The sequence below is a fragment of the Rhizobium sp. LARHSG275 genome, assembly GCF_052871115.1.
Window position 1 is genome coordinate 1 of the sequence record NZ_JBIXJN010000026.1, and the last position, 89,888, is coordinate 89,888.

General features: G+C 61.4%; 81 protein-coding genes and 1 pseudogene. 34 read left to right on the plus strand and 48 right to left on the minus strand.

Features of this window, described 5'->3' with window-relative positions; genetic code table 11:
• Nucleotides 1-187 precede the first annotated feature (187 nt).
• On the minus strand, nt 188-826 hold the full coding sequence (locus ACIPSK_RS28130) for a 2-dehydro-3-deoxy-phosphogluconate aldolase (RefSeq protein WP_018483505.1): 639 nt from the start codon (nt 824-826) through the stop codon (nt 188-190).
• 152 nt (nt 827-978) lie between these two features.
• Here ACIPSK_RS28130 and ACIPSK_RS28135 point away from each other — a divergent pair, with 152 nt between their 5' ends.
• From ACIPSK_RS28135 to trhO, 4 genes are all read left to right on the plus strand, one after another.
• On the plus strand, nt 979-1,467 hold the full coding sequence (locus ACIPSK_RS28135; protein ID WP_162119360.1) for a CYTH domain-containing protein: 489 nt from the start codon (nt 979-981) through the stop codon (nt 1,465-1,467).
• Complete coding sequence (locus ACIPSK_RS28140) at nt 1,445-2,353, plus strand: CHAD domain-containing protein (RefSeq protein ID WP_162119361.1); 909 nt, start codon at nt 1,445-1,447, stop codon at nt 2,351-2,353. The genes ACIPSK_RS28135 and ACIPSK_RS28140 overlap by 23 nt, the downstream gene beginning before the upstream one ends.
• A 155-nt stretch (nt 2,354-2,508) precedes the next feature.
• On the plus strand, nt 2,509-2,985 hold the full coding sequence (locus ACIPSK_RS28145) for a VOC family protein (RefSeq protein ID WP_162119362.1): 477 nt from the start codon (nt 2,509-2,511) through the stop codon (nt 2,983-2,985).
• Nucleotides 2,986-3,056: 71 nt separating this feature from the next.
• Nucleotides 3,057-3,986 carry an oxygen-dependent tRNA uridine(34) hydroxylase TrhO gene (gene trhO, locus ACIPSK_RS28150; RefSeq protein ID WP_162119363.1) on the plus strand — a complete coding sequence of 310 codons (930 nt, stop codon included), beginning with the start codon at nt 3,057-3,059 and terminating at the stop codon, nt 3,984-3,986.
• Nucleotides 3,987-4,039: 53 nt separating this feature from the next.
• Here trhO and ACIPSK_RS28155 read toward each other — a convergent pair whose 3' ends face one another.
• The gene (locus tag ACIPSK_RS28155) at nt 4,040-6,253 is read right to left on the minus strand and encodes a putative bifunctional diguanylate cyclase/phosphodiesterase (RefSeq protein ID WP_162119364.1); all 2,214 of its coding nucleotides are present in this window, start codon (nt 6,251-6,253) and stop codon (nt 4,040-4,042) included.
• 116 nt (nt 6,254-6,369) lie between these two features.
• Complete coding sequence (locus ACIPSK_RS28160) at nt 6,370-7,743, minus strand: GH1 family beta-glucosidase (protein WP_162119365.1); 1,374 nt, start codon at nt 7,741-7,743, stop codon at nt 6,370-6,372.
• Nucleotides 7,744-7,980: 237 nt separating this feature from the next.
• On the opposite strand from ACIPSK_RS28160, the gene ACIPSK_RS28165 reads away from it, so the two are divergent.
• Nucleotides 7,981-8,385: a DoxX family protein gene (locus tag ACIPSK_RS28165; RefSeq protein WP_162119366.1), complete on the plus strand. Its 405-nt coding sequence runs from the start codon at nt 7,981-7,983 to the stop codon at nt 8,383-8,385.
• Nucleotides 8,386-8,455: 70 nt separating this feature from the next.
• On the opposite strand, the gene ACIPSK_RS28170 is transcribed toward ACIPSK_RS28165, so the two are convergent.
• The 5 genes from ACIPSK_RS28170 to ACIPSK_RS28190 form a co-directional block, all read right to left on the minus strand.
• Nucleotides 8,456-9,643: a Gfo/Idh/MocA family protein gene (locus ACIPSK_RS28170; RefSeq protein ID WP_162119367.1), complete on the minus strand. Its 1,188-nt coding sequence runs from the start codon at nt 9,641-9,643 to the stop codon at nt 8,456-8,458.
• 196 nt (nt 9,644-9,839) lie between these two features.
• Complete coding sequence (locus tag ACIPSK_RS28175) at nt 9,840-10,892, minus strand: sugar phosphate isomerase/epimerase family protein (protein ID WP_162119368.1); 1,053 nt, start codon at nt 10,890-10,892, stop codon at nt 9,840-9,842.
• A 250-nt stretch (nt 10,893-11,142) separates the two neighbouring features.
• A complete protein-coding gene (locus ACIPSK_RS28180) occupies nt 11,143-12,090 on the minus strand; it encodes a substrate-binding domain-containing protein (RefSeq protein ID WP_017967943.1) in 948 nt (315 codons plus the stop codon).
• Nucleotides 12,091-12,174: 84 nt separating this feature from the next.
• Entirely contained in the window at nt 12,175-13,179 is a 1,005-nt protein-coding gene (locus ACIPSK_RS28185; RefSeq protein ID WP_162119369.1) for an ABC transporter permease, read from the minus strand.
• A gap of 76 nt (nt 13,180-13,255) precedes the next feature.
• Nucleotides 13,256-14,782, minus strand: coding sequence for a sugar ABC transporter ATP-binding protein (locus tag ACIPSK_RS28190; RefSeq protein WP_162119370.1), 1,527 nt, complete (start codon nt 14,780-14,782; stop codon nt 13,256-13,258).
• A 170-nt stretch (nt 14,783-14,952) separates the two neighbouring features.
• Between ACIPSK_RS28190 and ACIPSK_RS28195 the strand changes: the two genes are divergently transcribed.
• Nucleotides 14,953-15,984, plus strand: a complete 1,032-nt coding sequence (locus tag ACIPSK_RS28195; protein WP_072640525.1) for a LacI family DNA-binding transcriptional regulator — start codon at nt 14,953-14,955, stop codon at nt 15,982-15,984.
• Nucleotides 15,985-16,065: 81 nt separating this feature from the next.
• Here ACIPSK_RS28195 and xylA read toward each other — a convergent pair whose 3' ends face one another.
• The 5 genes from xylA to ACIPSK_RS28220 form a co-directional block, all read right to left on the minus strand.
• A complete protein-coding gene (gene xylA / locus ACIPSK_RS28200) occupies nt 16,066-17,376 on the minus strand; it encodes a xylose isomerase (protein ID WP_162119371.1) in 1,311 nt (436 codons plus the stop codon).
• A 102-nt stretch (nt 17,377-17,478) separates the two neighbouring features.
• A complete protein-coding gene (xylB, locus tag ACIPSK_RS28205; RefSeq protein WP_162119372.1) occupies nt 17,479-18,933 on the minus strand; it encodes a xylulokinase in 1,455 nt (484 codons plus the stop codon).
• 21 nt (nt 18,934-18,954) lie between these two features.
• Nucleotides 18,955-19,977, minus strand: a complete 1,023-nt coding sequence (locus tag ACIPSK_RS28210; RefSeq protein ID WP_032985740.1) for a LacI family DNA-binding transcriptional regulator — start codon at nt 19,975-19,977, stop codon at nt 18,955-18,957.
• Between the two features lie 209 nt (nt 19,978-20,186).
• A complete protein-coding gene (locus ACIPSK_RS28215) occupies nt 20,187-21,785 on the minus strand; it encodes a DHA2 family efflux MFS transporter permease subunit (RefSeq protein WP_162119373.1) in 1,599 nt (532 codons plus the stop codon).
• A gap of 129 nt (nt 21,786-21,914) precedes the next feature.
• Nucleotides 21,915-23,129, minus strand: a complete 1,215-nt coding sequence (locus tag ACIPSK_RS28220) for an HlyD family secretion protein (protein ID WP_162119374.1) — start codon at nt 23,127-23,129, stop codon at nt 21,915-21,917.
• A 151-nt stretch (nt 23,130-23,280) separates the two neighbouring features.
• Here ACIPSK_RS28220 and ACIPSK_RS28225 point away from each other — a divergent pair, with 151 nt between their 5' ends.
• The 5 genes from ACIPSK_RS28225 (at nt 23,281) to lysS (ending at nt 29,104) form a co-directional block, all read left to right on the plus strand.
• Nucleotides 23,281-23,973: a TetR/AcrR family transcriptional regulator gene (locus tag ACIPSK_RS28225; protein ID WP_162119375.1), complete on the plus strand. Its 693-nt coding sequence runs from the start codon at nt 23,281-23,283 to the stop codon at nt 23,971-23,973.
• A 93-nt stretch (nt 23,974-24,066) separates the two neighbouring features.
• Nucleotides 24,067-24,906, plus strand: a complete 840-nt coding sequence (locus ACIPSK_RS28230) for an AraC family transcriptional regulator (RefSeq protein ID WP_017967953.1) — start codon at nt 24,067-24,069, stop codon at nt 24,904-24,906.
• Between the two features lie 216 nt (nt 24,907-25,122).
• Entirely contained in the window at nt 25,123-25,872 is a 750-nt protein-coding gene (locus ACIPSK_RS28235) for a TerC family protein (protein WP_162119376.1), read from the plus strand.
• A 246-nt stretch (nt 25,873-26,118) separates the two neighbouring features.
• Nucleotides 26,119-27,585, plus strand: coding sequence for a glutamate--tRNA ligase (gltX, locus tag ACIPSK_RS28240; RefSeq protein ID WP_162119377.1), 1,467 nt, complete (start codon nt 26,119-26,121; stop codon nt 27,583-27,585).
• A 22-nt stretch (nt 27,586-27,607) separates the two neighbouring features.
• Entirely contained in the window at nt 27,608-29,104 is a 1,497-nt protein-coding gene (lysS, locus tag ACIPSK_RS28245; RefSeq protein WP_162119378.1) for a lysine--tRNA ligase, read from the plus strand.
• Nucleotides 29,105-29,371: 267 nt separating this feature from the next.
• Here the strand turns inward: lysS and ACIPSK_RS28250 are convergent, their stop codons facing one another.
• Nucleotides 29,372-30,124 carry an SDR family NAD(P)-dependent oxidoreductase gene (locus ACIPSK_RS28250; RefSeq protein ID WP_162119379.1) on the minus strand — a complete coding sequence of 251 codons (753 nt, stop codon included), beginning with the start codon at nt 30,122-30,124 and terminating at the stop codon, nt 29,372-29,374.
• 133 nt (nt 30,125-30,257) lie between these two features.
• On the opposite strand from ACIPSK_RS28250, the gene ACIPSK_RS28255 reads away from it, so the two are divergent.
• Nucleotides 30,258-31,148 carry an AraC family transcriptional regulator gene (locus tag ACIPSK_RS28255; protein ID WP_162119380.1) on the plus strand — a complete coding sequence of 297 codons (891 nt, stop codon included), beginning with the start codon at nt 30,258-30,260 and terminating at the stop codon, nt 31,146-31,148.
• Nucleotides 31,149-31,160: 12 nt separating this feature from the next.
• On the opposite strand, the gene ACIPSK_RS28260 is transcribed toward ACIPSK_RS28255, so the two are convergent.
• Nucleotides 31,161-31,850, minus strand: a complete 690-nt coding sequence (locus ACIPSK_RS28260) for a hypothetical protein (protein ID WP_162119381.1) — start codon at nt 31,848-31,850, stop codon at nt 31,161-31,163.
• A gap of 178 nt (nt 31,851-32,028) precedes the next feature.
• Between ACIPSK_RS28260 and ACIPSK_RS28265 the strand changes: the two genes are divergently transcribed.
• The 6 genes from ACIPSK_RS28265 (at nt 32,029) to ACIPSK_RS28290 (ending at nt 38,636) form a co-directional block, all read left to right on the plus strand.
• Nucleotides 32,029-32,937 (plus strand): LysR family transcriptional regulator, encoded by a 909-nt coding sequence (locus ACIPSK_RS28265; protein WP_017967962.1) that lies wholly within the window; start codon nt 32,029-32,031, stop codon nt 32,935-32,937.
• Between the two features lie 119 nt (nt 32,938-33,056).
• Entirely contained in the window at nt 33,057-34,217 is a 1,161-nt protein-coding gene (locus ACIPSK_RS28270) for an ABC transporter substrate-binding protein (RefSeq protein ID WP_162119382.1), read from the plus strand.
• Nucleotides 34,218-34,444: 227 nt separating this feature from the next.
• Nucleotides 34,445-35,431, plus strand: coding sequence for an ABC transporter ATP-binding protein (locus ACIPSK_RS28275; protein ID WP_017967964.1), 987 nt, complete (start codon nt 34,445-34,447; stop codon nt 35,429-35,431).
• Complete coding sequence (locus ACIPSK_RS28280; RefSeq protein WP_162119101.1) at nt 35,428-36,393, plus strand: ABC transporter permease; 966 nt, start codon at nt 35,428-35,430, stop codon at nt 36,391-36,393. Before ACIPSK_RS28275 ends, ACIPSK_RS28280 begins: the two co-directional genes overlap by 4 nt.
• The gene (locus ACIPSK_RS28285; RefSeq protein WP_162119102.1) at nt 36,383-37,195 is read left to right on the plus strand and encodes an ABC transporter permease; all 813 of its coding nucleotides are present in this window, start codon (nt 36,383-36,385) and stop codon (nt 37,193-37,195) included. Before ACIPSK_RS28280 ends, ACIPSK_RS28285 begins: the two co-directional genes overlap by 11 nt.
• A gap of 13 nt (nt 37,196-37,208) precedes the next feature.
• Nucleotides 37,209-38,636 (plus strand): gamma-aminobutyraldehyde dehydrogenase, encoded by a 1,428-nt coding sequence (locus tag ACIPSK_RS28290; RefSeq protein ID WP_162119103.1) that lies wholly within the window; start codon nt 37,209-37,211, stop codon nt 38,634-38,636.
• A 79-nt stretch (nt 38,637-38,715) separates the two neighbouring features.
• Here the strand turns inward: ACIPSK_RS28290 and ACIPSK_RS28295 are convergent, their stop codons facing one another.
• Entirely contained in the window at nt 38,716-39,339 is a 624-nt protein-coding gene (locus ACIPSK_RS28295; protein ID WP_162119104.1) for a YjbE family putative metal transport protein, read from the minus strand.
• Between the two features lie 167 nt (nt 39,340-39,506).
• Between ACIPSK_RS28295 and ACIPSK_RS28300 the strand changes: the two genes are divergently transcribed.
• The gene (locus ACIPSK_RS28300; RefSeq protein ID WP_004678026.1) at nt 39,507-39,680 is read left to right on the plus strand and encodes a DUF1328 domain-containing protein; all 174 of its coding nucleotides are present in this window, start codon (nt 39,507-39,509) and stop codon (nt 39,678-39,680) included.
• A gap of 277 nt (nt 39,681-39,957) precedes the next feature.
• On the opposite strand, the gene ACIPSK_RS28305 is transcribed toward ACIPSK_RS28300, so the two are convergent.
• The 3 genes from ACIPSK_RS28305 to ACIPSK_RS28315 are packed head-to-tail and all read right to left on the minus strand — an operon-like array spanning nt 39,958 to nt 41,921.
• Nucleotides 39,958-40,404, minus strand: a complete 447-nt coding sequence (locus ACIPSK_RS28305) for a DoxX family protein (protein ID WP_162119105.1) — start codon at nt 40,402-40,404, stop codon at nt 39,958-39,960.
• A 57-nt stretch (nt 40,405-40,461) separates the two neighbouring features.
• Nucleotides 40,462-40,926 (minus strand): tetratricopeptide repeat protein, encoded by a 465-nt coding sequence (locus ACIPSK_RS28310; protein ID WP_017967971.1) that lies wholly within the window; start codon nt 40,924-40,926, stop codon nt 40,462-40,464.
• 20 nt (nt 40,927-40,946) lie between these two features.
• Nucleotides 40,947-41,921, minus strand: a complete 975-nt coding sequence (locus ACIPSK_RS28315; protein WP_162119106.1) for an MBL fold metallo-hydrolase — start codon at nt 41,919-41,921, stop codon at nt 40,947-40,949.
• 298 nt (nt 41,922-42,219) lie between these two features.
• Between ACIPSK_RS28315 and ACIPSK_RS28320 the strand changes: the two genes are divergently transcribed.
• The gene (locus tag ACIPSK_RS28320) at nt 42,220-42,975 is read left to right on the plus strand and encodes a sigma-70 family RNA polymerase sigma factor (protein WP_162119107.1); all 756 of its coding nucleotides are present in this window, start codon (nt 42,220-42,222) and stop codon (nt 42,973-42,975) included.
• Nucleotides 42,972-43,772: an anti-sigma factor family protein gene (locus ACIPSK_RS28325; RefSeq protein WP_017967974.1), complete on the plus strand. Its 801-nt coding sequence runs from the start codon at nt 42,972-42,974 to the stop codon at nt 43,770-43,772. The genes ACIPSK_RS28320 and ACIPSK_RS28325 overlap by 4 nt, the downstream gene beginning before the upstream one ends.
• A gap of 54 nt (nt 43,773-43,826) precedes the next feature.
• Here the strand turns inward: ACIPSK_RS28325 and ACIPSK_RS28330 are convergent, their stop codons facing one another.
• Both ACIPSK_RS28330 and tal read right to left on the minus strand, forming a co-directional pair.
• A complete protein-coding gene (locus ACIPSK_RS28330; RefSeq protein ID WP_162119108.1) occupies nt 43,827-44,495 on the minus strand; it encodes a DUF1345 domain-containing protein in 669 nt (222 codons plus the stop codon).
• 93 nt (nt 44,496-44,588) lie between these two features.
• Nucleotides 44,589-45,554 (minus strand): transaldolase, encoded by a 966-nt coding sequence (gene tal / locus ACIPSK_RS28335; RefSeq protein ID WP_026154552.1) that lies wholly within the window; start codon nt 45,552-45,554, stop codon nt 44,589-44,591.
• Between the two features lie 425 nt (nt 45,555-45,979).
• Between tal and ACIPSK_RS28340 the strand changes: the two genes are divergently transcribed.
• On the plus strand, nt 45,980-46,960 hold the full coding sequence (locus ACIPSK_RS28340) for a sugar-binding transcriptional regulator (RefSeq protein ID WP_017967977.1): 981 nt from the start codon (nt 45,980-45,982) through the stop codon (nt 46,958-46,960).
• A 146-nt stretch (nt 46,961-47,106) separates the two neighbouring features.
• Here ACIPSK_RS28340 and ACIPSK_RS28345 read toward each other — a convergent pair whose 3' ends face one another.
• Both ACIPSK_RS28345 and ACIPSK_RS28350 read right to left on the minus strand, forming a co-directional pair.
• A complete protein-coding gene (locus ACIPSK_RS28345) occupies nt 47,107-47,979 on the minus strand; it encodes a methylated-DNA--[protein]-cysteine S-methyltransferase (RefSeq protein ID WP_162119109.1) in 873 nt (290 codons plus the stop codon).
• Between the two features lie 179 nt (nt 47,980-48,158).
• Nucleotides 48,159-48,656 carry a DUF2244 domain-containing protein gene (locus ACIPSK_RS28350; protein WP_162119134.1) on the minus strand — a complete coding sequence of 166 codons (498 nt, stop codon included), beginning with the start codon at nt 48,654-48,656 and terminating at the stop codon, nt 48,159-48,161.
• Here ACIPSK_RS28350 and nth point away from each other — a divergent pair.
• Nucleotides 48,655-49,461 (plus strand): endonuclease III, encoded by an 807-nt coding sequence (gene nth / locus ACIPSK_RS28355; protein WP_210254227.1) that lies wholly within the window; start codon nt 48,655-48,657, stop codon nt 49,459-49,461. The genes ACIPSK_RS28350 and nth overlap by 2 nt on opposite strands.
• On the opposite strand, the gene ACIPSK_RS28360 is transcribed toward nth, so the two are convergent.
• Complete coding sequence (locus ACIPSK_RS28360; protein WP_162119111.1) at nt 49,426-50,004, minus strand: TetR/AcrR family transcriptional regulator; 579 nt, start codon at nt 50,002-50,004, stop codon at nt 49,426-49,428. The genes nth and ACIPSK_RS28360 overlap by 36 nt on opposite strands.
• 80 nt (nt 50,005-50,084) lie before the next feature.
• On the opposite strand from ACIPSK_RS28360, the gene ACIPSK_RS28365 reads away from it, so the two are divergent.
• Nucleotides 50,085-50,510 carry a VOC family protein gene (locus ACIPSK_RS28365; protein WP_162119112.1) on the plus strand — a complete coding sequence of 142 codons (426 nt, stop codon included), beginning with the start codon at nt 50,085-50,087 and terminating at the stop codon, nt 50,508-50,510.
• Nucleotides 50,511-50,513: 3 nt separating this feature from the next.
• On the opposite strand, the gene ACIPSK_RS28370 is transcribed toward ACIPSK_RS28365, so the two are convergent.
• The gene (locus ACIPSK_RS28370; RefSeq protein ID WP_162119113.1) at nt 50,514-51,227 is read right to left on the minus strand and encodes a sulfate transporter family protein; all 714 of its coding nucleotides are present in this window, start codon (nt 51,225-51,227) and stop codon (nt 50,514-50,516) included.
• 238 nt (nt 51,228-51,465) lie between these two features.
• Here ACIPSK_RS28370 and ACIPSK_RS28375 point away from each other — a divergent pair, with 238 nt between their 5' ends.
• Complete coding sequence (locus tag ACIPSK_RS28375) at nt 51,466-52,320, plus strand: MurR/RpiR family transcriptional regulator (protein WP_162119114.1); 855 nt, start codon at nt 51,466-51,468, stop codon at nt 52,318-52,320.
• Nucleotides 52,321-52,373: 53 nt separating this feature from the next.
• Here the strand turns inward: ACIPSK_RS28375 and ACIPSK_RS28380 are convergent, their stop codons facing one another.
• From ACIPSK_RS28380 to ACIPSK_RS28420, 9 genes are all read right to left on the minus strand, one after another.
• Nucleotides 52,374-53,957 carry an FGGY-family carbohydrate kinase gene (locus tag ACIPSK_RS28380; RefSeq protein WP_162119115.1) on the minus strand — a complete coding sequence of 528 codons (1,584 nt, stop codon included), beginning with the start codon at nt 53,955-53,957 and terminating at the stop codon, nt 52,374-52,376.
• Nucleotides 53,957-54,646, minus strand: a complete 690-nt coding sequence (locus ACIPSK_RS28385) for an HAD family hydrolase (protein WP_017967984.1) — start codon at nt 54,644-54,646, stop codon at nt 53,957-53,959. The genes ACIPSK_RS28380 and ACIPSK_RS28385 overlap by 1 nt, the downstream gene beginning before the upstream one ends.
• Nucleotides 54,647-54,743: 97 nt before the next feature.
• Nucleotides 54,744-56,225, minus strand: coding sequence for a mannitol dehydrogenase family protein (locus ACIPSK_RS28390; RefSeq protein WP_162119116.1), 1,482 nt, complete (start codon nt 56,223-56,225; stop codon nt 54,744-54,746).
• Nucleotides 56,226-56,307: 82 nt separating this feature from the next.
• Entirely contained in the window at nt 56,308-57,306 is a 999-nt protein-coding gene (locus ACIPSK_RS28395) for an ABC transporter ATP-binding protein (RefSeq protein ID WP_017967986.1), read from the minus strand.
• 18 nt (nt 57,307-57,324) lie between these two features.
• The gene (locus ACIPSK_RS28400; protein WP_017967987.1) at nt 57,325-58,155 is read right to left on the minus strand and encodes a carbohydrate ABC transporter permease; all 831 of its coding nucleotides are present in this window, start codon (nt 58,153-58,155) and stop codon (nt 57,325-57,327) included.
• Nucleotide 58,156: 1 nt separating this feature from the next.
• Nucleotides 58,157-59,029, minus strand: coding sequence for a carbohydrate ABC transporter permease (locus ACIPSK_RS28405; RefSeq protein WP_017967988.1), 873 nt, complete (start codon nt 59,027-59,029; stop codon nt 58,157-58,159).
• A gap of 138 nt (nt 59,030-59,167) precedes the next feature.
• On the minus strand, nt 59,168-60,478 hold the full coding sequence (locus ACIPSK_RS28410) for an ABC transporter substrate-binding protein (RefSeq protein ID WP_017967989.1): 1,311 nt from the start codon (nt 60,476-60,478) through the stop codon (nt 59,168-59,170).
• 146 nt (nt 60,479-60,624) lie between these two features.
• Nucleotides 60,625-61,578, minus strand: coding sequence for a sugar-binding transcriptional regulator (locus ACIPSK_RS28415; RefSeq protein WP_162119117.1), 954 nt, complete (start codon nt 61,576-61,578; stop codon nt 60,625-60,627).
• Between the two features lie 150 nt (nt 61,579-61,728).
• Nucleotides 61,729-62,307 (minus strand): exopolysaccharide biosynthesis protein, encoded by a 579-nt coding sequence (locus ACIPSK_RS28420; protein WP_026154554.1) that lies wholly within the window; start codon nt 62,305-62,307, stop codon nt 61,729-61,731.
• A gap of 317 nt (nt 62,308-62,624) precedes the next feature.
• Here ACIPSK_RS28420 and ACIPSK_RS28425 point away from each other — a divergent pair, with 317 nt between their 5' ends.
• Nucleotides 62,625-63,536, plus strand: a complete 912-nt coding sequence (locus ACIPSK_RS28425; RefSeq protein WP_017967992.1) for an ROK family protein — start codon at nt 62,625-62,627, stop codon at nt 63,534-63,536.
• Between the two features lie 48 nt (nt 63,537-63,584).
• Here the strand turns inward: ACIPSK_RS28425 and ACIPSK_RS28430 are convergent, their stop codons facing one another.
• The 10 genes from ACIPSK_RS28430 to ACIPSK_RS28475 all read right to left on the minus strand — a co-directional run bounded on the left by ACIPSK_RS28430 (nt 63,585) and on the right by ACIPSK_RS28475 (nt 76,806).
• Complete coding sequence (locus ACIPSK_RS28430) at nt 63,585-65,495, minus strand: beta-N-acetylhexosaminidase (protein WP_170257600.1); 1,911 nt, start codon at nt 65,493-65,495, stop codon at nt 63,585-63,587.
• Nucleotides 65,496-65,724: 229 nt separating this feature from the next.
• Nucleotides 65,725-68,871, minus strand: coding sequence for an efflux RND transporter permease subunit (locus ACIPSK_RS28435; RefSeq protein ID WP_162119119.1), 3,147 nt, complete (start codon nt 68,869-68,871; stop codon nt 65,725-65,727).
• Nucleotides 68,872-68,898: 27 nt separating this feature from the next.
• Entirely contained in the window at nt 68,899-70,038 is a 1,140-nt protein-coding gene (locus ACIPSK_RS28440; protein WP_162119120.1) for an efflux RND transporter periplasmic adaptor subunit, read from the minus strand.
• A gap of 50 nt (nt 70,039-70,088) precedes the next feature.
• Nucleotides 70,089-70,697 (minus strand): TetR family transcriptional regulator, encoded by a 609-nt coding sequence (locus ACIPSK_RS28445; protein ID WP_162119121.1) that lies wholly within the window; start codon nt 70,695-70,697, stop codon nt 70,089-70,091.
• 273 nt (nt 70,698-70,970) lie between these two features.
• Nucleotides 70,971-71,402: an OsmC family protein gene (locus ACIPSK_RS28450; protein WP_162119122.1), complete on the minus strand. Its 432-nt coding sequence runs from the start codon at nt 71,400-71,402 to the stop codon at nt 70,971-70,973.
• A gap of 207 nt (nt 71,403-71,609) precedes the next feature.
• On the minus strand, nt 71,610-72,389 hold the full coding sequence (locus tag ACIPSK_RS28455; protein WP_162119123.1) for an SDR family oxidoreductase: 780 nt from the start codon (nt 72,387-72,389) through the stop codon (nt 71,610-71,612).
• Nucleotides 72,390-73,280, minus strand: coding sequence for an aldose 1-epimerase (locus ACIPSK_RS28460; protein ID WP_162119124.1), 891 nt, complete (start codon nt 73,278-73,280; stop codon nt 72,390-72,392).
• On the minus strand, nt 73,277-74,227 hold the full coding sequence (gene araH, locus ACIPSK_RS28465; RefSeq protein ID WP_011653625.1) for an L-arabinose ABC transporter permease AraH: 951 nt from the start codon (nt 74,225-74,227) through the stop codon (nt 73,277-73,279). Before araH ends, ACIPSK_RS28460 begins: the two co-directional genes overlap by 4 nt.
• A 19-nt stretch (nt 74,228-74,246) precedes the next feature.
• Complete coding sequence (araG, locus tag ACIPSK_RS28470) at nt 74,247-75,752, minus strand: L-arabinose ABC transporter ATP-binding protein AraG (RefSeq protein WP_162119125.1); 1,506 nt, start codon at nt 75,750-75,752, stop codon at nt 74,247-74,249.
• A 70-nt stretch (nt 75,753-75,822) separates the two neighbouring features.
• Complete coding sequence (locus ACIPSK_RS28475) at nt 75,823-76,806, minus strand: arabinose ABC transporter substrate-binding protein (RefSeq protein ID WP_162119126.1); 984 nt, start codon at nt 76,804-76,806, stop codon at nt 75,823-75,825.
• 214 nt (nt 76,807-77,020) lie between these two features.
• Here ACIPSK_RS28475 and ACIPSK_RS28480 point away from each other — a divergent pair, with 214 nt between their 5' ends.
• The 4 genes from ACIPSK_RS28480 (at nt 77,021) to ACIPSK_RS28495 (ending at nt 80,401) form a co-directional block, all read left to right on the plus strand.
• Nucleotides 77,021-77,776, plus strand: coding sequence for a FadR/GntR family transcriptional regulator (locus ACIPSK_RS28480; RefSeq protein WP_017995255.1), 756 nt, complete (start codon nt 77,021-77,023; stop codon nt 77,774-77,776).
• A 66-nt stretch (nt 77,777-77,842) separates the two neighbouring features.
• Nucleotides 77,843-78,991, plus strand: a complete 1,149-nt coding sequence (gene dgoD, locus ACIPSK_RS28485) for a galactonate dehydratase (protein ID WP_162119127.1) — start codon at nt 77,843-77,845, stop codon at nt 78,989-78,991.
• 153 nt (nt 78,992-79,144) lie between these two features.
• Complete coding sequence (locus ACIPSK_RS28490) at nt 79,145-79,540, plus strand: DoxX family protein (protein WP_130745196.1); 396 nt, start codon at nt 79,145-79,147, stop codon at nt 79,538-79,540.
• Between the two features lie 81 nt (nt 79,541-79,621).
• A complete protein-coding gene (locus ACIPSK_RS28495; RefSeq protein ID WP_162119128.1) occupies nt 79,622-80,401 on the plus strand; it encodes an SDR family oxidoreductase in 780 nt (259 codons plus the stop codon).
• A gap of 17 nt (nt 80,402-80,418) precedes the next feature.
• Here ACIPSK_RS28495 and ACIPSK_RS28500 read toward each other — a convergent pair whose 3' ends face one another.
• A complete protein-coding gene (locus ACIPSK_RS28500) occupies nt 80,419-81,636 on the minus strand; it encodes an adenylate/guanylate cyclase domain-containing protein (protein WP_162119129.1) in 1,218 nt (405 codons plus the stop codon).
• Nucleotides 81,637-81,700: 64 nt separating this feature from the next.
• A complete protein-coding gene (locus ACIPSK_RS28505) occupies nt 81,701-82,726 on the minus strand; it encodes a LacI family DNA-binding transcriptional regulator (protein WP_162119130.1) in 1,026 nt (341 codons plus the stop codon).
• A 95-nt stretch (nt 82,727-82,821) separates the two neighbouring features.
• Here ACIPSK_RS28505 and ACIPSK_RS28510 point away from each other — a divergent pair, with 95 nt between their 5' ends.
• The 4 genes from ACIPSK_RS28510 to ACIPSK_RS28525 all read left to right on the plus strand — a co-directional run bounded on the left by ACIPSK_RS28510 (nt 82,822) and on the right by ACIPSK_RS28525 (nt 88,572).
• A complete protein-coding gene (locus ACIPSK_RS28510) occupies nt 82,822-84,009 on the plus strand; it encodes a phytanoyl-CoA dioxygenase family protein (protein WP_162119131.1) in 1,188 nt (395 codons plus the stop codon).
• A 237-nt stretch (nt 84,010-84,246) separates the two neighbouring features.
• Entirely contained in the window at nt 84,247-85,068 is an 822-nt protein-coding gene (locus ACIPSK_RS28515; protein ID WP_130675103.1) for an SDR family oxidoreductase, read from the plus strand.
• A gap of 95 nt (nt 85,069-85,163) precedes the next feature.
• Nucleotides 85,164-86,075 carry an SMP-30/gluconolactonase/LRE family protein gene (locus ACIPSK_RS28520; RefSeq protein ID WP_162119132.1) on the plus strand — a complete coding sequence of 304 codons (912 nt, stop codon included), beginning with the start codon at nt 85,164-85,166 and terminating at the stop codon, nt 86,073-86,075.
• 253 nt (nt 86,076-86,328) lie between these two features.
• Complete coding sequence (locus ACIPSK_RS28525; protein ID WP_162119133.1) at nt 86,329-88,572, plus strand: glycoside hydrolase family 2 protein; 2,244 nt, start codon at nt 86,329-86,331, stop codon at nt 88,570-88,572.
• 3 nt (nt 88,573-88,575) lie between these two features.
• Here the strand turns inward: ACIPSK_RS28525 and ACIPSK_RS28530 are convergent, their stop codons facing one another.
• Nucleotides 88,576-89,691 (minus strand): ABC transporter ATP-binding protein, encoded by a 1,116-nt coding sequence (locus tag ACIPSK_RS28530; protein WP_446533085.1) that lies wholly within the window; start codon nt 89,689-89,691, stop codon nt 88,576-88,578.
• Between the two features lie 3 nt (nt 89,692-89,694).
• A pseudogene (locus ACIPSK_RS28535) lies at nt 89,695-89,888 on the minus strand (carbohydrate ABC transporter permease); the annotation flags it as partial.

Consider the following 89,888-nt stretch of genomic DNA (forward strand, 5'->3'; position numbering starts at 1 on the left):
GCTTCAATCGCCTGAAACACTTCCGACGCTTTGCCACACGCTACGAACGTCGAACTATTCACTTCACAGGATTCATCCATCTCGCTGCGATCATGATCTGGATACCATGAATGTCGATCGGCCCTAGCCCTCTTGTGGGGGAGATGTCCGGCAGGACAGAGGGGGTGTCGCCCCACCGAACAAAGGTTTAGGCCTTCAGCGCCGCCGCTTCTGCCGCGAGCTTGGTAATGCCAGCCCAGTCGCCGGCCGCGACCAGTTCTTTCGGCGCCACCCACGAACCGCCGACGCAGATGACGTTCGGCAGCGAGAGATAATCATTGGCGTTCTTCAGCGAAATGCCGCCGGTCGGGCAGAACAGCGTGCCTGCAAGCGGTGAGGACAGTGCCTTGAGGTAGGCGGCGCCACCGGCCTGCTCCGCTGGGAAGAACTTCAGCACCTGGTAGCCTTCCTCGCGCAGCGCCATGACTTCGCTGGCGGTCGCAGCCCCTGGAAGCAGCGGCACGTCGGAATCGGCGGCGGCATCGAGCAGTTCCTGCGTCGTACCCGGGCTGACGATGAACTTCGAACCGGCCGCGACGGCGGCTTCCCAATGAGCGACATTGAGGATCGTGCCGGCGCCGACTTCGGCGCCCTCGACCTCTGCGGCGACCGCGCGCACGGCCTCGAGTGCCGCCGGCGTGCGCATGGTGATCTCGATAGCCTTCAGACCGCCTGCGACGAGCGCGCGGGCCAGCGGCACCGCCGTCTTCGCATCGTCGACGATCAGGACCGGAACGACGGGCTGGAGTTTAAGGATGGAAAGGAGCTTCTCTGTTTTCTCGCCCATGGTCGCGCGACCTCCTTGAAACGATTGAATCGGACCCGAATAACGCCCCTGCGGAACCTTGTCGAGATAAAACCGGACCGCATGCCGAGAAGGGTATGAAATGCATGGAAATTGGGCTACCGTGCCGCAATCGTCACAAAAGGTTCACCGGTATGGCGAAAGAGATCGAGCGGAAATTTCTTGTACGCAGCGATGGATGGCGTTCCACCGTCGAGACGAAGTCTGTCCTCAGACAGGGTTACATCGCGTCGATGGACGATCGTTCCGTGCGGGTGCGCATCCTCGACGGCAGGAAAGCGAAACTGACGATCAAGATCGGCCGCAGCGCCATCACCCGTGACGAATTCGAATACGACATCCCGATCGCCGACGCCGAGGAGCTGTTGCAGGCAGCCATCGGCGTCGTCATCGAGAAGACGCGCCACCGCGTTCCACATGAGGGCTTCGTCTGGGAGGTTGACGTTTTTGCCGGCGAGCACCGCGGATTGGTGATCGCCGAGGTGGAGATGACGGCCGAGACCGACAGTCCGGCGCTGCCCACCTGGCTCGGCCGCGAGGTGACCGGCGACTTCCGCTATTCCAACCAGGCCCTTGCCACAGAATACGGGCACGACAGGCATGGCCTATCGCATTCGGCCTGATGCCGATTTCACCGAGGCGTTTCGCAACGTCGCCACCGAGCAGCTGGAACACGCCGTCACGGTTCTCGATGAGCGGCCGGACGGCGCGCATGAGGCAATCCATTCCTTCCGCAAGGACCTGAAACGACTACGCTCCCTCTACCGCCTCGTGGCCCGCGAGGTTCCGGATTTCCAGACCCATGAAAATGCAAGGCTGCGCGATGCCGCACATTCGCTTTCGGCGATCCGCGACGCTGCCGCCCTGATCGGCACCGGGCAATATCTGCAGCACTCGGCACGCGGGAACGAGGAGAACGAGGCGCTCGGCCGCATCGTCAACATTCTCGAAGGACGCCGTGGGTGGATGGCGGAAGCCGAAAGCGGCCTGGAACAGCGGCTGACGGAAACATCGGACGCTCTGAAGGAGGCGATCGCCGCACTGGATGAAGTCTCGTTCAATGGCGGCCATCGCAAGAATGCCCGCATGCTGGCGAAGAGCTGGCGCCGCACTGCGCGCAAGGCCAAAGCCGCGCTTGCGGCTTGCCATGGCGAAGCATCGGCCGATGATTTCCATACTCTGCGCAAACGCACCTACGACTATCGGCTCTACCATGCCCTTTTGCGTGACGTCTGGCCGGCCGCGATGAAGGCCAAACGCGATGCGGCCAAGGAGCTCGTCGAGGATCTCGGCCACATCCACGATCTCACCGTGCTCTCCGAACTGGTCGAGTCCGAACCGCAGCTCTTCACCCGCAATGATGATCTTGCGCATCTGCTCGACATCATCATCTTCCGCCAGCAGGAAGACCGACGGCAAGCGCTGATCAAAGCCGAAGCTGTCTTCGCCGATGATGCCGACGAGGAAGCGGAGCGCATCGAGCTTCTCTGGCTGATGGCCGGGAGTTGAGAGACGGCGAAACCGAAAGTGCTTCTGCGCTGCTCTGCATTTCCCATTGCTTCAGCATCCGAAGATTTCGCAAGGAATCCTATTGACCTCAACCAATCTTGAGGCCCTAGCCTGCGATGGTCGAACAAGCTAGAGACTTGATCCGCGAGGAAAACATGACCGTCGAAAATGCCGCGATGCCTAAGGTGCTCGGGCTCTACGAGACCCATCTGACCGTTGCCGATCTCAAGACCTCCGCGGATTTCTACCGCGATGTCGTCGGGCTCGAACCTGCCGCCTCATTCGAGGAGCGTAAAGTCGCTTTCCTCTGGGTGGACGACAGGAAGACCGGCATGCTCGGCCTTTGGGAAACAGGAACCGGGCCGCTGAAAATGCGGCTGCATATCGCATTCCGCATGACCGCCAACGGCGTGCTGCAGGCGCCCGCCATTCTCAAGGCAAAAGGTGTGGAACCTCTCGGCTTTGCCGGTGAGCCGGTGACGGAGCCGGTGGTTCTCGGAGGGATGCCGGCGCTGTCGATCTATTTCAAGGATCCGGACGGGCACTCGATCGAGTTCATCAACGTTCTCGACGACATCCCCGACCGGAGTTTCGGCGTGCGGCCGTTTTCCGCGTGGCAGGCGCGAGCGTAATCGGTCAGCGATCAAGGCCGCCGCTGGCGAAGGCAATTGCGCGGCCCGCCGATTTTCTGTATTTCCGGCCCATGACCGACAGCCTGACACACACCAGCCCGTTCCTCGTGGCCGCACTTTACCATTTCGTTTCCGTGCCGCGCTTTGCCAGCCTGCAAGCGCCGCTGCAGACGCTTTGCGAGGAGAACGGCGTCAAGGGAACGCTGCTTCTGGCCCATGAAGGCATCAACGGTACGATCGCCGGCCCGGATGCCGGCATTCACGCCGCGCTCGCCTTCCTGCGCGCCCAGCCGGAATTTTCGGGCCTGGAGCACAAGGAAAGCCGTGCCTCGAAAATGCCCTTCCTGCGCATGAAGGTAAAGCTGAAAAAGGAAATCGTCACCATGGGCGTCGAAGATATCGACCCCAACAAGTTGGTCGGCACCTATGTGACGGCCAAGGACTGGAACGCACTGATCTCCGACCCTGATACCATCGTCATCGACACCCGCAACGATTACGAGACGGCAATCGGCACCTTTCGCGGCGCGCTCGACCCGAAGACCAAGACCTTCCGTGAATTTCCCGATTGGGTGCGCAACAATCCCGGCCTGCACAACAAGCCGAAGGTCGCCATGTATTGCACCGGCGGCATACGCTGCGAGAAGGCCACCGCTTTCATGAAGGAGCAGGGCTTCGATGAGGTCTATCACCTGAAGGGTGGCATCCTGAAATATCTGGAGGAAGTGCCGCAGGAGGAAAGCCTCTGGGATGGCGCCTGCTTCGTCTTCGACGAGCGCGTATCTGTCGAGCACGGTCTGAAGCAAGGCGAACACCGGCTATGCCACGCCTGCCGGAACCCGATCACCGCGGAAGAAATCACCTCCCCGCTTTACGAAGAGGGGGTTTCCTGCAGTCACTGCTATCATACGCGCACGGAAGAAGACCGGCTGCGTTACCGTCAGCGGCAGCACCAGATCGCCCTCGCGAAAAAGCGTGGCCAGCGACATATCGGCAGCTGAGCCGGGGTTCCGTTTGGACCAGCCTTGCTGCCTGAGGATGATCGGGCTGCCGGTCAGGCTGCGCCGATACGGCGCAGAGTTTCCGGCCCGGCTGCGCGCCGCTCGTTCAGCATCTCGGTGATAAGGTCTGATGTCGCAGGCTTTCCGAACCAATAGCCCTGCAGGCAGTCGCAGCCGAAACGGCGCATGGCTATCGCCTGCTCCTCGGTCTCGATGCCTTCGGCCGTCACCGGAATGTCGAGCGAGCGGGCGAGCGCCACCGTCGCCTGCAGCATCTCGCGCTGGCGTTTGTCCTCGTTGACACCCATGACCAACGAGCGGTCGATCTTGATGCGGTCGAAACCGAACTGTCTGAGATAACCGATCGAGGAGAAGCCGGAGCCGAAATCGTCGAGCGCCACCTTGACCCCCAGCCCCTTCAACCGTTCGATCGACTGGCGGGTGCGCTGCGGGTTCTGGATCATGTAGCCTTCGGTGATCTCCAGCGTGATGCGACCAGCCTCGATCTCCGTCTGCTTCAGCACGTAGCGCACATAGTCGGTAAACGCGGGATTGCGGAACTGGCCGGGCGAGACGTTGACCGAGACGTTGAGGTTCGGCCATTGTTTGGCCGTCTCGCAGGCTTTGCGCAACACGAACAAGCCAAGCGATTCGATGAGGCCGCTGGTCTCGGCGATCGGGATGAACAGCTCGGGCGAAACAGGACCATGGCCCGGACGGTTCCAGCGCACCAACGCCTCGACGCCGGTGATCACATGCGTCGCCGCATCGATCAGCGGCTGGTAGGCGAGCGTCAGGTCGCCGCTTTCGATGGCGATCCGGAGATCGAGTTCCAGCGCATTGCGCTGCTCCCGATCCGCATCCATCGACGGATCGTAGAGCATCATGCGCGCGCGGCCGGCCTCCTTCGCCTTGTACATGGCAAGGTCGGAGCGGCGCACCAGTTCCTCACGCCCAATCGCGCCGGAAGGCGACATGGCGATGCCGATGCTTGCCCCTACGACGACGACACGGCGACCGATCTCCAGCGGCTCGACAAGAAAATCGAGGATCTGCTCGGCCAACTGCAGAGCGGCGGCATTCTCGCTGTGGGAGAGAAAGGCGATCGCAAATTCATCGCCGCCGATGCGGGCGAGAACCGCACCCTGCGGAATGAGCACAGCGAGCCCGGCCGCGACCGCCCGGATCAACTGGTCGCCGGTGCCGTGGCCATAGCTGTCGTTGACCTCCTTGAAGCCATCGAGGTCGAGGTAGAGGAGCAGCACGTTGCGCTTGGTCTGGCGTGCCTCGACGACAAAACGATCGACGGCGAGCCCGAGGCCGTCGCGATTGGAAAGGCCGCTCAGCCTGTCGCGCAACGCCTCCTCGCGGGCGCTGCCTTCCTCTGCCTTCAGGCGGCGGCCGGCAAGCCAGCCGATGACCAGCAATACCACGAAAAACAATCCGACGAGGCCGAGCGCCTGGATGACCATCGGCCGCACCTGTGCATAGCCGATATCGCCAGGTGAGCGCGAGATCCAGACGAATTTGCCGAGCGTTACCCCGGTCGGATCGACGATCGGCACGAGATAGTCGGCCGCAAAACTCGGCGGCGCCAGCCTCAGCCCGCCGATGACATAGGTCTGGCCGAGGGCAGTCACCCTGTCGTCATCGAGATGGCGGGCGAAAACGAGGTAGCGGTGCTGGCCGGCGGGCGCGCCAAGCGCACCGGACTTTTTCCGAACCAACGCCACGCCGACGGCGGCAATGCCCCGTTTGGTGGTGACGAAGCCGATCGCCTGAGGATGGTCGGCCGGGCCGACCGCCTTCACCCTGTCGAACAGGGTCCAGAGCGACGGCGCAAAGAAATCCGCGAGCGGCTCCTCCATCGGCTTGCCGTCGCGATAGGCCATGACCGCCTTCTTCGCGTCATCGACGACGATCGCCACATCGAAAAGCGAGCTATTGACCGACATCTCGCCGTAATTGCTCACCGTCCAGGCCATACCGTCGGGCGCATAGACGTTGACGGCGGCGTCGTCCCAGGCCGCGTAATCGTCGAGCGTCGCGCCGAGCTGATCCTCGAAGGTTTTCAACGCGCCGGCCGTCGTTTCGCGCGAGCGCTCGTCATCGAGGAGATTGGCATTTTCGGCCACGCGTTCGAGCGCCGTCAGCACCATGATGGTGACGACGGCGACGATGACCGCGAAGGAGAAAAGCACGCCGGTAACGGTGATGTGACGGCCTATTCCCAATCCCTTGCTCTGCGACTTTCCGACTGTCTGCATTACGGCTCCCTGACCGTCGGACTTTGCCAGTCAAGGGTTCAAAAACGTTTAAGCAACCGGCTGTTGCAGCTTTCTGACGCGCTATTTTGTGCCTGCAACCGCCGGACGGGCGCCCCCTAACCCGGCGTGTGATTGCCCTTCGCAAATTGGGCCGCAAGTTCGCGGTACCATTTGCCGCTCTTCTTCACCGTGCGTACCTGGGTCTCATAGTCGACATGCACGAGGCCGAAGCGCATGCGATAGCCTTCCGCCCATTCGAAATTGTCCATCAGGCTCCAGGCGAAGTAGCCGCGTAGGGGATAGCCGTCCTTGATGAGACCGGCAACGATGTCGAGGTGATCGCCGACATAGTCGAGGCGCATCGTGTCGTTGACCTCGCCGTCGACGACATCGGTGTTGTCGCAGGCGCCGTTCTCTGTGATGTAGCATTCCGGAAGTTCGTAGCGACGGTAGAGATCCTCGATCGAGAGCTTCAGGCCTGGCGCATAGATTTCCCAGCCGATATCGGTCTTGACGTCGCTTGCCGGCGCCGCTTCCACCGTCCAGGGGAAATCGCCCTTGCGTTCGGCATCGTCGGTGACGCGCTCGGGCTTGTAGTAGTTCAGGCCCCACCAATCGAGTTTCTGGCTGATCAGCTTCAGGTCGCCATCCTCGACGACGGGCATGCGGTCGCCGAGCGCCTCGACGAATTCCTTCGGATATTCGCCCTTGAAGACGGGATCGAAGAAGGCGCCGTTGTGGAACTGATGCGCACGCTCGCCGGCGGCAAGATCAGCCGGGCTGTCGGAGCCGGGAATGATCGAGGCGGCGTTGAGCACAAGCCCGACGGGCACACCAGGGGCTTCCGAGCGAATCGCCTCGACGCCGAGGCCGTGGGCAAGGTTCATGTAATGCATGGCGTGAAGGGCGGCCTGCATGTTGCGCTCGCCCGGAGCATGGATGCCGTAGAGGTGGCTGAGCCAGACGATGCACCAGGGTTCGTTGAAGGTCGCGACCCGGTCGAGGCGGTCGCCAAGGCGGTTCATCACCGTCTTGGCATAGCGCTGAAACGCATAGGCGGTCGAGCGCGTCGTCCAGCCGCCTTCGCCGGCGAGCAACAGAGGCAGATCCCAGTGGTAGAGCGTCGCGAAGGTCTTGATGCCGCGCGCCTTGCAGCCGTCGACCAGCCGATCGTAGAAATCGAGGCCGGCCTCGTTTACCGGACCCGTGCCGTCGGGGATAATGCGCGGCCAGGCAATCGAGAACCGGTAGGCTTCGACACCCATCTCCTTGATGAGATCGAGGTCCTGTTCCAGGCGATTGTAGTGATCGCAGGCGATATCGCCGTTATCGCGATTGTGGACGCGGCCGGGCATATTGCAGAAAGCATCCCAGATGGATGGCTTGCGGCCATCGGCTTTGCTGGCGCCTTCAATCTGGAAGGCAGCGGTGGCAACGCCGAAAGTGAAGTCGCCGGGAAAGCGTTCCGCGAGTTTCTTCGGATCGATCATCTGCAAGTCCTATCTCTCAGGTTGAGCCGTTTGCGCCGGATTTAGCCAAGCCTGAAGGCAAAGTACAGGCTGACGGCGAGAAAAACTGCAACGTTGCAGGGGGAAGCCAGAACAGCTGCAACCGTCCTTCCCTTACCGCGCAGCCGACCTCAAACGGCAATGTCAGCAGTCGTGACTTGGCCGTTGAGACCGAGATCCTTACACCGGAAATGGCATCACAAATGTGAAAGGAATCCAATGCTCTCTTCGGTCCATTCGCTGCAGCCTCATCTGCTGAGCCTGTTGCGCATCGTCTCGTCACTCGTGCTTTTCAGCTACGGAACACAGAAGATCCTGCATTTTCCGGCTGCGGCAAGCGTGCCGCCGGCGGGATCGCTCTCCTGGATTGCCGGACTGCTCGAACTCACCTTCGGCTTCCTGGTGCTCGTCGGATTCCAGACCCGTATCGCAGCCTTCGTGCTCTCGGGCCTGATGGCCTTCGCCTATTTCATCGGCCATGCCTCGAAGGTCATCTACCCTGCGCAGAACGGCGGCGTCGCGGCGATCCTGTTCTGCTTCGTGTTTCTCTATCTGGTGGCGGCAGGAGCCGAACCGTTGAGCGTCGACAGCCTGCTCAAGCGCGGCCGCACTGCTACTGCCTGACCAAATAAGCAAATGCCGAGGCGGCTTGACCCCGCCTCGGCGCTTTCATGGCGCAATCCAGATCGGCAATTCAGACCTTGACCCATGCGCCGTTCTTCTTGGAAGACGCGACGCAGGCTTCGACGAAAGCCACACCCTTCACGCCGTCATCGACCGTGGGATAGACCACTGCCTTGTCGACGGCCTTGCCCTTCTTGCGGGCATTGATCGCATGCGCGGCTTCCGTATAGATCGTCGCAAAGGCTTCGAGATAACCTTCAGGATGCCCGGATGGTACGCGCGTGACACGGCCGGCAGCTGCGCCTGAACCGGCGCCGCCGCGGGTGATCAGCCGCTTCGACTCGCCGAAAGGCGTGTACCACAAGTAGTTCGGGTCCTTCTGGGTCCATTCCAGCCCGCCCTTGGTGCCGTAGACGCGCACCATCAGACCGTTTTCATGGCCGGGCGCCACCTGGCTGCACCAGAGCATGCCTTTGGCCGGCTTCTCCGAACCCTTCGCCTTGAAGCGCAGCATGACATGCGCATTATCGTCCAGCCGGCGGCCGGGAACGAAGCTGTCGAGATCGGCAGCGAGGCTGTCGAGCTCCAGACCAGTGATGAAGGCGGCGAGATTATAGGCATGCGTGCCGATATCGCCGGTCGAGCCGCCGACGCCGGACTGCGCCGGATCGGTGCGCCATGCGGCCTGTTTCTGGCCGGTTTGCTCCACCGCTTCCGTCAGCCAGTCCTGCGGGTACTCGGCCTGGACGACTCTTATATCGCCGAGTTCGCCATTCGCGATCATCTCCCGCGCCTGGCGGACCATCGGATAACCGGTGTAATTATGCGTCAGCACGAAGAGTGCGCCGCTCTCGTCGGCGATCTTCTTCAGCTTCTTCGCATCGGCAAGGTTGGATGTCAGCGGCTTGTCGCAGATGACATGGATGCCGCGCTTCAGGAATTCCTTGGCTGCATCGTAGTGCACATGGTTCGGCGTGACGATCGCCACTGCCTCGATGCCGTTCTTCAGCTTCGCCTCGCGGATCGCCATCTCGCGATAGCTGGAATAGGTCCGCGACGGATCGAGGCCGAGATCGCGGCCGGATGCGATCGCCTTATCAGGCGTCGACGACAGCGCGCCGGCGATGAGATCGTACTGATCGTCGATGCGTGCCGCGATACGGTGCACCGCGCCGATAAACGCGCCCGCGCCGCCGCCCACCATACCGAGCCGGATGCGTGGCTCGCGGGTCTGTTCGGATGATGCTTCGATTGCCATGATTCCTCCTGAAATTTAATTTGGTGCGGACGCGGCCCCTCATCCGGCTGCCGCCACCGTCTCCCCGCCAGCGGGGAGAAGGGGATATGCCGCGATGTCTATGCCCATCTTTGCCGTCTCGTGTGGCAAGTACCCTCTCCCCGTCAAAACGGGGAGAGGGTTAGGGTGAGGGGCAGCATCACGGCACCCCTATGCGTTAGAGCCCCAGCATCCGCCGGTTCGCCGCTTGATCCGTGCCGCTGCCGGCGAAATCGTCGAAGGCTTTCTCGGTAACGCGAATGATATGGGCGGCAACGAATTCGGCGCCTTCGCGGGCACCATCCTCCGGATGCTTCAGCGCACATTCCCATTCGACCACGGCCCAGCCATCGAAATTATTCGCCGTCATCTTCGAAAACACCGCGCCAAAATCGACCTGACCGTCACCGAGCGAGCGGAATCGGCCGGCGCGTTCCACCCAGCCCTGATAGCCGCCATAAACGCCCTGGCGCCCGGTCGGATTGAACTCCGCATCCTTGACGTGGAACATCTTGATGCGGTCCTTGTAGATGTCGATATTGTCGAGATAATCGAGGCACTGCAGGACGTAGTGCGAGGGATCGTAGAGCATGTTGGCGCGCGGATGGTTCTTCACGCGCGCGAGGAACATCTCGAAGGTGATGCCGTCATGCAGGTCTTCACCCGGGTGGATCTCGTAGCAGACGTCAATACCGTTCTCGTCCGCATGGTTGAGGATCGGCGTCCAGCGGCGGGCGAGTTCGTCGAAGGCAGTCTCGACCAGACCGGCAGGGCGCTGCGGCCAGGGATAGATGAAGGGCCAGGCAAGCGCGCCGGAGAAGGTCGCATGCGCCTTGAGCCCGAGGTTTTTCGATGCAGTCAGCGCCATCTTGACTTGCTCGACCGCCCATTCCTGGCGCGCCTTCGGATTGCCGCGCACCTCGGGTGCCGCAAACCCGTCGAAGGCTTCGTCATAGGCCGGGTGAACGGCGACGAGCTGACCTTGCAGATGGGTAGAGAGTTCGGTGATCTCGATGCCGTTTTCGCGGGCCTTGCCGGCGAACTCGTCGCAATAATCCTTGGACGTGGCGGCCTTCTTGAGATCGATCAGCTGGCTGGCCCAGGTCGGCACCTGGACGCCCTTGTAACCGATGTCGGCCGCCCATTTGGTGATTGCGTCCCACGAGTTGAATGGCGCAATATCGCCCGCGAACTGGCCAAGGAAAAGGCCGGGGCCCTTGATCGTCTTCATGTCAGATTCCTCCCTGAATATCGACCGTAAACGTTTCTGAAGTGTTGTAGCACGCTATTTGGCGGGAGCAAGGCGCCTCCTCGCCCTTGCGTCGAATTTGGCGCGAGGCCAAATGCGATATGGCTGCGAGCTAATCATGATGGGCTTTGACGGGCAAGAGGTACGTGCAGCATTTTCGGCTAGCCGCTATAGTGGAAGCATATAAAATGCGCCCATTCTTTCGAATGGGCGCATATCTCCAGTCAATCGATCAGAACGGCGAATCCGGGAAATAGAAGTCCTTGGCATTCTCCTTGGTGACGAGCGTCGCATCGAGAATGTAGCTGCCATGAACCGGGACCTGATCGTAGAGTGCCGCCGCCGTCAGCTCCATCGCCGTGCCGACCATTGCCGGCGGATAGAGAACGTCGACCGGGATCAGCTTGTCGCCGTCCATGACCTTCTTGACCATGTCCTTGGAGCCGGCGCCGGCGACGACATACTTGATATCGGTGCGCTTGGCCTGCTCGATCGCCTGCAGAACGCCAACAGCCATGTCGTCGTCCTGGCACCATACGACGTCGATCTTCTGGTACTTGGTCAGGTAGTCCTGCATGACCTTGAAGGCGTCGTCGCGGTTCCAGTTGCCGTACTGGCGGTCGAGAACCTTGACGTTCGAGCCGGCAATGCCCTTGTCGAAGCCGTCCTGGCGCTGCTGGTCGATCGGGATCGGCAGACCGCGGATGACCACCACTTCGGCGTCCGGCGTGGTGTCCTTGATGTACTTGCCTGCGACTTCGCCGAGAGCCGGGTTGTTGCCGGCGACATAGAGGTCGCGCACGGAATTGTCGTTGTTGCTCGGCGCGCGGTCGACGAGGGCGACGAACTTGCCCTTGCCCTTGACTTCCTTGATGGCGTTGACGAGCGGATCCGGATCCGACGGCAGGATGACGAGGGCGTCGATGCCCTGCGTATCGAGATCCTGCACGGCGTTGGCCTGGCTTGCGGCGTCCGGCGAAGTCTTGACGATGACATTGAGACCAGGATGTTCGGCCATCAGCAGCTTGGCGACGCGTTCGGCATGGAATACGACGCCCGACGTCCAGCCGTGGTCGGCGGCCGGAATGGAGACGCCGATCGTGAATTTCTTGTCCTGGGCGTGAGCGGCGCCGGCGAACGTCACCGCCGCAACCGCCAAGCCCAACATCAATTTACGCATGCTATTTCCTCCCATAACTTCAGGGACTTTTCCATATCGGGACCGGACGCCCTGTAAGCCCGATCAATTGCAAGCACGGTTCACTCATGATTTGCGCACCAGCGAGCGCTGAACGAACATGGCGATAATGATGATCGCACCTTGGATGGCGCCGATCAGATACTCGCTGATGAAATTCGAAAGCAGCATGATGTTGCCGACCAGTTCGAGAATGAAGGCGCCGCAGATCGTGCCCCAGACCCTGCCCGCGCCGCCCTTGAGCGCCGTGCCGCCGACGACGACGGCCGTGATCGCCTGCAGCTCCCACAGGATGCCCGTCGTCGCCGATGTCGAGCCAAGCCTGGGAACATAGAGCAGCACGGCAATGGCAACGCACAGTCCCTGGATGACGAACGCGATCGTGCGCACGCGGTTGACCGCAATACCGGAATAGCGGGCGACGTCGCTGTTTGATCCCACAGCCACGACATGGCGCCCGTAGCGGGTGCGATAGAGGATGAAGGCCGCGACCGCGGTCACCGCCAGGATCACCACGATCGGCACCGGTATGCCGGCGACATTGCCGAAATAAGCAGGGCGATAGAGCGTCTGGATATCGGCGGAGCGAAGCGTGATCGCGCCGCCTTGCGACAGCCATGTCGTCAGGCCGCGATAGATGCCCATTGTGCCGAGCGTCGCGATGAACGGCTCGATCTTGCCGACGGTCGTGATCAGGCCGTTCGCCAGGCCGCACAGCGAACCGGCGACGATGGTGAAGACGACCGCGACCACGAGCATCAAAGCGGGGTTTGCGATGGCGCCCGAATTCATCAGCAGGATCATCAGGCTGGCGACGAAGGCCACCATCGAGCCGACCGACAGATCGAGATCCCCTGCTGATATTACGAAGGTCGCACCGACCGCGATGATGGCGATGAAGGCACTGCGCGTCGCGACATTGGCAAGGTTGGTGATGCCGATGAAATTGGGATTGACCAGGGCTCCGACAATCAGCAGCAGCGCCAGGGCGACGAAGGGCGCGACCGCACGCAGGTCGACATCCCGCCAGGATCGGCGCCGGATTTCCCTGGTCTCCTCGTTGACACTCATTTCCAAAACCAACCTCCCGTCCCATATTTTCTGGGAATCTTATCTATCGTTCTGATCGGCAAAGCCCTGCTAGCCCTCAGGCGGCCGCCTTCCTCTTGAGCCCGGCGGCGTATCGCATGATCTCCTGTTCGGAAATCTCGTCTCCTTCGAGCACGCCGACGATACGCCCGTCGCGCATCACCGCCACTCTCGTGCAGAGGCCGATGACCTCCGGCATCTCCGACGACACGACGATGATCGACCGGCCGTCCCGGGCGAGCGCCGAGATGAAATGATAGATCTGCTGCTTGGTGCCGACATCGATGCCGCGCGTCGGCTCGTCGATGATGATGATATCAGGATCGGTCTCCATGACCTTGGCGAGCAGCAGCTTTTGCTGGTTTCCCCCCGACATCCGGCCGGCGACGATATTGCCGTCGCGAACCCTGATATCGAAACGACGCTTGGCCTTTGCCATCGCGGCCGCCTCGCTGCCCGGGCTGAGATAGCCGTGACGCGCGTGCCTGCCGAGGGATTGCAATGTCAGATTGGTCACCATGCCGGAGCGCAGCAAAAGGCCCTTCGACTTGCGGTCCTTGGTCATGTAGGCGAGCCCGCAGCGATTGGCGGCATGGACGTCGCCGGAGGGAACCGTTTCCCCCTTGATGACCACCTCGCCCTCGAGACGGGTTCGCAACCCGGCGATCGCTTCCATCAGCTCGGTGCGGCCGGAGCCGATCATGCCTGAGAAACCGATGATCTCACCCTTGCGCACCTCGAAGCTCGCATCCTTCACATAACCCGTCGACACCGAGGCGACGCTGAGGACGACCTCCTCGTCGACATCGGGCTCGACCTTAGCGGGATAGAGGCTGGAGAGTTCGCGGCCGACCATCAGCTGCGCGATCGATTCCCCGTCCAGAATGGACGTCGGCGAAGTCTTGATCCATTGGCCGTCGCGCAGCACCGTGACGCGGTCGGTCAATTCCATCACCTCGTCGAGTTTGTGGGACACGAAGACGAAGCTGGTACCCTGGTCGCGAAGCTTGCGAACCTGCTTGAACAGCATATTGGTCTCTTCCCGCGACAGCACCGCGGTCGGCTCGTCCATGAACACCACCCGCGCGTCGCGGCTGATCGCTTTGGCGATTTCGACCATTTGCTTGTCGGCGATGGAAAGCGTGCTGACCAGCGCGTTCTCATCGACATGCGAACCGAGCACGTCGAGAACCTTGCGTGTCTCCGACCGCATATATTTGCGGTCGAGCATGCCGAAGCGCGTGACTTCGCGCCCGAGAAAGAGGCTCTCCGTCACGGTCAGATGTTCGGCGAGGTTGAATTCCTGGTGAATGATAACGATGCCGAGCGCCTCGGCGGCGCCATTAGGCGGCAGCACGACGGGCTTGCCGTCGAGCAGGATTTCACCCGAACTCGGCTGTTCGAAACCGGACAAAACCTTGACGAGCGTGGATTTTCCGGCGCCATTTTCACCCATGAGGGCATGGATTTCGCCGGCGCGGAGATCAAAGTTCACGCTGAAGAGGACCTGCACTCCACTGAAGGATTTGCATATGCGCCTGGCGGACAGCACCACAGGTGCGGTGTCGGCAGCTTCCACAGTCATCTGATCCTCCCAAAGCGGCATCCCATCCGCTCTGAAGCCCTATGTAAACCTTTACATAGATCGTGTAAAGGTTTACATCGTTGATTTACACAGATCAGTTGAAGCCTGCCTTTGACCTCTCGACAAGTCTGTGTAGTGTCGCGGCGAAGACAGCCCCAAGGCAGAGCCCAGTGTCGAATTCCACGCCCGCAACCATCGAAGACGTCGCCCGGATCGCCGAGGTCTCCATCGCGACGGTGTCCCGGGCAATCCACATGCCGGAGAAGGTCGCCAACTCCACGCGCCTCAAGGTCAACCAGGCAATCGCCATCACCGGCTATACGACCAATGCCATGGCGCGCAGCCTGAGGCTCGGCCGCTCCAACATGATCCTCGTCGTGGCGCCCGATATCGGCGATCCCAATTTCTCCAACATTCTCGTCGGGCTGGAGAACGAAGCGCGCGCGCACGGCTACGGCATCCTGATCGGCCACACCCAGAACGATGCCCAGCGCGGCCTGGAATATCTGAAATTCTTCAATTCCAACCAGGCGGCCGGATTGATCCTCTTCACCGGCATCCTGCCCTTTGGGCATCAGACGATGACCGCGCGGCTGCCGCCGAGCGTCGGCGTTTTCGAGCCCGTCTTCAACGGCGGCATTCCCTATGTCGGCGTCGACGATACCGAGGGCGCTCGCAAAGCGGTGGACCTGCTGCTGGCCGAAGGGCACCGCAAGATCGCCTTCATCGGCGATTCGCGCACCCGGCTTGCCTATACCAGGCGCCGCATGGGTTACGATGCCGGCCTCGACGCCGCCGGCATCCCACCCGATACCAGGATCGTGCTCGAAGGTGACGGCACGATCGAAAGCGGGCGGCATGCGGTCGAACAGCTTTTCATGCGTGACACGCTTCCGACCGCCTTCATGTGCGTCAACGACCAGACGGCAATCGGCGTCATGGTCGGCCTCGGCGCGCGAGGCTACGATATTCCGCGGGATTTCTCGGTGACCGGTTTCGACGACGTGCCGCAGGCCGTCTTCATATCCCCACCGCTGACCACCATCCGACAGCCGAGAACGGCAATCGGCAAGCAGGCGATGGCACTGCTGCTGGAACTTCTATCCGATGGCCGGCCGACCGAAACGGAGATCCTGTTGCGGCCGGATCTGGTGGTTCGAAACTCCGTCTCGGCGCCGTCACGCAACTGGTTGAAACGGTAAGCCCATATAGGCTGAAAGCTTCCGGCCAGCGCTCGGCCGGAGAGGGTTGCGCCGGCGGCCGATGACCCCCGGCGCGCTTTATCAGACGTAGCGGTTGACGACGTTCTCGAGCAGCTCCTGCTTGCCCGACCTCGGCTGCGGGTTGACGTCGTGGTTCTCGACGTAGTGGCTGATCTCATCCAGCGAATACTCGCCGCGGAAGAGCTTCTGCGCCTCGGCGGATTCCCAGCCGGCATAACGATCGGCGAGCGGCTGCGACAGAGCCTTGTCCTCGATCATCTTGGCAGCAGCCTTCAGGCCGCGGGCGCAGCAATCCATGCCGCCGATATGGCCGATCAGCAGATCCGCCGGGTCGAGAGACTGACGGCGCAGCTTCGAGTCGAAGTTGGTGCCGCCGGTCTTGAAGCCGCCGCCTGCCAGAACATGGTAATAGGCGAGCGCCATTTCGGGAACATTGTTCGGGAACTGGTCAGTGTCCCAGCCGGACTGGTAGTCGTTGCGGTTCATGTCGATCGAGCCGAAGATCCCGAGAGCATTGGCAAGCGCCAGCTCGTGCTCGAAGGAATGGCCGGCAAGAATCGCGTGGCCCTGCTCGATATTGAGCTTCACCTCGTTTTCAAGGCCGTGCTTCTTGAGGAAGCCATAGACGGTCGCGACATCATAGTCGTACTGATGCTTGGTCGGCTCCTGCGGCTTCGGCTCGATCAGTATCGTGCCCTTGTAGCCGATCTTGTGCTTGTATTCGACGACGAGGTTGAGGAAGCGTCCGAGCTGGTCGAGCTCGCGGCCGATATCGGTGTTGAGCAGCGTCTCGTAACCTTCGCGGCCGCCCCAGAGCACGTAGTTTTCGCCGCCGAGCTTCTGCGTGGCATCGATGCAGGTCTTGACCGTCGCGGCTGCGAAAGCGAAGACGTCGGGATCCGGATTGGTCGCAGCGCCCGACATATAGCGACGGTGGGAGAAGAGGTTCGCCGTGCCCCAGAGCAGCTTGGTGCCGGTTGCCGCCTGCTTCTCGGCGAAATAATCGACGATTTCGTTGAGGTTTTTGGTGTTCTCGGCGAAATTCTTGCCCTCCGGACGCACGTCGGCGTCATGGAAGCAGTAATAGGGCGAGCCGAGCAGCGAGAAGAATTCGAAGGCGACGTCGGCCTTGAGTTTGGCCGCCTTCATCGTGTCCTCGAACCAGGGACGCAGGAAGGTCTGGCCGCCGAATGGATCGCCGCCCGGCCACGTGAAGGTGTGCCAATAGGCCACCGCAAAGCGCAGATGGTCTTCCATGCGTTTGCCCATGACGATCTCGTCCGGCTGGTAATAGCGGAAGGCCAGCGGATTGGTGCTGTCCGGGCCTTCGTATTTTACTTTCTGGATATCGCCAAAAAATCCGGTGCTCATGTTGGTTCTCCTTGGGTTCGTATCTTTTCGAAGTTCAAAATTGTTGGTCTACGCCAGAGGCCGGCCCGAAGGGTCGGATGAGGGGGCCGCTGGCTCCAGTTCTCAGTGCGCCAGCGACTTGATCGCCGGGTAGAGCGCACGGTAGCGCTTGTAGGCATCCTCATAAGCGCCGCTCAGTGCGGACACCGGCTCGATCGTTCCGGCTGTTATTGGCGGCGTGCAGACGGCAATGGGATCCGCCTCTGTTGCCGCAATCAGGCCGAGACGCGCGGCGCCGAAGGCCGCACCGAAATCGCCGTCGGCCGGGAGGTCGACCGGAACGCCGAGGGCGGTCGCGATCGACGCCAGCCAGTAACGCGAGCGCGAACCGCCGCCGATTGCCGTGACCCGGGATATGCCGGTGCCGGCCGAGCGCAACGCTTCGAGATTGTCGCGGATGGCGAAGGCGACGCCTTCGAGTACCGCCTGGGTGAGAACGACACGGCTGCTTTCATGTTCGAGGCCGATGAAGGCGCCGCGGATGACGGCATCATTGTGCGGCGTGCGCTCGCCGGAGAGATAGGGCAGGAAGGTAACGCCGGTGGGAGCCTTCAGCGTCTCGCCGACTTCGCCGGTGAGATCGGCGGCCGACTTGCCGGTGACACCGGAATGCCAGTTGAGCGCATCGGTGGCCGACAGGATGACACCCATCTGGTGCCAGGTGTTCGGCAGCGCGTGGCAGAAGGCATGCACGGCACTTTCCGGCTTCGGCAGATAGGAAGCGTTGGCGGCAAAAAGCACGCCCGAGGTGCCGAGCGAGACGAAGGCTGCACCATCGCTGACCGTGCCCATGCCGCAGGCAGACGCCGCATTGTCGCCTGCGCCGCCGGCCACGACGACATCGCCTGATATGCCCCATTGCGCCGCCAGTTCGGACCGCAGCTTGCCGGCCTGCTCGGTGCCTTCGACAAGCGCCGGCATCTGCTCCATAGAAAGCTTGGTGGCGGCGAGCAGTTCGGACGACCAGGCGCGTTTGCCGGTGTCGAGCCAGGAAGTGCCGGCCGAATCCGACATTTCCGAGATATATTCGCCGGTCAGCCAAAGACGCAGATAGTCCTTCGGCAAGAGCACCTTGGCGATCTTGGCGAAAACATCGGGCTCATGCTTTTCGACCCAGGCGAGCTTCGGCGCCGTGAAACCGGGAAAGACGATGTTGCCGGTGAGCGCGCGAAAGCGCGGATCGGCATCGAGTGCCGCGGCCTCGACGTAGCTGCGCGTGTCGTTCCAGAGGATGCAGGGGCGCAGGACCTTGTCGGTGGCATCGATGAGCGTCGCGCCGTGCATCTGTCCGGAAAGCCCGATGCCCTTGACCGCGGCAAGCTCCTTCGGATGCTTCGCCTTGAGGCCGGCGACCGCCTCTTCCGTGGCGCGCACCCAGTGGGCCGGCTCCTGCTCCGACCAACCGGAATGCGGACGCGACACGTCGAGCGAACCATTGGCCGAGCCGACGATCTTCTGATCGCCGTCGATCAGCATCGCCTTGACGCCGGAGGTTCCGAGATCGAGACCCAGATACATGTGGCATTTCTCCCTTTGCCGTTACGGCAGATTGTCTTTCAGGAATATGTCGAGGCGGATGCGCTCCTGCGCTTCGATGACGGCAAGCCCGTCCGCCTTGGCTTTCAGCACGCGGATGGCGCTCCGCACCTCATGGCCGGCATCCTGGTTGAGGATCGCATCGATCGTATTGTCGATCAGTGCCGCGCGCGTATGGGCAGTCAGTTCGTGGGCAATGACAGTCAGTACGCGGTCGACGGCCTTCTCCTTCAACGCCCGGATCAGGCCGCGATTGCCGGCGCCGAGGCTGTAGACGCCGATGATGCCGGCATTCCCGAGCGCGTCGGCAACGAGCCTATGGGCGACCTCCGGGTCGTCGCGGCCTTCGAGAACCGGCAGGATCGCAAGATCGGGAAATTCCTCGGCCATGACAGCGGTGAAGCCCTCCAGCCGCTCGCGATGGTCACGCACCAGCATGGAGCCGGCGAGCACGGCGATTTCGCCCTTTCGCGGCCCGAGGAATCGTCCGAGCAGGCGGGCGGCAGTGCGGCCGGCTGCGATATTGTCGACACCAGCATAGTGATGGCGTAGCGACCCCGTGAGATCGGAAACCAGGGTGACGACGGGAAAGCGCTCGCGAACCAACCTGTCGACGGCGGCGCGTACTTCGGGCGCATCGGTCGCAACCAGCGCAATGCCGCATGGCTTTTCCCGGGAAAGCCCTTCAAGCACGGAGACCAGGGCGGCGGGATCGAAGGCCGGCACCTCGATGGTGCGGATATCGGTGCGTTCGGCCGACGAGCGGACGATCGCCTGGCGGATCTCGGCATTGAGCCCGTGCATGAAGGAATTGTCGCTGGCCGGAAGGATGAAGACTAAGGGATAGGTGCGCCCCTTGGCAAGATTGGCGGCCGCGACGTCTCTGATATAACCGAGCTCGCGGATCGCGGTCTCGACCTTTTCCCGCGTGACGTGGCGCACACCGGGACGCTGGTTGAGAACCCGGTCGACAGTCGCGAGACTGACACCGGCGGCAGCAGCGATATCGTGAACGGTTGGCCTCATCATTCCTCCTGACGAGACCATTAGCGCCAATTTTGATGTACGTAAATCAAAAAATCGAGCGAGCGGATTCCCGCTTCGTTTTCCGGGCATTGCCTACCCGAGTCGGACCGATCCAGCCGACGATCATCCGCCTGATGACACAGCGGCCGGAAAACAGCAACAAAAAGGCCCTCCGAAGAGGGCCTTTTCAAGGGGCGGCAGGCCGGAGGTCAGTGGCCGCCACCGCCTCCCCCGCCTTGCGGCGCGGGTTTCTTGATCATGGCGACACCGAGGATCATGGCAAGGAAGAGTGCGGTCAGGATCAGGAACACGTCGCTGAAGGAAAGGATGATCGCCTGCTTGGTGGCAAGCCCGACCATCTGCTTGATCGCCACAGAGGCGCCGTCCATGCCGTAAGTGTTGAACTTGGCGGCCATGTTGTTCATCTGGTCGATCGCCGCCGGATTGCCCCAGTCCATATTCTCCCGCAGCCGCTCATAATGCACGTCCTGGCGGCTGGTGAGCACGGTGTTGATGACGGCAAGGCCGACAGCGCCGCCGAGGTTTCTGGTCAAATTGAAAAGGCCGGACGCGCCGCGAATGCGCGAGGGCGGCATCGTGCCGAGCGCGATATTGTTGATCGGCACCATGCACATCATCAGTCCGAAACCGCGCAGGATCTGCGGAATGAACAGTTCGTAGAAATCCCAATCCGCCGTCAGATGCATCATGATAAAGGTGCCGGCGGCGAAGCTGACGAAGCCGATCGCCATCATCAGGCGCAGGTCCATCTTGGTCGACAATCGTCCGGCGATCGGCGCCGTGAAGAACATCGCCAGCCCGGAGACGAACATCGTCTCGCCGATCATCAGTGAATCATAGCCACGGATGCGCCCGAGATAGACCGGGTAGATATAGGTGAGGCCATAGAGACCGATGCCCATGACGAAAGAAAACACCGAGCCGAAGGAGAAATTCCGATTCGCGAAAGCCTTCAGGTCAACGACGGGGAAATCCACCGTGAAGGCGCGATAGAAGAAGACGATGGCTGCAACGCTGGAGGCAATCGCTGCGATGGTGATGGAACTGTCGTTGAACCAATCGTTCGAATTGCCCTCTTCGAGCACATATTCCAGCGCGCCGAGGAACACGCCCATCGAAATCAGCCCCCACCAGTCGAATTTCTTGAAGAGCGACAGTTCCGGTTTGTCGAAATCGATGAAGTTCCAGGTGACGATCGTGACGATGATGCCGGGAACGATGTTGACGAGGAACAGCCAATGCCAGGAGAAGGCGTGGCTGAGATAACCGCCGACCGTCGGGCCGATGGTCGGTGCCAGCGTCGCGATCAGGCCGATGATCGGCGAGACGATGCTGCGCTTCGAAGGCGGGAAGATGGTAAAGGCAGCCGCGAAAACCGACGGGATCATGCCGCCGCCGATGAAGCCCTGGATGACGCGGTAGACGATCATCTGGTCGATATTCGTCGCCGTCGCCGCAAGCGCGCTCGCCATGGTGAAGCCGGCGGCCGAGATCGCGAAGAGATAACGCGTCGAGATAATGCGCGCCAACGTGCCGGAAAGCGGGATCATGATTACTTCGGCGATCAGATAAGCCGTCTGCACCCAGCCGACCTCGTCGCTGCCTGCCGAAAGGCCGGCCTGGATTTCGGCAAGAGAGGCCGAGACGATCTGGATGTCGAGGATCGACATGAACATGCCGAGCACCATCGCGAAGAAGGCGATGAGCTTCTTCGGATCCATGCGCTCGTCGGCATGGGCAGGCGCTGCCGGAATCGTTCCCGCTGTTGCTGCCGCGCTCCCGGCCATCAGATCACCTCCGCCTTTTCCAGAGCAATTCCGTTTTTTTTCGAGTCACGGAATTGCTCTATCTCTTTGTTTTCACGCAAATCCGGACGCAAAACCGCTGCACACTTTTGCTGGAATTGCTCTGAAGGCTTACTTGCTCGGCGCCGTACGGGTGTCGACGTCGACGACGACGCTCAGGCCCGCGCGCAGACGCCCGCTGTCGAGCGCATCCTGCGGCAGCGCGATGCGCACTGGTACCCGCTGGATCACCTTGGTGAAATTGCCCGTGGCGTTTTCCGGCGGCAGCATCGAAAAGACCGACCCGGAAGCCGGCGAGATCGATGCGACGGTGCCGACGATCGGATGATCGCTATAGGCATCGACATGGACGTTGACCTTCGAGCCCGGCACCAGATGCTGGATCTGCGTTTCCTTGAAATTGGCATCGATATAGAGCTGGCGCACCGGAACGAGCGCCATCAGGCGCTGGCCGGGAGAGACGAGGTCGCCTTCCTGGATGGAGCGGTTGCCGACAATGCCGTCATAAGGCGCCTTGAGCACTGTGAAAGAAAGGTCGCGGACGGCCTTGTCGCGCGAGATCTCAAGCGAACGGACCGAGCCTTCGGCTTCCTTGCGCTGGGCCTGGAGAATGGTGATGTTGGCCTGCGCAGCGGTGATGTTGGCGTCGCCGCCGGCAAGATTGGCCTTGGCCTGGTCGAGGGCGATATTGGCGTTGTCGAGATCGGCGGCGGTCCCGACCGACTTCGCATGAAGGTCGCTCTGGCGCTTCTGAGTAATCTCGGCACCGCGAACGGCCGCTTCGAGTGCCACCTTCTGCGCCTGCGCCTGCACGAGGCTCGCATTCGCGCCTTCGATCTGCGCGTCGATACGCTGTAGCGAAAGCTGTTCGGTGACGATCTGTGCCTGGGCCAAGTCGAGGGCGTTCTGATAGTCGCCATTATCAAGCGTGGCAAGCACGTCGCCCGCTTTGACTTCCTGGTTGGCGATGACGTTCACCTTCGCGACGTAGCCCGTGACCTTCGGCGAAATCGTTGCGATATCGCCCTCGATATAGGCGTCGTCGGTCGACACCATGAAGCGGCCGTTCGTCCACCATTCGTAACCATACCAGCCGCCGCCTGCGAGAAGGGCGAGCACGACGATCGGTAGCACCGGGCTACGACGCTTCTTCGCAGTTGCGGGTGCGGCGACCGAAGCCGGCGCCAACTGCGCGGGGGCAGACGGCACTTCGCGAGCTTCCGCCACTGGAGCTTCTGCAACGGCAGCGACCTCGGCCTTTAGCTCTTCGGTCTCGGCGTTTTCGCTGACGATCCGCGCGACATTGCTCTTCTGGTTGCTCGACATGGCCACTTTACCGATCTTGGAGTAAATAATCGAACTGAACGGTTCGGTTCAGTTGACTTAAACCTGTTTTATCGTCATATCAAGATGTATAGAACCAATCGGTTCGATTTCTTTAAAGAAAATGCGAAACCGTCAACACGGTTAAGAGGACATGACGCTGAAACCCGACCACGCCGCCGTATTCAGTCCTCCCGCTGCCGGAGGCCGATTCGCCGCAGGCGAAGATCCGGCCAAGCGCCAGCAGATCCTCGCCGGCGCCAAGCGTGTCTTCATGAAGATGGGTTTCGACGCCGCCAGCATGAACGACGTGACGCGCGAGGCCGGAGTCTCAAAGGGAACGCTCTACGTCTATTTCACCAACAAGGAAGAACTGTTTTCGGCGATGATCGAGACCGAGCGCGCCGCCTTCGTGGCGGCCGTGCGCACGGCACTTGCCGAACATGACGATCCCGAGGCCGGCCTGTACGAATTCGGGATAAGCTTCGTCACTCATATGACCGATGAAAAGGTCATCAGCGCGATGCGCACCGTTCTCGGCGTTCGCGACCGTATGCCGGTGCTCTGTCAACGCTTCTTCAGGGGCCCGGAAAACCTGCGCACCATCATGCGCGACTTCCTGGAACGGCACATCGCCGAAGGCGCACTCGAGATCGACGACATCGATCTTGCCGCCGGCCAGTTCCTCGATCTCGCCAGCGGCAGTTTCTTCAAACTCCGCCTGTTCGGAAGCATGGAAGAGCCGCCGCCGCGCGACGAAATCGAGCGCGTCATCCGCGGCGCGATCCGGGTCTTCATGGCCGCCTACGGCGCGCCTCGGCACGAGGCCGCCCGACCGCACTTTTGACCGTCGCGCTTCATCGGCCAAAATCCCGCAACAGCGATCAAATCCGGCTGCCGGCCTTCCTCTAAGAAAGAAGCTGCAATCAGGAGAATGAGGATGACCGCCGTTGGACGGGCGATCTGGTTCATCGAGAGCCATTTCGAAAGCGATATATCGCTGGAAGAGATATCGGAAGCAGCCGGATTGTCGCGCTACCATCTCTCGCGCGTCTTCGGGCTCGTCACCGGCCACTCGATCAGCAGCTATATAAGAGGGCGCCGCCTCAGCCGCGCCGTGCCCACACTGGTCGGCGGTTCATCCACCATTCTCGAGGTTGCGCTTTGTGCGGGCTACGGCTCGCACGAGGCTTTCACCCGTGCCTTCCGCGACCAGTTCGGCATGACGCCGGATGCGGTGCGCAGACAGGGGCACGCTCGTAACCTTGTCTTGCTGGAGCCGATCAGAATGGACCCCGCCCACCTCAGCGACCTCGAACCGCCCCGCTTCGAAACCCTCCAGCCGATGCTGTTTGCCGGCTTGCAGGAGACCTACCCCTATGGCGGCAATGCCGCCATCCCCTCTCTCTGGCAGAAATTCAATGCCCATTTCGGACATATCTCCGGCCAGAAAGGCAATGTCGCCTACGGCATCTGTACCCATATCGACGGCGAAGTGGAGAAATTCCGCTATATGGCTGCGGTCGAAATTTCCGATGCCGGCGATCTGCCGGCGGATTTTGCAACGCTCAAGCTACCGGGCCAGCGCTACGTCGTCTTTGCTCATCGCGGCCATGTCTCCGGCATTCCGGCGACGATGAACCGGATTTTTGGCGCATGGTGGCCGACCTCAGGCCTGGAGCACGGCGAGACACCCGACATGTTCGAACGCTACGACGAGCGCTTCGACCCCTACACCGGCATGGGCGTCACCGAAATCTGGTTGCCGATCACAGCATGATGCCGAAAAGTGCGAGCGGTTTTCGGACGTCATGCTCTAACTCTTTAATTTAGAACAGGATTCAAATTTAAGGCCGACCCGGCCTTAAATCATCCTGTTGTAGGGAATAAAAGTCACATCGGTTTCGTATACCCCCTTGCGGCGCTTGCCTGGCAGGCCGGCAACATTACATTGCGAGCGTCAATCACGTATGTGACGCGAAGGGGATATACGCTGATGCAGGAAATCATGACGCTCATTCAGGATCCGGCCGCCTGGGTGGCGCTCATCACGCTGGTGGTGATGGAAGTCGTTCTCGGGATCGACAACCTGATCTTCATTTCCATTCTCACCAACAAACTGCCGCCCGAGCACCGGGAGAAGGCCCGCAAGATCGGTATCGGTCTTGCGCTCGTCATGCGCCTCGCCCTGCTCGGCACCGTCGCCTGGATCGTGCAGCTGACCGAACCGCTGTTTGAAGCCTTCGGCCACGGCTTCTCCTGGAAGGATCTGATCCTGATTGCCGGTGGTCTGTTCCTCGTCTGGAAGGCCACCAAGGAAATCCATCACACCGTCGATCCGATCGATCATCAGGAGGATTTCATCGCGAAATCCGTCACGACAGGCTTTGCATCGGCCATCGGCCAGATCCTGTTGCTCGACCTCGTCTTCTCCGTCGACAGCATCATCACCGCCGTCGGCATGACGCCGCATCTGCCGATCATGGTGGTAGCAGTCGTCGCCGCCGTCACCGTCATGCTTGTTGCCGCGACCCCGCTTGCCAACTTCATCGAGAGGAACCCGACGATCGTCATGCTGGCGCTCGCCTTCCTGCTGATGATCGGCACGACGCTGATCGCCGAAGGCATGGGCTTCCATGTGCCGAAGGGCTACGTTTACGCCGCCATGGCCTTCTCGGCGCTGGTCGAGGTGCTGAACATGTTCGCGCGCAACGCCCGCAAACGCAAACGCGACGCCGCGCATTGAGGCTGGGCAGGAGGGCGCGGCGGAACCGGCGCGCCCTCACACACCGCCATCAAGGCCTTTGCAGGCATGGTTTTTCTTGACGCGACCGGTTGAATATGGCCTAAGGCCAGCCGAACGGACGATCGGCGGATGGTGCGGGCGCATGCCCTTTTCCGGCCGGTTTGCCGATGAAGATATCTGCATCCTTCCGGCCGCACGTCGCTTTCCCCATGAAAGCCGTCCGGTACTTATTGACGGGCACACACAATGACAGTTTCCGGGACAGCTACCGGCGTCCGCGTCCGCATCGCTCCCTCGCCGACAGGCGAGCCGCATGTCGGCACCGCTTACATCGCTCTTTTCAACTACCTTTTCGCCAAGAAGCACGGTGGCGAGTTCATCCTGCGCATCGAGGATACCGATGCGACGCGCTCGACCCCGGAATTCGAAACGAAGGTGTTGGACGCACTGAAATGGTGCGGGCTGGAATGGAAGGAAGGCCCTGATATCGGCGGCCCCTACGGCCCATATCGCCAATCAGACCGCAAGGAAATGTACCAGCCTTACGGGCAAGAATTGCTGGACAAGGGCCATGCCTTCCGCTGTTTCTGCACGCCCGCGCGGCTGGAGCAGATGCGCGAAACTCAGCGCGCAGCCGGCAAGCCGCCGAAGTATGATGGTCTCTGCCTCAACCTCACGGCCGAGGAAGTCACCTCGCGCATGGCCGCCGGCGAGACGACCGTCATCCGCATGAAGATCCCGGCCGAAGGCTCCTGCGACTTCACCGACGGCGTCTACGGCGATGTCAGCATCCCCTGGGATTCCGTCGACATGCAAGTGCTCGTCAAAGCTGATGGCATGCCGACCTATCACATGGCCAACGTCATCGACGACCATCTGATGAAGATCACCCATGTGGCGCGCGGCGAGGAATGGCTGGCTTCGGTGCCGAAGCACATCCTGCTCTATCGCTATTTCGGCTGGGACGAGCCGGTCTTCATGCATCTGTCGCTGATGCGCAACGCCGACAAGTCGAAGCTGTCGAAGCGCAAGAACCCGACCTCGATCTCCTATTACTCCGCGCTCGGCTATATCCCGGAAGCGCTGATGAACTTCCTCGGTCTGTTCTTCATCCAGATCGCCGAAGGCGAAGAGCTGCTTGATATCAACGAGCTCTCCGAGAAGTTCGATCCGGAAAACCTCTCCAAGGCCGGTGCGATCTTCGACATTCAGAAGCTCGATTGGCTGAATGGCCGCTGGATCCGCGAGAAGCTCTCAGAAGAGGAATTCCAAGCCCGTGTACTGACCTGGGCGATGGAAAACGACCGCCTGAAGGAAGGTCTGCGCCTGTCGCAGACGCGCATTTCCAAGCTCGGCGAGTTGCCCGATCTTGCCGGGTTCCTGCTGAAGTCCGATCTTGGCCTGCAGTCTTCCGACTTCGCCAAGATCAAGTCACCGCCGGAAGAGATCCTGGAGATCCTCAACACCGTTCAGCCAGATCTCGAAAAGATCCTGGAATGGAACGTCGAGACGATCGAGGCGGAGCTGCGCGCGATCGCCGACCGTATGGGCAAGAAGCTGAAGGTCGTGGTCTCGCCGCTCTTCGTCGCCGTATCCGGCTCGTCGCGTTCCCTGCCGCTCTTCGATTCCATGGCGATCCTTGGCCGGTCCGTCGTGCGTCAGCGCCTGAAGCTCGCCTCGCAGGCGGTCGCCGCCCTCGTCGGCTCGAAGTAAGAACAGTCAGAGGATTTCGACAGTGGCTGACAACAAGACCGAAAACACCCTTTCCTCCGACGCCACGGAAGTGCGCGCCCAGAAGCTGAAGCTGCTGCGCGAGCAGATCGGCGAGGTCTATCCGGCGCATTTCCACCGCACGATGACCAATGCCGAGCTCATCGCGAAATACGAGAACCTGGAACCTGACGTCGAGACGCAGGATGTCGTCACCGTCGCCGGCCGCGTATACTCGTCGCGCAACTCCGGCATGTTCATGGACATCCACGATGCCGGCGGCAAGATCCAGATTTTCAGTCACAAGGACACGACCCCGGAAGAAGCCCGCGCCCTGCTGCCGATGATCGACATCGGCGACATCATCGGCGTCACCGGTATCGTGCGCCGCACCAAGCGGGGCGAGCTGACGATCAACGCGCAGACGATCACCATGCTAACGAAGTCGCTCTTACCGATGCCCGAGAAGTGGCACGGTCTCTCCGACATCGAACTGCGTTATCGCAAGCGCCATCTCGACATCATGACCAACGAGGATTCGAAGCTCCGCTTCCAGCAGCGCTCGAAGATCCTGTCCGGCATCCGCCGCTTCATGGAAAATGACGGCTTCATGGAAGTCGAGACGCCGATGCTGCATTCGGTCTATGGCGGCGCCACCGCCGAGCCGTTCAAGACCCATCACAACACGCTGAAACTCGACATGTACCTGCGCATCGCGCCGGAACTGTTCCTCAAGCGCACGCTGGTCTCGGGGCTGACCGACAAGGTCTTCGAGATCAATCGCAACTTCCGCAACGAAGGCGTTTCCACCCGGCACAATCCCGAATTCACCATGATGGAGTGTTACTGGGCCTATGCCGATTACGAGGATATCATGGACCTCGTCGAGCGGCTGTTCGAGAATTTAGCGCTCTCCATTCACGGTGCGACGGAGTTCCCCTTCGGCGACAAGACCATGTCCTTCAAGGGTCCGTTCAAGCGCGTTCCGATGCCGGATGCCGTCAAGGAAGCGACCGGCATCGACTTCCTCGCCATCAAGACCGATGAACAGGCGCGCGCCGCTGCCAAAGCTGCCGGCTTTGCGGTCGAGAAGGATTGGACCTGGGGCGAATGCCTCGCCTTCATCTTCGAGGAAACGGTCGAATCCACGCTGATCCAGCCGTCGCATGTCACGCATTTCCCGAAGGACATTTCGCCCTTCGCCAAGGAAGTGCCGGGCGAGCCGCGCCTGGTCGAACGATTCGAGACCTATTGCAACGCCTGGGAACTCGGCAACGCCTTCTCGGAGCTGAACGATCCCGAGGAGCAGCGCCGCCGCATGGTCGAGCAGCTCGAACTGGCGCATGCCCGCGGCGAAAAGGAAAAGCAGCTGGACGAGGAATTCCTCGACGCCATCGACCAGGGCATGCCGCCAGCAGGTGGCCTCGGCATTGGCGTCGACCGTCTCATCATGCTTCTGACCAATGCGCCGTCTATCCGCGACGTCATTCTCTTCCCGGCCCGCCGCAACAAAGCCGACTGAGAACCACATTTTTTAACTGAAAAAACGGAGCGCCCGAAAGGACGCTCCGTTTTGTTTTAGGCAGGCTAGAGCAATTTCAGCAAAAGTGCGCAGCGGTCTTGCGTCCGGAATTGCGTGAACACAAAGAGATAGAGCACTTCCGTGATTCGAAGAAAAACGGAAGTGCTCTAGCGAAAACTCAGCCGACGGACGAAGGCACAGTGGATTGGTCGATCACGGAATGACCTTATTTCGTTGGCTTGTGAATGACCGCGTTCGTCGTCACACTTAGATCATGTAGCCGCCGGCGACTTCGATTGTCTGCGCATTGATCCATGCACCGTCGTCGGACGCGAGCATGGCGATGACGCGGCCGACATCCTCGGCTTCGCCGATACGGCCGAGAGCCGTCTGTGAGGCAAGCAATGCGGCGAACTCCGGGTTCTTGTCCAGCGCAGCGTCGGCAAGATTGGTGCGGATGGGACCGGGCGAGATAGCATTGGCGCGGATCCTGCGATCGCCGAACTCCTTCGCCTGATAGCGGGTCAACGTTTCAAGTCCGGACTTGAGGGCTGCATAGGGCGCGACACCTGCTGTTGCGACGCGAACCGAAGCGCTTGTTACATTGAGGATCACGCCGCCATCGACCATCAGCGGCAGCAAGGCCTGCGTCAGGAAGAACGGCCCTTTCAGGTGGACATTCATCAGAGCGTCGAACTGGCCTGTCGTCACCGTCTCCATGAGATTGAACATGCCGAAACCGGCATTGTTGACGAGGCAGTCAAACGTATTCCGGCCCCAATAAGTGGAAAGCAGCCGTTTCACCTCTGTCACGAAGGCCGGAAAGCTGTCGGCATCACCGACATCGAGGGCAAGCGCAACGGCTTGACCACCTTCTGCCTTGATCTCGGCGATGACGTCATCCGCACCTGGCTTGTGGCTGTTGTAGGTGAGGATGACACCCATGCCGCGCCTTGAGCATTCCTGCGCTGCCGATTGACCAATGCCACGGCTGCCGCCGGTAATGATTGCGATTTTCATCTCTGTCTCCTTTTGCTTCGATGGCCGGAAGCTATGGGAAACAGCCGGCCTGCACTCCGCCGGAAACTGCCTCGTTCTTGCCTATTCCTGCTTTTGCCTTGCGCCCCATCATTTGCTGGTCCAGGATTTCGCCATGCAAACGATGCTCGAAGAGATGCGCCGCTTGACGGCCCATGCTGAAAACCGCCCGACGGAAACCGGCATCCCCGGCATCCTGATGGTCAAGGGCGAGATCCCCGAACACAAGCTTGGCGCCGTCTATGAGCCGATGGTCAACCTGATCCTTGATGGCAGCAAGACGCTGACGATCGCCGGGCAAGACTATTATTACGATCCAGCGAGCTACTTCGTGATATCGATCGATGTGCCGGCGACGGGCATGGTGCAGCAGGCAGGTCCCGACCGGCCCTATATCGGCGTCAGCCTATCGCTCGATCCGGCGAGGGTCGCAGCGCTTCTCCTGGATCTTCCGCCGCAATCCTATCAGGAGGGACAAACCGGCGGCTATTCCGTCTGTCGCATGACGCCGGAACTTCTGGGTGCCTGGCTGAGGATGCTGCAGCTCATGGAGCGCCCACAGGATGTCCCTGCCCTTGCCCCGGCCTACGAACGCGAAATCCTCTATCGCGTGCTGCAGGGACCGCAGGGCTGGATGCTGCGCGATATCGCAGCACCTGATAGCGCCCTGTCGCGGATACGGCTCGCCATCCGCTGGGTTCGCGAACACTATTCGGAAGCGGTCGAGGTCGAAAAACTCGCCGCCCTCACCGCCATGAGCGTCTCGGCCTTTCATCGCCATTTCAAAGCTGTGACGGCGATGAGCCCGATCCAGTTCCAAAAGCGCATCCGCCTGTTGCAGGCCCGCCAGCTTCTGATTTCCCAATCCGGAAATGCATCCTCCGTCGCCTATTCCGTGGGCTACGAAAGCGCTTCCCAATTCACCAGGGAATATGCACGCTTCTTTGGCCAGCCGCCGGCGCGCGACGCCTCGCTGATAAGAGAAAATATCAGGCCTGCCGCCTGATGCTTTTTGGGTCTAGTGCCCGCTCTTGGCTGGCGGCGCCTCTTCGGCAGCGGCTTTTGCTGGAGTGGCTGCATCCTTGGGCGCTACGCCGTGGCCGCCGGCTCCCTTGCCCTCACCCTTTGTGGAAGCAACCGCGACCGGGTCGACGCAATCCTCGGGATCCTTGAAAGCGGCGCTGAGCATGGCGATCTCGTCAAACGGCATCTCTATCCGCTCGCCAAAGAACAGTCCGTTTTCGCTGGCCTTGCCGTCATAGTAGCGCGCTGTATAGGACTTGTCGTCGAGGCCGGGAACGGTCTTGTCGGGATGCGGGATATAGACGACATCGGCGCCGATCGCGCGGCCGCGAATGTCGGCACGCAACGTCGGGCCGTTCTCGTCGAGCACCACCACCTGGACCAGATCCGGCTTCTGCGCGGCATAAACGGCTTGGGCGACCCGAAGCGCGGTCTTGACGCGGGTCATCCCATCGGTCGGTTCGGTCTTGATGTATTTGCGTACCCAGACGTGGTCCTGCTTCCGGATCGTCACCAGGTTGACGTCGCTGCATTCGAGCCCGTAGCTACCACCAGCTGCACCGATCAGCCTGTCCTTGCCGACATAGACCGCCGCACCGCCGGACACGCCCATGAGAAGAGCGACTCCACCGATGATGATTGCCAATTTCCGGGAAGGCCGGAAGATGCGCAGTAAGGCCTTCACGCCAACTGCTCCGCCATCTGAAACTCCAACGCAGGACAAGTGCTAAGAACGCTAAGGAAATGACGTTTCCGAAAGTTTAAGTGGGCATGCGAAGCCTGACCCATTTTGGGAAAACACCAAAAAAGGTCCGCTTTTCCGGCCGCTTGCCACGGCCTGTTCCGCCATGCTCTAAACGCCCATGGCCTTCACGCTTCGCCAGGTTCAATATTTCGTCGCCGTCGCCGAACAGGGTTCGGTGACGCGAGCCGCGCAGAATCTTTCGATCTCGCAATCCTCGGTGACGGAAGCACTGAAGGAGCTCGAAACCGACCTCGGCGTCGAGCTCTTCGAGCGCCATCCGCGCGGCCTGACGATCACCCATAACGGCCACCAATTCCTGCGTCACGCGACGAAGATCCTCGCCTCTGTCTCCGATGCTCGGACCAGCTTTTCCGGCCAGCAAAGCGCTCTTTCCGGCACGCTGAACATCGGCGTTACCTCGCTTGTCGCCGGCTACGTGCTCTCCGACCTGCTGGCGCGATACCGCCGCGCCTGCCCGGGCATCGAGGTCAGCGCCATCGAGGACAATGGCGGTTATCTCGAACATCTGCTGGTCGGCGGCGAATTGGATGTCGCCGTCATGGTGATATCAAACCTGCGCGACCGCATGGCGCTGCAGGCGGAAATCCTCGAGACCTCGCCCTATCGACTATGGCTGCCGATGGGCCACCCACTGGTGTCGGCCGACATCATCTCGGTCGCCGATATCGCCCGCGAACCGCTGATCATGCTGACGGTCGACGAAATCGAGGAGAACACCGGCAAGCTGCTCTCAGCCCTCGGCGCCCGCCCGCATGTCGCCTTCCGCACCCGCTCGGTGGAAGCGGTGCGAAGCCTGGTTGCGACAGGCGCCGGCGTAGCCCTGCTTCCCGATCTCGTTTACCGACCATGGTCGCTGGAAGGCGACCGCATCGAAAGCCGCGATGTCTCGGGCTCGCTGCCGGTCGTTCAGGTCGGCATGGTCTGGCGCAAGGGTTCCAGCCTGCCGCAGGCAGCACGCGATTTTGTCGGCATCGCCGAAAGCATGCGCTCTGGCCGCGTCCGCTGATATCGGAATTTCCGATATCGCCTTTCTGATAAATGAATTTGCGAAAGCGAACTTTTCACGTCACCTTTTCAGCCGGGAACAAAGCGCCACAGAAGTGGCACCAAACCGGGAGACGGATGATGACGAATCTCTTGAAATCCTGCACGGCAGCGATCACCTGCTTGAGTTTCGCCACGCAGGTGATCGCCGCAGAACCGCTCAAGGCACTCGGCAAGGGCGAAGGTGCGGTCAGCATCGTAGCCTGGGCCGGCTATATCGAGCGCGGCGAAACCGATAAGAATTACGACTGGGTCACCGATTTCGAAAAGGAGACCGGCTGCAAGGTCTCCGTCAAGACCGCCGCCACCTCCGATGAAATGGTATCGCTGATGAACGAGGGTGGCTTCGATCTCGTCACCGCATCGGGCGACGCCTCGCTCCGCCTCATCGCCGGCAAACGTGTCCAGCCGATCAACACCGATCTGATCCCGAGCTTCAAGACCGTCGACGAGCGCCTGCAGAACGGCCCGTGGTACACGGTCGGCGGCGTGCATTACGGCGTGCCCTATCTCTGGGGGCCGAACGTGCTGATGTACAATACCGACGCCTTCAAGGATAAGGCGCCGACGAGCTGGAATGTGGTCTTCGAAGAGCAGACGCTGCCCGACGGCAAGTCGAACAAGGGCCGCGTCCAGGCCTATGACGGTGCGATCTACATCGCCGACGCCGCGATGTATCTGATGGCCCATAAGCCGGATCTCGGCATCAAGGACCCCTACGAGCTGAACGAGGACCAGTACAAGGCCGCCCTCGACCTCTTGCGCGGCCAGCGCAAGCTCGTCTCCCGCTACTGGCACGACGCGATGATCCAGATCGACGATTTCAAGAACGAAGGCGTCGTCGCTTCCGGCTCCTGGCCCTTCCAGGTGAACCTGCTGCAGGCCGACAAGCAGAAGATCGCCTCCACCTTCCCGGATGAAGGCGTGACCGGCTGGGCCGATACCACCATGCTGCACGCCGACAGCGAGCATCCGAACTGCGCCTATATGTGGATGGAACATTCGCTGAAGCCTAAGGTCCAGGGCGACGCCGCCGCCTGGTTCGGCGCCGTTCCCTCCGTTCCCGCCGCCTGCAAGGGCAACGAACTGATGGGCGATGCCGGCTGCGCCACCAACGGCTTCGATCACTTCGACAAGATCAAGTTCTGGAAGACCCCGGTCGCCAAATGCGCCACCCAGAGCGAATGCGTGCCGTACCATCGTTGGGTGTCGGATTATATCGGCGTGATCGGCGGGCGGTAATTTACGTCCTCACCGAGATGACCGTTGTAGCGTGAGACCCCTTCCCAACCCCTCCCCACAAGGGGGAGGGCTCCGAGTGGCACCGCCGAATTCCTGCCGAAACACCAAGGTATTTGCGAAAGGGGTACGGCAGATTAAGCCCCTTCCCCTCGTGGGGAGGGGTTTGGGGCGGGGTCATATGAACCAAGACCGCAGCCTCTCTAAAAGCAAAGAAGCCGGAGCCCCCAATGACGTCAGCCGTCCGTTTCCAGCAGGTATCGCGCCATTTCGGTCAGGTTCGCGCCGTCGACGGCGTCGATCTCGAGATTGCGCCGGGCGAGTTCTTCGCGATGCTTGGCCCCTCCGGCTCGGGCAAGACGACGTGCTTGCGATTGATAGCCGGCTTCGAACAGCCGACATCGGGCCATATCCAGATCTTCGGCGAGACGGCCGAGGGCGTCCCGCCCTATCGCCGCAACGTCAACACTGTATTCCAGGACTACGCGCTCTTCCCGCATCTGAACATCCTCGACAATGTCGCCTACGGGCTGATGGTCAAGGGCATCGGCAAGGCGGAGCGGATGAAGGCAGCAGGCGACGCCCTCGATCTCGTCAAGCTGCCGGGTTACGGCGCCCGCCGCCCCGGCCAGCTGTCCGGTGGCCAGCGCCAGCGCGTGGCGCTGGCCCGCGCGCTCGTCAACAAGCCGAAGGTGCTGCTGCTCGACGAGCCGCTCGGCGCCCTGGACTTGAAACTGCGCGAACAGATGCAGGAGGAGTTGAAGAGCCTGCAGCGCGCGCTCGGCATCACCTTCATATTTGTCACCCACGATCAGGGCGAGGCCCTGTCCATGGCCGACCGCGTCGCCGTCTTCAACGATGGCAACATCGTGCAGGAGGGCACGCCGCAGGATATCTACCGCCGCCCGAAGAACCGCTTCGTCGCCGATTTCGTCGGCTCGTCGAACGTCATCGCGCCTGATCTGATGGCCTCGTTCGGCGGCGAAAGACGCTGGGCAAGCCTTCGTCCCGAAGCAATCCGGCTGGCAGGCGACGGCGTCGAGGCGCAGGTCGACAATGCGAGCTTCCTCGGCGCAGCCACGCGCCTCACCGTTGGCCTCCGGGGGGTGCGGCTGCATGTGATGCTGCCGGCGGGCGCAGATGTGCCTGTCGTCGGCGCCGGCATACGCCTTGCCTGGCAGCCCGGCGATATCCACTACATGGATGACGCGGCATGACGGCGATCTTCATCACCTCCAATGAGGCGACATCGATTCTTCCGGGGCGCGGCGGCCTCTTCGGCCGGCTGTCCGATGTCTTCTGGCGGCACCCGAAACTGCTGCTCTTCCTGATGCTGACGCCGCCGCTGCTTTGGCTCGCCATCATCTATATCGGTTCGCTGCTCGCCCTGCTTCTGCAGAGTTTCTTTTCGATCGACGATTTCTCAGGCCTGGTGAATTACGAATTCACCCTTTCGACCTATGCGCAGCTTCTAAACCCGACGAATTTCGACATCATCATCCGCACTTTCGTCATGGCAGCGCTGGTGACCATCGCTTCCGCCTTGATCGCTTTCCCGATCGCCTACTACACAGCGCGTTATGCGCAAGGCAAATGGAAGGCGCTTTTCTATCTCGGCATCATGCTGCCGCTCTGGTCGAGCTATCTCGTCAAGATCTACGCCTGGAAGCTCATCCTCGCCAAGGAAGGCATCCTCACCTGGATCTTCGAGAAGGTGCATCTCTCTTGGCTGCTGGACGGCATCCTGAACCTGCCTGTTATCGGCGGCAATTCGCTTTCGGTGAGCTACCTCGGCACCTTCATCGTCTTCGTCTATATCTGGCTGCCTTATATGATCCTGCCGACACAGGCAGCCCTCGAGCGTGTGCCCGGCAACCTGATCGAGGCCTCGTCCGATCTCGGCGCCACGCCGCGCCAAACCTTCCGCACCGTGCTGCTGCCGCTGGCATTGCCCGGCATCGTCGCCGGCTCGATCTTCACCTTCTCGCTGACATTGGGCGATTATATCATCCCGCAGATCATCGGCTCGTCCAGGCTCTTCATCGGCCAGGCGGTCTATACCCAGCAGGGAACGGCCGGCAACGTGCCGCTGGCGGCCGCCTTCTCCGTCGTGCCGATCGTCATCATGGCGCTCTATCTCTGGCTGGCCAAGAAACAGGGGGCCTTCGATGCGCTCTGACCTCAAGACATCGCCGCTTCCCCTGAAGATCGCAGCGGCCGGCGGGCTGCTCTTCCTGCACCTGCCGATCCTCTTGATCTTCGTCTACGCCTTCACGACCGAGGAGAAGAGCTATCAGTGGCCGCCGCCTGGCCTGACGCTGCAATGGTTCGCGGTTGCCTGGAACCGGTCTGATGTCTGGTCGGCGCTTGGGCTTTCCGTGCAGGTCGCCGTCATCGCCACGGCGATCGCGCTGGTGCTCGGCACGCTCTGTGCGGCAGCCGTCAGCCAGACGAAATTCTTCGGCCGCGAGGCGATCTCACTGCTCGTCATCCTGCCGATCGCCCTTCCCGGCATCATCACCGGCATTGCGCTGCGTTCCGCCTTCAGCCTGTTCGATATTCCGTTTTCGGTCTGGACCATCGTACTCGGTCACGCCACCTTCTGCGTCGTGGTCGTCTACAACAATGCGGTCGCCCGCTTCCGCCGCACCTCAGGCTCGCTGATCGAGGCCTCGATGGATCTCGGCGCCGACGGCTTTCAGACCTTCCGCCATATCATCCTGCCGAATATCGGCACCGCACTTCTTGCCGGCGGCATGCTCGCCTTCGCGCTGTCCTTCGACGAGGTCATCGTCACCACCTTCACCGGCGGCCAGCAATCGACCTTGCCGATCTGGATGCTCGAAGAGCTCATCCGCCCGCGCCAGCGCCCGGTCACCAACGTGGTCGCCATGGTCGTTGTGCTCGTTACCTTCCTGCCGATCCTGGCAGCCTATTACCTCACCCGCGACGGCGACCAGATCGCCGGCGGCGGCAAATAACAGGGAGAACATCATGGATATCCAAATGTTGATCGGTTCCCGCTTTGAAAAAGGCACGGAAACGGAAGAGCACGTCCTGAACCCAAAGACCGGCGAAACGGTGCTGGACCTTGCCGAAGCGTCGCTTTCCCAGGTCGACGCTGCCGTCGATGCCGCCGAAAAGGCCTTCAAGAGCTGGTCGCAGACAACGCCCGGTGAGCGCTCCGGCTACCTGCTGAAGATCGCCGATGCAATCGAAAAGGATGCCGTCGGCTTCGCCACGCTGGAAGCGCTGAACTGCGGCAAGCCGATCAATGCCGTGTTGAACGACGAAATCCCGGCGATCGTCGATTGTTATCGCTTTTTTGCAGGCGCCGTGCGCAACCTGCACGCACCGGCGGCCGGCGAATACCTGCCCGGCCACACCTCGATGATCCGTCGCGATCCAATCGGCATCGTCGGCTCGATCGCGCCGTGGAACTATCCGCTGATGATGATGGCCTGGAAGCTGGCGCCAGCGATCGCCGGCGGCAACACCGTCGTCTTCAAACCCTCGGAGCAGACGCCGTTGACGGCGCTGAAGATGGCCAAGCTACTCTCCGAAATCCTTCCCGAGGGCGTCGTCAACGTCATTCTCGGCCGCGGCGAAAGTGTCGGCAATGCGCTGATCAATCACGCCAAGATCGGCATGGTGTCGATCACCGGCGATGTCGCCACCGGCAAGAAGGTGCTGCAGGCTGCTGCCAAGACGGTCAAGCGCACGCATCTGGAACTCGGCGGCAAGGCCCCGGTCATCATCTTCGACGATGCCGATATCGATGCCGTCGTCGCAGGCATCCGCACCTTCGGCTATTACAATGCCGGCCAGGACTGCACGGCCGCCTGCCGCATCTATGCCGATGCCAAGGTCTACGACAATTTTGTCGCCGACCTCTCCTCCGCCGTCTCGAGCATCCGCTTCAACCAGGCCGACGATACCGAAAACGAGATCGGCCCACTGATCTCCAAGCGCCAGCGCGACCGCGTCGAAAGCTTCGTCGCCCGCGCTTCCGAGCACAAGCACATGGAAATCACCGCCGGTGGCAAGGTCTCCGGCGACAAGGGCTTCTTCTTCACCCCGACGGTCATCGCAGGCGCCACGCAGGACGACGAGATCGTCCGCCGCGAGGTCTTCGGCCCGGTCGTCTCGGTCACCCGCTTCTCCGATGCCGACGACGCGGTTGCCTGGGCAAACGACAGCGACTACGGCCTGGCCTCCTCCGTCTGGACCAAGGATATCGGTCGCGGCATGAAGACCGCCGCCCGCCTGCAATATGGCTGCACCTGGATCAACACGCATTTCATGCTGGTCAACGAGATGCCGCATGGCGGCCTCAAACAATCGGGCTACGGCAAGGATATGTCGGTCTACGCGCTGGAAGATTACACGGCGGTGCGCCACGTGATGATCAATCACGGCTGACGGCGAAAGGATATCCCACGGATATGAAGCGCGCCTCCGGCCGAACGACTGCTCGACGCGACATCCGCCGCGGAATATCTCAAGCCGTGTGGCCGTAAAGCGCCAGCAATTGTTCGCCGCCGCTCCAGACCATGTCGAACGCGACATAGACGATGATCGCAAGGCCGATCCAGCCGATCCACCTGAAGCGGTTGAGCAGCTTGGCGACGAAATTCGACGCGACGCCCATCAGCAGCACCGAAAGGAGGAGGCCGAAGATTAACGCGTTTGTGTTCTCTTTCGCAGCACCGGCAACGGCGAGCACATTGTCCAGCGACATCGAGATGTCGGCGAAGATGATCTGGCCGATCGCCTGCCGGAAGAGCTTCGGCTTGATATGGGAGACCGCATCGCCGGCATGAGCTTCCTCCGCTTCCGCCGAGAGCAGCTCGCAGCCCATCGTCCAGCAGATCCACAGCAGCATCAGGCCGCCGGCAAGCGTGATGCCGGTGATGACAAGAAGCCTGGCAGCGATAACGGCGAAGATGATGCGGATGACGGCCGCCGCTGCAATGCCGACGGCGATCGCCTTGCCACGCAGCTCGCTGACGAGGCCGGCAGCGACCATGCCGATGACGATGACATTGTCTCCCGACAGCAGGAGATTGATCACGACGACTTCGAAATAAGCGGAGATTGTATGCTGGTCCAGAAAAGCTGGCATGAGGACGGAGCTTTCATCGATGGGCAAATCGACAATCTCTTGAAACAGATCGTATAGGCTTTGAAAAGAGCCGCATTTCCCTAGAGAGAACGCCAGCCCATTTCAAATGAACTGGAACAATTTGCCGGTTGCTGCGTCTTTCCCAGGCAACCGCAAAGGATGACGTCATGTTGAAATGGGCTCTGATATTTTTCGTGATTTCGATCATCGCCGGCTTCTTCGGTTTCTCCGGCGTCTCCGCCGCCACCGCGACGATAGCCCGCGTTCTCTTCGGCATCGCGCTGGTGATCTTCCTGATCTTCCTCGTCCTTGCACTGATGGCCGGCCAGGCGGTTCTGTGACGGCTCGGCGCAGCCTAAAGCATGTAGAGCAAAAAGTGTGCGGCGGCTTTGCAAGCACGACATGTGGAAAGCAAAGGGAATCGGAAAGATCACGACGCGCCTTAGGCTCGTTCCGACACACGATTCGGAGGAGAGGTTGAGATGGAGGGGCGGCGCGGCTTCTCGCCCCTCTGCTCGGCCCTCCGGCAATGGGCGGCGGCCCTTTTGATCCCGCCGCATATTCCACGTGCCATCGTCATTCGTTCGCTTGCCAAGGTATGCTTACTTCGGCGCATGGTCACGACAACGCCGCCCTGAGCCAGGGATGCATCCCGGCCCGCTTTCTCAGCAGCCTGTCGATCGATATGGCTCCCGCACCCGAAGCCGCCAGGACGAACATGCCGCCGGCAATCGCCAGGTCTTTCTCGAAATGCAGCAGCTCGTTCTGGCTCGCAAAGTTCGTGTGAAAGAGCAAGGCGGTCGCCAGGCAGAAGAGCGCCAGCGCCAGTGCGCCAAGCCGGCTGAGGAAGCCTGTCGCAACGGAAAGGCCGGCGCCGATCTGAAGGGCAATGGTGGCAAGCGCGATCGGCGCCGATAGTCCCAGTTTTGCGAAAATGTCGACGGTCGCCGTGATATCTGCCGCGAGCGACCAACCTTCGTGCAGGAAGATCAGCGACAGCAGGAGCCTGCCGAGGAAAAGAATGAGATCGGCCAGTCCGGGCCGGCTTGAGGCGCTTTCCATCATACCCTCCAGTTAGAAGAGCAGGCGGCTCTCCCGCCTGCTCTTGCGTTCATATGCTCGTCAATTGCCGTCCTTGGCCGCGATGACCTTTTGCAGATCTTCGAGTTCCTCGCAGCCGCTCGGACAAAGTTGCTTCAGCGATGACACCTGCTCCTCCGCCTTCGCCATATCGCCCGTCTCGACATAGAGTTCGCCGAGATATTCACGCGCTGCCCTGTGATCGGGCTGCAGCTCCAGCGCCTTGGTGTAGTAGGTCAGCGACGTTCTGTAGTCGCCGGTCTTGCGCAGCGTATATCCCATCAGATTATAGACATCCGCCTGCTGGTTGTCTTCGGCAAGACCGCGAAGCTCTGCCAACGCACCAGCATAGTCCTTGGCATCGATCTTGGCGCGCGCCGAGGTCAGGTCGGGAGCGTCTGCCGATTGCATGTTGTCGACGGCAAAGGCGGGAAACGCCGTCACCGCGGAGAAGCCCGCGGATATAGCGCAAAGCCAGATGTATCCGAGAATTGCATATTTCGTCATGGTGATCTCCTTTCGGCCTTTCAGGCCTGGATTGTCGGCGTGAAGCCATAGGCGCTTCCGTCCTTGACAAAGGTGCCGGAGCCAGGGAATGGAAAATGTGAGCCGCAAATCGCGATATTGTCGGCAATGATGCGGTCGATAAGACGGCGGCGCGTGTCGATGGCCGTCGGCCCATCCTGGTCGTAGCTGCCTTGCCATTCAGGATGGGGTGCGAGCAGCGCCGGCACATACATGATATCGGCCGAGACGAGCAGCTGCTTGCTGCCGGAGGCGACAAGATAGGTCGAATGGCCGGGCGTGTGGCCGGGCGCGGCGACAAGCTGCACGCCGGGTGCGACTTCGGTACCATCGGCGACGAGCTTCCAGTTCTTCCATTTCGGAAAGACCCCAGCGATGCGCTTGCCTGCCGGTTTGCGGCCTTCGGCGAGCTTTTCGACGCGGCCGGGCGCGGTCCACCAATTGTATTCGTCGGCATTGACGATGAGCTCGGCGTTCGGGAAGATGGGATTGTTGGTGCCCTTTTCCATCAGTCCCCAGACATGGTCGGGATGGAAATGCGAGATCATGATCGTATCGATCTTCGTGTAGTCGATCCCCGCCGCGGCCATGTTCGCTGGCAGATGGGTGGCATTTTCCTGCCACTGGCCGACGCCCGAGCCGGCATCCATCATGATCAGGCGATTACCGAGCTTCAGGACCACGACGGTCAGCGGGATTGGCATGAACTCGGTGGTAAGCCCGGCTTTCGATAGCGCCTCCTTGGTATCCTCGATCGAGGCATTCTTGATGAAGGCCGGGTCATGCGGCTTTCTCCAGATACCGTCGTAGATTGCCGTGATCTCGATATCGCCGACCTTGTATTTATAGAAGCCGACCGCCGGCTCCAGTGGTGTTGCAGCAAATGCCGGCATGACGAATTCAAGCTTCGACGACAGCCCGAATGCAGCCGCCGCAGCAGCCGACCCCAGGACGGCGCGACGTGACATGGTAAACATGATATGCCTCCTCTTGTTGATGGCATTTCTGGTGGCGAAGACGGCTATTGCTCAGATGTCCTCGCTGACAAACTAGATCGCCGGCGGGGCACGCTTATTCCCGATCTTGGGCGTTATTTCTTCAAGCGATTGAAAAACAAGCGTGATTTCTATCGCGTGCGACCAGTATCCCGCTGCATGCGGAAAAATCGGCGCCAGCGTGGAATATAACCGGGTGCCGATCGGTCTAGACGGCAAGGGACCGCATTGCAGCCTGCCGGTCTCACGCCTAAATTCTGCTGCTGTTGAGGCAGGGAGGATGATGACAAACACTCAGATCACCTATCCCGTCGGATCGACCGATTGGACGCTGCTGTTGGCCCGGCACGCGTCAGGGACCCGCATTCGGCCATCACCGCTAGCGGTGTTTCTCGGCGGCGTGGGCCGACTATTGCACCTCATGGTCTCGGAAAAATCGAGCAGCGATCCGATCGCTTCGACGGCGGATGCGACCATGCAGCGCGAGTTCATGCAGCGCTTTCAGGACATGATCGTTCCGCATCTTGACGCGGCCTATAATTTTGCCCGCTTCCTCAGCCGCGACGCAGATGCCGCACAGGATATTGTTCAGGAAGCGTTCCTGCGCGCCTACCGCAATTTCGAAACCTATCGTGGCGGCGATCCGCGCGCCTGGCTCTTTGCCATTGTGAGGAACTGCTGCCACGTCTGGCGCCAGCAGGATCGCCGCAAAGCGCGGTTCGAGCAGCCTATGGGCAATGACGGTTACGCTGACCCTGATGAAGGTGGTGAGTACCAGATCGCCTCCGAGGAGGATTCGCCGGAGACAGAAACGATCCGGCGAAGCGAGCAGCAGCGCGTGCGCGCCGTTATCAGCCGGCTGCCGGAGGCGATGCGGGAAATTCTTGTCTTGCGCGAGCTTGAGGATCTCTCCTACCGGCAGATCGCCGAGATCATCGATGCGCCGATTGGCACTGTCATGTCGCGGCTTGCCAGGGCGCGGCGTGACTTTGGCGAAGCCTGGGATGCATGCAACAAGAGCGAGACCGCAGGATGAGTGAAGCCCAACGGAAAGGCTGCCCGGAATGGCGCGTCATGCTGCACGGCTTTGTCGATGGCGAACTGGATTCCGCCCATGCAGTGCAGTTCGAGGATCATCTTGCCAGCTGCGCGCATTGCAGGGCGGAGATGGAAAGGGTCCGTGCCGTGAGAGAGATCATCGATCAGGATGGCGTCAAGTGGCGGCCGCCGGAGGCACTGCGTTCGCAGGTCCTGTCGATGCTGTCATTCGAACAGGCAGCGGCGGCGTCCAGCCTGCCCCCGCCGCGCCAGGCGCCTGTCTGGCACCGCGCGTTGGATTTCATTCGGAAATGGAGCTTCGTGCCTTCGCTCGCGGTCCTGGCGGCAGGCACCATCCTATTTGTCAACGCGCCGTCGCAGACTGTGCTTTTGCAGGACCAGATCATGGCAAGCCATGTCAGGTCGATGATGGCCGATCATCTGACCGACGTGCTGACCTCGGATCAGCATACAGTAAAACCTTGGTTCAACGGCAAGGTCGATTTTTCGCCGCCGGTCAGCGATCTCGCCAAGGATGGCTTTCCGCTGGTCGGCGGACGTGTCGACTATATCGGTGATCGCGCCGTTGCGGCCCTCGTCTACCGGCGCCACGGCCATGTCATCAACCTGTTCATCTGGCCGACGGCATCGGCCGCGCAGACGACGACGGTGCATGACGGCTACAACATGACGCAATGGTCGGATGGCGGGCTCGTGTTCTGGGCGATTTCGGATGTCGCCGCGGGCGACCTGGCCGAGTTCGAGTCCGTCTTCAGGGCGGCGGCGAGAGCATGATGCCTAAAAGTGTGAGCGGTTTTCGGATGACATCACGCTCCAGTTTTTAATGATCTAAAGCAGGCTCGCCCCGACATTGATCGCAAGCGCCAGGATCGTCGTGTTGAACAGGAACGACAGCACCGCATGCAGCAGCGTCAGCTTGCGCATGCTGGTCGAACTGACCGCGACATCGGCCGTCTGAGCGGCAACGCCGATGGTGAAGGAGAAATAGAGGAAATCCCAGTAGCCGGGCTCCTCTATTCCGTCAGGAAACTTGAGCCCGCCTTCTTCGTCCGAAACACCATAGAAATAGTGGGCATAATGAATGGTGAAAAGCGTGTGCAGGAAGACCCAGGAGATGAGGATCGTCAGCACCGCGACACCTGCCCGTGCCAGCGCGACATTTGGTGCCGTCTCCTTGATCGAATGAAGTTCGAGACCGATGCCGGCGATGCTGGCAAGTGCCGCACCGATCGAAAGAGCCAAGAGGACGGTGTCGGAGAAATCGAGATCCGCGGAGCGTTTCCGGATGCTTTCCACCGTCGCCCGCAACATCTTGCGCCAGCTGAGCGCGACAAAAACGCCGGCGCTGACATTCCAGCCGAACAGGATGTTGCCGGCGCTGACTTCGCGCGAGGTCACAGCCAAGAAGACCACCAGCCCGGCAAGTGCGGCGATGATGAAACTCGCGTGCTTATAGGCAAATGCCATCAGCGAATTTGCTCGTCCCTCATCCGCCATATCAGTCTCCGACAGCATATGCCCTTGATAACAGCACGAAAAAGGCGCGCCTGCCAGCCGGCAGCCGCGCCTTCGATTGCATGCCGTGCCTTATCAGGCGGCGGCCAGCTGCAGTTCCTTCTGCACCATGGTGCGCAACGTTCCCAGATCCTTGGCGAAGGCGCGGATGCCTTCGGCGAGTTTTTCCGTCGCCATCGCGTCTTCGTTCACCATCCAGCGGAAGGTCCTCTCGTCGACGGAGACCTTCGGATCCGGCATGCGGCTCTCCGGCGAGAGCTTGCGCTCGAGCTTGCCTTCATCCTTGGCGAGCTCGTCGAGCAGGTTCGGGCTGATGGTCAGGCGGTCGCAGCCGGCTAGGGCTTCGATTTCGCCGGCGCTGCGGAAGGAGGCGCCCATGACGATCGTCTTGATGTCGTTGGTCTTGTAATAGTTGTAGATTTCACGGACGGAGATGACACCCGGATCTTCCTCGGGGGTGAACTCCTTGCCGGTCGACTTCTTGTACCAGTCGAGGATGCGGCCGACGAAGGGCGAAATCAGGAACACTTTGGCGTCGGCGCAGGCGATCGCCTGGGCCTTGCTGAAGAGGAGCGTCAGGTTGCAGTCTATGCCTTCCTTCTGCAGCACTTCCGCGGCGCGGATGCCTTCCCAGGTGGAAGCGAGCTTGATGAGGATGCGGTCCTGACCGATGCCGCGATCCTTGTAGGCGGCAATGATTGCGCGCGCCTTGGCAAGCGAAGCCTCGGTATCGAAGGACAGGTCGGCATCGACCTCGGTCGAGACGCGGCCCGGGACGAGCTTCACTAGGGCTGCACCGACGGAGATGGCAAGACGATCGGCGACGGCAGAAGAAACGGCTTTGGGATTGCCGCCCTGCTTCTTGCCCCAGGCGACGGCTTCCTTGACGGCGTCGGCAAACATCGGCGTGCCGAGAGCCTTGAGCACGATGCTGGGGTTTGTCGTGCAATCCACAGGCTTCAGGCGGGCGACGGCTTCGATGTCGCCGGTATCGGCGACCACGGTGGTAATCTCACGGAGTTGGTCAAGCTTGGATGTCATGGTCAATAATCCTTGTTGAACTTGGGCTGCGACCGGCGCGCGTTCCGCCGGGCAAGGTGATCTACCGAGAGGTAGTTTGCATGCTGCAGGCGAAAAGGCGCGCATCCGTTACGGATGATTCATAAACGTGAAGGACAGTGGCCCTGTTCCGGCCGCGAACGAACGGCAGCTCAAACGCAAGCGATGCCGCTTGCGGCTGGAGGGCCAGTCGTGACTTTCGGTATGCCCGCACTATGTCCTCCTCGGACGGACAAGAACGACGTATGTCACCCGGACTATCGCCATTTGCCCTACGAAAAGTCAAGGACATTTGTGCATTTCAATTGACATAAGTGTCACACCCGTCATTATCCCCGGCAACAAGGGCGTCGCTAAGGCCTTTCATCCCATAAGGGATCTAGGGCACGAAATCGTGCGGAGGAGACGTGGTCAAGCTCAAACGCGGTACGCACACGGCCTATTCGGAGGCATCCTCGCTGCGGCTAAGGGCGGCATGGCTCTATTACAACGAGGGTCTGACCCAGAAGGATGTCGCCGAACAGCTCGGCATCAGCCGCACCACCGTCATCCGCCTGCTCGACGAGGCGATGAAACGCAGCGAAGTCCAGATCTGGATCAACGATTCGATTGGCGACTGCGTTGAACTTTCGGTGAAGCTGGAGCATGCCTTTGGCCTCGACGAGGCGATCGTCGTCCCTGCGCCGGTCAATGGCGACGTCAATTCACTGGCTAAAAATGTCGGCCTGGCGCTTGGCCAGTTCCTCTCAGAAGCGATCCCGAACGACTACACCATCGGCGTCGGCTGGGGCCGCACCATGACCGCCTCGCTGTCGAGCTTCCGGCCGCCGCGCCGCGCCAATTGCAAGGTCGTCTCGCTGCTCGGCGGTATCGTCGCCGTGCATCAGACGAACCCGATCGATTACACATGGCGACTGGCAAACCAGCTCGGTGCCGAATGCTACATGTTCCTGGCGCCGCTTCTCGTCGATTCCATCGATACCAAGCGCAATCTGATCGAGAAATGCGGGCTGGACACGATTTATCGTCTCGCCGAGAACCTCGATCTGGCGATCGTCAGTTGCGGCGATATCGGCCCGCATTCGACCTCGCTGTCGGAAGGCTGGATATCGAAGGCCGAGTTGCAGGAGTTGATCGATGCCGGCTGCGTCTGCGACACGATGTTCAACTTCCTCGACAAGGACGGCAATTCGGTCGACCATTCGATCAACCGCCGCGTCATGTCCGTCGACCTCGACACGCTGAAGGAGGCAAAGCACATCGTGCTTTCCTCCGGCGGCGCCCATCGCGCCGTGGCGATCCGTGCGACGATCAAGCGCATCGGCTGCAACACGCTGATCACCGACGAAAGTGCCGCACGAGCGTTGCTGGAATTGGCGGAGACATAACGGCTTGAATCTTCTCACCAGCAGGGGTCCGAAGGACGGGTCGAGACCCGTGGCTCGACCTCGGTCGGTGCCGGCAGGCGGCTGGGGGAGCGAGCGGTCGCAGCGATAAGCGGCGAATGACCCACCGCTTCGCTCCACAAACCCGCTCAGGCGTGCGCCGATTCCCAGCCGAGCATCGCCCGTTTGCGGGTGAGGCCCCAATGGTAGCCCGTCAGCGCGCCATTCTTACCGAGCGCCCGATGGCAAGGCACCACGAAGGAGATCGGGTTTGCCCCGACCGCCGCACCCACGGCGCGCTGCGCCGTCGGCCGGCCGACATCGTTGGCGATATCGGAATAGGTGACGGCCTTGCCGAACGGGATTTTCAGCAGGCTCTGCCAGACGCGCACCTGAAAATCCGTACCGATCAGCACGACACGCAGCGGCTGGTCGCAGGACCATTTGCCGGGCTCGAAGATGCGGGCGGCATAGGGAACCGTCGCCTGCAGATCTTCGACATAACAGGCGTTTGGCCAGCGGCAGGTCATATCCTCGAGACAGGCCCGCTCGTCGCCGGAATCGCTGAAGGCAAGGCCGGCAAGGCCGCGATCGGTCACCATGATCAGCGCCACGCCGAAGGGGCAGATGTGGAAGCCGTAGCGGATGGTGAGACCACCGCCCTTCGCCTTCCATTCGCCGGGCGACATCGCCTCATGCGTGACGAAAAGGTCGTGCAGGCGGCTCGGCCCGGAGAGGCCGACCTCGATCGAGGTCTCGAGCAGCGGCATGTCTTCCTTGCGCAGCAGTCGCTTGGCGTGGTCGAGCGTCACCGCCTGCAGGAAGCCCTTGGGCGATAGCCCAGCCCAGCGGGTGAAGGTCTTCTGCAGCTGGGTCGGCGACTGGTTGAGCCGCGCAGCGATCGTTTCCAGCGAAGGCTGGTCGCGGTAATCCTCGGTGATGAGTTCGATCACCCGACGGACAATGTCATAATCAGGGCCGTCAGGCGTGATGTCTGTCTGCAGGTTGGCAATCATATTCATCGTCTTTCTCCTTGTAACAAGGAGATAGTCAATAGGGGGTGAGCAAACCACCCGTTTCTTGCGCGGCCGCTGGATAGAGCAATGCCAGGAAAAGTGCGAAGCGGTTTTCCGTCCGGAATTGCGTAAAAACTAAAGTTAGAGCGGTTCTGCGCTTCCGTGAAAAGCTGAACCGCTCTAGCTCAGATCCGCTGCTTGACCGTCGCCAGTGCTCCCTTGAAGGCCTTGGCGAAGCTTTCGCGATCGTCGGGATTGAGGAAGGAGCCGATATCCGTACGCCGGCCCTCGCCGAAGATATGCATGGAAAGGATGCCGATCTCCTGGTGCCGGCGAACGAGGAAACGCGCCCAGAACGGATTGAAATGATGCTCCACCATCCGTCCCGATGGCGCAAACTTACGCACCGACACATCCGTGCGCGACACCGTCACCTGTTCGCGCGCTTTCCCCGAGCGGTAATTCAGCCAGAAGGCGCCGTAGAGAAGCGCGAAATCCAGTCCGAAGAAGAAGCCGATCGGCCAGGCCCCCGTCGCGATGAAGAACATGCCGTAAAGCAAGCAGACGGCACCGGATAGGGCAAGCAACACCTTGAAGCCCCGGCGGCCGAGCGACCGGTGGGGAAAGAGCTCGGCGGCGAAAACAGGCTGCTCGTTGAAGCTGTCGGCGTTGCTTTCCATCATGGCTGCTGAGTATAGAGTTTCCATGGCAAATCCGAAACTCAAATCCGTTACCAAGATGCCTCAGGACACGAAAGTGATCGTCCGCCGCAAACCGCCAGCCGCGGTGCGCACGGCCTATTCCCAGGCCGAGCGCGAGGAGATCTTCCGCCGCTTCTCGGTGCAGCGGCCGGAGCCGAGGGGCGAACTCGAGCACACCAACCCCTTCACTCTCGTCGTCGCCGTGGCACTTTCGGCGCAAGCGACCGATGTTGGCGTCAACAAGGCGACGCGTGCGCTCTTCAGGGTTGCCGATACGCCGGAAAAGATGCTCGATCTCGGCGAGGAGCGGCTGCGCGATTACATCAGAACGATCGGCCTTTACCGCAACAAGGCGAAAAACGTTATCGCGCTCTCGCAGATGCTGGTCGACCAATTCGGCGGCAAGGTGCCGGAGACGCGCGACGAACTGGTGAAATTGCCGGGCGTCGGCCGCAAGACCGCCAATGTCGTGCTTTCCATGGCCTTCGGCCAGGCGACGATGGCCGTCGATACGCACATCTTCCGAATCGCCAATCGCATCAGGCTTGCCCCCGGCAAGACGCCCGACGAGGTCGAGGCGCGGCTGATGAAGGTGATTCCCAGCCATTACCTCTATCACGCCCATCACTGGCTGATCCTGCATGGCCGTTACACCTGCAAGGCGCGCCGGCCCGAATGCGAGCGTTGTATCATTGCCGATCTCTGCAAATCGCCGGAGAAGAGTTGGGATGTGCCGGCTCCGCTGGTCGAGCTACCGCCGCAGGTGATCGGCGAGGCCGTCGAGTAGGACAGCGATCGCCTGCTCGTAATGCCGCCTTTCCGCGCCCGCTTCGATCGCGATCGCCGCGCGATCGAAGGCTGCCGATAGCAGCGACGTCAGCGGTTCGAGCATAGCGCCGGCCTCCGGAAGCATAGCTGCAAGCCCTGCCCGCAGCGTCGCTTCCGCATTCTCTGCATCGATCGTCGCGCTCGCCAGCGGGCCGAGCACGGCAGGTGCCTCGATCAGCAGTAGTCGCGTGCGCCCTTGCGCCATCATTGCATCGAAATAGGCCGAGGCGCCGGCAATCAGCCCGGCACGCGGCGCGTCGTAGGACGCCGAGCGCGCCTCGATCTCCTCGGCCACCGCTTTCGCCTCGCATTCGATGACTGCGCGAAAAAGCGCCCTCTTGTCTTCAAAATGATGATAGAGCGCGCCACGCGTTACCCCAGCCGCCGCAACGATCTCCGGCGTCGCGGTTTCGGGATAACCTTTCTCGACGAAGAGACGTCGACCGGCATCGATCAGCGCCTGTCTCGTCTGTTCCGTTCTCTCGCGATTGCTGCGGCTCATACGTCCTCTTTACATACAAACAGAATGTATGTTAATACCCAAAAACATACAGATTGTATGCAAATAAAAGGAGGAAAGAGATGAAAGCGACGAGCTATTATCCGGTCATCATGACCGACGACGTCGCCGGCACCGCCAGCTTCTATTGCACGCATTTCGGCTTCAAAGCTCTGTTCGAGAGCGACTGGTATGTACACCTGCAATCGGCAGAGGAGGAGCATATCTCGCTTGCCGTCCTTGACGGCGGCCACGAAACCATTCCGGCCATAGCCCGCGGCAGGGTGTCCGGCCTGCTCCTCAATTTTGAGGTCGCCGATGTCGATGCGATCTATGCAGCCTGCCGGAGCGCCGGCCTGCCAATTCTGAGAGAAATCCGCGACGAGGATTTCGGCCAGCGGCATTTCATCACCGCCGATCCGAACGGCGTGCTGATCGACATCATCAAGCTGATCCCGCCAAGCGCCGAATTCGCGGCGATGTACGAGGCCTCCGCCCTGCCCGGTTGAGCCTCAGGCTCGCAACCCGGTGTCCCGTGCGGAAATCAGCTTGTGCAGATGCACCATCATGCCGGCTGCGAAAAGCGGCGTCAGAAGATTGACGATCGGGATGGCCAGAAAGAGGGCGATTACCAGCCCGCCGAGAAAGACGGTGGGGGCATGCTTGGCGCGGAAGAGCCGCGCCTCATCCGGCGAACGGAAGCGCATGGCGGCGAATTCGAAGAATTCCCGTCCGAGCAGATAGCCGTTCACCAGAAAGAACGCGACCAGATTGACGCCGGGGATAAACAGCAGCAACAATGCCACGATATTGCCGAGGATCACCACGCCGAGGAACTTGATCGAACTCGCCATCGCCGGACCGAGCGGCATGGCGGTGCCCGGCGCATCCTTGGGATAGTCGCGCTTTTCGATGACATCGGCGACATCGTCGAGAAACAGGCCGGCGATCAGCGCCGTGACCGGCGACAGCAGCAGCGCCAGCATCAACGCAAGGCCGATACCGGCCAGGATCGCGAAGAGGAAAGCGAGCCATCCCGCCCAATCCGGCAGATCGGGAAAAAAACCCGTGAGCCAGGGAAAGAGGAAGATCATGAAGGCGCCGCGCAGCGCGAACCAGAGGCCGACGAGCACGAGAATCGTCAGGCCGAGTACCTTCCAGAAGACAGAACGCGTTTCCGATGCGAACAAATTGGCGAGCGATAGTCGAGCGGCGTCAAGAATCATGTCCCAGGCGTCTCCGGTTGCGCCGAAGATGTAGGAAAGGTGGAGGCCATCGGCAAGAGAGAATAAAATTGCATTCTGTAATAGAAAACTTGTCGAAAACTGAATGCTAATATAATATTGTAAGGCATCTAAAAATACGCATGGGCCTGAGAAGCAGCTTCCGAGAATAGTTGCAAAGACAAGGGGGCGAGAAAGCGCACCCACGGAACGCCTCTGAGGGGAGACGGGGGAGGCTAACGTGGAAGACTTTGTGCACAAACTCAGGCAATACGCAAAAACCGGCACGCCGGCCGAACGCCGTATCGCGAAATATTTCACCGAACACCTGAACGACCTGCCGTTCGAGACGGCTGCGTCTGTCGCCGACAGGCTGGATCTTTCGCCGATGACCGTCGGGCGCTTCCTGCGCGCGCTCGGCTATCAGGGATTGGACAGCGTCAAGGTGGAGATTCGCGAGACCGTGACAGCATCGCCGGCGCAATTGCAAAGCGCCATGAGCGAGTTGCATGCGGACGCCGCGGCGGGCAAACCGCTCGCTGTGCTGGTTGCCGAACAGATCCAGGCCCTCCATCATATCTATCATCTGACGGCGCAGCCGCACTGGTCGGAAGCCGTCAGTTTGATCAGCACTGCCCGCGAAGTGTCGATCGCCACGCATGCGCGGCTCTCGAGCCTGGCCAATCACTTCTGCCAGCGGCTGACGCAAGCTCGCGACGGCGTGCGCACGCTCGACGCCGCCGACAACCGTTTCGCGGAACTTTTCGCCCGACTGGCAGTCGACGACGCGCTGCTTGTCATCATCGACTGTCGCCGCTTCGCCAAGGCGCGACTGCTGGCCAGAACGGCGCGGCGCTACGGCTATAAGGTCGTGCTCATTTCACCGCAGCAAGCGGACTGGATGGCGGACCAATCGAACGTCATGCTGCCCTTGCCGCCCGCTCGCGCCCCCGATCTCGACAATCTCCCGCCGCTGATCGCGCTGCTCGATTGCCTGTCGGAATCCGTCATCCTCCAAGTCGGAGAGGAGGCCGCACTTCGCCGCCGCCGCATGATGGAATTCGCGACCGTCCTCGGCGAGACGGTAAACCATTAATTTGAACGGTTATACGCAGATTCAATGTGATGGAGCGTCCTTAGAGCGTCGCTTTATTGCATCGTTTCCAATTCGGCGCGGTGCCGGTGCATGGCGAGAAGACGGCGGTAGTCGCGGTCGTAGAGCGCCTGCTTCGCTTTGTCGGGAAGTCGTTCGTCGCCGCCCGGATACATCGCTTCGCCGGCCGCCGCCAGATCCTTGTACAAGCCGCAGGAGACGGATGCTGCGATCGCCGTGCCAAGAAGCACCGCCTCGTTCATCTTCGGCATCACGACCTTGCAGCCGGTCGCATCGCTATAAAGCTCCATCAGCACCGGGTTCTTCACATGCCCGCCGGCAATATGCAGCGTATCGGGCATGTAGCCGTATTCCTTCATCATTTCCAGGATATGGCGGATGCCGAGCGCAATCCCCACTGCAGAGCGCCAATAGAGTGCGCAAAGCCCGTCGAAGGACGTGTCGAGCGTAAGCCCGCTGACAACGCCGACGGCATGCGGATCGGCAAGCGGCGAACGGTTGCCGTGGAAATCAGGCAGCACGAAGATCCGCGCGCCGAAGTCATCGCCCTCCTCGGCCCGCAAGTCGGCGATGCGCGCGACGATCTTCTGATGCAGCGCTGCCGTCGGCTCGCCACCGGCCGCATGCATGCGGACGATGTGGTCGAGCAACGCGCCGGTCGCCGATTGCCCGGCCTCCACCAGCCAGGACTGCGGGAAGACAGCCTCGTAATAGGGACCCCACATACCATGGCTCGGCTTGCGTTCCCGCGAGAAGGTAACGATGCAACTCGACGTGCCGGCAATCAGCGCCAGTTGGTGCTCGCGTTTGACAGGATCGGCGGCGTAGCCGCCGAGCGCGCCCAGTGCGCCGGCATAGGCGTCGATCATCCCGGCAGCGACATGGCAGTCCGTCGTCAGACCCAGCGCTTCCGCCGCTTCCTGCGTCAGCCGGCCGACGCTGTCTCCGACGGGCGTGGTCTCATCCGGCAGATGACCGCGCGCCTGAAGATCCTCGAGGCCGATCCGTTCGAGGAAATCCTGCTGCCAGCCCTCTTCGAGATGGGCGAGATAGTTCCATTTCGCCGTCAGCGTGCAGCGTGAACGGGCGGGCGATCCGGTCGATTTCCACGTCATGAAATCAGCGAGATCGAAGAAATAGCCAGCCTTTTCCCATGTGGCCGGCAGCTTCTTCTTCAGCCACATCAACTTCGGCATCTCCATTTCCGGCGACATCACGTGGCCGGAATGTTCGAGCACCCTGTGCTGCGTCGCCGTGCAAAAATCGGCTTCCTTCAGCGCCCGATGATCGAGCCAGACGATCGTGTCGAAACGCCTCTCCCCGCCTGTGGAAACGCTGAGCTGCCGGCCCTCGACATCACGGACGACGAGCGAACAGGTGGCGTCGAAACCGATCGCTCCGACCGAGGCGGCGGCGATGCCGGATTGCTCCATCGCCCTGCGCACTGCCGTGCAGGCGGCCGACCAGATATCTTCGGAATCATGCTCGGCATGGTTTTCGCGCGGCCGGTTCATCACGATCGGATGCTCGGCCTTGGCGAGCAGTCGGCCGCGTGCATCGAAGACGCCGGCGCGCGCACTGCCCGTGCCGATATCCACCGCAACCACATGATCACGCATCAAGTCTTGGTCCCGTCCAGCTTATGGTTGCGGACAAGGTGTATCAAATCCGGCATGGCGTCAAACACCACTTCCGGCGAAAGGCGGTCGAGTTCGGCACGGTATCCGGCGAAGTTGGCGTGTGATCCGCCGGTGAAGGCGAAGACCGTCATGCCTGCCGCCTTGGCGGCGGCAACGCCGGCCGGGCTGTCTTCAACGACAAGGCAATGAGCCGGCTCGACCTGCATTTCACGCGCCGCATGCAGGAAGAGATCGGGTGCCGGTTTGCCGCGCTTGACCATCGTCGCGCTGAAGATATCGGGCAGCTTGTCGAGAAGCCCGGTCACCGACAGCGACAGCCGGATTCGCTCCATCTGGCTGGACGAGGCAACGCAACAGGGAACCCCAAGCCCGTCGATGGCCGCGGCGATACCCTCGATCGGCTTCAGTTCTGTGCGAAAACGGGCGTAAAGATCGGTGCGGATGCGCTCAAGGAATTCCTCGCCGGCATGAACGTTGAATTCGGTCTCCAGCGTGTCGATGAGAGTAGACAGGCTGCGGCCGAGAAAACGCTCATAAGCCTGGTCTTCGGTGATCGAGACGCCGAGATCGTTCATCGCCCCGACGAGCACACTGATCGAGATCGGCTCGCTGTCAACGAGTACGCCATCGCAATCGAAGATGACCAACCGTGTTTCAGCATCAGCCATGGAAGACCCAACCTGAGTTCAATTCGCACGTGTTACCGTCCCGCGTCGCTCGCAAGGCCGGATGAATGGCGGCAGCAGATACCGCCATCGGGATTCCTTACACTGCGAGCTTGCCGTCGAGATAGAGCTGCAGCGTCTCCCGCGTGCCCTTTTCCCACAGCGTTTTGAGAGCATGGGCAAAACGCTTGCGGAAAAGTTCGGATTTCGCCACTTCGCCGAAAATATCGTCGAAGACGAGGAAGGCCGACGGGTCGTCCTTGGCTTTCAGCGCTGCCGCATGCAGGCGCTCTGCACTGGCGTCGTTGAAGACGATATCCTTGCCGCTGTCGGTCTTGCCGGCGAAATAGCGGCACCAGAGTGCTGAAACCAGCGCCAGGCCGATGACGTCACTGCCCTGACGCAGATTGTCGAGCGTCGACGGCAGGATGAATTTCGGCTGGCGGTTGGAGCCATCCTGCGCCAGCCGCGGAATGGTATCGGCAATCTTCGGATTGAGCAGGCGATGTTCGATCAAGGCGAAATAATCCGTCAGCGACGTGTTCGGCACCGGCGGCACGATCGGGATGATCTCGTCTTTCTCGAGCTTGGCAAGGAAGGCGCGGATCAGCGGATCTTCCATGGAATCATGAACGAAATGAATGTCCATCAGCGCCGCCGGATAGGCGATCGCGGCATGCCCGCCGTTGAGGATGCGGATTTTCATGTGCTCGTAGGGCGTGACATCGGCAACGAAAGTGACGCCGACCTTTTCCAGCGCCGGCCGGCCGGCCGTGAACTTATCCTCGAGCACCCATTGCTTGAATTCCTCGCAATAGACCGGCCAACTGTCCTCGATCTCGAAATTGTCCCGGAGGAAATCGACCTCGCGCTGGCTGGTCGCCGGCGTGATGCGGTCGACCATGCCGTTCGGGAAGGCGACGTTCGCCAGGATCCAATCGGCAAAGGCTGGGTCCGAAAGTGCGGCCGTGCCAACGACGGCATTGGCGGTGACGACGCCATTATGGGGAATGTTGTCACAGGACATGACGGTGAAGGGACCGATGCCCTTGTCTCTGCGCGCCTTCAGGCCGGCGACGATCAGGCCGAACACCGTCTTCGGCGCGTTGGGATTTTGTCCGTCGGCGGTGATCGCCGGATGGGTCGGATTGAACGTGCCCGATGCATCGATGAAGTAGCCGCCTTCGGTGATCGTCATCGAGACGATGCGGATCTCGGGATCGGCAAGCTTGGCGATGATGGCAGCGGCATCGCCGACCGGCAGGATATCGATCATCGGTGCCGTGACGCGCGCCGCCGTCTTGTTGTTGTCCTGTTCGACCACCGTCGTCAGGAAATCCTGCGCCGCCAGTTTTTCGCGCATGGCGGCATCCGACGGCAGCACACCGGCTCCGACGATCGCCCAGTCGTGATCCATGCCGGCGTTGAAGAGATCGTCGAGATAGATCGCCTGGTGGGCACGGTGGAAATTGCCGACGCCGAAGTGCACGATGCCGGCTTTCAGCGATGCCCTGTCATATCCAGGAATGGCAGCAGTGCGCGCCACATCCGAAAGTGTTGCCAGCGATAATTTGCACGTCATGTTTCAGTCCTCTTGAAGGTCTTGCCGAGACGGCCGGGCGCCATCGTCCGGCTCGCATGCCTGCCCCCACCCGCGGTCCGCTTCAAATGGCAAGACCGCCCTCGTTGAATTTGTGAATACGCGAACGGTCCGGCGTCAGGAAAACCGTGTCTCCCGCTTTGGCCGGGAAGTCGCCGCTACCGCGCGCCGTCACCATGCCGATGCTATCGGCATCGATATGCAGGAAGGTGTCGGAACCAAGATGTTCGGCGACCACGACCCTGCCCTTCCAATCGCCGCTCTCCATCGACAACAGCACATGTTCGGGCCGGACGCCGATGGTATGAGCGTTGAGGGCGGCGGCGTGCTGGCCGGTGATGAAGTTCATCTTGGGTGATCCGATGAAGCCGGCGACGAAGAGGTTGCGGGGGCGGCTGTAGAGTTCGAGCGGCGAGCCGACCTGCTCGATATTGCCCCTGTTCAGGACGACGATCTTGTCGGCCATGGTCATCGCCTCGACCTGGTCGTGGGTGACATAGACCATCGTCGTCTTCAACTGCTGATGCAACTCGCTGATTTCGAGGCGCATATTGACGCGCAGTGCCGCATCGAGGTTCGACAGCGGTTCATCGAAGAGGAAGGCCGAAGGCTGGCGCACAATGGCGCGGCCGATCGCCACGCGCTGGCGCTGGCCGCCGGAAAGCTGGCGCGGCTTGCGCTCGAGATAGTCGGTGAGGTTGAGCACCCGGGCCGCATCCGTCACCTTGCGGTCGATCTCCGCCTTGTTGATGCCGGCCATCTTCAGCGGGAAGGCGATGTTGTTGCGCACGCTCATATGCGGATAAAGCGCATAGGACTGGAACACCATGGCAAGGCCGCGCTCAGACGGCGCCTTTTCGGTGGCGTCCCGGCCGTCGATGACGATCTTGCCGCCCGAGACGTCTTCGAGCCCGGCGATCAGCCTGAGCAGCGTGGACTTGCCGCAGCCCGACGGGCCGACGAAGACGACGAACTCGCCGTCCTTGATGTCGAGATCGATCGACGGGATGACCTTGGCTTCGCCGAAGACCTTGGAAACCTTCTGAAGGGTAATGCTGCCCATGTTTCTCTCCCTTTTATGTTATTTCACAGCGCCGAAGGTCAGGCCGCGGACGAGTTGTTTCTGGCTGAACCAGCCAAGGATCAGGATCGGCGCGATCGCCATCGTCGATGCCGCCGACAGCTTGGCGTAGAACAGGCCCTCGGGGCTGGAATAGGAGGCGATGAAGGCCGTCAGCGGCGCCGCCTTCGAGGCGGTGAGGTTGAGCGTCCAGAACGCCTCGTTCCAGGCAAGGATGATGTTCAAAAGCAGCGTCGAGGCAATGCCGGGCACGGCCATCGGCGTCAGCACGTAGACGATTTCCTTCATCAGCGACGCTCCGTCCATGCGGGCCGCTTCGAGGATCTCGCCGGGGATTTCCTTGAAGTAGGTATAGAGCATCCAGACGATGATCGGCAGGTTGATCAGCGTCAGCACGACCACCAGGCCGGTGCGCGTGTCGAGCAGACCCGAATTGCGGAACATCAGATAGATCGGGATCAGTGCGCCCACAGGTGGCATCATCTTGGTCGACAGCATCCACATCAGCACGTCCTTGGTCCGCTTGGTCGGCGAAAACGCCATCGCCCAGGCGGCCGGAATGGCAATGATCAGGCCGATCAGCGTCGAGCCGAAGGAGATGATCACCGAGTTCATGAAGTGGCTGAGATAGTTCGACCGGCTCTGCACCTCGGCATAGTTTTCCGTCGTCCAGTGGAAGAACAGGAACTGCGGCGGCGAGGCAATGGCGTCGGCTTCCGACTTGAAGCTGGTCAGGAACGTCCACAGGATCGGGAAGAAGATCAGGATACCGAGCGTCCAGGCGATCGCGGTGACGATCAGCTTGCGCTTCGTTGTGACTTTTCTGGCCATCTCAAGCCTCCAGATTCTTGCCGACAAGGCGCACGAGGAAGATTGCGACGATATTGGCGAGGATAACAGCCACGATACCGCCGGCCGATGCCCCGCCGATATCGAACTGCAGCAGCGCCTGGGCATAGACGAGGTAGGTGAGGTTCGTGCTGTCGGTGCCCGGTCCGCCGTTGGTGGTGACGAGGATTTCGGCAAAGACCGAAAGCAGGAAGATCGTCTGGATCAGGATCACCACGGTGATGGCACGGGCCATGTGAGGCAGGATGATGTAGATGAACTTCGAGATCGGACCGGCGCCATCCATTTCGGAGGCTTCCTTCTGCTCCTCGTCGAGCGACTGCAACGCGGTCAACATGATGAGGGTGGCAAAGGGCAGCCACTGCCAGGCGACGATCAGAATGACGGAAAACAGCGGCGCATTCGCTAGCCAATCGATCGGCTGCAAGCCGATCGCCTTGGCAAGATGGGCAAACAACCCGTTGACCGGGTTCATGAACATGTTCTTCCAGACGAGTGCGGCCACCGTCGGCATGACGAAGAACGGCGCGATCACCAGGATACGCACGATGCCCTGGCCGTACATCGGCTGATCGAGCAGCAGCGCAAAGGCGATACCACCGATGACGGTGATCAATAGAACGCCGGCCACGAGCAGCAGCGTATTGACCAGCGCGGCGATGAAGGCCGGATCAGATAGGAAATATTCGTAGTTCAGAAAGCCGACGAAGCTCTCCATGCCGGGGCTGAGCAGATTGTAGTTCAGCATCGAGAAATAGATCGTCATCGCAAGCGGGACGATCATCCATGCAAAAAGCAGCAGCACGGAGGGCGCAATCATCAGACGCGCGGAGGAGCGGGTGTGTAAGGTTGCCATGGCAATCACCGATCTGGACTGAAGCGGGGAGCGGCCGCAAGGCAGCTATGTCTGAAAAAAGAAGCCGCCGATGCAGTTCGGGCAATCGGCGGCCCAGAGAGGCGGAATGTCAAGTATCCGCCTCTTGCTCGGGAGGTTTTATTTTATGTAACCGGCCTTGGTCATTTCGCGGGTTGCCAGCTGCTGTGCGCTCTTCAGCGCCTGGTCGACCGAAAGCTGGCCGGCAAGGGCTGCCGAGAACTGCTGACCTACTGCCGTGCCGATGCCCTGGAATTCCGGGATCGCCACGAACTGGACGCCGACATAGGGGACCGGCTTGACGGTCGGCTTGGTCGGGTCGGCCGACTCGATCGAGTCGAGCGTCATCTTGGCGAAGGGAGCCGCCTTCTGGTAGTCCGCATTCGCGTAGAGAGATTTGCGAGTGCCCGGAGGTGCGTTCAGCCAACCTTCCTTCTCGGCGACGAGGTTGCTGTATTCCTTGCTCGTGGCCCAGGCGACGAACTTCTCGGCAGCTTCGGCCTTCTGCGAACCTGCCGGGATGGCAAGGCTCCAGGCCCAGAGCCAGTTGCCGCGCTTGCCGAGGCCCTTGTCCGGGGCGAGCGCGAAGCCGACCTTGTCGGCGACCTGCGACTGCTTCGGATCGGCGACGAAGGAAGCGGCAACCGTTGCGTCGATCCACATGCCGCACTTGCCGGTCTGGAACAGCGCCAGGTTCTCGTTGAAGCCGTTGGAGGAGGCGCCCGGAGGGCCTGCATCCTTCATCAGCTTGACGTAGAAGTCGAGCGTGTCCTTCCACTCCGGCTGATCGAACTGCGGCTTCCACTTCTCGTCAAACCAGCGTGCGCCGAAGGAATTGGACATGGCCGTCAGGAAGGCCATGTTCTCGCCCCAGCCGGCCTTGCCGCGCAGGCAGATGCCGTAGACTTCCTTGTCCTTGTTGGTGATCTTGCGGGCAGCGTCGGCAATGAAGTCCCAGGTCGGCGCGTCCGGCATCTTCAGGCCGGCGGCGTCGAACAGGTCCTTGCGGTACATGACCATCGAGCTTTCGCCGTAGAACGGCGCCGCATAGAGCTTGCCGTCCACGGTCAGGCCGCTGCGGATCGCCGGCAGCAGGTCGTCGACGTCGTAGTTGGCGCCGAGATTGTCGAGCGGCACCAGCCAGCCCTGTTTTGCCCAGATCGGCACTTCATAAGTGCCGATCGTCAAGACGTCGTACTGGCCGCCCTTCGTCGCGATGTCGGTCGTGACCTTCTGGCGCAGCACGTTTTCTTCGAGCGTGACCCATTCAAGGTCGATGCCGGGATTCTTCGCCTTGAAATCATCCGTCAGCTTCTGCATCCGGATCATGTCGCCGTTGTTAACGGTCGCGATTGTCAGCGTCTCGGCCGAAGCCATGCCGGCAAACGCCAGTGCTGAGCAGGCGCCCAGCAGAAAAGTTCTCAATGTCATAATCTTCCTCCCAGAAGATGGGGTGTGAGCATTCGCTTCGCTCATGGGCAATTACTCAACAAACGATAAAGAATGTCAATCGGCAATCGTTGCTGCAACGCCGAAGGCAGTAATCATTCCGTTGATTTAATTGGAATATTTTTTGCTCAGCTCTTGAGCAAAAACTCGGCCGTCTCTTCGTCAGTGATCAGAGCATTGATTTGATGACCGACAACGGCGGCCCTGATCGCCTTGAACTTGCGCTTGCCCTTGGCCAGCCCAATGACCATCGATGCATCGCGGGACGGGATCGGGGCAGACGCGACGCGCTCGTTGATCGGGTTGTCGATCAACTTGCCGTCGACATCGAAGATCCAGCCGCAGATCTCGCCGACGGCACCCCCGCGCATCAGCTCCATCATCTCGTCCTTCTCGAGAAAACCGTCGACGCAGAGCGGCCCATCGATGCCGAGCTCGCCGATGCCGACGAAGGTGACATCGGCTTGCGCGCTGATATTAAGCGTCGAGCGCACCAGCTGTTGGCCATGCAGCAGCTCCCGCTCCTCCGCCGAGGTGACGAGCACCGGCAAGGGCATCGGATAGTGCCGCGCCTTCACGGCATCGGCCATGCTGAAGATGACGTTGTAATAGGCGGCCGATCCGTCCGGGGCGATATTGCCGGTCAGCGAAACGATACGGTGATTGGGACATTCGATCGCCGGAAGCTGGTCGACGGCCGCCTTCAGCGTGCGGCCGGTACCGATGGCGAGTACGATCGGCTCCGGCCGTTTCAGCCACCGCTCGATCTCGGCCGCGGCCGCCTCGGCAATACCGACCGTCGTCGACGATGACGCGGGATCGCTCGGCACCACCTCCACATGTTTCAACCCAAATTTCCGACGCAGCTGATTGCCGAGTTCCAGGCAGGCGGCGATCGGATGATCGAGCCGCACCTTGATCAGGCGCTCGGCAACCGCCAGCGACACCAGCCGCTGCGCCGATTGTCGTGAAATGCCCATCGCCGCGGCGATTTCATCCTGCGTGCGCCCGGCGACGTAATAGAGCCAGCCGGCACGCGCCGCATCGTCCAGCCGTGCGGGGGTCTCGGATCTTTTTACCATCTAATGCCTATCGCGCAAAGTGAGCCGGCGGGCCGGCGCCGAACATGATTTGAAACTGTATCGCGCCAGATCAAAACAAAATTCCGGCAAATGTCGAGCCTATTGCAAAGAGCCTCGCCAAATAACGGCCGTCACTCAAGCAAACTCCGTTTAGGCAAACCATTGCACGACGAGATAGATCGCCGCCTTCACGAGACCGTAAATCACCCCGCCGGCGACGACGAGCGACACGGCCGTCATCACGAAGCCGATGAGCGCGAAGAGACCGTCACGGCCCAATATGCCGAAGGCGAAGACCGAGATCGTGATCGCCGGCAGCATGTTGCCGAGCGGGACCGGCAGCAGCAGCACGATCGCCAGCAGCAGGCATGCCGCCCCCGCAAGATATTCCGCCGGCGGTTCGGCGAAGATCGCAAGCCTTGGTTTCAGCATGCGTTCGGCCCAGGCGAGCCAGCGGTGGATGCGGCCGACAATGGCCTCGAAATCCTCCCGGCGCATCGAACGGTTGGCAATCACCTTCGGTAGCCAGGGTTTCAGCCCAAAGGTCAGTTGCGCTGCCAGGAAAACCAATGGCGCCCCGAGCACGGCCGAGGTGCCCGGCGGCGTAGGAAAGGCGTTCGGAAGCGCGAAGATCAGCATCAACGCGCTGATCGCCCTGTCGCCCATCGTGTCGAACAGATCGCCGATCGAGATCCGTTCGCGGCTTTGATCGGCGGCCATTTGCCGCAAAATGGATGAGAGGCGGCGGCCTTTGGGACGTGGTCTTCGGATAGTACTGTTTTCTCTCGTATCGATGGTCGTGGGTCCGGCAGTTGATGAAAGTGTAGGGCCGGATTCTGGCGATGCAATATGCCAATTGAATGACTTGCGGGGACGGAAACCCGTCCCGCTTATCTGATCTCCCCACTTGTAGGAGAGATGTCCGGCAGAACAGCGGAGGTGCCACACGGCACGACCCTAAACCCGGCGACACCGCCGCCGAATGAGCGCTTGAAATTCCCCGCCAACAATGCAAGCAGACGCGGGAGAGAAACGGCAGAGTGGCAATGATCATTTCATTCGACATCGGCGGCACCGCCATCAAGGGCGGCATCGCTCGTTCCGAGACAGACATCGTTCCCCTCGGCCGCCGCCCGACGCCCAGGGATGATTTTGCCGCTTTCGTCGAGACCCTGCGCGACATCATCGCCGAAACCGGCGAACAGGCGAGCCGCATCGCCCTCTCCATCGCCGGCGTCGTCGATCCCGATACGCAGCGCCTGATCTGCGCCAACATTCCCTGCATCCACGAACGCACGCTTGGCGCCGATCTCGAAGCCGAACTCGGCCTGCCGGTGCTGATCGCCAACGATGCCGACTGTTTCGCGATGGCCGAAGCCGGTCTCGGCGCCGGCCGCGGCCACCGCATCGTCTTCGGCGCCATCCTCGGCACCGGCGTCGGCGGCGGCCTGGTTGCCGACGGGCGCCTCGTCAACGAGGCCGGCGGCTTTGCCGGCGAATGGGGTCACGGGCCGATCATTGCATCCGCGGCCGGCAACCCGCCGGTCGACATTCCCGCTTATGCCTGCGGCTGCGGCCAGAGGGGCTGCGTCGACACCGTCGGCGGCGCCCGCGGCCTCGAGCGCCTGCACAAGACGCTGCACGATCTCGACCTTGCCAGCGAGGAGATCATCGCTCAGTGGCGCCATGGAGAGGAGAAGGCGACACGGACGATCGACGTCTATGTCGATCTCGTCGCCTCGCCCTTGGCGCTGACGATCAACATCACCGGCGCGACCATCGTGCCTGTCGGCGGTGGGCTTTCCAATGCCGAGCCGCTGCTTGCCGCGCTCGACCACGCGGTGCGCGCCCGCATCCTGCGCAAGTTCGATCGTCCGCTAGTGGTGCGCAGCGAATGCCGCATCGAACCCGGTCTGATCGGCGCGGCACTGCTGGGACTGAAGGCCCAGGCGGACTGAAGCAATTCCGTGAAAAGTGCGAAGCGATCTTCCGTCCGCAGCCATTCCTTAAAGCACCGGCCACATCCGCACGATTGCTGCGAACCGATCCCAGTCCTTGCGCGCCAAAGGCGTCCAGGCAGCCTCGGCGATTGCCGGGAGACGCGGAAAAACCAGCCGGTTGAAATAGGCGCGCGAGACGAAGTTCTCGGTCCAGATGCAGGCCTGGATGCCGCGCATCTTCTCTTGCAGCGCCTCCGGCAGCTCGCCCTCGGCCTCGTAAGCATAGGTGTGTTCCGGAGGTGCGTCGCCCGCCCAGCTGGCGCCCGGCTCGGCCCAGGCCTCCGCCTGCGCCATGTCGAGATAATAGGCCTGCCCTGGTGTCATCACCACGTCGTAACCTTCCTGCGCGAGCTCAATGCCGACGGCCGGCTTTTCCCAGGCCATCAGCAGCGTGCCGTCATGATCGACGCCGCCGCCATGCGAGACTTCGTTCCAACCGGCGAGCTTCTTGCCGCGCTCCGATAGCATGGCTTTGATGCGTTTCAGGAAATAGGATTGCAGCTCGGCAGTGCCGGCAAGTTTCTCCCGCTCCATCAGCACTTTGCAGAGCGGCGAGGAAAGCCAGGCGCCATGCGCCACCTCGTCGCCGCCGATATGAAGATATTCGCCGGGAAACAGCGTCACCATCTCATCGAACACCTTGCCGAGAAATTCATAGGTGAATTCCACCGCCGGATTGAGGGCGTTGTTTGGATAACCCTGCACCGAGCGGTAACTATCAGGCGCCTCCTGCCCGTCGACGAGTTCGGGCAACGAGAACAGCGTCGCCATGCTGTGGCCCGGAATATCGATTTCCGGCACCACTTCGATATGCAGCGAGGCTGCATGCGCAACGATCCGCCGGGCATCCTGCTGCGTGTAATGGCCGGAGCGCGTTTGCGCCCCGTCGCCGAGCTGCGGCACGAGCACTTCATCCGGCCCGTGCCGGGCACCGATCTCCGTCAGCGCCGGATAGGCCTTGATCTCCAGCCGCCACGCTTCGTCGTCGGTCAGATGCCAGTGGAAGATGTTGAGCTTGTTCCAGGCGAGAATATCGATCAGCCGCACGACGTCTGCCACCGGATAGAACTGCCTGGATACATCGAGATGGCAGCCGCGCCAGTCATAACGCGGCTGGTCGGCGATTGTGCCGAAATTGGGGAATTTGAAGCGCTCACGATCGGCGCGGGCGCCGTGCAGCAGTTGCGCCAGGCTGATCAGCCCGTAATGCCGCCCGGCCGCATCTGCACTCGAAAGCACGATCTCATGCGCCGTAAAACGCAATTCGTAAGCAGAGGCGACGATCGACGATTCGGTAACGAAACGAATGGCCCGCCCGCCTTCGACGGCACTGAGGGAAAACGGCATATTGTCGGCCGGATAGAGCCGCTGGTAAAGCTCCAGAACCAGCGAAAACGCCTTGACCGCATCGGGCCGCGTCCGCTCTGTGGGATAAAGGACGACCGGCAGCTCTCCCGCCTTCAGCCCAAGCGCCAGCGGCCAAGGCAGCAGCGAATAAGGTTCCTCGGCGCGGCCCGGCGGCAGAAGCGGCGGCGCCACGCCAGCATCCCGGCCATCGAGCATGAGATCGCCGAAACCAACAGGAACGTGACGTCCGTCGCCAAGTGTCAGATAGGCCGATTTGACGCCTGATGTCATATGTTTCGGCGCCCTGGTCAGCCCCTCGACGGTGAACCGCCAGCGCCCGCCGGGCGGCACGCTCAGGTCTTCGGGCGGCAGGAATTCGTGGAAATGCGCGACCTGCCGCCTGAGGCTGCCGCCGTCGCAGACATGTTTGTCGGCAACCCGCGTCTCTGACGTATAGCCGAGCGAGAAGCCGGACAGCGGCTCGGTCGAAAGATTGAAAAGCGTGAGGCTGAGGCGCCCGAAACTGCCCTCGATCGGGCTCCAGCTTGCTTCCAGATGGTAATCGGCCATGGTCGTGCCCTGCCTCGTCGCGGAGTGGCCGGGATCGCGGTTGGCTTCCCGGCATGCTTTTGCAGCTTAGCTTTTTCGAGGCGGCAATGGAATCGTGGCCCGGGTCCGAGGCGGAGCGGACAGCGATGCGCCGTTCAAAGGCTGGCTGCCGAGCCGGGGCTAAGCAGCAGCGTGCTTTGACGGAAAGCTGGCTCTGCAAGAAAACGGCGCGGCTTTCGCCGCGCCGTCCTCACTCTGCTGCCAACGCCGGCGGATATCGGTCATCCGCCTCTTCCTGGATGGCGTCGGCATGCTGGCCTGGCTCGTCCTTTGCCTTCGGCTCCCGGCCGAAGAAGAGGGCGTAACCGGCGGGCAGAACTAGAATGGTGAGCACTGTGGCAACAAGGATGCCGCCCATCATCGCGTAGGCGAGCGGGCCCCAGAAGACGCCGCGCGAAATCGGGATCAGCGCCAGCACCGCTGTCAGCGCCGTCAGCATGATCGGCCGGAAACGCCGCACGGCAGCACCGACGATCGCCTCCTGTCGGTGCATGCCGGCCTTGATATCCTGATCGATCTGATCGACCAGGATGATCGAGTTGCGCATGATGATGCCGAGCAGGGCGATGACGCCGAGGATCGCCACGAAGCCGAAAGGCGCGCCGCTGATCAGCAATGCGGCCGCCGCACCGATGATCCCGAGCGGGCCGGTGGCGAGCACCAGCATCGCCTTGCCGAAATGCTGCAGCTGTATCATCAGCAGCACGATGATGACGGCGAGCATGATCGGCGCCTTGGCGGCAATCGACATCTGGCTCTCCGCCGCATCCTCGGCGCCGCCCTGGATCTCGACATTGTAGCCGGCCGGCAGGCTGTCGCGCAGGTCCTTCATGTCGGCATACATCTTCATCACCACGTCGTTCGGCTGCACGCCGTCCGGCAGCGTGGCGCGCACGGTGATCGTCGGCAGCCGGTCGCGCCGCCATTCGACGCCCTGCTCCATGACGGGCACGACCTTGGCGACCTGCGAGACCGGCACGAAGCCGCCGAAATCCGTCGGCACATAGACCGAGTTGACGGCCGACAGCAGCGAGCGGCTGGCATCCGGCTCGCGGGCGACGATCGAGACCGTCTCCTCGCCGTCACGGAAATCATCGAGCGACGTCCCCGACATGGCGGTCTGCAGCATCTGGCGTACGCGCTGCGAGGTGACGCCGAGTGCCCGGGCGCGGTCCTGGTCGATCACCAGCTTCATCGCCGGCACCTCTTCCAGCCAGTCGTCATGGATGGCGCCGAGCATCGGATTGGCCTGGAAGCGCGCCTTTACCTGATCGGCGATCTCCCTGACTTTCAGGCGGTCGGGTCCCATGACGCGCATCTGCACCGGCCAGCCGGTCGGCGGACCGAGGAAGAGGCGGTCGACCTTGCCGCGAATGTCGGGGAAGTCTTCCGCAAGGATCGTCCGCAGCTTGACGATCAGCCGCTCGCGTGCCGGTTCGTCATTGGCCATGACGAGCAGCTGGGCGAAGTTCGGATTGCGCAGCTGCTGGTCGAGCGGCAGGAAGAAGCGCGGCGCGCCTTCGCCGATATAGGTGGCGATGAACCGCTTGTCGGGATCATCCATCATCTTGGCTTCGAGCGCCTTTGCCTGCACCTCGACTTCCCGAATGCTGGTGCCCTCGGGTAGCCAGAGATCGACGAGAATTTCCGGCCGCGAGGATTGCGGGAAGAAATTCTGCGGAATGAACTGGAAGGCCCAGAGGCTGGTGACGAAGGTGCCGAGCGTCAGCAGCAGCACGATGACCCGGTGGCGCACCGCCCAGCCGACCGTGCCGCGCAGCCGACGGTAAAAGCCGGTGTCGAAGGCGTCGCGATGCTCGCCGGCATGATGGCGCTGCTTGAGGATCATATAGCCGAGCCACGGCGTGAAGTAGACCGCGACGAACCACGAGGTGACGAGCGCGATGCCGACGACGTAGAACAGCGAGCGCACATATTCGCCGGCCGTCGAGGCGGCGAAGCCGACGGGAATGAAGCCGGCCGTGGTGATCAGCGTGCCCGTCAGCATCGGGAAGGCGGTCGAGGAATAGGCGAAGCTTGCCGCTTCGATCTTGACGAGCCCCTCCTCCAGCTTTCGCTCCATCATCTCGACGACGATCATCGCATCGTCGACAAGCAGGCCGAGCGCGATGATCAGCGCGCCGAGCGAGATGCGCTGCAGATCGATGCCGAGTTCGTACATCAGCGCAAAGGTGGCGGCGAGCACCAGCGGAATGGCGATGGCGATGACGAGGCCCGATCGCCAGCCGATCGACACGAACGAGACGACCAGCACGATGATGAGGGCTTCGCCGAGCGCATGCATGAATTCGCTGACAGCATCCGTCACCACGTCGGGCTGGTTGGCGATCTGATCGACGGCAACGCCGTAGGGCAGCGCCTCCTCGAAGCGCTGATAGGTCGCCTCCACGCCCTTGCCGACATCGGTCACATTGAAGCCCTTGGCCATCACGACGCCGACTTGAACGCTGTCGTGGCCGTTGAAACGGTACTTGCGCTGGTAGGGATCTTCGAGCCCGGAACTGACGGTGGCGATATCGCCGAGGCGCGTCACCTGACCGCCGGCGCGAAGGCGCAGTTCGCGGATGTCGGCTGCTTTCTTCACGTCGCCTTCGACCGATATGCGCACCGACCGCAGGCCGGTATCGACCGAGCCTGCCGGATCGACATTGTTCTGGCCCTTGATGGCATTCTGCAGATCGAGGATCGTCAGGCCGCGCTCGGCGAGCGCCTTGGATGAGACGTCGACATAGATCTTCTCAGGCTGGTCGCCGATGATGACCGCTTTCTCGACGCCCGGCGTCGTCAGCAGCATGTCGCGCGCCTGGATCGCGAATTTCTTCAGTTCCGGATAGGAATAGCCGTCGCCGCTGATCGAATGCAGCGTGATGAAGGTATCGCCGAACTCGTCGTTGAAATAAGGGCCGAGCAGCCCCTGCGGCAACTCGTTGGAGATGTCGCCGACCTTCTTGCGCACCTGGTAGAAGGCATCCGCCACCTCTTGCGAATTCGTGTCGCCCTTGACCTGCAGGGTGATGATCGCACTGCCCGCCCGCGTATAGGACTTGACCCAGTCGATATGCGGCGTTTCCTGCAGCTTGCGCTCGATCTTGTTGACGACCTGATCTTCCATTTCCTGAATGGAAGCACCTGGCCAGATCGCCTGGACAACCATGACGCGGAAGGTGAATTCGGGGTCCTCGCGCTGGCCCATGCGCATCAGGCCGAGCACGCCGGTGACGATGATCAGCCCGAAGAGGAAGCGGGCGATGCTCGGATGTCCGATTGCCCAGCGCGACAGATTGAAGGGCCGCTTTTCGGTGGTGGTGGCGTCCATGGTCTTGTTCCCTATCCTATGGCGCGATCAGCGCACGGCCTGGTCCGTGGCGGCCAGGGCCGACTGCTGGTCCGGCACTTTCACCTTCAGGTTCTCGCTCATGAACTGCGTGCCGGCCGAAACGACGAGATCGCCGCTATCGAGACCCTCGGTCACATGCACGCCGTCACCGGTGAAATCGGCGACCTTGATGTCGCGGCCATGTACGGTCGCCGTGTCGCGGTCGACGGTCCAGACCATCTGCTTGCCGTCCTTTTCAGCCAGGGCGCTGAGCGGGATCGAGACATAGCTGCTGCCATTGCTGACCTCGGCCTCGATCGTCGCCGTCATGCCGAGAAGCACGCGCGGATCGTTCGGCAGGCTCACCCGGACGGCGAACGTGCGCGACTGCTGGTCGGCGCTGCCGGAAACTTCCCGCACCTTGCCGTCGAGTACCAGCCTGTCGTCGGCCCAGAAGCTTGCCTTGACTGTCTTGCCCGGCTTGAATTCGGCAATGTCGTTTTCCGGAACGGCGATCTGCACTTCCTTCTCGCCGTCGACCGCAACCGTGACGACGGCGGTGCCGGAACCGACGACCTGGCCGGTATCGGCATTAATCGCAGTGACGATGCCGTTCTGACCGGCCTTGAGCTCGGTATAGCTCACCTGGTTCTTCGCCTGGTCGAGCGCGGAAAGTGCGGCATCGCGCTGTGAGATCGCCTGGTCATGGCTGAGCGAAGCCTGTTCGACCTGCGACTTCGGGGCGACGCTCTTGTCGAAAAGCTGCTCGGCGCGTTTGTTGACGAGATCGGTGGTTTCGACGCCCCTTTCCGCCGAGGCGAGATTGGCTTCCGCCGTCCGGACCGCCAGCTGGTAGTCCGTGGCATCGACGCGGGCGAGAACGTCGCCCGGCGTCACCCGGTCGCCGATATCGACGAGGCGTTCGGTGATCTTGCCGGCGACGCGAAACCCGAGGTTCATCTCCGTGCGCGCCTTGACCGAACCCGAATAATCGAGCTTGCGCGTGTCCCCGGCCTTGGCGATCTCGACGACCTTCACCGGCCGGATGACTTCCTTGACCTCAGCCTTCTCTTCCGAGCAGGCGGAAACGCCGATGCCGATGGCGCCCACGAGCACGAGACTGGCGACGGACGGCATGCGATGGCTGAGGTTCTTGAGCGAAAACATCTTCCGCACTCCTGGATCGTTTCGGGGGTTTCGACGGCGGCCGCCGTCCATTATTTCTTCAGCGCCCTGATCACGTAGTCGATCAGTTCGTCGACGCTCGCGCGGTTCGTTTTGGCAAGACATTGCGCCACCATCTGCGGATGGCAGAGCGTGTTCGTCGCCGCGCCGAAGCAGCGCGAGGCAGCGACCGGGTCCTGCTCGGCGAACTCGCCGGATGCAATGCCTTCGGCAATGATTTCGGCGATGAGATCATGAACGCGGTCGATATGTTTTTCGATGACATGCCAGTCGCGCTCAATCGCGACGATGATCATCTCGTGCACCTTCGTCTCGTCGAGCATCACATCCAGCGTCCACTGATACTGGGTCTCGACATAGCGGCGCAGCCTTTCGCTGGCGCTGGCCGGCTGATGGCGGACGTCGTAGGCGATCTGATAGCACATGGCGAGCATGCGCCCGCAGAGCGCCTGGTGGATCTCTACCTTGGAGGCGAAGAAACGATAAATATTGGCCGGCGACATGCCGAGATCGCGGGCAATATCGGCCACCGTCGTCTTGCTGTAGCCATAGTGACGGAACAGCCGCTCGGCCGAATCGAGAATGCGCGTGACATTCTCCTGCCGCGTGATGTCGAGTGTGTTTTCCGCGAGGTCGTTCATAAGTTCCGAGGCCTGATTTTACGACTGACGATTTTCGAATTTCGTCAGTCGTAAAATATAAGACGTTATTTGTCAATATGCCGCGGCGCAGCACAAATTGTCGCGGGACGAGCACGATCCGGCGGAAGCGACAATCTAGCGGTGAGAAGGCCTGTACCGCCCGCGTCATGCCGACAGCCGACGACTTCGGGATAGGCCGACCCGCGAATGCGGGCCACAAATGGAAAGTGCCGCGGCGAGAAGCGCGCGGCACCTGGTCAATGAAATGACGTGTCAGACGATCTTGACGTCGAGTGTGATCGGAACGGAGGCGAGCGCCTTGGAAACCGGGCAGCCGGCCTTTGCCTTGTTGGCGAGTTCGGTGAAGGTCGCCTCATCGGCACCGGGAATACGGCCGGAGAGCGAAAGATGGATGGCGGTAATGGCAAAGCCGCCCTCGACGCTTTCGAGCGTTACCTTGGCAGAGGTTTCCATATGCTCGGCGGTAAAGCCGGCTTCCCCGAGGATCAACGACAGCGCCATGGTGAAGCAGCCGGCATGGGCGGCACCGATCAGTTCTTCCGGGTTGGTGCCGGCAACGCCTTCGAAGCGGCTCGCAAAGCCGTAGGGATAATCCTTCAGGGCGCCGCTCTCTGTCGAGATCAGGCCTCTTCCGTCCTTGAGGCCACCGGTCCAATGAGCCGAAGCCGTACGATTGATCTGCATGCCGTCCTCCTGTTTTCGATTGAGCTTTCAGCGCATGATGCCGAAAAGTGTACACGGTTTTCGGACGACATCATGCTCCAACTATTTCCAGGAAGCGGCAGGGCGCCGCTCCATGCCTGCGGGAGATCAGATAACCTTCCCGATGGGCAATATAATGCTCTATCGCGAGAAGACGACAGGCTTGTAAAATAGCGGGGTCGAAGCCCTTCAGGCGGAATGCTGCAGCATGCTGAGGCCGCCGTCGATCGTCAGGCATGTGGCATTGATGAACGGGCACTCGTCTGAGATCATGAACACGGCCGCCATGGCAATCTCCTCCGGCGTCGCGATGCGCCCGCCGGGATGCAGTTTCATCGTCTCGGCCTTTGCCGCCTCCGGATCGGGAAAGCCGTTCCAGTAATCGATCACCTTCTGCGTCGAGACATAACCCGGCGCCAGCGCGTTGACGCGGATATTGCGGGCGGCATATTCGAGCCCTAAGGATTTCGTCATTCCGAGCAGGGCGTGTTTTGCCAGCGGATAGGGAAATGTGTGCGGGATGATGGTGAAAGCGTGCGTCGAGGCGATGTTGAGGATGACGCCGCCACCCTGTTCGATCAGGCCGGGCAGCACCGCCCTGCAGCAATTCCATGCGCCCTTGAGATTGATGTCGAAGCAGCGGTTCCATTCCTCGTCCGTCGTCTCGAGCGGTTCGGCGAAGACATTCACCCCGGCATTGTTGACGAGCGCGTTCAGCTGTCCGATCTCTTCATTCGCCTGAGCGACCAACGTGGTGATCGTCCCGGAATCGGTGATATCGGCCGGCAGATAACCAAGCCGGCCACCACTGCGCTGGAGGTCTTTCGCTGTCTTCACCAGCAGCGCGGCGTCGCGATCGACGAGAAAGACGGCGGCATCCTCCCGCATGAACGCCTTTGCGATCGCAAGGCCGATACCCTGCGCAGCGCCGGTGACCAGGATGTTCTTGCCCTGCAGGCGGCCGCTCATCTATCCCTCCTCCGGTTGAACCGGCAGCGCCGACATCAGGATCGTCACCGTGCCGGCAAGCGCCTCTCCCGGCGCAAGCGGCGTGAGCCCACCGAAATCTGGAAGGTGGTGGCCGTTCGGCAGGTGGCTCATCGGCTCGAGGCAGAAGAAGTCGCTCCGGTTGACCGGAATATACAGCATGAAGCGATCGAGCGCACCGTCGGCTTCCAGCGCCGCCTGAATTCCGAGTTCCGGCCAGGCGATTGCCGCCCGCCCGTTCCAGCCCTCGAAGGCATTGTTCATCCATATCTGCGGCAAAAGCTTTTCGGAACTGAAATCGAAATAGTCCGGCACAGGGCCAGGCATCTCTGGCAGATGGTCCGGCCGCTCGCTCCAATAGCGATCGGCCGCAATCGTCAGTCGCGTCTTTGGCGTCCGCGCGAAGAAGGGATGTTGACCGAGCCCGAAAGGAAGAGCCGCTTCGCCGCGGTTTTCCACGGAAAGCCTCAGCACCAGAGCATCGCCGGTGAGACGGATCTCCTGCCGGGCAAGATAGGCATAGGGTGAAACCCCGTCGGCACTCCGGGAAAAGGAGAACTGCGCATGCTCGGCGCTGGCATCTTCAAGCTGCCAGAAGCTGAGCCAGCCGTCGCCGTGGAGATAGAGCGGATCGGAAGCATTCGGTTGGAAGGCATAGTCGCGGCCGGCAAAGGACATGGCATTGCCCTCCACGCGATTGCCGAAAGGCACCATTGCGAAATTCGCCATCGCTCCGTCCGGCCCGCCGGCCGCCACGACAAAGGGCATGCCTCGATAGGTCGCGGCGGTGACGGCGGCACCCCGACGGCTGACCCGGACGGCGAGATCGCCGTGCCTCATTTCGATGTCATCGCCGGCTTGTCCCTGGTTCATCCGCGCCGTCCCGCAGCCGAAGACCTCAAATTGTCGAGGAGCACTGCGATCAGCAGGATCAGCCCGCGGACCACATACTGATAAAACGCCTGGATATTCAGGAGGTTCATGACGTTTTCGGCAATGCCCATGATCAGCACGCCGACGATGACGCCGCTCATCGCTGCCCGGCCGCCGGCCAGCGAAACGCCGCCGAGAACGCAGGCCGAAATCACCGAAAGCTCAAGCCCTGTCGCCGCATTCGGCTGGCCGGAGGTGATGCGCGAGGCAAGCAGGATGCCGGCAATGCCGCAGACGAGCCCCTGCAGCGCAAAGATCCAGACCCGCATATTGACGACGTTGACGCCGGCAAGCCGCGAGGCCTCGGGATTGCCGCCGATCGCCAGGGTGTTCTTGCCGAAGACGGTGCGGTTGAGCACGAAACCGAAGAGGATGAAAAGGATCAGCATGATCCAGATCGGCGTCGGCACGGTCAGAAATCGCGACAGGGCAAGCTGGTAGAAGGCCGGATCGTTGATGCCGACGGCGCGGCCATCGGACGCGATCAGCGCCAGCCCGCGGACGATCTGCATGGTCGCAAGTGTGGTGATTAGCGCATTGATGCGAAAGCGCGCAATGACGATGCCGTTGACGAAGCCGACGACGGCGCCGCATAGCAGGGCGGCGAGCAGCCCTACCGGAATGGAGCCCGTCGCATTCGAGACCATCACCGCGATCATGCCGGAGAAGGCGACGATCGATCCGACCGAGAGGTCGAAATCGCGCGACGCCAGGCAGAACATCATCGTGCAGGCAACGATGCCGATCGTGACGACCGACTGCAGCAGCCCCAGCATGTTTCGCTCGGTCAGGAAGTTCGGAACGAAAAGCGAGACGATCACGAAGGCAGCAGCGAAGATCACCACCAGCCCCTGTTCGCCGAGAAGGATTTTTTTCAACGAATTCATCGTCCGTATTTTCCCGGTCCTAAAGGGTGCCTGCGGCATTCTTGTCGGGCAGTGCTGCCGTCAGGATGCTGCGCTCGTCGAAATCCGGACGGGCAACATTGGCCGCCACCCTGCCCTGGCACATCACCATGATGCGATCGGAAATGCCCATGACTTCGGGCAACTCGCTGGATATGACCACGATCGCCATGCCGCCGGCTGCAAGCTCGTAGAGGATTTCGTAGATTTCCGATTTCGCTCCGATATCGATGCCGCGCGTCGGCTCGTCGATGACCAGGACCTTGATCCCCTGCTCGGACAGCCAGCGGCCGAGGATGACCTTCTGCTGGTTGCCGCCCGAGAGATTGATGATGTCCTGCTTGCGCGACGGCGTGCGCACCCGAAGCTTGGCGATGAACCGGTCCGCCAGCGCCGCCTCTTGTCTCGGGCTCAGAATGCCGAAAGGCGAAAAATGCCGGCGTGATGAGATCGCGATATTCTCTTCGATCGATCGGCCCTGGACTATGCCGTCGAACTTGCGGTCCTCAGGGCAAAGCACCATGCCGGCATTGATCGCCGCTTTCGGATTGTTCGGCGAAACGGCAACGCCGTCGATCGTCACCTGGCCCTGATGCCTGGCATCGGCGCCGTAAAGCAGCCGCGCCATCTCGCTGCGGCCAGCGCCGATCAGGCCGAAGAAACCGAGGATCTCGCCTTGGCGGACGGAAAAGCTGATCGGATGGCGCAGCCTCGGCCCCGACAGGCCCTTGACCTCCAGCCGTATGCCGCCGAGCGGACGTTCGCGCCACCCCCAGACATTGCTGATCTCGCGTCCGACCATTTCCGAGATGATCTGTTCGCGTGTCGTCTCGGCGAGTTTGGGATGGTGGGCGGCAAGCTTGCCGTCGCGCAGCACCGTCAGGCTGTCGGAAAGACGGAAGATTTCGTCGAGGCGATGCGAGACATAGAGAATGACCGTTCCCTTCGCCTTCAGTGTATCGATGAGTGAAAACAGGATTTCGCTTTCACGCGATGAAAGCGATGAGGTCGGCTCGTCGAGCGCAATCACCCGTGCATCGAGCATGACGGCCTTGGCGATCTCGACCATCTGCCGGGCTCCGATCGAAAGCGAGGCGACCTTGGCCGACGGATCGATATCGATGCCGATCTCTTCAAGCTTCGACCGCACCGTCTCGATCAGCGCCTTCGAATGGATGACGCCGCCCTTGGCCGGAAAGCGTCCGAGCCAGAGATTTTCGGCGACCGTCAACTCTGGAACGAGTTGCAGCTCCTGATGGATGACGATGACGCCGGCATGGAAGGCGTCACGAACGGATCCATATTTCTGCTCCTCGCCGTCGATGAGAATGTTGCCGGCATCGGCGGCCTGATCGCCTGAGAGCACGCGGATCAGCGTCGATTTACCGGCACCGTTCTCGCCCATCAAGCCGTGGACGGCGCCCTTCTCGACAGTGAAGGAAACATTCGCCAGCGCCTGCACGCCGGGATAACCCTTGGAGATATTGCTGAATTCGAGGAAAGCCATCATCGCTCCGCCGAGAAAGACCCGGCGGCACGCTGAGCGGCCGCCGGACGATATCCATCTGGAAGGACGATCACTCGATGCCAAGATCCTTGCGGACTTTTTCGTAATCGCCGCGCAGCGCTAGGGAACCCGAGGTCAGCGTCAACTTAGCCGGCTCCTTGTCGTTGGCGATCCAGTCGTACATGTTGAGCGCCGTCTCATAGCCGTGACGCTTCGGCGAGATGATGACGGTGCCGAAGAAGCCGGTCGCTGCCGGCTTTTTGAATTCGTTGATCGCCGATTCCGCACCGCCGATTCCGACGCCGATGACGTTGGCGGCCGGAATGCCGACCGATTCCGAAGCGCGGACGGCGCCGAGGACGGCTTCGTCGTTGAGACCGAAGGCAACCCAGTATTTCACGTCGGCATGCTTGTTGAGAACGGTGGTCGCCGCGTTGAGCGCCGCTTCCGTATCCGTCTTCGCCTGCGGCGCGTCATAGATGTTTTCGGCCGGGAAGCCGGCGGACTTCAGCATCGAGATCGCACCTTCGACGCGGTCGACGGCCGTCGGCAGCTGGTCATAGGAGATTCGCACGGCGCCGACATTCTTCATGTCCCAGCCGCGCTTCTTGATTTCGTCGACGATCGCCTGGCCGACGGTCTCGCCGATCTTGGTGGCTGAAATGCCCATATGCGGCACCTCTTCCAGCGGCTTGCCGTCGGCGCTGACGAGGCGGTCGTCGACCGTCATCAGCTTCAGCTGGTTGGCTTCGGCCTTGGCGACGATGCCAGGGCCGAGCTTGACGTCGGGCGTGCAGATGATGAAGCCCTGCGCACCCTGGGCGCCGAGATTATCGATCGCCGACTGGACCTTCTCGCCGTCTTCGGCGCCGATCTTGACGACGGTGAAACCCTTTTCCTTGGCGGCCTGGTCGGCGAATTTCCATTCGTCCTGGAACCACGGCTCCTCGGGCTGCTTGACGATGAACCCTATCTTGACGTCCGCGGAAAATGCCGAGCCAGCCGCCAGAATGGCGAAAGTGCCAGCCAGAATCGCTGCTTTGAACAAGCGCATGTCTCTCTCCCTAAACTCTCAAAAACCGAGCAGCTGCCTCCCAGGCAACGTCCAATGAATTATGATAAATCATCATACCAGTCAATTGCCAATGTATGATGATTGGAATAATAGGATTATTGATGAGGCGGCCGGGAGGAAGCGTCGCAAAGCGGATCGAATTCGGATAATCAGGTTCGGTTGCCTAGCACGCGAGACAGAGCGGAGAGGTGAATTGGAAACAATAGAGCGACAGGGCGGGGCCGAAAGCCGCCGCATCGAGCGCCGCCCGCGCGTACGCCGCAACGTCACGGCGGCGATCGCTCAGGATATCTGTGCGGACCGCTATCCCGCGGGCTCGCCGCTGCCCCGCGAGAACGATCTCTGTGAGCTCTACGGCGTCAGCCGCACCGTCATTCGCGAATCGCTAAAAGTGCTGGAATCCAAAGGTCTCGTCCGCGGTAAACCACGCATCGGAACCACCGTTTGCGACAAGGACGACTGGAATATTCTCGACGCCGACGTGCTGGAATGGATGGGTCCCTATATCAAGGATTTCGACCTGCTCGGCTGCATCCTCGAAGCCCGCCGCACCATCGAGCCGGCAGCCGCCGAATATGCCGCCGAGCGCGCCAGCGCCCAGGAGATCGCCGATCTCGACAATGCCTGGCGGCAGATGCGCGACAGCGCTCGCGACCCGGAAAGCTTTACCGATGCCGACGTCATGTTCCACACGGTGCTGCTCACCGCCAGCCACAATCAGGTCTTCCGCCGCCTGTCGAGCGCCATTCACGCGGCGCTGAAATATGCGCTGCATGCCTCCAATATCGGTGTCGAGAATCGCGAGGATGCGGTGCTCGTTCACGGTCAGCTGGTTGAGGCCTTGCGCATGCGCGACAAGGCGGGCGCCCGCGAATGCGCCAACCGCATGCTCGATCTTGCGGTGCGCGATCTTGCCGCCGCCGAGAAAGCGATCGGCAGAACGAAATGACCGATCACGGCAAATCTGCGGACGCGCCGCCGATCGCAAACCTGGGAAGAGACTGAAAGAACAGCGATGAAGATCACCAAACTCACCACCTACATCGTTCCTCCGCGCTGGCTGTTTTTGAAGGTCGAGACCGACGAAGGCATCGTCGGCTGGGGCGAACCGGTCGTCGAAGGCCGCGCACTCACGGTTCAGGCCGCCGTCCATGAGCTGGAAGACTACCTGATCGGCAAGGATCCTTTCCTGATCGAGGACCACTGGACCGTGATGTATCGCGGCGGCTTCTATCGCGGCGGCGCCGTCCACATGAGTGCAATCTCGGGCATCGACCAGGCGCTGTGGGACATCAAGGGCAAGGCGCTCGGCCAGCCGATCCATTCCCTGCTCGGCGGCCAGCTCCGTGATCGCATCAAGGTCTATTCCTGGATCGGCGGCGACCGTCCCTCGGATGTCGCCAACAATGCCGAGGAAGTGGTTGCCCGCGGTTTCAAGGCGATCAAGCTCAACGGCTGCGAGGAAATGCAGATCGTCGACACCAACGAGAAGGTGGAGAAAGCAGTCGAGACGATCGCCGCCATCCGTGAGGCAATCGGCCCGCATATCGGCATCGGCGTCGATTTCCACGGCCGCGTCCACAAGCCGATGGCGAAGGTTCTCGCCAAGGAGCTCGATCCCTACAAGCTGATGTTCATCGAAGAGCCGGTGCTTTCCGAAAACAAGGAAGCGCTGCGCGATATCGTCAATCATACCTCGACGCCGATCGCACTCGGCGAGCGGCTCTTTTCGCGCTGGGACTTCAAGCAGGTTCTGTCCGACGGCTATGTCGACATCATCCAGCCGGATCTCTCCCATGCCGGCGGCATCACCGAATGCCGTAAGATCGCGGCGATGGCCGAGGCCTATGACGTGGCGCTGGCGCCGCATTGCCCGCTGGGCCCGATCGCGCTCGCCGCCTGCCTGCAGGTCGATGCCGTCAGCTACAATGCCTTCATCCAGGAACAGAGTCTCGGCATCCACTACAACAAGGGCAACGACATCCTCGAGTACATCTCCAACAAGGAGGTGTTCCACTATGCCGATGGTTTCGTCTCGATCCCGCAGGGTCCGGGTCTCGGCATCGACGTCGACGAAGCCTATGTCATCGAGCGCGCGAGGGAAGGTCACCGTTGGCGCAACCCGATCTGGCGGCACGCCGACGGCAGCTTCGCCGAGTGGTGAGAGCGCATAAGCCCGAAAATCGGAACCGATTTTCGGAAAGGATTTTGCGCAATTCAAAGTGACAGGGTCACGCAAGCGGCCCTTTTTCATTGCTCGTGTCGGATATCGCGTGTCTCGTCCGTCATAGTGGAAGCTCAAAGAGGAGATTTCAAAATGGCCAGAGCAATCGCAATCATCGTCGCCCGCATCATCTTCAGCTTCGTCTTCTTCATGGCGGCCGGCTTCAAGTTCGCCGACATCGGCGCGACGGCAGGCTATATTACCGCAGCCGGCTTTCCGATGGCGACATTCCTTGCCTGGGTCGCCGCCTTCTTCGAGATCGCGCTGGCGCTCGCTTTCATATCAGGCGCCTTCTTCACCGAGGCCAGCCTGCTCGCAGGCATCTATGTGATCTTCCTGGCTTTCGCTTTCCACGGTCCGTCCCATTGGCAGCAGAACCAGGCCGAGTTCGGCTTCTTCATCGATCACTTTACCTTCCTCGCCGGCCTGCTCTTTGCCGCCGTCCATGGACCGGAAAAATGGGCCTTGAAGCAAACGCTTCTCAGATAACCGGGACGACCTGCTCTCTTCCGGAACCAAGAGCCGTGCCGAACATTGGCCTAGCGGCAAAACGGCAAGGAGAACCCGCCCATGGAGCTGAAGGGAAAGATCGCATTGGTGACAGGCGCCGGTTCCGGCATCGGCAAAGCGGCCGCATTGCGGCTCGCCGCCGAGGGGGCAAGGATCGCAGCATTGAGCCGCACCGCTGACGAGGTCGAAAAAACTTGCGCCGAAATCGAGGCCGGCGGCGGCGAGTCGATCGCATTGACGGCAGATACCAGCGACGAAGCTCAAATGCGGGACGCCGTCGCGCAACTGACCGACACCTTCGGCGGCCTCGACATCGTTGTCGCCAATGCTGGGATCAACGGCGTCTGGGCGCCGATCGACGATCTGAAGCCGGAAGAATGGGACAAGACCATCGCCGTCAATCTGCGCGGCACCTACCTGACCCTGCATCTGACGGTTCCGCATCTGAAGCGGCACGGCGGTTCGATCATCGTCGTCTCCTCGATCAACGGCACCCGAACCTTCACCACGCCGGGCGCCACCGCCTACACCGCAACCAAGGCAGGCCAGGTCGCCATGGCCCAGCAGCTCGCCCTCGAACTCGGCCGGCACGGCATTCGCGTCAATGCCGTCTGCCCGGGCGAGATCGATACCAATATCGGCGCCAATACCGACAGCCGCCACCGCGAGGAGACGGAGGTTCCGGTCATCTGGCCTGAGGGCGATATTCCGATCGCCGGCGGCAAGGCAGGCAAGAGCGAGGATGTTGCCGAAGCCATCCTCTTTCTCGCATCCGAACGCGCCCGACATATCACCGGTACGCCGATCTGGATCGACGGTGGCCAGGGCTTGTTGCGATAGCCCTTGCAGTCAGGAACTCAGCCGTTCAGCCGGGCGCTGTCGAGAGTATACAGTTCCTGCGCGCGCTGCACGCCGCGCAACGCATAGCGCCCGATGCAGGCGAGTGATGTGCGTTCCTCCTCTGGTATCGCTGCGGCGAAATCGGAGGACATCAAGACGTTGAGATCGACCGAGCGGCAGATCGAGGCGATGCGGCTGACCTCGTTGACGGCAGGTCCGATGACGGTGAAGTCCAACCGGTCCTGGCTGCCGATATTGCCGTAAAAGACGTCGCCGATATGCAGGCCGATATAGACGTCGGTCGTCGCCCGGCCGTCGGTCGCACGCACGGCATTCAACGTGGTCAGCTTTTCCCGCAGCAACGATTCGGCGCTCAGCGCCGCACGACATGTCTCCGCCGGCACCGCACCCTTAAAGATGGCGAGCACACCGTCGCCGATCAACTTCAGCACGTTGCCGCCGGACTCGTGGATCGCCGTGATCACTGCCTCGCTATAGTCGTTGAGCAGCGGGATGATCTCCTCCGGCGGCACGCTGTCGGAGATCTTGGTGTAGTTCAGCAGGTCGGAAAACCAGAGTGCCGCGGAAATCCGCTCCGATTTGCCGCGGCTGATCTTGCCTTCCATCACCTGGCGCGCGGCGTCCTCGCCGAGATAGACCTCGGCGATGGTGCGGGCGATACGCCCGAGCGCGATACATTTGATCGCCAGCCCCAGCACCGGCACTAGCTTGCGCAGGATGGCGAGGTCGTGATCGGAAAAGCCCTCCGGATGTTTCGTCGCGAAATGCGAGAAGAAGCAATCCATCTCGCCGATCGTGCCGGCCTCGGAAAAACGATGCATCATCGCCACGAAATCCGTGTGACCGGCTTCAGCGATCGTATCGAGCATGGAGAAATCGATCGGATCGCCGAAGCCGAGACGCCGGCGTATCTCCCGCTCGTTGCGAGACCAAAGATGATAGAAGGCCGAACGCTGCCAGTTCGACGCCGCCTCCCCCGAGATCGTCGGACCATATTCGAATTCGGTCTGGACTTCCTCGACGCTGTCCCAGCGGAAGGCGCGGCCCTCATGCACCGGATGCAGCGTATCCATCAACGCCAGACCGCGATCGAGCGGCAGGCCGGCATCCCGGCAAGCCGCGCAGAAACCGGTCATGAGCTCGGCCTCTGAAGCGCCTTTCAGTCCCTGCTCCGTGATCCAGGCTGCAATCGTGCTGACGTCGCTGTAGTCCATGCTGCTCACCTCACTCGTGTCAAAGCTGTAGCCCGAATCCGGCATCGAAGGAAAGTCAATTGGCTCAATCGGCCGCGGGCATATTGTAGGGCGTGACGATTTCGACTGATGAAAGCGAGGGCGTGACCGCGCGCGGCAAGGCGGTCGCCCGGCTCATGATCGCCCGGAAGGCCGAACGCGCATCGGTTCTGAGATCATGATGCAGCACGAAGCCGATCCGGCGCGCCGCAAGCAGGGCGCGATTATCCGCATCGAGATCATGAGCGACGAAAACGCGGACGGGGCGTTTGGCCATGTCGAAGGCCGCAAGCACCGCCCGGTTGCCGCCGCCGATCGAATAGACGGCGTTGATGGCAGGATCGGCCGCAAGCGCTGCCGCGGCAAGCGTTCCCGTCGCGGCATCGGTGCCGTGCCCCTCGCTGATTTCGGTAATGCAGATGTCGGGATAACGGGCGCGGATGGCGCGGCGAAAGCCGATTTCGCGCTCCTCCTCGCCACGGAACCGCCCACTCGACAGCGTCACCAGCACTTTGCCGCCGCCAGCCCCGAGAAATTCGCCGACCAGATAGGCGGCGGTCTCTCCCGCCGCCCGGTTGTCGGCGCCGGCATAGGCGATGCGTGCCGAATTCGGCAGGTCGGTCACCAGCGTTACGACGGGAATGCCGGCCGCATCCGCCCGCGCGACAGCGGCAGCCACCTCGGCGACGTCAGGCGCCTTGAGTACGATGCCGTGCGTGCCGCGCAGCCGGATGCGATCGAGAAGCTGCACCAGTTCGGCCGGCTTCATCACCTCGGCAAAATGGAACCGGCAGCGGAAGACACCCGGCAGGAAGGTCGCCATCTCCGTCTCGAAGGCGGCCCGCACCGCATCGCTGAAACGCTGCGGCGTCTCCATGACGATATCGATCGCCATCATGCGACCGCTGCCCATCGCCGCGGCTTGCTGCTTCTCCAACTCCGCCATCGCCGCCTTCACCCGCATCCCGGTCTGCCGGCGCACACCCGGCCTGCCGTTCAGCACCCGGTCGACTGTCGCCGTGCTGAGCCCTGCCTGGAAGGCGATATCCTTGACGAGAAAGAGGTGTGCCATGCGACCGGCCTGATGGTTTTTTGATGGATTTCTGATCTATATCACCTGGCATCGCGGCGTATAGTGCCTCCATTGGAACGAGGGAGGAGCCCGCCATGAAGACCGACAACCAGCAGAAACTGCGCGCCGACCGCGTCTGGCTGAGCGAAGACGCCTGCGATCTCGATGAGTTTCGCGCGCTTGCAGAAAAGACGACGGCACTTGCCGATTACCCCTCGGCGTCTGCAGTCGAAAAAAACGTGCTGATCTATGACAGCCGCAAGGTCATGATGGCGGCCGCAACGCCAGAAGGCCGACGCGCCGTGCTAGCCGAAATCTGCGACGCCTTCGGCGAGGGTCCTGGTGTCGTCGTGTTCAAACGCGCCTACGAAGACACCGGCATCATCGACCGCGCCAGCACGATCTTCGATGCGATCATCGAGGAACAACATCGCACCTCAACCGGCGGCGGCGATCACTTCGCCAAGCCCGGTGCCAACGACCGTATCTGGAACTCGCTGGAAAAACATTGCCTCGCCGATCCGGCAAATTTTGCTGAATATTACGGCAACGCCATTATCGCGCTGGCCAGCGAAGCCTGGCTCGGTCCGAGCTACCAGATGACGGCGCAGGTCAATCGCGTCAATCCGGGCGGCGCAGCGCAGGCGGCGCATCGCGACTACCATCTCGGCTTTCAGTCCTCAAAGGTGATCGAGCAGTTCCCGGCACATGTGCATCGGCTCTCGCCGGTGCTGACATTGCAGGGTGCGGTCGCCCATTGCGATATGCCGCTCGAAAGCGGTCCGACACTCTTCCTGCCGCACAGTCAGACCTATGTACCGGGCTATCTCGCGCTGAAGCGGCAGGAGTTCCGGGATTATTTCGAGACCAACCATGTCCAGCTGCCGCTCGAAAAAGGCGACGTCGTCTTCTTCAATCCCGCCCTCTTCCATGCCGCCGGCACCAACCACTCGGCCGATATCAAACGTGTCGCCAATCTCCTTCAGATCTCCTCCGCCTTCGGCCGGGCAATGGAAACCGTCAACCGCGAGAGGATGAGCGCCAGGCTGTTTCCCGCCTTGAAGGCCTTGCAGGGAAGGCTCTCACCTGACGAAATTGCCAACGCCGTCGCCGCCTGCTCCGAGGGCTACTCCTTCCCGACCAACCTCGACCGCGACCCTCCGCTCGGCGGCCTCGCGCCGAAGACACAGGCGCAGCTGATGCATGAGGCGCTAAAGGAAGGCTGGAGCGCTGAAGTATTTGCGGCAGCACTTGCCGAGCAGACCAACAAGAAGTTGAGCTAACTTGGGAGGCTGGAGCCCCCTTGTATCCGCCCTACGGCACCTTCTCCCCGAGGGGAGAAGGGGAAATCGAGACGTTGCCGCGAATCTCTTCTCCCCAGCGGGGGTCCGAAGGACGGGTTGAGACCGGTGGCTCAACCCAAAGGTGCTGGCAGGCGGATGAGGGGGCATCCGCACGGACATAACAGCCTCCCGAACCGGCGGGAGGCCACGCAAATCAATTACACATGGAGGAACCACATGAGCACAGACCACGGCCGCCTCGACGGCAAGATCGCCATCGTCACCGGCGGCACGCAAGGATTGGGCGCAACCATTGCCCGTCTCTTCGCCGAACGCGGCGCGGAAGGCATCGTCATCTGCGGCCGCAACGAAGCCAAGGGCAAAGCGAAGGCGGCGGAAATTTCGGCTGCGACCGGCGCCAGGATCGTCTACGTCAAAGCCGACCTCGGCAAGGTCGAGGATGCACAGAATGTCGTGCGCGCCTGTGACGAGACCTTCGGCCGCGTCGACGCGCTGGTCAACGCCGCCGCCATCACCGATCGCGGCACCATCCTCGATACCAGCCCGGAGCTCTTCGACGCCATGTTCGCCGTCAATGTTCGCGCGCCGTTTTTCCTGATGCAGGAGGCGGTGAAGGTCATGCGCCGCGAAAACATCGAGGGTACGATCGTCAATATCGGCTCGATGTCGGCCAAAGCCGGCCAGCCCTTCATCGCCGCCTATTGCGCCTCCAAGGGCGCGCTGGAAACGCTGACGAAGAACACCGCCTACGCGCTCCTGCGCAACCGCATCCGCGTCAACGGTCTGAACATCGGCTGGATGGCCTCCGAAGGCGAGGACCGGATCCAGCGTGAATATCACGATGCCCCCGCCGACTGGCTGGAGAAGGCGGCGGCAAGCCAGCCCTTCGGCCGCCTCGTCGATCCGCACGAGGTGGCGCGCGCCTGCGCTTACCTGTCGTCTTCCGAATCCGGCCTGATGACCGGCTCGGTCATCTGTTTCGACCAGTCGATTTGGGGCGCTTACGACGGCTCGCCGCATCCGGTCGCGGCGCTCTGACGAAACCGGAGCCCGGCATTTCCATCGCCGGGCTCTGGCACCTCCAGGTTTTTGCCGCTAGGAAAAGAACGGCAGCATTCAGGGAGGAAACTGGCATGGGCGACAATCCGATTTATGAGACCCGCGACGAACGCTTCGGTGCAATGGTCATCGGCAGCGCCGCCCTCGAGGAGCTTTATTCCGGCTGCCGCTGGACGGAGGGCCCGGTCTGGTTTTCCGACCTGAACTGCCTTCTCTGGAGCGATATCCCGAATGAACGGATGATGCGCTGGACACCGGATGGGACGGTCTCCGTCTTCCGCTCGCCCTCCAACTACGTCAACGGCAACACCCGCGACCGGCAGGGCCGGTTGGTCTCCTGCGAACATGGCGGCCGCCGCGTCACCCGCACCGAGACGGACGGCACCATCACCGTTCTCGCCGACAGCTACAAAGGCAAACGGCTGAACTCGCCGAACGACGTCGTCGTGCACTCCGACGGCGGGGTCTGGTTCACCGATCCGACCTACGGCATCCTGTCGGATTACGAGGGCCACAAGGCCGAGCCCGAGCAGCCGACGCGCAATGTCTATCGGATCGATCCCTTAAGCGGCGCGATCGACGCCGTCGTCGAGGATTTCATCCAGCCGAACGGCCTTGCCTTTTCGCTCGATGAGACGAAGCTTTATATTGCCGATTCCGGCTCCGCAAAACATGACGTGCCGCGCCATATCCGCGTTTTCGACGTCGTCGACGGCAGGGCGCTTGCCAACAGCCGCTATTTCTGCAGCCTCGATGTCGGCCATCCCGACGGTTTTCGTTTCGATGTCGCCGGCAATCTCTGGACGAGTGCCTCCGACGGCGTACACTGCTTTTCGCCGGACGGCACCCTGCTCGGCAAGATCAGGGTGCCGCAGACGGTGTCCAATCTCACCTTCGGCGGCCCCAAGAAAAACCGGCTCTTCATCACCGCGACGCGCTCGGTCTATTCGATTTACATCAAAACGACCGGCGCACAATATCCGTGAGGATCAGGGCGCCGGCTTCAAGATCGCCGTTCCGGGATGACGAGTTCCGTAAAAAAAGCTAAAGCGCGTCACACGAATGAGATTCGATGTGCGCGCCTCAGAGCCTGATGCCGAAACTTGTGAGCGGTTTTCTGACCGCATCCGGTTCTGGTGGCGAGCATATCGATTGCATCAAGGAGGAATATTATGACCCAATTTTCATGCGCCGAAGGGCGCCGCACCGTCCTTGATGCCGCAACCTGGAGAGCCTGACATGCGTTCCGTCGTTTCCTTCAACGAAGGCTGGAGTTTCCATGAGGGCTTCGGCCAGCGTTTGCTCGAAGCTTTCGATGCCGCCAAGTCGGTCAGCCTGCCGCATACCGCCGTCGAACTGCCCTTCAGCTATTTCGATGAGACCAGCTATCAGCGCGCCTTCACCTATCAGAAGGTGCTGCGCTGGCTGCCGGAATTCGAGGGCCGTGAGATCTCGCTCGTCTTCGATGCCGCTATGGCCGACAGCGTCGTCTATCTGAACGGCGAAGAGATCATTGCCCATAAGGACGGCTACACGCCCTTCGAGGCCCGCCTCACCGGCAAGCTGGTCAAAGGCGAGAACCTCGTCACCGTCAAGATCGACGGCAGCGAAAACCCTGACATTCCCCCTTTCGGCGGCCGCATCGATTATCTGACCTATGCCGGCATCTACCGCGACGTCTGGCTGAAGGTCACCAACCCGGTCTCGATCCGCAATCTCAAGATCGAAACCACCGACGTTCTTCGCCCAGAGAAATCGGCGACCATACGCGTCGACATCGCCAACCCCGAGGGCCGCAGCTTCTCGGCGACCGTCACCGCCACGCTGAAACAGGCCGACGGCACGGTGGTCGCCACTGCCGCAACCGAAACGATCGGCAGCCGCACCACGCTCTCCTTTGGCGGCCTCACCGGCATCGCTCTCTGGGACATCACCGATCCCACGCTCTATGACGTCACCGTCGAGCTCAGGACTGAACACGGCTCCGACCGTCTTTCCACCCGGATCGGCTTCCGCACTGCCGAATTCACGCCGGAAGGTTTCCTCTTGAACGGCAAGCCGCTGAAGCTGCGCGGCCTCAATCGTCACCAGGCCTTCCCCTATGTCGGTTATGCCGCCGGCCGCTCCGCCCAAGAGCGTGACGCCGACATCATGAAGACGGTGCTGAAGTGCAATATCGTCCGCACCTCGCATTATCCGCAGTCGAAATGGTTCCTCGACCGATGCGACGGGATCGGCCTGCTGGTCTTCGAAGAGATCCCTGGCTGGCAGCATATCGGCGATGCCGAATGGCAGCAGGAATCGATCGAGAACGTTCGTCGCATGATCGAGCGCGACTGGAACCACCCCTCGATCATCATTTGGGGCGTGCGCATCAACGAGTCGCAGGATAATCACGATTTCTACGCCGAGACCAATCGCCTCGCCCGTGAACTCGACAGCACCCGCCAGACCGGCGGCGTGCGTTATCTCACCGAGAGCGAGCTGCTCGAAGACGTCTATACGATGAACGACTTCATCCTTGGCAATGAAGAGCTGCCGGGCGCCAACCGCCCGCGCACCGCCTTGCGCGCCCAGCAGGAAAATACCGGACTGTCCCATAAGGTGCCGTACCTCATCACCGAGTTCAACGGCCACATGCACCCGACGAAGATTTATGACCAGGAGCAGCGCCAGGCCGAGCATGTGCGCCGTCACCTGGAAGTGCTGAATGCCGCCTATGGCGACCCCGATATATCCGGCGCCATCGGCTGGTGCATGTTCGATTACAACACCCACAAGGATTTCGGCTCCGGCGACCGCATCTGCTATCACGGCGTGATGGACATGTTCCGCGAGCCGAAATTCGCGGCCTATGCCTATATCAGCCAGTGTGACCCTTCCGAGGAGATCGTCATGCAGCCGGTGACCTTCTGGGCGCGCGGCGAACGCAATATCGGCGGCGTGCTGCCGCTGATCATCCTGACCAACTGCGACGAGGTGGAGCTGCAATATGGCTCGCTCAGCAAGCGCATCGGTCCGGACCGCGAGAACTATCCGCATCTGCCGCATCCGCCCGTCGTGCTCGACCATCGGCACTTCACCGCCGATGAGCTCGGCACCTGGGGTCTCGAGTGGATCGACGGCACTTTCACCGGCTATATCGGCGGCGAGCCGGTGGCCAGCCTGACGCTGGCGGCCGATCCGCTGCCGACGACACTGGAAGTCGTTGCCGATAGCTCGACGCTGAAGGCCCGTGAACGCGACAGCACGCGCGTCATCATCCGCGCCCTCGACCAGCGCGGCCAGCGCCTGCCTTTCATGAACGACAGCATTTCGCTGAAGGTTCACGGCCCGGCCAGGATCGTCGGCCCGACCAATGTGCCGCTGCAGGGCGGCACCGCCGGCTTCTGGCTGGAGGCGACGGGGTTCACTGGCGAGATCACCGTCGAAGCGGTCTCCACGCGTTTCGCGCCGGTGACACTCGGTGTCACGGCTGCCTGACCCTCACCCAATCCGGACCTGGCTCGCCGGATCGAAGAACACGGCCTTGTCGAGATTGAAGGCCAGGCGGGTTTGTTGTCCGGGAGCGATGCCGGTATCGGCGCGCAGGCGGGCGACGACGGATTTGCCGCCGAGTTTGGTGACGGCGAAGGTGTCGGAGCCGGCCGGTTCGACCACCTCGATCAGGCAATCGCCCTCGGTCAGCGCGCGCGCCTTGCGGTCGGCGCCATCGGGATCGGTCAGCGCCTCGGGGCGGATGCCGAAGATCACCTGTCTGCCGGTATAGGCGGTCAGGCCGTGATTGCCTGAGATGACCGGGAGCCTGAGCGGGGCGGCATTCGGCCGCTCCAGCGAGACTTCGAGACCGCCGGCGCCGTTTTCGACGGTGGCGGTCAAGAGGTTCATCGCCGGCGATCCCATGAAGTCGGCAACGAAGATGTTGGAGGGGCTGTTATAGATCTCGGCCGGCGTGCCGAACTGCTGCAGCACGCCGTCCTTCAGCACGGCGATCTTGGTCGCCAGCGTCATCGCCTCGATCTGGTCATGGGTGACATAGACGAAGGTGGTGCCCATGCGCTGATGCAGCCGCTTGATCTCGGTGCGCATGTCGACGCGCAGCTTGGCGTCGAGATTGGAGAGCGGCTCGTCGAACAGGAAGACCTGCGGATTGCGCACCAGCGCCCTTCCCATGGCGACACGCTGGCGCTGGCCGCCGGAGAGCTGGCTCGGCTTGCGGTCGAGCAGATGGCCGATCTGCAGCATGTCGGAGACCTGGGCGATCGCCCTGGCGCGCTCCTCCTTCGGCACGCCGCGGATCTCCATGCCGAAGGCGATGTTGCCTGATACCGTCATGTTCGGATAGAGCGCATAGGACTGGAACACCATGGCGATGTCGCGCTTGGAAGGATGCAGACCGCTGATGTCGCGCCCGTCGATCCTGATATCGCCAGAGGTGATCGTCTCCAGCCCGGCAATGGTGTTGAGCAGGGTGGACTTGCCGCAGCCGGACGGGCCGACCAGCACGAGAAAGCCGCCCTTTTCGAGTTCGAGGTCGATCCCCTTGAGAATGTCGACGGCGCCGAAGCGCTTTTTGAGACCGGAGATTTCGAGGAAGGCCATGGATTACCCTTTGACAGCGCCCGCCATCAGACCGCGCACGAAGTAGCGGCCGGCGAGGATATAGACGATGAGCGTCGGCACGGCGGCGATCATCGCCGCCGCCATGTTGACATTGTATTCGACGACGCCCGTCGAGGTGTTGACGACATTGTTCAGCGCCACCGTCATCGGCATGGATTCGCCGGTGCCGGCGTAAG

What these genes read in the sequence shown, in the direction of transcription:
- ACIPSK_RS28310 (WP_017967971.1), bottom strand. Translation starts at nt 40,926, where the DNA reads ATGACGAAATATGCAATTCTCGGATACATCTGGCTTTGCGCTATATCC.
- ACIPSK_RS28320 (WP_162119107.1), top strand. Translation starts at nt 42,220, where the DNA reads ATGATGACAAACACTCAGATCACCTATCCCGTCGGATCGACCGATTGG.
- ACIPSK_RS28235 (WP_162119376.1), top strand. Translation starts at nt 25,123, where the DNA reads ATGCAGGAAATCATGACGCTCATTCAGGATCCGGCCGCCTGGGTGGCG.
- ACIPSK_RS28410 (WP_017967989.1), bottom strand. Translation starts at nt 60,478, where the DNA reads ATGACATTGAGAACTTTTCTGCTGGGCGCCTGCTCAGCACTGGCGTTT.
- ACIPSK_RS28180 (WP_017967943.1), bottom strand. Translation starts at nt 12,090, where the DNA reads ATGCGTAAATTGATGTTGGGCTTGGCGGTTGCGGCGGTGACGTTCGCC.
- ACIPSK_RS28280 (WP_162119101.1), top strand. Translation starts at nt 35,428, where the DNA reads ATGACGGCGATCTTCATCACCTCCAATGAGGCGACATCGATTCTTCCG.
- ACIPSK_RS28190 (WP_162119370.1), bottom strand. Translation starts at nt 14,782, where the DNA reads ATGACTGTGGAAGCTGCCGACACCGCACCTGTGGTGCTGTCCGCCAGG.
- xylB (WP_162119372.1), bottom strand. Translation starts at nt 18,933, where the DNA reads ATGTATCTGGGTCTCGATCTCGGAACCTCCGGCGTCAAGGCGATGCTG.
- ACIPSK_RS28250 (WP_162119379.1), bottom strand. Translation starts at nt 30,124, where the DNA reads ATGAAAATCGCAATCATTACCGGCGGCAGCCGTGGCATTGGTCAATCG.
- ACIPSK_RS28390 (WP_162119116.1), bottom strand. Translation starts at nt 56,225, where the DNA reads ATGACGTGCAAATTATCGCTGGCAACACTTTCGGATGTGGCGCGCACT.
- ACIPSK_RS28140 (WP_162119361.1), top strand. Translation starts at nt 1,445, where the DNA reads ATGGCCTATCGCATTCGGCCTGATGCCGATTTCACCGAGGCGTTTCGC.
- ACIPSK_RS28445 (WP_162119121.1), bottom strand. Translation starts at nt 70,697, where the DNA reads ATGAACGACCTCGCGGAAAACACACTCGACATCACGCGGCAGGAGAAT.
- ACIPSK_RS28425 (WP_017967992.1), top strand. Translation starts at nt 62,625, where the DNA reads ATGATCATTTCATTCGACATCGGCGGCACCGCCATCAAGGGCGGCATC.
- ACIPSK_RS28505 (WP_162119130.1), bottom strand. Translation starts at nt 82,726, where the DNA reads ATGGCACACCTCTTTCTCGTCAAGGATATCGCCTTCCAGGCAGGGCTC.
- gltX (WP_162119377.1), top strand. Translation starts at nt 26,119, where the DNA reads ATGACAGTTTCCGGGACAGCTACCGGCGTCCGCGTCCGCATCGCTCCC.
- ACIPSK_RS28155 (WP_162119364.1), bottom strand. Translation starts at nt 6,253, where the DNA reads ATGCAGACAGTCGGAAAGTCGCAGAGCAAGGGATTGGGAATAGGCCGT.
- ACIPSK_RS28185 (WP_162119369.1), bottom strand. Translation starts at nt 13,179, where the DNA reads ATGAGTGTCAACGAGGAGACCAGGGAAATCCGGCGCCGATCCTGGCGG.
- ACIPSK_RS28370 (WP_162119113.1), bottom strand. Translation starts at nt 51,227, where the DNA reads ATGATTCTTGACGCCGCTCGACTATCGCTCGCCAATTTGTTCGCATCG.
- ACIPSK_RS28220 (WP_162119374.1), bottom strand. Translation starts at nt 23,129, where the DNA reads ATGTCGAGCAACCAGAAGAGCAATGTCGCGCGGATCGTCAGCGAAAAC.
- ACIPSK_RS28455 (WP_162119123.1), bottom strand. Translation starts at nt 72,389, where the DNA reads ATGAGCGGCCGCCTGCAGGGCAAGAACATCCTGGTCACCGGCGCTGCG.
- ACIPSK_RS28380 (WP_162119115.1), bottom strand. Translation starts at nt 53,957, where the DNA reads ATGCGTGATCATGTGGTTGCGGTGGATATCGGCACGGGCAGTGCGCGC.
- ACIPSK_RS28145 (WP_162119362.1), top strand. Translation starts at nt 2,509, where the DNA reads ATGACCGTCGAAAATGCCGCGATGCCTAAGGTGCTCGGGCTCTACGAG.
- ACIPSK_RS28275 (WP_017967964.1), top strand. Translation starts at nt 34,445, where the DNA reads ATGACGTCAGCCGTCCGTTTCCAGCAGGTATCGCGCCATTTCGGTCAG.
- ACIPSK_RS28315 (WP_162119106.1), bottom strand. Translation starts at nt 41,921, where the DNA reads ATGTTTACCATGTCACGTCGCGCCGTCCTGGGGTCGGCTGCTGCGGCG.
- ACIPSK_RS28525 (WP_162119133.1), top strand. Translation starts at nt 86,329, where the DNA reads ATGCGTTCCGTCGTTTCCTTCAACGAAGGCTGGAGTTTCCATGAGGGC.
- ACIPSK_RS28350 (WP_162119134.1), bottom strand. Translation starts at nt 48,656, where the DNA reads ATGATGGAAAGCAACGCCGACAGCTTCAACGAGCAGCCTGTTTTCGCC.
- ACIPSK_RS28475 (WP_162119126.1), bottom strand. Translation starts at nt 76,806, where the DNA reads ATGCGCTTGTTCAAAGCAGCGATTCTGGCTGGCACTTTCGCCATTCTG.
- ACIPSK_RS28285 (WP_162119102.1), top strand. Translation starts at nt 36,383, where the DNA reads ATGCGCTCTGACCTCAAGACATCGCCGCTTCCCCTGAAGATCGCAGCG.
- ACIPSK_RS28330 (WP_162119108.1), bottom strand. Translation starts at nt 44,495, where the DNA reads ATGGCGGATGAGGGACGAGCAAATTCGCTGATGGCATTTGCCTATAAG.
- ACIPSK_RS28395 (WP_017967986.1), bottom strand. Translation starts at nt 57,306, where the DNA reads ATGGGCAGCATTACCCTTCAGAAGGTTTCCAAGGTCTTCGGCGAAGCC.
- ACIPSK_RS28175 (WP_162119368.1), bottom strand. Translation starts at nt 10,892, where the DNA reads ATGAAGACGATCAAGGGCCCCGGCCTTTTCCTTGGCCAGTTCGCGGGC.
- ACIPSK_RS28435 (WP_162119119.1), bottom strand. Translation starts at nt 68,871, where the DNA reads ATGGACGCCACCACCACCGAAAAGCGGCCCTTCAATCTGTCGCGCTGG.
- dgoD (WP_162119127.1), top strand. Translation starts at nt 77,843, where the DNA reads ATGAAGATCACCAAACTCACCACCTACATCGTTCCTCCGCGCTGGCTG.
- ACIPSK_RS28210 (WP_032985740.1), bottom strand. Translation starts at nt 19,977, where the DNA reads ATGAGGCCAACCGTTCACGATATCGCTGCTGCCGCCGGTGTCAGTCTC.
- ACIPSK_RS28460 (WP_162119124.1), bottom strand. Translation starts at nt 73,280, where the DNA reads ATGAACCAGGGACAAGCCGGCGATGACATCGAAATGAGGCACGGCGAT.
- ACIPSK_RS28325 (WP_017967974.1), top strand. Translation starts at nt 42,972, where the DNA reads ATGAGTGAAGCCCAACGGAAAGGCTGCCCGGAATGGCGCGTCATGCTG.
- ACIPSK_RS28230 (WP_017967953.1), top strand. Translation starts at nt 24,067, where the DNA reads ATGACCGCCGTTGGACGGGCGATCTGGTTCATCGAGAGCCATTTCGAA.
- ACIPSK_RS28295 (WP_162119104.1), bottom strand. Translation starts at nt 39,339, where the DNA reads ATGCCAGCTTTTCTGGACCAGCATACAATCTCCGCTTATTTCGAAGTC.
- ACIPSK_RS28430 (WP_170257600.1), bottom strand. Translation starts at nt 65,495, where the DNA reads ATGGCCGATTACCATCTGGAAGCAAGCTGGAGCCCGATCGAGGGCAGT.
- ACIPSK_RS28345 (WP_162119109.1), bottom strand. Translation starts at nt 47,979, where the DNA reads ATGAATATGATTGCCAACCTGCAGACAGACATCACGCCTGACGGCCCT.
- ACIPSK_RS28530 (WP_446533085.1), bottom strand. Translation starts at nt 89,691, where the DNA reads ATGGCCTTCCTCGAAATCTCCGGTCTCAAAAAGCGCTTCGGCGCCGTC.
- ACIPSK_RS28415 (WP_162119117.1), bottom strand. Translation starts at nt 61,578, where the DNA reads ATGGTAAAAAGATCCGAGACCCCCGCACGGCTGGACGATGCGGCGCGT.
- nth (WP_210254227.1), top strand. Translation starts at nt 48,655, where the DNA reads ATGGCTGCTGAGTATAGAGTTTCCATGGCAAATCCGAAACTCAAATCC.
- ACIPSK_RS28365 (WP_162119112.1), top strand. Translation starts at nt 50,085, where the DNA reads ATGAAAGCGACGAGCTATTATCCGGTCATCATGACCGACGACGTCGCC.
- xylA (WP_162119371.1), bottom strand. Translation starts at nt 17,376, where the DNA reads ATGAGCACCGGATTTTTTGGCGATATCCAGAAAGTAAAATACGAAGGC.
- ACIPSK_RS28495 (WP_162119128.1), top strand. Translation starts at nt 79,622, where the DNA reads ATGGAGCTGAAGGGAAAGATCGCATTGGTGACAGGCGCCGGTTCCGGC.
- ACIPSK_RS28170 (WP_162119367.1), bottom strand. Translation starts at nt 9,643, where the DNA reads ATGGCAATCGAAGCATCATCCGAACAGACCCGCGAGCCACGCATCCGG.
- ACIPSK_RS28255 (WP_162119380.1), top strand. Translation starts at nt 30,258, where the DNA reads ATGCAAACGATGCTCGAAGAGATGCGCCGCTTGACGGCCCATGCTGAA.
- ACIPSK_RS28165 (WP_162119366.1), top strand. Translation starts at nt 7,981, where the DNA reads ATGCTCTCTTCGGTCCATTCGCTGCAGCCTCATCTGCTGAGCCTGTTG.
- ACIPSK_RS28520 (WP_162119132.1), top strand. Translation starts at nt 85,164, where the DNA reads ATGGGCGACAATCCGATTTATGAGACCCGCGACGAACGCTTCGGTGCA.
- ACIPSK_RS28405 (WP_017967988.1), bottom strand. Translation starts at nt 59,029, where the DNA reads ATGGCAACCTTACACACCCGCTCCTCCGCGCGTCTGATGATTGCGCCC.
- ACIPSK_RS28305 (WP_162119105.1), bottom strand. Translation starts at nt 40,404, where the DNA reads ATGATGGAAAGCGCCTCAAGCCGGCCCGGACTGGCCGATCTCATTCTT.
- trhO (WP_162119363.1), top strand. Translation starts at nt 3,057, where the DNA reads ATGACCGACAGCCTGACACACACCAGCCCGTTCCTCGTGGCCGCACTT.
- ACIPSK_RS28135 (WP_162119360.1), top strand. Translation starts at nt 979, where the DNA reads ATGGCGAAAGAGATCGAGCGGAAATTTCTTGTACGCAGCGATGGATGG.
- ACIPSK_RS28400 (WP_017967987.1), bottom strand. Translation starts at nt 58,155, where the DNA reads ATGGCCAGAAAAGTCACAACGAAGCGCAAGCTGATCGTCACCGCGATC.
- ACIPSK_RS28215 (WP_162119373.1), bottom strand. Translation starts at nt 21,785, where the DNA reads ATGGCCGGGAGCGCGGCAGCAACAGCGGGAACGATTCCGGCAGCGCCT.
- ACIPSK_RS28300 (WP_004678026.1), top strand. Translation starts at nt 39,507, where the DNA reads ATGTTGAAATGGGCTCTGATATTTTTCGTGATTTCGATCATCGCCGGC.
- ACIPSK_RS28450 (WP_162119122.1), bottom strand. Translation starts at nt 71,402, where the DNA reads ATGCAGATCAATCGTACGGCTTCGGCTCATTGGACCGGTGGCCTCAAG.
- ACIPSK_RS28290 (WP_162119103.1), top strand. Translation starts at nt 37,209, where the DNA reads ATGGATATCCAAATGTTGATCGGTTCCCGCTTTGAAAAAGGCACGGAA.
- ACIPSK_RS28270 (WP_162119382.1), top strand. Translation starts at nt 33,057, where the DNA reads ATGACGAATCTCTTGAAATCCTGCACGGCAGCGATCACCTGCTTGAGT.
- ACIPSK_RS28500 (WP_162119129.1), bottom strand. Translation starts at nt 81,636, where the DNA reads ATGGACTACAGCGACGTCAGCACGATTGCAGCCTGGATCACGGAGCAG.
- araH (WP_011653625.1), bottom strand. Translation starts at nt 74,227, where the DNA reads ATGAATTCGTTGAAAAAAATCCTTCTCGGCGAACAGGGGCTGGTGGTG.
- ACIPSK_RS28440 (WP_162119120.1), bottom strand. Translation starts at nt 70,038, where the DNA reads ATGTTTTCGCTCAAGAACCTCAGCCATCGCATGCCGTCCGTCGCCAGT.
- ACIPSK_RS28385 (WP_017967984.1), bottom strand. Translation starts at nt 54,646, where the DNA reads ATGGCTGATGCTGAAACACGGTTGGTCATCTTCGATTGCGATGGCGTA.
- ACIPSK_RS28265 (WP_017967962.1), top strand. Translation starts at nt 32,029, where the DNA reads ATGGCCTTCACGCTTCGCCAGGTTCAATATTTCGTCGCCGTCGCCGAA.
- ACIPSK_RS28510 (WP_162119131.1), top strand. Translation starts at nt 82,822, where the DNA reads ATGAAGACCGACAACCAGCAGAAACTGCGCGCCGACCGCGTCTGGCTG.
- araG (WP_162119125.1), bottom strand. Translation starts at nt 75,752, where the DNA reads ATGGCTTTCCTCGAATTCAGCAATATCTCCAAGGGTTATCCCGGCGTG.
- ACIPSK_RS28515 (WP_130675103.1), top strand. Translation starts at nt 84,247, where the DNA reads ATGAGCACAGACCACGGCCGCCTCGACGGCAAGATCGCCATCGTCACC.
- ACIPSK_RS28490 (WP_130745196.1), top strand. Translation starts at nt 79,145, where the DNA reads ATGGCCAGAGCAATCGCAATCATCGTCGCCCGCATCATCTTCAGCTTC.
- tal (WP_026154552.1), bottom strand. Translation starts at nt 45,554, where the DNA reads ATGACATCCAAGCTTGACCAACTCCGTGAGATTACCACCGTGGTCGCC.
- ACIPSK_RS28160 (WP_162119365.1), bottom strand. Translation starts at nt 7,743, where the DNA reads ATGATCGATCCGAAGAAACTCGCGGAACGCTTTCCCGGCGACTTCACT.
- ACIPSK_RS28130 (WP_018483505.1), bottom strand. Translation starts at nt 826, where the DNA reads ATGGGCGAGAAAACAGAGAAGCTCCTTTCCATCCTTAAACTCCAGCCC.
- ACIPSK_RS28360 (WP_162119111.1), bottom strand. Translation starts at nt 50,004, where the DNA reads ATGAGCCGCAGCAATCGCGAGAGAACGGAACAGACGAGACAGGCGCTG.
- ACIPSK_RS28225 (WP_162119375.1), top strand. Translation starts at nt 23,281, where the DNA reads ATGACGCTGAAACCCGACCACGCCGCCGTATTCAGTCCTCCCGCTGCC.